Annotated in this window: 91 protein-coding genes; 31 read left to right on the top strand and 60 right to left on the bottom strand. The window is 47.5% G+C overall.

All coding sequences use genetic code 11. The features are described 5' to 3' along the window. Nucleotides 1-88: 88 nt before the first annotated feature. The 3 genes from IXB50_RS09255 to IXB50_RS09245 all read right to left on the bottom strand — a co-directional run bounded on the left by IXB50_RS09255 (nt 89) and on the right by IXB50_RS09245 (nt 2,439). Entirely contained in the window at nt 89-1,363 is a 1,275-nt protein-coding gene (locus IXB50_RS09255; protein ID WP_215608675.1) for a CHAT domain-containing protein, read from the bottom strand. Continuing rightward, nucleotides 1,284-1,613 carry a hypothetical protein gene (locus IXB50_RS09250; protein WP_215608674.1) on the bottom strand — a complete coding sequence of 110 codons (330 nt, stop codon included), beginning with the start codon at nt 1,611-1,613 and terminating at the stop codon, nt 1,284-1,286. Before IXB50_RS09250 ends, IXB50_RS09255 begins: the two co-directional genes overlap by 80 nt. 121 nt (nt 1,614-1,734) lie before the next feature. Beyond that, nucleotides 1,735-2,439: a DUF4079 domain-containing protein gene (locus IXB50_RS09245; protein ID WP_215608673.1), complete on the bottom strand. Its 705-nt coding sequence runs from the start codon at nt 2,437-2,439 to the stop codon at nt 1,735-1,737. A gap of 398 nt (nt 2,440-2,837) precedes the next feature. Here IXB50_RS09245 and IXB50_RS09240 point away from each other — a divergent pair, with 398 nt between their 5' ends. Next, entirely contained in the window at nt 2,838-5,090 is a 2,253-nt protein-coding gene (locus IXB50_RS09240) for a glycosyltransferase family 2 protein (RefSeq protein ID WP_215608672.1), read from the top strand. 5 nt (nt 5,091-5,095) lie between these two features. Here IXB50_RS09240 and IXB50_RS09235 read toward each other — a convergent pair whose 3' ends face one another. From IXB50_RS09235 to IXB50_RS09225, 3 genes are all read right to left on the bottom strand, one after another. Then, a complete protein-coding gene (locus tag IXB50_RS09235; RefSeq protein ID WP_215608671.1) occupies nt 5,096-6,202 on the bottom strand; it encodes a globin family protein in 1,107 nt (368 codons plus the stop codon). A 707-nt stretch (nt 6,203-6,909) separates the two neighbouring features. Then, complete coding sequence (locus IXB50_RS09230; RefSeq protein WP_215608670.1) at nt 6,910-8,508, bottom strand: glycosyltransferase family 39 protein; 1,599 nt, start codon at nt 8,506-8,508, stop codon at nt 6,910-6,912. Between the two features lie 94 nt (nt 8,509-8,602). Continuing rightward, nucleotides 8,603-8,812: a hypothetical protein gene (locus IXB50_RS09225; protein WP_215608669.1), complete on the bottom strand. Its 210-nt coding sequence runs from the start codon at nt 8,810-8,812 to the stop codon at nt 8,603-8,605. Between the two features lie 259 nt (nt 8,813-9,071). Between IXB50_RS09225 and IXB50_RS09220 the strand changes: the two genes are divergently transcribed. Beyond that, the gene (locus IXB50_RS09220; RefSeq protein WP_215608668.1) at nt 9,072-9,581 is read left to right on the top strand and encodes a hypothetical protein; all 510 of its coding nucleotides are present in this window, start codon (nt 9,072-9,074) and stop codon (nt 9,579-9,581) included. A gap of 56 nt (nt 9,582-9,637) precedes the next feature. Here IXB50_RS09220 and IXB50_RS09215 read toward each other — a convergent pair whose 3' ends face one another. The 4 genes from IXB50_RS09215 to murC form a co-directional block, all read right to left on the bottom strand. Then, a complete protein-coding gene (locus IXB50_RS09215; RefSeq protein WP_215608667.1) occupies nt 9,638-10,105 on the bottom strand; it encodes a low molecular weight protein-tyrosine-phosphatase in 468 nt (155 codons plus the stop codon). A gap of 131 nt (nt 10,106-10,236) precedes the next feature. Next, nucleotides 10,237-10,584 (bottom strand): YbaB/EbfC family nucleoid-associated protein, encoded by a 348-nt coding sequence (locus IXB50_RS09210; protein WP_326520761.1) that lies wholly within the window; start codon nt 10,582-10,584, stop codon nt 10,237-10,239. A gap of 138 nt (nt 10,585-10,722) precedes the next feature. Continuing rightward, complete coding sequence (gene murB, locus IXB50_RS09205) at nt 10,723-11,634, bottom strand: UDP-N-acetylmuramate dehydrogenase (RefSeq protein ID WP_215608665.1); 912 nt, start codon at nt 11,632-11,634, stop codon at nt 10,723-10,725. Between the two features lie 64 nt (nt 11,635-11,698). Continuing rightward, on the bottom strand, nt 11,699-13,150 hold the full coding sequence (gene murC / locus IXB50_RS09200; RefSeq protein WP_215608664.1) for a UDP-N-acetylmuramate--L-alanine ligase: 1,452 nt from the start codon (nt 13,148-13,150) through the stop codon (nt 11,699-11,701). Nucleotides 13,151-13,560: 410 nt separating this feature from the next. Here murC and IXB50_RS09195 point away from each other — a divergent pair, with 410 nt between their 5' ends. Both IXB50_RS09195 and IXB50_RS09190 read left to right on the top strand, forming a co-directional pair. After that, nucleotides 13,561-14,577, top strand: a complete 1,017-nt coding sequence (locus IXB50_RS09195) for a type I glyceraldehyde-3-phosphate dehydrogenase (protein WP_215608663.1) — start codon at nt 13,561-13,563, stop codon at nt 14,575-14,577. 184 nt (nt 14,578-14,761) lie between these two features. After that, nucleotides 14,762-16,402: a B12-binding domain-containing radical SAM protein gene (locus tag IXB50_RS09190; protein ID WP_215608662.1), complete on the top strand. Its 1,641-nt coding sequence runs from the start codon at nt 14,762-14,764 to the stop codon at nt 16,400-16,402. A 2-nt stretch (nt 16,403-16,404) separates the two neighbouring features. Here IXB50_RS09190 and IXB50_RS09185 read toward each other — a convergent pair whose 3' ends face one another. The 5 genes from IXB50_RS09185 to IXB50_RS09165 all read right to left on the bottom strand — a co-directional run bounded on the left by IXB50_RS09185 (nt 16,405) and on the right by IXB50_RS09165 (nt 20,813). Then, the gene (locus IXB50_RS09185; RefSeq protein WP_215608661.1) at nt 16,405-16,656 is read right to left on the bottom strand and encodes a hypothetical protein; all 252 of its coding nucleotides are present in this window, start codon (nt 16,654-16,656) and stop codon (nt 16,405-16,407) included. A gap of 102 nt (nt 16,657-16,758) precedes the next feature. Beyond that, nucleotides 16,759-17,790, bottom strand: a complete 1,032-nt coding sequence (gene mnmH, locus IXB50_RS09180) for a tRNA 2-selenouridine(34) synthase MnmH (protein WP_215608660.1) — start codon at nt 17,788-17,790, stop codon at nt 16,759-16,761. A 45-nt stretch (nt 17,791-17,835) separates the two neighbouring features. Next, a complete protein-coding gene (gene selD, locus IXB50_RS22615) occupies nt 17,836-20,070 on the bottom strand; it encodes a selenide, water dikinase SelD (protein WP_215608659.1) in 2,235 nt (744 codons plus the stop codon). A 12-nt stretch (nt 20,071-20,082) separates the two neighbouring features. Beyond that, nucleotides 20,083-20,493 carry a TPR end-of-group domain-containing protein gene (locus tag IXB50_RS09170; RefSeq protein ID WP_215608658.1) on the bottom strand — a complete coding sequence of 137 codons (411 nt, stop codon included), beginning with the start codon at nt 20,491-20,493 and terminating at the stop codon, nt 20,083-20,085. 155 nt (nt 20,494-20,648) lie between these two features. Further along, nucleotides 20,649-20,813 (bottom strand): hypothetical protein, encoded by a 165-nt coding sequence (locus tag IXB50_RS09165; protein WP_215608657.1) that lies wholly within the window; start codon nt 20,811-20,813, stop codon nt 20,649-20,651. Nucleotides 20,814-20,835: 22 nt separating this feature from the next. Here IXB50_RS09165 and IXB50_RS09160 point away from each other — a divergent pair, with 22 nt between their 5' ends. After that, the gene (locus tag IXB50_RS09160) at nt 20,836-21,534 is read left to right on the top strand and encodes a M23 family metallopeptidase (protein ID WP_215608656.1); all 699 of its coding nucleotides are present in this window, start codon (nt 20,836-20,838) and stop codon (nt 21,532-21,534) included. 175 nt (nt 21,535-21,709) lie between these two features. After that, nucleotides 21,710-22,000 (top strand): hypothetical protein, encoded by a 291-nt coding sequence (locus IXB50_RS09155; RefSeq protein WP_215608655.1) that lies wholly within the window; start codon nt 21,710-21,712, stop codon nt 21,998-22,000. 124 nt (nt 22,001-22,124) lie between these two features. Here the strand turns inward: IXB50_RS09155 and ftsH are convergent, their stop codons facing one another. From ftsH to IXB50_RS09135, 4 genes are all read right to left on the bottom strand, one after another. Continuing rightward, complete coding sequence (gene ftsH / locus IXB50_RS09150) at nt 22,125-24,044, bottom strand: ATP-dependent zinc metalloprotease FtsH (RefSeq protein WP_215608654.1); 1,920 nt, start codon at nt 24,042-24,044, stop codon at nt 22,125-22,127. A 407-nt stretch (nt 24,045-24,451) separates the two neighbouring features. Continuing rightward, nucleotides 24,452-25,567 carry a beta-ketoacyl-ACP synthase gene (locus IXB50_RS09145; protein ID WP_215608653.1) on the bottom strand — a complete coding sequence of 372 codons (1,116 nt, stop codon included), beginning with the start codon at nt 25,565-25,567 and terminating at the stop codon, nt 24,452-24,454. Between the two features lie 59 nt (nt 25,568-25,626). Then, the gene (locus tag IXB50_RS09140; RefSeq protein WP_215608652.1) at nt 25,627-26,379 is read right to left on the bottom strand and encodes a peptidylprolyl isomerase; all 753 of its coding nucleotides are present in this window, start codon (nt 26,377-26,379) and stop codon (nt 25,627-25,629) included. Between the two features lie 94 nt (nt 26,380-26,473). Continuing rightward, on the bottom strand, nt 26,474-27,055 hold the full coding sequence (locus IXB50_RS09135) for a photosystem I assembly protein Ycf4 (RefSeq protein ID WP_215608651.1): 582 nt from the start codon (nt 27,053-27,055) through the stop codon (nt 26,474-26,476). 469 nt (nt 27,056-27,524) lie between these two features. On the opposite strand from IXB50_RS09135, the gene IXB50_RS09130 reads away from it, so the two are divergent. Together IXB50_RS09130 and IXB50_RS09125 are read left to right on the top strand one after the other, a co-directional pair. Further along, complete coding sequence (locus IXB50_RS09130; RefSeq protein ID WP_215608650.1) at nt 27,525-28,532, top strand: phosphoribulokinase; 1,008 nt, start codon at nt 27,525-27,527, stop codon at nt 28,530-28,532. A gap of 423 nt (nt 28,533-28,955) precedes the next feature. Further along, complete coding sequence (locus IXB50_RS09125) at nt 28,956-29,381, top strand: FHA domain-containing protein (RefSeq protein WP_193994004.1); 426 nt, start codon at nt 28,956-28,958, stop codon at nt 29,379-29,381. Between the two features lie 178 nt (nt 29,382-29,559). On the opposite strand, the gene IXB50_RS09120 is transcribed toward IXB50_RS09125, so the two are convergent. Beyond that, entirely contained in the window at nt 29,560-29,895 is a 336-nt protein-coding gene (locus IXB50_RS09120; protein WP_215608649.1) for a hypothetical protein, read from the bottom strand. Nucleotides 29,896-30,291: 396 nt separating this feature from the next. Here IXB50_RS09120 and tmk point away from each other — a divergent pair, with 396 nt between their 5' ends. The 9 genes from tmk (at nt 30,292) to IXB50_RS09075 (ending at nt 40,699) form a co-directional block, all read left to right on the top strand. Continuing rightward, entirely contained in the window at nt 30,292-30,960 is a 669-nt protein-coding gene (tmk, locus tag IXB50_RS09115; protein ID WP_215608648.1) for a dTMP kinase, read from the top strand. Continuing rightward, nucleotides 30,950-31,933 (top strand): DNA polymerase III subunit delta', encoded by a 984-nt coding sequence (locus IXB50_RS09110; RefSeq protein WP_215608647.1) that lies wholly within the window; start codon nt 30,950-30,952, stop codon nt 31,931-31,933. The genes tmk and IXB50_RS09110 overlap by 11 nt, the downstream gene beginning before the upstream one ends. A gap of 106 nt (nt 31,934-32,039) precedes the next feature. Further along, the gene (locus IXB50_RS09105; RefSeq protein ID WP_215608646.1) at nt 32,040-33,218 is read left to right on the top strand and encodes an efflux RND transporter periplasmic adaptor subunit; all 1,179 of its coding nucleotides are present in this window, start codon (nt 32,040-32,042) and stop codon (nt 33,216-33,218) included. A 2-nt stretch (nt 33,219-33,220) separates the two neighbouring features. Further along, on the top strand, nt 33,221-34,366 hold the full coding sequence (gene devC, locus IXB50_RS09100) for an ABC transporter permease DevC (RefSeq protein ID WP_215608645.1): 1,146 nt from the start codon (nt 33,221-33,223) through the stop codon (nt 34,364-34,366). A gap of 9 nt (nt 34,367-34,375) precedes the next feature. Next, nucleotides 34,376-35,545 carry an ABC transporter permease DevC gene (gene devC / locus IXB50_RS09095; RefSeq protein WP_215608644.1) on the top strand — a complete coding sequence of 390 codons (1,170 nt, stop codon included), beginning with the start codon at nt 34,376-34,378 and terminating at the stop codon, nt 35,543-35,545. 59 nt (nt 35,546-35,604) lie between these two features. Then, on the top strand, nt 35,605-36,393 hold the full coding sequence (locus IXB50_RS09090; protein ID WP_215608643.1) for an ATP-binding cassette domain-containing protein: 789 nt from the start codon (nt 35,605-35,607) through the stop codon (nt 36,391-36,393). Between the two features lie 13 nt (nt 36,394-36,406). Further along, entirely contained in the window at nt 36,407-36,889 is a 483-nt protein-coding gene (locus tag IXB50_RS09085) for a type III secretion system chaperone family protein (RefSeq protein ID WP_215608642.1), read from the top strand. Between the two features lie 418 nt (nt 36,890-37,307). Next, on the top strand, nt 37,308-38,279 hold the full coding sequence (locus tag IXB50_RS09080; protein WP_215608641.1) for a sulfotransferase family protein: 972 nt from the start codon (nt 37,308-37,310) through the stop codon (nt 38,277-38,279). A 395-nt stretch (nt 38,280-38,674) separates the two neighbouring features. Continuing rightward, nucleotides 38,675-40,699, top strand: coding sequence for an elongation factor G (locus IXB50_RS09075; protein ID WP_215608640.1), 2,025 nt, complete (start codon nt 38,675-38,677; stop codon nt 40,697-40,699). Between the two features lie 125 nt (nt 40,700-40,824). On the opposite strand, the gene IXB50_RS09070 is transcribed toward IXB50_RS09075, so the two are convergent. The 14 genes from IXB50_RS09070 to hpsE (IXB50_RS09005) form a co-directional block, all read right to left on the bottom strand. Continuing rightward, nucleotides 40,825-41,667, bottom strand: coding sequence for a Stf0 family sulfotransferase (locus IXB50_RS09070; RefSeq protein WP_215608639.1), 843 nt, complete (start codon nt 41,665-41,667; stop codon nt 40,825-40,827). A 268-nt stretch (nt 41,668-41,935) separates the two neighbouring features. Beyond that, on the bottom strand, nt 41,936-42,751 hold the full coding sequence (locus IXB50_RS09065) for a sulfite exporter TauE/SafE family protein (RefSeq protein ID WP_215608638.1): 816 nt from the start codon (nt 42,749-42,751) through the stop codon (nt 41,936-41,938). Between the two features lie 71 nt (nt 42,752-42,822). Then, nucleotides 42,823-43,464, bottom strand: a complete 642-nt coding sequence (locus tag IXB50_RS09060; protein ID WP_215608637.1) for an HAD family hydrolase — start codon at nt 43,462-43,464, stop codon at nt 42,823-42,825. 26 nt (nt 43,465-43,490) lie between these two features. After that, nucleotides 43,491-44,042 carry a type II secretion system protein gene (locus tag IXB50_RS09055; protein ID WP_215608636.1) on the bottom strand — a complete coding sequence of 184 codons (552 nt, stop codon included), beginning with the start codon at nt 44,040-44,042 and terminating at the stop codon, nt 43,491-43,493. A 114-nt stretch (nt 44,043-44,156) separates the two neighbouring features. Further along, the gene (locus IXB50_RS09050; RefSeq protein WP_215608635.1) at nt 44,157-44,732 is read right to left on the bottom strand and encodes a pilus assembly FimT family protein; all 576 of its coding nucleotides are present in this window, start codon (nt 44,730-44,732) and stop codon (nt 44,157-44,159) included. 82 nt (nt 44,733-44,814) lie between these two features. Next, the gene (locus IXB50_RS09045) at nt 44,815-45,882 is read right to left on the bottom strand and encodes a PilW family protein (protein WP_215608634.1); all 1,068 of its coding nucleotides are present in this window, start codon (nt 45,880-45,882) and stop codon (nt 44,815-44,817) included. A 52-nt stretch (nt 45,883-45,934) separates the two neighbouring features. Further along, nucleotides 45,935-46,624, bottom strand: a complete 690-nt coding sequence (locus IXB50_RS09040) for a type II secretion system protein (protein WP_215608633.1) — start codon at nt 46,622-46,624, stop codon at nt 45,935-45,937. Nucleotides 46,625-46,668: 44 nt separating this feature from the next. Further along, complete coding sequence (hpsA, locus tag IXB50_RS09035; protein WP_215608632.1) at nt 46,669-51,135, bottom strand: hormogonium polysaccharide biosynthesis protein HpsA; 4,467 nt, start codon at nt 51,133-51,135, stop codon at nt 46,669-46,671. A 484-nt stretch (nt 51,136-51,619) separates the two neighbouring features. Next, a complete protein-coding gene (gene rpmB, locus IXB50_RS09030; protein ID WP_215608631.1) occupies nt 51,620-51,856 on the bottom strand; it encodes a 50S ribosomal protein L28 in 237 nt (78 codons plus the stop codon). Nucleotides 51,857-52,112: 256 nt separating this feature from the next. Beyond that, nucleotides 52,113-54,092, bottom strand: a complete 1,980-nt coding sequence (gene htpG / locus IXB50_RS09025) for a molecular chaperone HtpG (RefSeq protein ID WP_215608630.1) — start codon at nt 54,090-54,092, stop codon at nt 52,113-52,115. Nucleotides 54,093-54,219: 127 nt separating this feature from the next. Continuing rightward, nucleotides 54,220-55,131, bottom strand: coding sequence for a sulfotransferase family protein (locus IXB50_RS09020; protein WP_215608629.1), 912 nt, complete (start codon nt 55,129-55,131; stop codon nt 54,220-54,222). A 51-nt stretch (nt 55,132-55,182) separates the two neighbouring features. After that, on the bottom strand, nt 55,183-56,133 hold the full coding sequence (locus IXB50_RS09015) for a glycosyltransferase family 2 protein (RefSeq protein WP_215608628.1): 951 nt from the start codon (nt 56,131-56,133) through the stop codon (nt 55,183-55,185). A 73-nt stretch (nt 56,134-56,206) separates the two neighbouring features. Then, nucleotides 56,207-57,163 (bottom strand): hormogonium polysaccharide biosynthesis glycosyltransferase HpsE, encoded by a 957-nt coding sequence (hpsE, locus tag IXB50_RS09010; RefSeq protein ID WP_215608627.1) that lies wholly within the window; start codon nt 57,161-57,163, stop codon nt 56,207-56,209. Nucleotides 57,164-57,304: 141 nt separating this feature from the next. Then, the gene (gene hpsE / locus IXB50_RS09005; protein WP_215608626.1) at nt 57,305-58,312 is read right to left on the bottom strand and encodes a hormogonium polysaccharide biosynthesis glycosyltransferase HpsE; all 1,008 of its coding nucleotides are present in this window, start codon (nt 58,310-58,312) and stop codon (nt 57,305-57,307) included. A 717-nt stretch (nt 58,313-59,029) separates the two neighbouring features. Here hpsE (IXB50_RS09005) and nrdJ point away from each other — a divergent pair. The 5 genes from nrdJ (at nt 59,030) to IXB50_RS08980 (ending at nt 65,828) form a co-directional block, all read left to right on the top strand. Further along, a complete protein-coding gene (nrdJ, locus tag IXB50_RS09000; RefSeq protein ID WP_215608625.1) occupies nt 59,030-61,207 on the top strand; it encodes a ribonucleoside-triphosphate reductase, adenosylcobalamin-dependent in 2,178 nt (725 codons plus the stop codon). Nucleotides 61,208-61,425: 218 nt separating this feature from the next. Continuing rightward, the gene (locus IXB50_RS08995; RefSeq protein WP_215608624.1) at nt 61,426-62,181 is read left to right on the top strand and encodes a Uma2 family endonuclease; all 756 of its coding nucleotides are present in this window, start codon (nt 61,426-61,428) and stop codon (nt 62,179-62,181) included. Nucleotides 62,182-62,286: 105 nt separating this feature from the next. Further along, nucleotides 62,287-62,961 (top strand): OB-fold-containig protein, encoded by a 675-nt coding sequence (locus tag IXB50_RS08990; RefSeq protein ID WP_215608623.1) that lies wholly within the window; start codon nt 62,287-62,289, stop codon nt 62,959-62,961. Nucleotides 62,962-63,013: 52 nt separating this feature from the next. After that, entirely contained in the window at nt 63,014-64,483 is a 1,470-nt protein-coding gene (locus IXB50_RS08985) for a flotillin family protein (RefSeq protein ID WP_215608622.1), read from the top strand. Between the two features lie 91 nt (nt 64,484-64,574). Next, nucleotides 64,575-65,828, top strand: coding sequence for a flotillin family protein (locus IXB50_RS08980; protein ID WP_215608621.1), 1,254 nt, complete (start codon nt 64,575-64,577; stop codon nt 65,826-65,828). 103 nt (nt 65,829-65,931) lie between these two features. On the opposite strand, the gene IXB50_RS08975 is transcribed toward IXB50_RS08980, so the two are convergent. After that, nucleotides 65,932-66,651: a phycobilisome rod-core linker polypeptide gene (locus IXB50_RS08975; RefSeq protein ID WP_215608620.1), complete on the bottom strand. Its 720-nt coding sequence runs from the start codon at nt 66,649-66,651 to the stop codon at nt 65,932-65,934. 297 nt (nt 66,652-66,948) lie between these two features. Continuing rightward, the gene (locus IXB50_RS08970) at nt 66,949-67,500 is read right to left on the bottom strand and encodes a PadR family transcriptional regulator (protein ID WP_215608619.1); all 552 of its coding nucleotides are present in this window, start codon (nt 67,498-67,500) and stop codon (nt 66,949-66,951) included. A 137-nt stretch (nt 67,501-67,637) separates the two neighbouring features. Between IXB50_RS08970 and IXB50_RS08965 the strand changes: the two genes are divergently transcribed. The 3 genes from IXB50_RS08965 (at nt 67,638) to IXB50_RS08955 (ending at nt 72,878) form a co-directional block, all read left to right on the top strand. Then, on the top strand, nt 67,638-68,951 hold the full coding sequence (locus tag IXB50_RS08965; RefSeq protein WP_215608618.1) for an efflux RND transporter periplasmic adaptor subunit: 1,314 nt from the start codon (nt 67,638-67,640) through the stop codon (nt 68,949-68,951). A 27-nt stretch (nt 68,952-68,978) separates the two neighbouring features. After that, a complete protein-coding gene (locus IXB50_RS08960) occupies nt 68,979-72,053 on the top strand; it encodes an efflux RND transporter permease subunit (protein WP_215608677.1) in 3,075 nt (1,024 codons plus the stop codon). A gap of 216 nt (nt 72,054-72,269) precedes the next feature. After that, nucleotides 72,270-72,878, top strand: coding sequence for a Uma2 family endonuclease (locus IXB50_RS08955; RefSeq protein ID WP_215608617.1), 609 nt, complete (start codon nt 72,270-72,272; stop codon nt 72,876-72,878). Between the two features lie 84 nt (nt 72,879-72,962). On the opposite strand, the gene IXB50_RS08950 is transcribed toward IXB50_RS08955, so the two are convergent. From IXB50_RS08950 to IXB50_RS08940, 3 genes are all read right to left on the bottom strand, one after another. Next, nucleotides 72,963-73,760 (bottom strand): ADP-ribosylglycohydrolase family protein, encoded by a 798-nt coding sequence (locus IXB50_RS08950; RefSeq protein WP_215608616.1) that lies wholly within the window; start codon nt 73,758-73,760, stop codon nt 72,963-72,965. 102 nt (nt 73,761-73,862) lie between these two features. Continuing rightward, nucleotides 73,863-74,831: a glutathione S-transferase family protein gene (locus IXB50_RS08945; protein WP_215608615.1), complete on the bottom strand. Its 969-nt coding sequence runs from the start codon at nt 74,829-74,831 to the stop codon at nt 73,863-73,865. Between the two features lie 32 nt (nt 74,832-74,863). Then, nucleotides 74,864-75,556 (bottom strand): type 1 glutamine amidotransferase domain-containing protein, encoded by a 693-nt coding sequence (locus IXB50_RS08940; RefSeq protein ID WP_246564302.1) that lies wholly within the window; start codon nt 75,554-75,556, stop codon nt 74,864-74,866. An 87-nt stretch (nt 75,557-75,643) separates the two neighbouring features. Here IXB50_RS08940 and IXB50_RS08935 point away from each other — a divergent pair, with 87 nt between their 5' ends. After that, a complete protein-coding gene (locus tag IXB50_RS08935) occupies nt 75,644-75,913 on the top strand; it encodes a LysR family transcriptional regulator (protein WP_326520759.1) in 270 nt (89 codons plus the stop codon). Here the strand turns inward: IXB50_RS08935 and IXB50_RS08930 are convergent. Beyond that, entirely contained in the window at nt 75,894-76,964 is a 1,071-nt protein-coding gene (locus tag IXB50_RS08930) for a pentapeptide repeat-containing protein (RefSeq protein WP_215608614.1), read from the bottom strand. The genes IXB50_RS08935 and IXB50_RS08930 overlap by 20 nt on opposite strands. A gap of 28 nt (nt 76,965-76,992) precedes the next feature. Further along, nucleotides 76,993-77,460 (bottom strand): MOSC domain-containing protein, encoded by a 468-nt coding sequence (locus IXB50_RS08925; protein WP_215608613.1) that lies wholly within the window; start codon nt 77,458-77,460, stop codon nt 76,993-76,995. 147 nt (nt 77,461-77,607) lie between these two features. Here IXB50_RS08925 and IXB50_RS08920 point away from each other — a divergent pair, with 147 nt between their 5' ends. Both IXB50_RS08920 and IXB50_RS08915 read left to right on the top strand, forming a co-directional pair. Further along, on the top strand, nt 77,608-78,090 hold the full coding sequence (locus IXB50_RS08920) for a hypothetical protein (protein WP_215608612.1): 483 nt from the start codon (nt 77,608-77,610) through the stop codon (nt 78,088-78,090). Nucleotides 78,091-78,507: 417 nt separating this feature from the next. After that, a complete protein-coding gene (locus IXB50_RS08915) occupies nt 78,508-79,092 on the top strand; it encodes a hypothetical protein (RefSeq protein ID WP_215608611.1) in 585 nt (194 codons plus the stop codon). A 673-nt stretch (nt 79,093-79,765) separates the two neighbouring features. On the opposite strand, the gene IXB50_RS08910 is transcribed toward IXB50_RS08915, so the two are convergent. The 10 genes from IXB50_RS08910 to IXB50_RS08865 all read right to left on the bottom strand — a co-directional run bounded on the left by IXB50_RS08910 (nt 79,766) and on the right by IXB50_RS08865 (nt 92,990). Continuing rightward, nucleotides 79,766-80,950, bottom strand: a complete 1,185-nt coding sequence (locus IXB50_RS08910; RefSeq protein WP_215608610.1) for an MFS transporter — start codon at nt 80,948-80,950, stop codon at nt 79,766-79,768. A 94-nt stretch (nt 80,951-81,044) separates the two neighbouring features. After that, nucleotides 81,045-81,740: an SDR family NAD(P)-dependent oxidoreductase gene (locus IXB50_RS08905; RefSeq protein WP_215608609.1), complete on the bottom strand. Its 696-nt coding sequence runs from the start codon at nt 81,738-81,740 to the stop codon at nt 81,045-81,047. 96 nt (nt 81,741-81,836) lie between these two features. After that, the gene (locus IXB50_RS08900) at nt 81,837-82,427 is read right to left on the bottom strand and encodes a hypothetical protein (protein WP_215608608.1); all 591 of its coding nucleotides are present in this window, start codon (nt 82,425-82,427) and stop codon (nt 81,837-81,839) included. A gap of 262 nt (nt 82,428-82,689) precedes the next feature. Continuing rightward, on the bottom strand, nt 82,690-83,427 hold the full coding sequence (locus tag IXB50_RS08895; RefSeq protein ID WP_215608607.1) for an SDR family oxidoreductase: 738 nt from the start codon (nt 83,425-83,427) through the stop codon (nt 82,690-82,692). Nucleotides 83,428-83,677: 250 nt separating this feature from the next. Further along, entirely contained in the window at nt 83,678-84,268 is a 591-nt protein-coding gene (locus IXB50_RS08890) for a TetR/AcrR family transcriptional regulator (protein WP_215608606.1), read from the bottom strand. 319 nt (nt 84,269-84,587) lie between these two features. Beyond that, entirely contained in the window at nt 84,588-86,858 is a 2,271-nt protein-coding gene (locus IXB50_RS08885) for a bifunctional diguanylate cyclase/phosphodiesterase (RefSeq protein ID WP_215608605.1), read from the bottom strand. Nucleotides 86,859-86,976: 118 nt separating this feature from the next. Beyond that, the gene (locus IXB50_RS08880) at nt 86,977-88,350 is read right to left on the bottom strand and encodes a PAS domain-containing protein (RefSeq protein WP_215608604.1); all 1,374 of its coding nucleotides are present in this window, start codon (nt 88,348-88,350) and stop codon (nt 86,977-86,979) included. A gap of 54 nt (nt 88,351-88,404) precedes the next feature. Next, nucleotides 88,405-90,453, bottom strand: a complete 2,049-nt coding sequence (locus IXB50_RS08875) for a PAS domain-containing sensor histidine kinase (protein ID WP_215608603.1) — start codon at nt 90,451-90,453, stop codon at nt 88,405-88,407. Nucleotides 90,454-90,507: 54 nt separating this feature from the next. Continuing rightward, nucleotides 90,508-92,373, bottom strand: coding sequence for a CheR family methyltransferase (locus tag IXB50_RS08870; protein ID WP_215608602.1), 1,866 nt, complete (start codon nt 92,371-92,373; stop codon nt 90,508-90,510). Continuing rightward, on the bottom strand, nt 92,373-92,990 hold the full coding sequence (locus IXB50_RS08865) for a chemotaxis protein CheB (protein WP_215608676.1): 618 nt from the start codon (nt 92,988-92,990) through the stop codon (nt 92,373-92,375). The genes IXB50_RS08870 and IXB50_RS08865 overlap by 1 nt, the downstream gene beginning before the upstream one ends. Before the next feature lie 370 nt (nt 92,991-93,360). Between IXB50_RS08865 and IXB50_RS08860 the strand changes: the two genes are divergently transcribed. Then, entirely contained in the window at nt 93,361-94,182 is an 822-nt protein-coding gene (locus IXB50_RS08860; protein ID WP_215608601.1) for a response regulator, read from the top strand. A gap of 55 nt (nt 94,183-94,237) precedes the next feature. On the opposite strand, the gene IXB50_RS08855 is transcribed toward IXB50_RS08860, so the two are convergent. The 9 genes from IXB50_RS08855 to IXB50_RS08815 all read right to left on the bottom strand — a co-directional run bounded on the left by IXB50_RS08855 (nt 94,238) and on the right by IXB50_RS08815 (nt 107,067). Next, on the bottom strand, nt 94,238-95,362 hold the full coding sequence (locus tag IXB50_RS08855; RefSeq protein WP_215608600.1) for a glycosyltransferase family 2 protein: 1,125 nt from the start codon (nt 95,360-95,362) through the stop codon (nt 94,238-94,240). Between the two features lie 179 nt (nt 95,363-95,541). Further along, nucleotides 95,542-96,702, bottom strand: coding sequence for a glycosyltransferase family 2 protein (locus IXB50_RS08850; RefSeq protein ID WP_215608599.1), 1,161 nt, complete (start codon nt 96,700-96,702; stop codon nt 95,542-95,544). Between the two features lie 684 nt (nt 96,703-97,386). Further along, entirely contained in the window at nt 97,387-98,478 is a 1,092-nt protein-coding gene (locus IXB50_RS08845) for a histidine phosphatase family protein (RefSeq protein ID WP_215608598.1), read from the bottom strand. Next, nucleotides 98,468-100,306, bottom strand: a complete 1,839-nt coding sequence (locus IXB50_RS08840; RefSeq protein WP_215608597.1) for an ABC transporter ATP-binding protein — start codon at nt 100,304-100,306, stop codon at nt 98,468-98,470. Before IXB50_RS08840 ends, IXB50_RS08845 begins: the two co-directional genes overlap by 11 nt. Nucleotides 100,307-100,918: 612 nt before the next feature. After that, nucleotides 100,919-102,004 (bottom strand): glycosyltransferase family 2 protein, encoded by a 1,086-nt coding sequence (locus IXB50_RS08835; protein WP_215608596.1) that lies wholly within the window; start codon nt 102,002-102,004, stop codon nt 100,919-100,921. 23 nt (nt 102,005-102,027) lie between these two features. After that, the gene (locus tag IXB50_RS08830; protein ID WP_215608595.1) at nt 102,028-103,230 is read right to left on the bottom strand and encodes a glycosyltransferase; all 1,203 of its coding nucleotides are present in this window, start codon (nt 103,228-103,230) and stop codon (nt 102,028-102,030) included. 55 nt (nt 103,231-103,285) lie between these two features. Next, nucleotides 103,286-104,446 (bottom strand): glycosyltransferase family protein, encoded by a 1,161-nt coding sequence (locus IXB50_RS08825; protein ID WP_215608594.1) that lies wholly within the window; start codon nt 104,444-104,446, stop codon nt 103,286-103,288. A 123-nt stretch (nt 104,447-104,569) separates the two neighbouring features. Continuing rightward, nucleotides 104,570-105,859 (bottom strand): glycosyltransferase, encoded by a 1,290-nt coding sequence (locus IXB50_RS08820; RefSeq protein WP_215608593.1) that lies wholly within the window; start codon nt 105,857-105,859, stop codon nt 104,570-104,572. Further along, nucleotides 105,847-107,067: a glycosyltransferase family protein gene (locus tag IXB50_RS08815; RefSeq protein ID WP_215608592.1), complete on the bottom strand. Its 1,221-nt coding sequence runs from the start codon at nt 107,065-107,067 to the stop codon at nt 105,847-105,849. Before IXB50_RS08815 ends, IXB50_RS08820 begins: the two co-directional genes overlap by 13 nt. Before the next feature lie 564 nt (nt 107,068-107,631). Here IXB50_RS08815 and IXB50_RS08810 point away from each other — a divergent pair. After that, a complete protein-coding gene (locus tag IXB50_RS08810; protein WP_246564296.1) occupies nt 107,632-109,023 on the top strand; it encodes a sensor histidine kinase in 1,392 nt (463 codons plus the stop codon). Next, nucleotides 109,020-109,688: a response regulator transcription factor gene (locus tag IXB50_RS08805; protein ID WP_215608590.1), complete on the top strand. Its 669-nt coding sequence runs from the start codon at nt 109,020-109,022 to the stop codon at nt 109,686-109,688. Before IXB50_RS08810 ends, IXB50_RS08805 begins: the two co-directional genes overlap by 4 nt. Nucleotides 109,689-109,767 lie beyond the last annotated feature (79 nt).

Raw genomic sequence — 109,767 nt, 5'->3', positions numbered from 1 at the left:
ACTTGATTTGTAAACCTGGGTAGCCAAAATTAGCAAGGATAGGTATTTTTTACTAGCTGGATTACGCGAATAAAGAGATAGCAAGCTACTAATTCGCCCCAATCAACGTAAACGCCGACCAAGCAATCGGATGCTGATGCGTCTCCATTGTTATCAACATCGCCTGCCGCAAAGCTTGTGCCTTCGTTTGTCCCTGACTCAGCTGCCGATAAAACTCCGTCATCAGCTCCGCCGTTGATGCATCCGGTACCGCCCATAAGGACACCACCAAACTAGGAGCCCCCGCCGCCACAAACGCCCGCGACAGACCAATCACCCCATCTCCCGTAATTCGACCTCGCCCCGTATCGCAAGCACTCAACACCACCAGAGACGCCTGCAAATCCATCTGCAAAATCTCAGCCGTCGTCAACAACCCATCCTCACTCACCCCAGGAGCCAAGGCCATCGCCCCAGGCATAGTCTGACTACCCGTCTCCGTCGGATCACCATACTCCAACAACCCATGGGTAGCCAAGTGAATCAAATCAGCACTCCCCAACCGCCGCTTCACAACGGCTTCTGTCGCGCTATCACTCGTCAAAGCCGACGTTCCCAGAAACCCAGCAATATCCTCAGCCTCTTGCTCTGCTCCAGGCAACCCAGGCAACGGCTCCTTCGTAAATCGCCCAGTCTCATCTCGTAACACAATTGTGGGCATAGTAGGATTTCCCACAATCAACGGATCACTGAGAGAATTAATTGCTGGAAAAGAGAGATTTTTCTGTCTACTATCCGCCATCTCTTCCGTCAACGCCAACACCTGAATTGATGGCGATGTCAGCAACGTATGCTGCTCAATCAAATACTTACCCTTGCTATTCAGCAACGCTGGAAATGGTAACAGAAACAATTCTCCTTGAGGAATAAAAACAATAGTCTTCTCAGGATCGTCAGGCAGTAAATCAGCAATCGGATCAATCAATAGTTGATGCAGCTCAGTCAACTCATCCGTCGGATCACCCCACCATCCAAATTCCGACGTGCGGCTCAAATTCATCGAAGAGAATGTCGAGGAAAATCCCCGCCCTCTTACTCCGATAGCCCGACGAGAATACTGTACTAGTGCCCTCAGGTTCATGCCTGTAAGAGAACGCTGACGAAAATCAATCTTCCCCTCCGCCGAAATTACCCAAATATAAAGTACTGGATCATCTAACTCAGGGATTCTGATAATGGAGTACTCCACCAGCGTCGTCTGCTGCTGCTGCGCCAGGACCGTCATCTCCATCAGTTTTAGGGACTCATTTTCTGCCGCTGTTCCTGGACGCTCCCGTTGGGTCATCAATGCCGTAAATGCCCGAGTCCGACCCCGCTCTGCCACTTCCAACGCTGTCCCATACTTCTTCTGATCCACTAAAGATCGCTGCAATAGCTAAAACGTTCGCCTCAGCCGTACTACCTTCAGTTTCTGACTGAGCTTGAGCGATGGGAACAGCGGTTAATTGGCGAGGAACCTGGGGCGAGAAATCATCACTACCTGAGAAAGATGGAGCAGCAATAGTACTGTCTGTAGGCAGAACAAGCACCAATAACCCTGCCAACCATCCCAGTCGTCGATTTATTCGCCCCATATCCTCACCTTTGTCTTGAGCGCACAAGGTCTTTAACAGACCATTTCAAAGGTATTCCCAAGCTTCCAGGGCAAACCAAACCGTAACTTTAAAGAGAAAGGCTCATGCCTTCATATACGTCCTACCCACCGCAGGTCTTGTTGGCAAAATCACAGCCGAACACAAAAGGTTCCTGCCAGCTCAGGGGAATTTCCAACAGATCTCTTGTCCCTGTAATTCCCTGAACAATAAACAACAACAGTGCAATACAATTCAGCGCAATATGAACCTTTCGCCAAGTTTTCGACCTATAAATCTCTGGCAAAATAGCCAACGAAATCACCATCAGCGTCGCCGCCACCATGCCATAGTAGTAATGGGACACCTGCCACTCATAGGTACGGCGAAACACCCCATCCTGACTCCCTAAAATCCACAGACCCGCTGTTGTTAAAGCAGCAAACAAACCACGCCATAGCTTTTGCGGTGCCGTCGCCCGATACAAACACACCAGCGAACCAATCGTAAACAAAAACATAAAGACAATAAAGATCACCTTGCCTGCAGGAACCGGGCTATCCGTTGCCGCCTGCTTGACAATGTTCTTAAAGATGGGATGGCCCACCCCCACCAGGGTGAGTCCCACCACAGCACCAGTCAACCACTTGCCCAAGTTGACATGCTCTTTACCCACCACAGGGGGGATTTTTGACTTTTCCTTAGCCTGTACGGCCAAACGACGCTGCCGGGTTTGAAGCGCAAAGTAGCTTACTATACCAATCAGCGGGAATACCACACTGACTGCCAGAATCGGATGCATGAGTCTAAGCCAATCGTTGATGCTCATTTTCCTCTCTCTCTCTGCTTAATGTCTGCTAGATAACAATCAGACGTTACTCTAGGTCAGAAATTGCCAATGACAGCACTACTGTAAACGGACGGCAAACTCGCTGCATGATGAAAATAAAAATAATGGCTGATGTCTGGCTGAAAAGTTTAATGGTGACAATTAACGGTTATCTCAGCAAATTTTCAGTCCAGTATGCAACTTATGGAACAGTTGAGGTGCGGCCTATGTGTATAAGTTGAACGTGGGATAAATCCATATTCATGGCTTATTCGTAAGCTTATATAGACCTGGCTGTACCACGTCCAAGGTGCAACCTGTAAGGTCTGCTACAGAAAACTCTAACTCTGGACGTGGACAAGGTTTATAACAATGCGTGTTAACTCATGGAAGAATCGATGGTTCCGACCAGTAAGCCACCACTGCAAAGACCGCTTTCTATTTCCTATGCGACAGTGATGATGTTCGGTGTGGTTGCGATCGCACTCGCACTCGCCTATGCATGGTTCACAGGCGAAGGGCAAATTAGCCGCATTTTTGCCCAACTCAACCTGCTACAGCAATCTCCACCTATGTGGCTAGAGGCCCCCATGGTGGCAGGCCATTATTTGATTTTTCCAACCGTGGCCCTGTTTCTATTTGCAGTGGTCATTACCCGCATCTCCCCCCAGCCCAAACCCTGGTCACGAGCGGTGGTGATCGCCGTATTACTTATACTAGTAGGCCGCTATGTGAGCTGGCGTAGTCTATCCACCCTAAATTTTGACGATCTGCTCAATGGCGGTACCAGCACAGTGCTATTTGTCATGGAAATGCTGGGGCTGGTTGCCAGCATTATCCAACTGGTGCTGCTGCTAAGGGTGCGGGACCGACACAACCAGGCCGATCAGATGCAACTGGCGGTCATGGATAAGACATTTTTGCCATCGGTGGCGGTGTTTATCCCTACCTATGATGAGCCAGAGTTTATCCTGCGGCGCACCATCATAGGCTGTCAGGCCATGGATTACCCAGATAAAACGGTGTATCTGTTGGACGATACCCGCCGTCCTGAAATTAAGAAACTGGCAGAGACTCTGGGCTGTGAATATCGAACTCGACCGAATAATGATCATGCCAAAGCGGGAAATTTGAATAGTGCGATCGCAAAAACTAACAGCGACCTGATCGCCTCCTTTGACGCCGACTTTGTCCCCACCCGCAATTTTCTGCTACGTACTGTCGGCTTTTTCCAGGACCCCACCGTCGCCCTGGTACAGACCCCTCAAAGCTTTTATAATCCTGACCCCATTGCCCGCAACCTGGGTCTTGAAGACATTCTCACCCCTGAAGAAGAAGTCTTCTACCGACAAATCCAACCCATGCGGGATGGGGTGGGCAGTGTTGTCTGCTCTGGCACATCCTTTGTCGCTCGTCGCAGTGCCTTAGAATCAGCAGGCGGGTTTGTCACCGACTCCCTCAGTGAGGACTATTTCACAGCTGTCCGTCTCGCCTCCAAGGGACACAAGATTATCTATCTCGATGAGAAGCTCAGTGCTGGACTAGCCGCCGAGAACATTAGTGCCCATGCCGTTCAGCGTCTACGCTGGGCCAGGGGCACCCTACAGGCTTTTTTCATTGAAACCAATCCGCTGACCATACCGGGACTGAAGTTTATCCAGCGTCTGGGTCACTTAGAGGGCATTTTGCACTGGTTCACCAGCATCTCGCGCATCATATTTTTGATTGCACCCTTGTTCTACGCCTTTGGAGTGATTCCCATCCGCTCCACCCCTGAGGAAATTATTTATTTCTTCTTGCCCTATTATTTTGTACAGATTACAGTTTTCTCCTGGCTCAACCACCATTCTCGCTCCGCCATTCTCTCCGATGTTTATTCCCTGGTACTGGCCTTCCCCTTAGCGGTCACCGTAGTGCAGGCCATGTTATCCCCCTTTGGCACAGGCTTTAAGGTGACGCCCAAAGGTACATCCAGTCAAGGGTTTCGCTTTAACTGGCATTTGGCCTGGCCACTGATGCTAATGTTTGTCCTCACCGCCTGCAGTATCTGGTTAAACCTGGGCGAATGTCTAGCCCGAGGCAATTGGGCCCAAGGAGTGCCCCCCGAAGCGTCTGCCCATCTCAGGGGCCTGGGCATTGGCTGGATCTGGAGTTTGTATAACTTGATGATGATTGGCGCAGCTCTGTTGGTACTACTGGATGTCCCTCGTCCGAACCCCTACGACTGGTTTGACCTGCGTCGGGTGGTGCGCTTGCAAATTGGCAACCGTATTTGGTGGGGAACCACCACCGCGATTTCAGAAATCGGAGCTACCATTACCCTCACCCAACGCGGCCTACCCAACTTAGCTGCCGGAGAAACTCGTCCAGTGCAACTCTCCATTAGCGAAGACCTGATTAGTCTGGAGGGAGTCTTGACCGGCACCTGTAACGATGGCGAGTTTCCCTGCGTCACCGTCGAATTTCACAGGGTTACCCTATCAGAAACTCGAAAACTGGTAGAGCTCCTCTACTGCCGTCCAGGTCAGTGGAAGCGATGGAATACTCCAGGAGAACTCCAATCTCTATGGATTTTAGTTAAAACCCTATTTCGCCCACGGGTACTCACCGGCGACATCCGCGTCAAAGCTATGACCGTCGCCAAGGGCTAGTCGTGCTACCCCATTTCTAATAATTTACTCAAGTCATTGGTAGAAGCAAGACTCAATAGGGTCTCATCACTGTTCATAAAGGCTTGCACCATACCCGACGTATAGGGAGCTATAAACTTTAGCTCATGGGGCTCCAAATAATCCAACACTTTTTCCATGAGCAGCTTAGTTCCTTTGATGGTCATGCCCCACGGAATACCAATCTCTCCATAGACAATCCGACAAAAAACAGCGAGTTCAGCCTCTACCACCCTCAAGTTACCCTGTAAAAAACTAAGCCATAAATACACTTGAAACATACTAAAGTCTCGCAGAGAAGAATGCTTTACCTCTGGATGCTCTAGACTGCCCCTACGAGCATAATAGTAAGGAAACGTCTGCTGCCAATGGGTGTAGGTCACAATCGAAAGCTCTGGAATAATGGGCAACATCCGCTCAACCACTCTGACAGCAGGAACAGGAGCTGCTGCTGAAGCGGCAAACATCCGCTGCCAGGGCATTACAATCTGTTCTTCTAGAAATTTGAAATAGGGACTGATTAAGGCCTTCTCAACCGGATTCAACGACTGGAGTAGTAACATATTTGTCAGGTTGACCTGGGTTGTCATAAATCCCAGAGTTTTCCAATTATCCGAGATAATGTGCTGTAGTCGAAACTCGGCGACAAACGGCTCCATCACATCAGCTACTTCAAGGAGATTTTTAACCCTAAAGACTTGACCTAAATTTTTTGGTAATAAATCTAACTCCTGCCATTCTGGAACCAATGATATGGGCGGATACAACTGATAGAGCTGTATCAACTGCAGATAAACTCGGCTAGTCAGTTGAGCTAAATTAGTGATCTCCTTTAGATTCAGATCCTCAAAATGTACGTATAAATCCTTGGTTCTAATGGCAGCAAGCTTGCAAGCTTGCATCACAAACTGACGATTTAATTTTGTAGCAGTCTCTTTGCGGCCTGATACTAATAATGATTCATAGATCTCTCCAACGGTGATAGATCTAGCAGTGGCCTCCATGGAGGAAAAATCAGGACAGTAGCGTGCGGTCCAAATAGCTACTAAACGCCTGGCAGGGCCTAACTTCATACGCTGAAAGCTATTTGGCATACGATTAGTATTTAGACTATTAGTTGATACCTCAAAAATCTGTTTGGGGTATTATCTGAATTCCTTTTCTGCTTGTTCATGCCCCCGACAACAAGTAGCTTGACCTAATCATTTAGGCGTTCAACTTAAACCGGAAAATCAAGGCTGGGCAAGAATCCAGGAGTCAGAAGCCAGGAGTCAGAAAAGAACTGGATTCTGGCTCCTGACTTCTACCCTTGGGGAAATTTCCCGCTTTAAGTTTATGGCCATCATTTATAAGATGAAATCAAGAGTTGGCACCCTCGAATATGTCCTAAGAACTCTATTCTGATGACGTTGAGGCCAGCCTCCCCCAGAAAATCAGGTCTCAGTATCTGAAGCATAATTTGGATAACCTACTGAAAATCCCCCGATAAAGCACCATGGATTATTTCATCAGTTGACGGTATTAAAACCGTCCGTGTTTCAAGAGATAAGATGAACTTGATATTTAAACCGTTAATATCTTGGAATGTTGTTTGAGGTTTCAAACATAGATACAAACAATGGATACATTGCTCCATGAAATCACGGTGTATTTTTGTATAAAATGCACACAAACAAATGACTTTATTGGTTAATAAAAGCCTCCACTACACCTTCAGCATGTCAGAAAAATCAAGTCCAACACTTAAATAACAAGCTTTAGAAACTCTCTTTTAGTTCTCTCTTATATACCTTTGGTCAGGCTACTCTAACCGCCACAGTGGGTAGTCACCTCCTGCTAAAACAACCGATCGGCCAGTTTTAGATGCGATCGCATCCAAAAGCTCTCCATTAGCATAGGAAACAAAATAATCACTATACCCGGTCGGTATCTCAGGCATTTTTCCAGGTTTAAATAGGAGAAAGGCAGTCTCAGGAGCCACTGCATAACTCAAGGAGATAGAGCTGCCCAAACCAGTTTCACCGATTTCAACCATCACTAAGGGAGCTGACGTTTGGCGAATCACTTCGCCCATGGTGTTAATGTGATAATTAATATTTTTATTCCACCAGGTAAACGACACGGCACTGAGGCTACCAGATACGAATCCAACAACCAGCAAAAGTACCAAAATACTCTGTCCACAAAGGCGATAAGTACCTCGATCTGACAGGATTAACTGCCGCAGCCAGCCCGCTAACACTAGCGTCACCATCAGCAACGACGGCATAAAGTAACGGGTACTCACCGACAACTGACCTCCATCGATCATGTCAGGCAAAATCAGTCCCAATGCAGGGACCATCAATACCATGATGCAAAAAGCCATAGTACTTGGAGACGTCACCATGAGTAACTGCCAAAGCGCCACCAACAGTAATATCAACAGAACAAATGGCACCACATAAGTGTAGAGATTGTCCACCGGCAATCCCAGATCGATAACCGTCGAACTTAAATGCAGCCCCCAAAATTTAACCAACTGCCCTAGAGGTTGACGAAATGAGGTCCAGTCAGTAACTGAATCTAACTTAGCTCGGTTACTCAGTATTACGCCCCCCCAAGGGACAAATAGGAACAACGCCCCTCCCAGCGCCATCGCCCAACGCTGCCAATGTTGACGAGAACCACTGATCAACACATACAAGCCATGGGCGACTATCACCAAGACACTGAGCAACGTGGTGTATAGCATGAGGGCCATACTCACACTATACAGCCCCCATTTACGTAAAATAGTTGCCTTGAGAGAGCGCACAACAACCGCTTCACTAGAGTATCGACCGGCAGCACGCATTGCCTGCAGTAAACAGCCATTGGCCAACAAAATCAAGCAGGCCCACAGGCTATACTCTCTAGCTTCTTGAGCATAGAGCAGCTGTATGGGAGAAACTGCCATCAGACAGGTGGCTATCACTGCAGCCCAATGATCCTGCCATAGCTGCCGCCCCATCCAATAGGTCAAGGGCAATAGCAGCAGGCCGAAAACCACAGCCAAAGCTCGAAAAGACGTAATTGAAGGGGCAAACACCCCCACCCAAAAGCGCTCTAAAAAATAAAACAATGGCGGATGCTCTGGGTGACTGGCCAGGGCAGACCAGGTATCGCTCCAGCGCCGAGGCTCAGGAAATTTTTGAAATGCTTGCAAATCAGCAGCAGACACCGTAGCACCTTGGAGCACTTGTTCTTCAATGGCTTTACTTGAGTGTCCTAATACTCGAATGGTCGTGTACACTTCATCATGCCAGTACACTTTGTGGGCGGCATTAGTACAGCGCAATCCTATGCCTATCAACAGACAGACAATAAACAGAATCTGTAAACGCTTTTTTACTGCTGCAATCGAACGAGAGCTAACCACGGCTTGTGTAATTTGCTACATCCATCAATAGCTAAGTTACTAAGCATACGCTACTTCTTAGGCGCACGCAGCTATCTGAGTACTCTAATCAGATTTACAGCAGACTTAATTGCTCGATACCGAAGGATACTTGCGACCGTCGTCGGATTTTGAGGGGCATACGAGCAACAAACCACGTCCGTAAGCCACTGGACTGCTGAGTATCAAGACTGTCTAAATCTAATGCTGATGGGAACAGGGTAGGAGCCTCCACTGCTGCCCGGCCAACGTCACTAGCATAGCGCTCAGCTCCAAAAGGCATCACCTATTTAGGTCATATACCTAAATAGGTCACAATATTGCGCCTATTTAGAAATTTGCCTCGCTGCTACTCTAGCCGATTTACTCGCCGCGATCGCATCTGCCGATCATCTAAAATCCGCCCAGGATAGCCCTTAGTCGGTAGCGGCGCTCCCAATCAGCCACCAGATAAAAACTTTCAAGTCTTAAATTTAGATCAAACATGGTACAAAATTAGTTCATTTGTACTATTATATTTCAACAACCTACAGTACGTTTGTCCTATGACACATTCTCCCCTATATGCATCTCAAAATAACCCAGCCCCCACTCCTGATGGGAGACAACCGACTAGCTATGCTCCCAAGCCCCATCCTCAGTCATCCCAGCGTCCAGCATGGATCCTCAGCACCATTGCTCTGACAGCATTAGCCATCGTGCCCCAAGATCTATGGTCTCGATTACCAATGTCGCTATCTGCTCAGTCCAGCCAGCAACAGTCCACGCAGCAGTGGACATTTGGCAACAAGGCGACAGAAGAAACCTGCCAGTCTATCCTCAACGCTGAGCAGCGTCTTTCCCGTGGTCAGCTCACTCAGTTTTTATCAATTGCCCAAACATCATCCCAAGCATCTGTCCACGAAACCATTGCCCCACCCTATTGCATCTTATCCAGAACAAATCAAACACAACAGCGCGAGGTCTATCCCTTAGCCTTCGATCCAGATACCTGGTTTGTCGTGAACTATGACCAAAAAGTCTACCAAGGCTATGATTTTGTTTTCAAAAAATAGCCTTCAAGCATATGTCCTCTACCAACGGATGTACAGACGTTGCATGCAACGTCTCCTTAAACCTCAATCTCCTGAAGTAACCCATCACAGGCATCCATCAGTAAATCAATAACATAATCAAATCCATCAGCCCCACCATAGTATGGATCGGGTACCTCACGATCAGGGTGCTCTCGGCAAAATTCGCACATGCGTTTTACCTTATGGCCATACTGCCCGGATGAATCAAGCGACAGAATGTTGCGATAGTTGCTGTCATCCATAGCCAAAATCAGATCAAACTGATCGAAGTCATTAACCGTAAACTCGCGCGCACGTCCCACAAGCTTAATACCACGCTTCTTGGCGGCAGATGACATTCGACTGTCGGGAGGACTACCAATGTGATAGCTCGATGTGCCAGCAGAGTCACAGCTCACCTGCTGCTGCAGATCTCGCTGCTCTAGCAAGTAGTTCATGATATTCTCAGCCGACGGAGAACGACAGATATTCCCTAGGCACACAAACAACAGTCGGGTTGTCATGACAGAAACTCACTGAACAGAGAAATATATTGACATGCGAAGGTAATTGAAAAGCGATTAGCCATCAGTCTGCTAATCGCCCTTGGGTCGAACTACATAAACACGATATAGAGCTAGCTATCAGGTAGATATTAGAGACCTGGTAGCTGCAAACCACCAGTCAATTCTTCCATCCGCTCACGCATAGTCTCTGTAGACTTGATATAAGCATCGCGCATAGCCGCTGATACTAAGTCAGAAAGTACCTCTGCACCTTCATTCATCGCGTCAGGGGAAATAGAAACTCGCTTGGGTTCCTGGTTGCCACTGAGGACAACTTTAACCAAGCCACCACCGGACTGGCCTTCAATTTCCATTTGTTCAAGCTCTTCCTGGAGCTTTTTAGCTCCTTCTTGAACTTGCTGAGCCTTTTTGAAGGCTTCGCTCAGCTCTTTCATTTTTCCAAGACCGAAACCAAAACCTTGCCCTTTGCTCATAATTGGCGGCCTGATTTTACTAAATTAACTGTCAAACTATACGTTGCCTTGGCCGGAATTGCAATCATTGGTTAAGAGTCGCAAGGAAGCCAGATTGAATTTAGAAGGGTTTAGAGGCATTAAACCCTAGCTCGCTCCGGCCTAAACCGCTTGAAAATCTCCCAAAATCTGCACTTCGGGCCTGAGCTGTAGGGACCATTTATCGTCCACGATGCCTTGAATATGACGGATCAGCTGAAAGATGTCAGTAGCCGTGGCTCCACCGCAGTTGAGAATAAAGTTGGCATGGCGCTCTGCCACCTGAGCCTGTCCAACCTTAAAGCCTTTGAGACCTGACTGCTCAATTAACCAACCTGCACTTTTGGTCTGGGGATTACGAAATACGCTACCACAGCTGGGCAAGTGGTATGGCTGCGTAGAACGGCGTTGTTCTAAATCGGCAGAGGTCTCTGCCCGCACCACCGCTGGATCATACCCAGGCTGAAGCTGAAATGTAGCTTGGGTGACAATGCGTGGATCCGACTGCAGCACCGATGTGCGGTACTTAAACTGGAGCTGCTCTGGGGTAAGGGTTTCTAAAGACCCATCGGGATTGAGTACCTCCGTATTGACCAAAATTGCCTGGGTATCGCTGCCATGGGCTCCTGCATTCATGACGACAGCACCACCCACTGTACCTGGAATACCAACGGTCCAGACCAGACCGCGCCAACCGCGCTTGGCCACTTTCCAAGCCAGTGTGGCCATGGGCATACCCGCTGCTGCCGTTACTAATCCTGTCTCATTAAAATCAATATGTCGCAGATAACGGGTACAAATCACTAACCCTGGCAATCCGCGATCGCTAATCAATAAATTAGAACCAGCCCCCAAACGAGTGACGGGTAGTCCCTCAGCATTGGCCCATTGTATACAGGCCTGGAGTTCACTGACAGTCCGAGGAGCAGCAAACCACTCCGCCGGACCACCCACCTTAAACGTCGTCAAATTAGCTAACGAATAATAAGCCTTAGCGACACAGCCGGTGTTTGTCAGTTGCTTTTCAATCGCCATTTGGAAAATTTGGGTTGCATCCTAAACACTGGTCAAAAGGTCTCTAACAACTGGTTAAAGGGCTCTAAACACTCGTTAGAGCCGCTTTCTCAGCCAGCTTTAATTGGTAATCCATAGCATCTGGAATGACCTGATTCAGATTGCCCGCTGTTAGGAAAATAACCAGATCACCAGGCTCTAATGTGGATGCTAGTTTTGATTTTACGTCGTCTAGAGTAGCGACATAGCTTACCTGGGTATGGTACTCACCGATGGTGCTGATGACATCTTCTCCGGTAATACCGGAGGCATTGACTTCACCTGCACTGTAGATATCGGTAACAATAACTTGATCAGCATCAGTAAACGCCATAGCAAACTCCTGTAATAGCGTCGTAATCCGACTATAGCGATGGGGTTGGAACACCGCTATTACCCGTCGCTGACTCACATCAGGAAGAACTTCAGTGCTTTTTACCTTTGCCGCTGCCAGGGTAACCCTAATCTCGCTGGGATGGTGAGCATAGTCATCAACAAACAAAATATTGTTGTGGAATCCACGACAGTCAAAACGACGTTTTGCCCCCTCAAAGGTGGACATGATGGTTGCGATCGCATCAAACTCCACACCTAAGCGCCGCGCCACTGCAATGGCCGCTAGCGCATTACTCAGATTATGCAACCCCAAGATTGTCAAATATAATTCGCCCAATCGCTGCCCCTGCTCCCAAATGACAGCCGTTGTGCCCTGAGCCGTCTCACAAATATCGGTAGCAATGTAATCAGCTCCCGACTCCTGTCGCAAACTATAGGTCACGGTAGGTTGGATCTGATTGAGTACTGTCTCACAATCAGCACTGCCGATCACCACCCCACACTGATTGGCAAAATGTTTAAAAATTCCCACTACTTCATCCAAAGTACTGTAGTGGTCCGGATGATCCAACTCAATATTGGTGATGATGCCTATGGCAGCCGAGAGCTTTACCAATGAGCCATCTGACTCATCCGCCTCGGCAACCATATAGTCGCTGGTCCCCACATAGGCATTTCCTTGCCAGGCAGATACCTCGCCGCCAATCACAATCGACGGGTCAACCCCTGCCTTCATTAGCAAGTAGCCCACCATGCTACTGGTGGTGGTCTTACCATGGGTCCCTGCCACCGCAATCCCCTGAGTATCATTCATCAGGGCCGCCAAAATATCCGATCGATGAAACATAGGGCAGCCCGCATCAATCGCCGCCTTGTACTCAGGATTGCTAGGACCAATAGCAGTGGAGCATACAACCTGGGGCAATATCTCGGTATCCCCAGATATCGTCTGGGTCACTTGAGCAATATTCTCTGCCACCTGACTCCAAAAAATTTGCACACCATTTTCTTGAAGACGATTAGTAATGTGCGTTAAGCGTCGATCAGAACCAGACACCGGCAGCTGACGCTTGGCCAGCACATAGGCCAACGCTGACATACCAATACCGCCAACACCAATAAAGTGAAATGGCCTGCCATTAAAATCTACTGCCCTAGGCATCAAACTCACCTCACACACCACGCACAGATATTTCAGGCGTATGATACCAGGAATCTATAGGATGGCTGTATATCCGCTCCCTAGGCTCTAACGTTTCGCGTAATTTATTGAGCATCAATACCTATAATCTGGGCTGTCCCTCAGGGGATCATGGCCTATTCAGGATTTATTCAGATTTTTATGGGTAATCCCAAGACTGACTTGTAAGCCAATACCGTGAGCAATTATACTTAATCTCAATATAGGACGATAGTCCGATTGCTGGGCTTGGGAACCAGGCTATCCGACGGTTTTAAGGGCGTCTTTAATTGTGATACCTGTGATCCCAGCCTGTTTTGACAATGGGATATCATTGTTTTTGCTAACGCAAACGCTAATTTGACGCAGTTGTACGACAGAGGGTAAGCGCAGTGATTAGAGTAGCTATCAACGGTTTTGGGCGCATTGGACGTAATTTCCTACGCTGTTGGTTGACCAGAGAAAATTCAGGCTTCGATATTGTTGCAATCAACAATACTTCCGATCCTAAAACAGCTTGTCATTTGCTCAAGTACGACTCTTTGTTGGGCCGTCTAGATGCAGATGTCAGTTTCACCGAAGATACAATTACCGTCGGTGATAAAACTATCAAATGCTGTTCTGATCGCAACCCCAACAATTTGCCTTGGGGTGCTTGGGACATTGACCTTGTAATCGAATCTACAGGTGTCTTTGTTAGCGAAGAAGGCGCACGTCGTCACATTGAAGCCGGTGCTAAGCAGGTACTGATTACGGCTCCTGGTAAAGGTGGAAATGTTGATACCTATGTCATCGGTGTTAACTCCGATGATTACGTTCACGGTAAGAACCCCGTCATCAGTAACGCTAGCTGCACCACTAACTGCTTGGCCCCTGTGGTTAAAGTAGTCAACGATTCCTTTGGCATCATCAAAGGCACAATGACTACCACCCACAGCTACACAGGCGACCAGCGGATTCTAGATGCTAGCCACCGCGACCTGCGTCGTGCCCGTGCCGCTGCCATTAATATTGTGCCTACCTCCACTGGTGCAGCCAAGGCTGTTGCTTTGGTTATCCCTGATATGAAGGGTAAGCTCAACGGTATTGCCATGCGTGTACCCACACCCAACGTATCCGTTGTTGACTTGGTGGTTCAAGTTGAGAAAAAGACCATTAAAGAAGAAGTCAATGAAGCCATGAAGGCGGCTGCAAACGGCCATATGAAAGGCGTTCTAGGCTACACCGAAGAGCCCCTGGTTTCCATTGACTACCGTAAGACTGACGATTCTTCCATCGTTGACTCCAGCCTAACCTTGGTTATGGATGGCGACATGGTTAAGGTTGTTGCTTGGTATGACAATGAGTGGGGTTATAGCCAGCGTGTTGTTGACTTAGCTGAGCTGGTTGCCGCTAAGTGGACTGCTTAAGTCACATTTTTAGCTAATTGCTAATTAAACAGCTCCCAGAGAGTTAGCTCTCTGGGAGCTGTTTGCCGTTGCTGACTTATTGATAGCCCATGGCCCAGACACTAATGCATTAGGATATGGGCGTATCCCATAAACATCCATTACTTTTTGCAATTGCCCTAACCAATTGGGTCAATGATTTATTTTGACAGCATCTGTATTTGCAGCAGAACGCCTGCTATTTAAACCCGCCACAGCTAATTCCGATGCGATTCCCATAGTATTTGCTTTTCCGAGCGAATATACCGTTGGCATTACTAGTTTGGGCTATCAGGTCATTTGGGCGATGCTGGCCCAGCGAAGCGATCTAGCGGTGGGACGTTTGTTTACAGATATGACCGACAGCCTCCCAGCCAATCCAGAACTGATGGGGTTTTCGGTGTCATGGGAGCTGGACTACATCAATATCTTGAATCTGCTGGAGCAGCAGCAGGTTCCGATTCGTAGCTGCGATCGCACCCACCATCATCCCCTCATCTTTGGTGGGGGTCCTGTGCTCACGGCTAACCCCGAACCCTTTGCTGATTTCTTTGACATTGTCCTCTTGGGGGATGGGGAAGACCTGATTCCTACCTTTATTGACACTTACCAGTCGGTACGAACCGCCAATCGTCAGGAACAGTTAAAGACTCTAGCTCATATACCAGGCATCTACGTACCCAGCCTATATCAACCCATTTATGAGTCTCCCACCGGTCCCATTAGTCGAGTGGAACCCGTCAGCAGTGTACCAGCCACTGTTAAAAAGCAAACCTATCGCGGGAACGTGCTATTAGCCTCAACTGTGGTGACGGAAAAAGCCGCCTGGGAAAACATTTTTATGGTTGAGGTGGTACGCAGTTGTCCAGAAATGTGCCGCTTTTGTTTAGCCAGCTACCTCACACTGCCCTTCCGTACCGCCAGCCTGGATGAATCGCTCATTCCCGCCATTGAGCGTGGATTAGAGGTAACTAAACGATTAGGACTTTTAGGAGCATCGGTCACCCAACACCCAGGCTTTGAGGAGCTGCTGGACTATATCAATCAGCCCCACTACGACGATGTACGTCTGAGCATTGCCTCGGTACGAACCAACACCGTCAATGAAAACTTGGCCAATACCCTGGTCAAACATGGCACCAAATCCATCACCATCGCAGTGGAAAGTGGCTCGGAACGGGTACGAGAAAGCATTAATAAAAAGTTGGATACCGCCGATATCGAAAAGGCCGTCATTAATGCCAAAGCTGGTGGATTAAGCAGTGTCAAACTTTATGGCATGGCAGGTATTCCTGGCGAAACCGAAACTGACCTGGAAGCCACAGCTGCCATGATGCTACAGCTTAAGAAAGCGGCAAAGGGGCTGCGACTCACCCTCGGCTGTAGCACCTTTGTACCCAAGGCCCATACCCCATTTCAGTGGTATGGGGTAAATCCTAAGGCCGAAAAATGGTTGAAATTTTTGCAAAAAAAATTGCGATCGCAGGGCATTGATTTTAGACCCGAAAGCTACAACTGGTCAGTCATCCAAACCCTCATTTCTCGAGGGGACCGACGCATTGGACCGTTACTAGAACTGACAAGACACTATGGGGACTCCCTAGGCAGCTATCGCCGAGCATTCAAGGAACTCAAAGGAAAGCTCCCCCCCTTAGACTTTTATGTTCATAGTGACTGGTCAACAGATCAGGCTCTACCCTGGGACCACCTAGAAGGCCCTTTACCTAAAACCACCCTAATCAAACATTTACAAACCGCTGAAACCACCATGAAGACAGACAGACTATGCCCCACTGCTTCTAGATAGTGCTAGATAATATGACTCTGACGCTCAACAGTATGGCTTCGCCTAAAGACAAACTTCACCTCATCCTGTATAAAAAGTGACGACAGTTTTTTCCAGATAATAAATGGCAACGTAATTGGCCATAGTAGCCCTGCAACGATCACAAATGCCCAATTCAAGACACTTGTTTTAGAAGCAGCCGTATCCCTAAAAAATGCGGATAACGCGATCAAAAAAGTCACCGTAGCGGGCAGTACATAGTACAAATAGCTCATAATCAATCAAACAATTAAAGGCCTAGACACATTTCGTTAATAGTCCGAAAGCATAGACACCAAGGCGTCACCCATAGCTACTCTTTCTAATCTGCTGAGAGTTTAACTGTTATACCAGCCCCACTCACTTACCTGGCATCGTAAATACTGAGCCGATTTCAAAACTGACATATCAGATACATCAACAGTCGGTATTTGTTTGCCTCGGCGGGTTAGATCATGGCGGTAAGTACGATCATAATAAGTCAAGATAATTGCGGCAGCAGCTACTAGTTCACCCCTCTTAATGTGCTCAATCGCCTCTTGGGTTTGGAGTCCCCCCAAACGCTTATGTAATCGCTCAGTAGCAGCTACCAGCTCATCTGGGTTGGCTCGGCCATAGACATCCACTAATAGGTCCAAACGCTCTGACTTTGAACGCAGCACCTCAAGGGTATTAGACGCCTCCATTTGATCCATAATTTCTCTGGGAACGCAGCATATACCCACTCGCTTGCTCTCCGCTTCGATCCACACAGGACGATTCGGATCAAACCCTATCCACTGCTCAGCGATCAGATTCTCATACTGTTCAGTACTGGGCTGCGGTGGCAGCATAAGAGCGCCATAGCTACTACCACGATGATTCGCCAACCCCTCCAAATCTAGGACCTGTTCTCCCAACTGCCTCAGTGCGTGGAGAATATCGGTTTTACCCGTGCCCGTCATCCCCCCCACAACAATGATGGATCGAGGCAATGCTAATGTGGCCCGCACCCAGCGACGAAAGGCTTTGTAGCCCCCTGCCAGCAGGTTGACATCGAGACCGCTTGTTTCTAATAACCAACCAACAGACCCGCTGCGCATACCACCACGCCAGCAGTGCAACCGCACCTGACGTTCAGGAGCTAAAACTTTAGCCTTTTTGACTAGAGTCGCCATCTTTGGACCAACCAGCTCCAGACCTAGTTCAATGGCAGTCTCTTGCCCCCTTTGCTTATAGCAGGTCCCCACTAGTGCCCGTTCTTGATCGGAAAATAGAGGGAAACTGACGGCATTAGGCAAATGGCCTTGAGCGTACTCACCTGGACTACGAACATCCAAAATCGGGCCAGGAGCCTGCCAAAAATCAGTAATCGGGAGAAGCTGGGTCACCACATAGCTAGCTGAAGAACATAAGTGGACATCCACAAAAGAGTCTCACCTTCTGATTGTAAAAGGCGCTTGCCCCTCTATAGCAGAGACAACATCGCCAATATAACGACTATGAACATATCCCTTTTGCCGTAGGGCCATTAAACAGGCACTCACATTTTCTTGGGGAATAGCAGCCAGTAATCCTCCCGACGTTTGCGGATCAAACAAAAGAGGATAGTTAACCTGATGGGGCTGGGGGTTGTTTAGATGGCGTTCGATCTGCTGATTACGTTTGTGCAGAGAGCTGAGATATCCCGCTTCAAAACAATCCCTCACCCCCGGCAGCACTGGTAGCGCTTCTAGATTCAGGTCCATCCCTAGCCCCGGCGACAGCATTTCATAGAGATGCCGCAATAGACCAAAGCCAGTAATATCTGTACATGCCACAACACCATGGTCACGTAAGCAATGAGCGGCCGCCTGATTTGACTGCACCATACTACTGACAGCAGTATCGATCCAGCGACCTTTTGCCGAGCGCTGCATATCGGCAGCAAACAGGACCCCGGTGCCCAGGGACTTTGTCAAAATCAACCCGAGGCCAGGGCTTAAGTTTCGTTTGGTCAAAATCTCATCAGCCGCTACCCAACCATTACAGGCAAATCCCATGGAGAGCTCTGGACCTTCCGTGGTGTGCCCACCTACCAGCCAGGTGTGGGAGGCAGCTAAGGCCTGATAGGTTCCTGCCATTAATTGATAAAGGGTTTCGGTTTGGATAACATCCTCTCCGTAGGGTAATGTTGCCATGGCCAGCACGGTTTGGGGGGTGGCTCCCATGGCAAACAGATCGCTTAAACAGTGGTTTACACAGATCTGGGCGAACACATAGGGGTCATCCACGATCGCGCGGAACTGGTCCACTGTCTGGACCACTAGCTTGCCCATCGGGATTGACACAACGGCGGCATCATCAGGGTCCTCTAGTCCCACCTTCACAGGATTTGGCCAGTGGTTCATTTCGGGAAAGTCTGCCCTGGCTCGGGTCAAAGCTCGACTTAGCACAGAGCTACCTACTTTTGAACCACATCCAGCACAGTGGGGGATATTTTGCTGCTTACCTGAGGCGTTATCACCTCCATTCTCCATGGCCGGAAACTGATCAAACAGCGCCATAAATTTGCCGTCAATTTGATGTTTCCAACGTCGGAACCAAATCGATTCGGCTGACCATTGTCCCCTAGAAGCAATGGCCCCACCAGTACCCAGGTCGATAATGTTTAGAAACTGACGCTGGGGTTTAAAGGGCTTTAGTGAATCCCCCGATAGATAACGCTGTAGATTTTTATAGAGCGGGGGACCCTGACGTACAGCAAAGACTCCAGCCTTAGGTCGGGGATGGTTGACCATGGTGGCCACATCGCCCACGGCAAACACATTTTTGTGGGAAATTGTCTGTAGAGTATCTTCCACCAAAATAAAGCCGGTTTTGTCCGTTGCAAGTCCAGTCCGGGAAATCCACGGAGCCGCACTGGCATTGGTCACCCAAAAAACGATATCGCATGCCACTTTTAATCCAGACTCACAGTGCACATGAACCGTGTTTGCGGACGTTCGCTCTAGAGCACAGACTGATTCTGATAAATGGGTGTGGATCTTGCGATCGCGAAAAATCTTAGCCAGTTGTCGCTGGGTAGCTCGACTGCGCCCCGTTGCCAACCTCGCTCCCCGATGAAATACGTGGACATCCGCCTGTCTCACAATCTGCTGTAAGCGCACCTGCATATTGAGGGCCAACTCCACACCGCCCACACCACCGCCCACAATCCCAATGGTGGCCGATTTTGCTCCTTCTAGTTCTGTCAAATAGCGATGCCAGGCCTGCAATAAATTCGGCACTGGCTTGGCTGGAATTGCATGGTCCTTAGCACCAGGAACCGATACGGTACCAGGTGTACTGCCAATATCAATCGACAGCGCATCATACTTCATCGGTGGATGCTGTCGACAGTGGATTATCTGTTGATCCGCATCGATATCTACCACCTCATCCATAATCAATCGGCAGTTAGCAAACCGGGTCAAAGGTCGCAGATCAATGTGGGACTGATCAAAGTCATACAGTCCTGAAATATGGCAAGGTAGCATCCCAGAATAGGGCGTATCTACTAAATTGGTAATCAGCGTTAGACGTACCCCCGTTGGCAACCCCTCCATGCCAATTTTGCGCAACACAATGGCATGGGTATGCCCCCCACCGACAAAAAATAAATCCGTATGAATCGAAGCTGTTGCCTGCACCGTTCCAAACCCCTATTCGGCCACTAATTCTTGAAACCGTGGGTCGCCTTTTAACTGATTAAAGGCCGACTCTTTACCTGCCATTTCAATCCATTGCTCAGGGTTAAGAGCAATTGCTTTTTGTAATGCCAGCAGCGCAAAATCATCCGCCTGCATTTTGGCATGGCAATAGGCTTTGAGATACCAGGCCAGGTCCAAATCCATCTTGAACGCGACAGCTTGATTGAAGTTTGCGATCGCAGGCTGAAAATCTTCCAATAGCATCAGTACCAGACCGCGACGCACCCAGGCTTCGTAATAATCAGCTCGCAATTCTATGGCCTTGCTATAACATGCGATCGCATTTTGAGACTGTCCCTGCTGATCAAATGCAATCCCCTGTTGATACCATTCAGCCGGATCCTGCAACTGTTTATTCATCATCGTCCTCCTGCAAAACCCGATAAAACTGGAACATAGTGGTTCGGCTCTGCCCATACATTTGCTCTGCTCATACCCCTTTTATTACATTCACTAAAAAAATAAATGTTGTATTTACTTTAGATAAGCTGTATGCAATTTAGAGAAATTGATGTACATTAGCGGGCATGTCGCAACCAGTTGCTAAACGATAGCCCATTGGCCCGTTTAGCTAAAGCACACATTAGGGAATCCATCCGCTGAAACTGAGTCTTGAACCAACTCAATTTGCCTCCTTTTACCTGATCGTTGCTAAACACCTGGGAAAACTTTAAATCACCCATCTTTCTAGGTTTTCTAGATAATATGAAGCCCCGCTCTGCTAAATCCATTTCTCTCAAAGGGTTTACCCAGACTTTTACGAGTTACCTCAAGCGCAGTTTGCGACGCACACTGCGTCGTCGTCGCCCGGCTCTATATGCTCGATTCCTATTGCTCGGTGGTCTGTCCCTATGGACAATCACTGGCCTGGTACTCCCTGCGCAGCGGCGATCGGCCAAAGCCGCCGAAGTCGAGTTAGCCAGAGCCACAAGTCCCTGGAGCTTCGCCTCATTTCCAGTGGAAAATTTTCAAGCCTATACGTCTCCCTTTGGCTACCGTCAATCTCCCTATGGCGGCGAACAATTTCACTACGGTTTAGATATCGCAGCTCCCTTAGGCAGCTATATCCGCAATTGGTGGGAAGGTCAGGTAGTCGAAATTTCAGATGACAGTGCCTGTGGCACATCAGTTGTGATTGAATCAGGCGATTGGCAGCACATCTACTGTCACATGCAGGGCTACGTCACCCACGAAGGTGGCAGACGTGTGATGGTTGACCCAGATGGGAATATTCGCATTCGAGTAGGAGCCAATATCGGCACTGGCCAACCTATTGGCCGCGTAGGCATGACTGGAAGGACGACCGGGCCACACCTACACTGGGGTTTAAAATTTGAAAGCAGTTGGGTTGATCCTGCAATGGTCTTACGGGCTATGTATGACGATCAGCAAGCGATTAGATAGATAAAATTCGCTACGGAACATTCTCTCTAAGCTTGAGTTCCATTTCTTTGTAGGCTTTATGATCTACAGCACAAGCTATTGACCATCCAAGATGTTATCGTCTACCTAAAGCCATCTTTGCGAGTGGCTGGGTACATTACAGCTGTACCCCTGTTCGACAACCTCCCAACTACCTATGACTGCTCCAATGTCTGAAGCTGAAAACACTCGCGCTGTTGTTCGTGCTCAAGAGCCAGAGTCTCAGTACGAACTTCCTTGGAATCGTGAAGGCGAGTTCGAAATAGAGGCCCTCATCGTAAGTCAAAGCAAAAACGACCTACTAGTTAAAGTTAAAACCGACCGCGGTGAAAACCATCTGACTATTTCAGGATTTTTACCCGGCCGCGTTTCTGGACAACGCTGGCGTTTGGAATGTCTACGTTCCTCCGGCAGTATTGAGCTTCTAGATGGTGAGCCTCTCCAATAGGGAAAAATTCCAAATCTTCTGATGAAGGAGGAGGAGTATTGGGGGCAGCCATAACTATATGACCCTTGATTACGGCAAGGGTCATATAGTTATAGTGAACTTGTCTGTCTAGACTGTTGACCTATTATTTTTTATCAACCGAGGGGATATCTATATATTCGCTGACAATACCGCGAAACTCTTCACCATCAATGGTTTCTTTTTCTACCAGTCGGTCAACCAACCGATCGAGCAGGGAGCGATTGCTCTTCAGCATAGCGCGCGCTTGCTCATAGGCCGTTATAGCAATCCCCCGCACACGCTGATCAATTTTCGCTGCCATCTCTTCTGAATACTCCGAACGCTGCATCAGGTCGCTACGCCCTAAGAAGATGGCACTGCTGGGAGATTCCATAGCAAACGCACCCAGTTCTGACATACCAAAGCGAGTAATCATCTGGCGAGCAATATTAGTCACCTGCTGAATGTCATTCGCCGCTCCCTGGGTCACCTCATCAGAACCAAAGACAATCTCTTCAGCTGCACGCCCCCCCAAGGCCATGGTGATCCGGTCAATTAGTTCTGCATAAGAAATCAAACCGTCATCGACTCGATCTTCTTTAGGAAGATAACTGGCAAAACCGCCCACGCCACCGGAGCGAGGAATAATTGTCACCTTGGCCAAAGGATCCGAGTGCTTCAGCATAGTGCTCACCAAAGCATGACCCACTTCATGATAAGCAATCAGCCGCTTCTTCTTACTATCCAGTAGAGGGGTCAATGTGAGGCCAATGGTTAGACGATCGATCGCATCGTCAATTTCCGTCATGGTGACGGAGTCTTTGCGACGACGTGCAGTTAAGATGGCGGCCTCATTAAGCAGATTAGCAAGCTGAGCACCAGAAAATCCTGGAGTCCGCCGAGCGATCGCATCAAGATTGACATCATCGGCTATTTTCTTATCCCGAGCATGGACATCGAGGATACCTAAACGGCCTTTGTAACCGGGTAGGTCAACAGTAATTTGTCGATCAAATCTGCCTGGTCGTAACAAAGCCGCATCCAAAACATCAGGTCGATTGGTAGCCGCAATCACAATAATGCCGCTATTCCCCTCAAAGCCATCCATCTCCGTTAGCAACTGGTTTAGGGTCTGTTCCCGTTCATCATTGCCACCGCCAATGCCGGCCCCACGCTGACGCCCCACAGCATCAATCTCATCAATAAACACGATGCAGGGAGAGTTCTCTTTGGCCTTTTTGAATAGATCACGAACGCGAGAAGCCCCTACTCCCACAAACATTTCGACAAACTCAGAGCCTGAAATGCTAAAGAACGGCACCCCTGCTTCACCGGCAATGGCTTTGGCCAGAAGCGTTTTTCCTGTACCCGGCTGCCCTACCAATAAAACTCCCTTGGGAATACGAGCTCCAATAGCCGTAAATTTCTCAGGATTCTTGAGAAAGGTAACCACTTCCTGCAGTTCTTCCTTAGCTTCTTCAATACCAGCCACATCGTCAAACATCACTCCCGTTTTGGCTTCCATTTGAAACCGAGCTCGGGAACGGCCAAAATTCATGGCACCGCTGGCAGAGTTAGCCGAACGCCGTAAAATCATCAGCAGCGCGAAGACAACAATTAGCGCGAGCAGCGCATTAACCGCCAATCCAGTCAGGGCACTGTTATCTGAACGCTCTAAAACTTCGTATTCCACTCCGCTGCTGCGCAGCTTTTGTAATAAGCGCTGATTGTAGACGTCGTTTGAAAATAGAGTGACTGGATGGAGCGGTGCTTGATCGTCATCTCCCTTGATCCGGACATTGGCCACCCCCCGCAGATTATCTAGCTCAACCCGCTGCACTTCACCGCTATCAAGCTTCTTGATCAGCTGGCCATAGGTAATTTCTGTTTCCTCTGTCCCTTCTGCCTGGGCAACCGCAGCCTGAGGTGAAATTAGCGGCACGGCCAGCAAACTTTGCAGCAAAAACCATCCAGTTGCCAGGGTACGAGTAGCACGACGGCTCAAGGGGGCTGCATTGGATGAGGGGCGGATAGGGTTATTCATACAAAAAGGGCAGACAATTAAAAATTAGGCTAGAGATAATTAGTACTATGTCAGGCTAAACATTTCGGGCAGAAACCCTCGGTGAGCCCAGCAAATAGACAATGCTGCACTTAATCCACAGATTGCTCTCTGAAAAGTTACGTGCTTGGCAAACGTTCAAAACCTTGACAAGTACCGACCATCAACACAATCAGTTTAGCGTTCTAATCCGCTAACCAGGGGGAGGATTATATGCCTTCCGCAATTGATATAAACCTTGTCCACGTCCAGGACGGTCGTTTTACCGTGGGAGAAACTACAGGTTTCAACTTGGACGTGGTTTATCTCTGTCCCATTGGCTAGGACATGGGTAGCCCTTCAATTAGGGAACAATGCCAATGGCCCACACATCTACCTACCTGTTCAGCTTAAGCATGGGTGATGGCTACAACAGCATTCTGCCCACCAAACCCAAAACTACTACACAGCAGATGTTTAACAGGGGTTGAACGACGACAATGAGGATAGACAAAATTAAGGTCAAACTCAGGCCGTTGTAGCCCTACACAAGGGGGTAATGCTTGATATTTTAGCCCCAACAGACTAAAAACGACACCGATCAGACCGGCTGCGCCTAAAGTATGTCCCGTGGAACCCTTCGTGGAGCTAACTGCTGCTGCAGGGCAAAGCCGCTGAATCATATAGGCTTCATTGGCATCATTGAGACGAGTGCCTGTGCCATGGGTATGGATATAGTCAATGTCACTCGCCTGCAGCCCACTGCGCTGCAGACATTGCTGGGCAACGGTTAAGGTGCCATCCTGTCGCGAGGAGCTGATGTGATAAGCATCATTACTCAGGCCAAAGTCCAGAATTTGACCATAGGTAGTCTTGTCTGCAATCACCGCCCTGGCTTCTAGGACGACGGCCGCTGCCCCCTCTCCTAAAACTAAGCCATTGCGATCGCAATCAAACGGATAGCACCCCTCTGTAGCCATCGCCTTCATCCGACGAAATCCCGTTAGCGTCAGCGGTGTAATCGGTGCATCCACGGCCCCAACGAGCACGCGCTCACATTGCTCCGTCTGCAGCAGCATATAGCCTTGGAACAGGGCCCACAGTCCAGTAGCACAGGCCGCCATCGGTGCCAGCACTGGACCTTGACTGCCAATTAACTGCGCTATCTGCCCAGACAAACCACAGGGCAATGCCGCTAGCCAGGGCTCTAGGGATGTTTCTCCCCGAGCCATCATCGCTTCCCAACGGTTTAGATAACTACGGCTAGAGCCTATCACCACACCACAGCGCTCTAAAGGCAGTGTCAACCCTGCATCGGCGAGGGCCGCCTTGACTGTCGTCATTAAAAGCGAGTCTGGATCAGCCGGCAGCTTACCCGTCATCGCCAAGGGTACAGGGGGAATCGGCAAAAATGGTTGACGGAGTGCGATCGCACTTTCTCCAGCTATCAGTTTTGACCAAGTTGTCTGTGCCGTTTCCCCTAAGGCCGTCCACAAACCGACACCGGTCACCACAACATCAACCATTAAGCAAGTTCAAGTAACACTAAGTTCAAGCAAGAATTGCCAGAACTACCCCAAAACTACTACTCGGTCACCAAACCATCCAAACCTTGAGTAACCACAGCCGATTCAATGACATCCCCCTGCTGAATGGCATCCACCACATCCAGACCTTCGGTCACATAGCCAAAGACCGCATAGCTACCATCCAAAAAGGGTAAATCCGCCAGCGCAAAGTAAAACTGGGCCGACGCCGAATCAGGAAACTGAGACCGAGCCATCGCCACGGCACCATGGGTATGAGGCATAGCCGGCTTAGCTGTCTCACCCGCAGCTTCAAAAGTCTGACTATAGAGCGGCTGTTCTGCCCCTGCGGGGGTAATTTCTAGGGGAATCAACCGTTTTTCCTGAGTATCTGGATCCACAAAGCCACCTGTACCTAGCTGCTGCACAGGAACGGAAGGATCTGTACTCTGGGGATCCCCTCCCTGCACCACAAAGGGCTGAGGCTCACGGACCACTCGGTGAAACACTGTGCCGTCATAGACACCACGCTCCACTAAATCCACAAAATTACCAGCTGTAATCGGAGCTTGGGTGCCATCGACTTCTACGACGACGCGCTCTCCATTTACCACCAACTCGACAGTGGCAGTGCCCTCAAGCCTGGCTAACCCTTCTGGTATGGGTGATACAGTCAGCTCTTCGGGCGATGCAACAGGTTCTGCTGGTGTAGTCACAGACTCCGATGGTTCAGTCGACCCAGCTGTACAACTCACCATAAACAATGCGGCGACCAAACCAATGGCCCATCTGATGCGGAAACCCAAAACCATGATTAATTCCTTCGTTAGTTTAAAGGCACCATATCTTGTCACAGGCAACATGCCTTTTCAAGAGGGATGGAATCGACCAAATTTGTAACTCTTGCTACAGACCTTCTAGGGGAACCTGCAAAAATTTAGCCAGTTCAGCACCTTGATTCTCAACAGCCGCTAACGACATTGGCTGCCCCACACGAGTCAGCGGAATATCCCCCTTACCCTTTACCTTCAGATAAAGCGCACGCTTAGGATTGAGCCCCTCTCGAAGCTCCACACGGATCGCCGTAATAGTATCCAACGGATACCTAAAGTCAATCTTTCGATTTTTCCCTGGAAATCCCCAGCGAAAGATTTGAGCTTCCTTAGCCGCCTTGTCAAATTGGTTGTAGCCACCACCAACATTCCAAGCACAGATCAACCAAAGATAGAGCGATAGCAATAGCGCCGCTGTGCCATAAAAACACATCACCACTCCCTGGGGGATAAAAATTAGCTGGGTCGGATCAGCAAATGGCAAAAGGTTAATCCCTGTATAACTAGAAATCCCTGCCAGCAAAAAGCCAGTTCCCCCCATGGTCGTTACCATAGCCCACCAGTAATTGCTCCAACGGCGAGATCCTAAAATTTCACGACGTAGGACACTATCCTTCTCGGTGGCGTCAGAAATAGTTGCTTTAGAAACAGCCATATTAAATAAGTAGAAAACGTTGGTTGTTTAAATGAGCTTTGCAGGATAAATCAAAATCACCACTGCCAAAACATCGGCTGAGACGACATCAAAGACTTAAGCAATTAGCCTAGCAAACAGTATGGCTCCCAACAGCAAATTACTTAGGTGCAATTGTTCATCAAGGTCTTTTTCGAAAACTAAAGCCGTATCCCGAATTTAGGTAGGACTACTATTTTCCTTTGCCCAAGCTTTTATCAGGCTATCAAGTATTACAGATGAGCACACCTGTTTTCTCTAGATATCTTTACCTCACCCACCCAGAGAAGGAGGCCGTTAACCCAATCTTTCAAAAGGCTACAGATTCTGATAGGATCTTTTTAAACTTTTGCAACGTTCAAAACCCACTCTGATACCCAACTGAGCCGGGGTTCATAGGCTCGTTGATTGGTTTCAAATAATTTGTTAACTGTTTTCATAAGAGGACTCCATGACCAGTCAGCCCGACCGCGTGGTTCTAATTGGTGTTGCCGGTGATTCAGGATGTGGAAAATCTACATTTTTGAAGCGCCTCAGCGATCTTTTTGGCGAAGAATTCATGACAGTCATCTGTTTAGATGACTATCACAGTCTGGATCGTAAGCAACGCAAAGTAGCTGGGGTGACGGCCCTCAACCCTAAGGCAAACAATTTTGACCTGATGTATGAGCAAATTAAAACTCTGAAATCAGGTACTCCTATTGATAAGCCAATTTATAACCACGAAACTGGTTTAATTGATCCGCCCGAACGAATCAATCCAAACCACGTCATCGTTATTGAGGGTCTACACCCTCTGTACGATGAGCGAGTACGTGAACTACTTGATTTCAGCGTTTATCTCGATATTAGTGACGAAGTCAAAATTGCCTGGAAAATCCAGCGCGATATGGCGGAACGGGGCCACACTTACGAAGATGTCCTTGCTTCCATTCAAGCTCGTAAGCCTGATTTCGAAGCTTATATTGACATTCAAAAGCAGTATGCTGATGTCGTTCTGCAGGTTCTACCGACTAACCTCATCAAAGACGACACAGACCGCAAGATTCTGCGAGTGCAGATGATTCAGAAAGAAGGTGTTGAGGGCCTCGAGCCTGCCTACCTGTTCGATGAGGGCTCCACTATTAACTGGGTACCCTGCGGTCGTAAACTAACTTGCTCCTATCCAGGTATTCGCATGGCTTATGGCCCAGATACCTACATGGGTAATGAGGTTTCAATTCTAGAAATTGACGGTCAGTTTGAGAAGTTAGAAGAACTGATCTACGTCGAAGAGCACCTCAGCAACATATCTACGCGTAGCTACGGCGAAATGACCGAGCTATTGCTAAAGCATGAGGAGTATCCTGGTTCCAATAATGGGACAGGTCTGTTCCAAGTACTTGTAGGGCTCAAAATGCGAGCTACCTATGAGCGTCTTACCAGCTCAGTTGCTGGCGTAGCAGCCACCGTAGCTTAATTAAACGTTGGCTATACAGTAGCTAGAAATCAATATCAATTCGACGCCGTTTTGCTGCCCTTAGCAAAACGGCATTTTTTTAATGCTGAGGTATCGATAACTACCGCAAATCCCATGGAACCACGATGACTTTTTCTTCCATGGAGCAATATACTGTCATGTTCCAGTATTGGAGCGGGAATGCTATATTGGCTCCTATGCCTTTACTGAGGTTGGTTTGGTAGCTAGATTTTGCTGCTAGATTAGCTTACATCCTTTACCAAAAGACGTAAAAAAGGCACTTATAAAAATGTGGCAACCCCATTGCATAAAGCTGAATACCAAGAGAAAATCCTGAAGGCCTTGAATACTGACAGAATATTGACAGTAGCGAAATTATTGACGGCCTGATTTTTCTCTAAAATTCATCATTTCACGGTTAGCATGGCTTCAGGTTCTCATCTAAGTAGTATTCTTATCGTCGAAGATAGCCAAGGTCGACGAGAAATTGTCCTCGATAGCTCGGTCTATTCCGTTGGTCGCGATGCGAAGTGTGATATTCGCCTCGCATCTCAGTTTGTTTCTAGACACCACGCCACGTTGGTTCAGCTACCTAGAGACGATGAAAGCTATTACTATCGTATTGTTGATGGCAACCTCAAGGGTAAACCCAGTGCCAATGGCATGCTAATTAATGGCCGCAAGTTACAGGCCCATGATTTAAAGAATGAAGACGAAATTGTCTTTGGTCCTCAAGCCAGAGCAATTTACTACCAGCTGAAGCGGGACACAACATCCACTGTGCCACCCGATGAATTTGATATCACGTTAATCAGCCCCAACATGATTGACGAAGACGAGGAAGGCTAAGCTTAATCCCAGGAAGCCATGTTCTAGGGCTTTACTTACGTAGCAAGCTGACTCTACAGAACCAAAAGACAGGAAATTTAAGGCAAATTAGAATCTACAAAGCCTTCAACACTCTATCTAGATGAGTTCCTATAAATTAATTTCGTTCTCAGCCTGCAAGCCTAGCTCTTAGAACTAGTTAGCTAGCTTTTTTTTCAATTGCTTGGTTAACCAATTGAAAAACCTTATGGCAATGATTATTCGTCTTCAGGGGTAACTCTTCGTTCTTAACGACAAGATTCACCGTAGCGGCAGGATCTCGAGTCACCAACTCAGTTTCATCAGTAGAGCCAATCAAAACTTCGACTGTGGCTAACTGACTATAGGAAACAATACCAGGACGTTCCTTAGCCATCATATAGTCCCCATCTTGATAAACCAAGTGAAGCCCGCAGGACTGGAGAACATCTGGTAATGATTCTCGAAGGTTATTAGCAGGAAGAATGCTTACAAAAAGGTTGGTATACCGGGCCATAGAAAATTCTAGAGCTACTGCACAATCTCAAAATCTACAGTGTTGATCGGGGTGAAGCGGTTAATTCAGCCTAAACAATACGCTGGGAATTTACAATTTTCTATCTAGACTTAAGTATCCCAGGAAATCTAGCTATAAATTTACATCCGCTTTTACCCTTCTAGGGAACAGTAGGTTTTTCAGGATAAATATAGGTTAAGTCGATGAACGGCCATTGAGTTTCATGTCAATAATACCTTCCTAAACCATATTCATGTAAGAAGCATTTGATCTTTAAGCTTGTCTGTAGATATTGACGCTACTTTATTTGAAACTAATTTTCGAAAACTCTTGATGTTTACTCACTGAGATAGCATAGGCCAAGCAGTTAGCAAGCTTAGAGCTACTGAGGAACACATGCGGGGTAAACTCATTGTCTTTGAAGGGATTGAAGGGAGTGGTAAAACCACGCAAATCGGATATCTGCGCCAATGGTTAGAGCAAACTCTGGTCAAAAGTAGACTATCTGATTATCCAAGCGGTGTCATCGTTACCCGGCAGCCTGGAGGCACTAGCATTGGCCAAAAGATCAGACAGGTTTTGCTCCAGCCATCGACGGATACTGAGAATCTAACCAGCACATCCGAGTTATTGCTCTATGCTGCTGATCGTGCTCATCATGTAGAACGAATCTTGATGCCAGCTCTCAAAACGGGACATTTGGTCCTTTGCGATCGCTACACCGCCTCCACAGTCGCATACCAAGGCTATGGCCGACAGCTTGACCGAAACCTGATCGAAACCCTGAACACTATTGCCACAGGAGGTCTCGCCAGTGATCTCACCCTATGGTTAAAGTTGGATGTAGCCCAGGGCCTAAAACGAATAACCACTCGGGGGGAAACCGACCGCATTGAGCAGGCAGGCATCGAATTTCATCGACGAGTCCATGAAGGGTTCGTCGCTCAAGCTAAGCAGGATAAGGAGCGCTTCATTATAGTGGATGGTAGCCTGGACCAAACGACCATAGCGGAACAGATTCAAGCCATCATTTCTGGCTATTTGCAACAATGGTATGGCATCTAGAGTGTCTTCAGTTTCAATCGATAAACAGCAACTAGTCCAAAATTTTGTTCATATTATTGGACAGACTCAAGCTATTGATCTGCTAGTACAAGCTGTGATCAGACAGCGCATTGCGCCTGGTTATCTATTTGTAGGCCCGGCTGGGGTGGGTCGTAGTCTAGTGGCAACAGCCTTTGCCACGATGCTCCTGAAGGGCTCGGATGAATCACCCGCTAATCTTAAACGACGCATTCAAACTCGCAACCACCCTGATTTGTTATGGGTTGAGCCCACCTATCTACACCAAGGCAGGCTACTCACTGTAGTCGAAGCTCAGGCAGCTGGCCTCAAACGCCGAGGACGGCCCCAGGTGCGTTTAGAGCAGATTCGAGATATCGCTCGCTTTTTAGGACGGCCACCACTGGAATCTGACCGATCCGTTGTCGTGATCGAATCTGCTGAACTCATTGCTGAAGCTGCGGCCAATGGTCTGTTGAAAACATTAGAAGAGCCTGGGCAAGCTACTCTGGTCCTAATTGCCCCTGATCAACAGGCCCTATTACCCACATTGATTTCTCGATGCCAGACAATTCCTTTCCGGCGATTAGGGCCAACCGATTTGGCCCAAGTACTGATCCAGATAGGGCATCAAGACGTTTTAAATCATTTGGAAGTCCTGGGTTTGGCCCAGGGAAGTCCGGGAAGTGCGATCGCAAGTTGGCAACAGCTACAAACCATCCCCCCAGAACTCCTGCAGCAAATTAGCCAACCCATTTCTAATCTACGCAGTGCCTTAGAGCTTGCCCGTCAGATTGTGCAAACCTTAGAACCAGAATCACAACTTTGGCTCTTAGACTATCTACAGCAAAATCTCTGGCAGCAAGGCCACATTCATGGCATGGAGCAGTTAGAACTCGCCCGCAAACAGCTACTCCGCTACGTGCAACCGCGACTAGTTTGGGAAATTACGTTGATGAATTTAATTAAGGATTAGTGACGTAGTGCTTACCCATCATTCTCTACAGACGAACTAAAATAAATAGGGTAGTTTGTGACGTTTGCTCTAACATACTTACACCACAGAGGAACAAGCGCTCCGTATGGTGACCCAGTCTGCTCAACGCCCTTTTAGAAAGACTAGTTTTTGGATTGGGATAGCACTGCTTTTACTGGCAGGCAGTGCATCATTACTCGCTTTACGATCCATTCAACAGTCACGCCAGGCAGCCATTGAAGAGGCAGCCAAGCCACCACCAGAACGGGTGGATGTGGCCGCCCTGGGACGGATTGAACCCAAAAGCGAAGTGATCGATATTGCTGCAGCCGAAACGGGTGTCTTGTCTAGAATCCTCATAGAAGAAGGCTCTCAGGTAGAGGCTGGACAGATACTGGCTGAACTAGACATGTACGATATCCGTAAAGCTGAGCGTGATTATGCAGCTAGTCAATTGGCAGAAGCTCAACAAACATTAGCAGCTGAACGCAGTCTTGGGGAAGCTCGCATTGCCGAAGCCACTACAAAAGCGGGGCAAATCGATCAGCCTCAGATTCAAGCAATTGAAGCTCAATCTGCCGAAATTCGTAGCCTAGAAGCCCGCTTGTCTCTAGCAAAAATTGATCTAGCGCGATTTGAAAACTTGTTGGCCCAGGGAGCCATTACTCAGCAGGAATTTGACCGTCAACAAACAGAAGTAGACGAGCTCATCAGTAACATTGCTAACGCAATCGCAACGAAGAAACAGCTGGAGCTGGCCCGAAGCACCGATCTAGAAAATGCCGCAGCCCAGGTTTCGATGGCCAAAGCAGATTTACAACTAGCCGCTGTGGAAACTGGTGTAACGTCAGCTCAGCAAAACTTGGCTTTGGCAGAAGCGAGACTCAATCGCACGGTTATCAAAGCCCCCTCAACGGGACAAATTTTGGATATCTATGTGCGGCCAGGGGAAGCCGTATCCAACAATCGGCTCATGTCCCTGGGTAACACAAATGAAATGTACGTGGTAGCCGAGGTCTATGAAACTGATGTCGGTCTGGTTAATATCGGGCAAAACGCTACTATCACCAGCCGAAATGGAGCCTTTCAAGGCTCTCTCAGCGGCACCGTAGAAACTATCGGGCTACAGATTTTCAAGAATGACGTGCTAGATGATGACCCAGCGGCAAATGCCGATGCTCGCATTGTGGAGGTGCGCATCGCCGTGGATCAGGATGAGGCCGTGGCAATGCTGACCAATCTCCAGGTAGATGTGCTGATCGATATCAAGTCTGGGGAGAGCTAGTCATGGCTAGGGTATCGGTGGCCTGGTCCAACTTGATGCATGAGCGCACACGGCTGATAGTTGCGATCGCAGGCGTATCCTTTGCCGTCGTCCTCATTTTCATGAACCTCGGCTTTATGGGAGCCCTGATTTCCACGGCCACCAACTTCTACGAACAGTTCAACGCCGAGCTGTTCTTGATTTCCCCAGAGACCTTAGAGATCAGCACCTCCACTGCCTTTCCACGGGAGCGCATTTATCAGGTAGCCGGGGTAGATGGCGTCGAACGCATCATGCCGCTCTACAGCGAATATCTACTATGGCGCAATCCAGAAACAGGAGTGAGTCGAGGCATTTTTGTCTATGGCATCAATCCCAATGACCCAGTATTTCTGATGCCGGAGCTACAGGGCACTGAAGCCCGCCGCATTCTCAGTCGTCCCGATACTGCTTTCATCGACCGGTTATCACGTCCAGAGTTTGGTCCCCAAGAAATTGGCACGACTACAGAAGCGGATCGCCGCCGCATCACGATCGGTGGCACCTATTTTCTCGGGGGTGGCTTTGCCGCCGACGGCACGCTAATTATGAGCGACCAAAATTTTATTAGATACCTGGAGCCTCGGCCCCTCAGTCTGATCAATGTCGGCCTAGTGAAACTCAAACTCGGAGTATCCCCTGAAAAAGTAGCCGCAACGATGCGAGCATTGTTGCCCGCTGATGTGAACGTCTACACCAAAGCAGGCATCATCGAGCATGACTCTGCCTACTGGTTAGAATCCACCTCCATCGGCTTTATCTTCAGTATGGGTGTGGTGGTCTCCTTTATCGTTGGAGCCGTAATCGTCTATCAAATCTTGTTCACCGACATTCGCGATCATCTGCCCGAGTACGCCACGATGAAAGCCATGGGCTATCGCTCCCAGTATTTGTTCAAGATTGTCCTACAGGAAGCCATTTTCTTAGCAGTGCTGGGCTACATTCCTGGCCTAGCAGCAGCTCTTGGACTGTATCATCTCACTGCCACTGCAACCGCAGGTACCCTACCTGTGGCCATGAACGGGGGGCGTGTCATCTTTGTTCTGGGTCTGACACTGCTGATGTGCAGTCTATCGGGTCTCATTTCTGTGAGAAAGGCCGTCACTGCTGACCCAGCCGAAATCTTTTAGGGGGAACTCATGATTAAACGCATCCCCTTAGCCTGGCTTAATCTCACCCACGACCGTCGCCGCTTTGCCACGTCCTTAGCTGGCGTAGGCTTTGCGGTGCTGCTGATGTTTATGTTTAACGGGTTTATGAATGCCCTCTATGACAGTCAGCTGCAGTTGCTCAACCGGTTTAACGGTGAGGTGATTATCGTCAATCGGTTGCGCACCAACATGTTCGTACCCCGTGCCTTCGCTCGCAGACGCCTATACCAGGCACGCGCGTTTGAAGGAGTGCAGGATGCTTATGCCATGTATATCAGCGAAGTGAACTGGAAAAATCCAGAAAATCGTAAGTCTCGTGTTGTCAGAGTCATCGCGATCAATCCTGACGAGCCAGTACTCAATATTCCTGAAATTGAAACCCATCGCCAGGCACTCAAGCTACCGGAAACGGCCCTAATGGATACCAAATCTCGTGTTGAGGTAGGACCGGTAGAAGCGGGCGTGATTAGTGAACTGGCAGACCGATACATTCGTTTAGTCGGCACCTTCACCATAGGCACTGACTTTGCCTCGGGTAATGGCAACCTATTGATGAGTGATCAGAACTTTCTACGCTACTTTGCAGATCGAGGTCCGGAAGAAGACAAACGTAGTTTCGCCACAGTCGATGTAGGTGTGGTGAAACTTGCCCCTGGAACGAATGTGGAACGCATGGTCAAAACCTTGCAGGAGCATCTGCCCAATGATGTTTTGGTCATGGCCCGCGATGGGGAGAATGGCTTTGTGATTCGCGAGCGCAAATACTGGCAGGAGAATACTAACATCGGCTTTGTGTTTTCACTGCTCACTAGCATGGGCTTTTTTGTCGGAATTATTTTGGTCTATCAGATTCTCTACACTGATGTGGCAGACCACTGGGCTGAATACGCCACCCTCAAAGCCATGGGGTATAAAAATGGCTATCTGCTGGGCGTAGTGATGCAGGAAGCCTTTATTTTGTCAGTGTTAGGATTTATTCCTGGTGTTTTGGTGAGTCAGTTACTGTACACCGCAGCAGGTAATGCAACGGGGTTATTTTTTCAAATGACACTGGAGCGGATCATAAATCTGCTAGTCGCCACCTTCATTATGTGCTTGGTGTCAGGTGCGATCGCAGTCCGCAAAGTCCAAACCACTGACCCAGCAGACGTATTTTGAATGTGCATTGAATAGTTAACTTGAATAGTTAAGAGTAGGTGTTGAGCTAGGTTAGGAACATGTTTAAAACTCAGCCACAATCCACCTTAGATTCGTCCAGGGATGACCTAGCGGTGCAGATCCAACATCTCAACTATTTTTTTGGAGTGGGCGATCTGAGCAAACAGGTCCTATTCGATATTTCTCTAGAACTGCCCAAGGGCCAGATCGTAATTCTCACCGGCCCCTCCGGCTCGGGAAAAACCACTCTCCTCACCCTAGCCGGAGCCCTCCGACGTCTGCAAGATGGCAGCTTACGCGTCCTTGGCAAAGAACTAGTCGGTCTAGGCGATCGCGCCTTGGTCAATGTTCGTCGCAATATCGGCTTTATCTTTCAGGCTCACAACTTGTTTGAGTCCTTAACCGCCAGCCAAAATGTGGAAATGGCCGTGGAACTAACCGGAAAATTCGCCTCGAAGCGAGAGCAGTCAGTCACCATGCTCAGCGCCCTAGGGCTAGCCGACCGAGTAGACTACAAACCAAAATCTCTCTCCGGTGGACAAAAACAGCGCGTGGCCATCGCCCGTGCTCTAGTCAACCATCCCAAACTCATCTTGGCCGATGAACCCACAGCCGCCCTGGATAAAAAGTCAGGTCGGGACGTGGTGACCTATTTGCATAATCTATCGAGGCAAGAAGGATGCACTGTCCTAATGGTCACCCACGACAATCGGATTCTGGATGTGGCCGACCGGATTATCAACCTGGTAGACGGTCGCCTGGAATCAGATAGCACCCCCAATGATTTCGTTCAACATAAAACTCAAGAAGCACTAACAGAAGTCAGTGCCGACATGTTCATCATGTGACGTTCAATTTTTTATGCAATTCACCAATAGTGCCCAAGAACTGACCTATGAACGGCTGCAAGGCTATCTAAATAGCAGTCCGTTCAAACAAACCGTACAGGCCAATCAGGAAAAGCCTTACTTTGACTTGATATATCAAAACACTACATTGATTGAGCTGCGGGTACTGCCCTGGGAGACACATCCTTACCCAAATATGGAATTGGCCATTGTACGGGCCAGTAGTTGCGTTGCTGTTGGCTGTGGTCCCGAGCTAGCGCTGCTGCGTTTTTTATTGGATGAAAATCGAAAGATGCGATTTGGCGCATTTCAGACTGATGAAGCTGGCACTGTGTTTTTTGCCAATCGTATTTTGGGTGGTGAACATATGGATCCAACCGAGTTGGAGGTTTGCTTGCTGTCAGTGGGTGCGATCTCAACCCGCTACAGCGATATCATCATCGACAAATTTGACGGTCAGCGTGCTCTCAACGCCACGCCAACCTCTAAACTATAGAAGTAGAAAAAAATGAAAAATTGTCTCCCATGGAAGACCTCGCCGTTTACGATGGCATTTTTGCATTACTCGCCATCATCATTTTGATTAGCGGTTTTATCATGCTGTTTGGCAACCTAATCGGCGTGAATAACAACTGGAAGTAGCGATCCATTTCAGCCAATAGGTAACCAATTACACTCACAAAGTCATCAAACTAAATAGAGTTTTTTGGGTATATTCTCTATTCCCTAAAAATCATCAAAAAGCTAGTTCTATTGGAGTATTTTCGCCAATAGAACTAGCTTTTATCATGTTTAGTTACTTCGCTCTCAGGGAACGTTACACATAGAAATCAGATAGTCTCAATCCCCATCAGATATCCGATTCTAAATCATCGAGACTACAGCCTCAGATCCCTTGAGATAGCAGTACCTATATGAGTTCCAATATTGCTTACAAAAAGATCTTTATTGTCGGCTGTCCTCGTTCAGGCACTAGCTGGCTGAAGAGAATGATTTCCAGACATGAAAATATGATTCCTGTAAAAAATGAAAGTCATATTTATCGTCTAATCTATGAACCATTTACCTATATCACTAAACTCAATGCACAGCGACGTTGGCAACGTTGGCCACACTTTGCAAGACATTTCGGGGTCACTGCTTTATTATTTGGAGCAACCTCTTCAGATGTGTGGAAGAGTATCTTAAAGAATTATCAAATTCATCAAAGAAGCAACAATATTGGATTGCATCATCTAATTAACTATCAACAACTTAAAACCTTAATCCATCAAGTCAGACAAAACCCAGGCTCCGACTTAGAGAATGCCCAACACCTGATCCGCCTCATCCTAGATCACTATTTTTTTGAACAGACAGGTGGTCAGCCATCACAGTTTCTCCTGGAAAAAACCCCATTCCACATCAAATATGCCGATGTGATCTTAAAAAATTTCCCCGAAGCAAAGATCATCAATGTAGTGCGCGATGGCCGTGCTGTTTGCGCGTCTTTACAGGCAAGGGCTAAAAAAAAGCGATGGGCCGATTACGATACCAGAACTATCATTTCCCAATGGGAAAGATGCATTGCTTTAAGTGAAAAAATCTCCCTAGATCCAGCCTTTTCAGAGCGTATTTACTCGGTCAAATATGAGGAACTTCGACAAGATCCAGGAACTCAGCTCAATCAAATCTGTAACTTTATTGATTTAGCAATTACGCCAATAGAAATAAGTCAAATTGTAGAGTCATGCAATATTGAAAATATTAAGAATAAAGGTGCTGGGCAGCATGTCAATAAAGGAAGTATCAATAATTGGAAAACTACATTATCCCAAGAACATATCGACCTTTGGCATCAATCTGCTGGCAAAACCTTAACGCGACTTGGTTATTCCTTGGCTTAGTTTTTTAGTAACTCCAACTGGCATCGGCAACACGACATATCTGAAAGCACAGCACAGCACAGCAATGGGAAATTTTAGCCAATTTCCACCAGATATAAAACCAATTGGGCAATTTCTAAGCTCAACTCAAAACTCAACATTCAACACTCAAAACTTTAAAACCCCTTACTCTTCTTAACCTAGTGAATTTTTTCAAACCCCTTGTTATTAGAGGCTTATAGGAGCGCTAGGCTGGCCATATACCCAAGGGGTCATAACTTCTTAACCTGAGATTTCGCCCTTAATGCCCGTTGAGATGTAGTTTCCCCTAACCCACAAATTCAGACGCCCTACGACCTAACAACCCAATCTGAATTTGGCCAATTATTCTTCTCTTTAGAAAAAGGGGTAAACCTATGGCAAAAGCCGCTGTCTCTCGTTCACGAAACGTGGCGATTGTAGGCCCATACTCAAGTGGTAAAACCACCCTGCTTGAGAGTCTGCTTTCGGTCACCGATACCATTTCTCGTAAAGGATCGATTCCTGAGGGTAATACAGTTGGGGACCATACGCCTGAAGCCCGCAATCGCCAAATGACCGTGGAAACGAATGCCGCCTGTACTGAGTACGGCGGCATTCGTTTTACATTCCTTGACTGCCCAGGCTCCATTGAGCTACTCCAAGAACCGCTCCATGTATTGATGGGAGTAGATGCAGCCATTGTGGTGTGCGAGCCTGATCCGAGTCGAGTGCTCACCGTATCACCTTTATTACATTTCCTGGATAAGTGGGAAATTCCCCACGTTGTCTACCTCAACAAAATGGATCGCGCCAGTGCCTCGTTTGCTGAGGTACTAGATGCGCTTAAGTCAGTATCAAGTCGTCCCCTAGTCCCCCATCAGTACCCAATTGGTGTCAGTGAAGACTTGATTGGATTCATCGATTTAGTTAGCGAGCAAGCCTATCACTATCATGCTGGTGCTGCTGCCGACCCTGTACCGCTGCCCATGGAACTCGCCGAAGAGGAAAAAGCAGCCCGTACAGAAATGTTAGAAACCCTGGCTGATTTTGACGATCACTTACTAGAGGAACTGCTGGAAGAAATCGATCCACCACAAGACGAAATCATCCAGGATCTAAAGATGGAACTGGGCGCAGATCTGGTAGTACCGGTCTTTGTCGGTGTGGCTTCCAAAGACTATGGTGTCCGGCCACTGCTAGATGCCTTAGTGCGTGAAACACCTGACCCTCAGGTCACCGCTGAACGACGCGGCATTGATCTCAGCTCTAGTGAACCTTTAATCCAGGTGCTCAAAACCTATTACAGTCCCCAAGGTGGAAAGCTGTCCCTAGCAAGATTGTGGCGCGGCACATTGAAGGATGGTGCGAGCCTCGGTGTTGACCGCATGGGTGGTTTGTATTCATTGCTGGGGAGTCAGCAACAGGCCCTGAGCGCAGCAGAGGCAGGCAGTGTGGTTGCGATCGCACGCTTAGAACATGCCAAAACCGGCGACACCCTCAGCACCGTAGAAACAGCTGAAAACCTACCCACAGCAGATATCCTGCCAGCCGTTTACTCCTTAGCCATTGCGCCCGAAAAACGGGATGACGAAGTTAAACTCAGCGGAGCTCTCAACAAGCTAGTAGATGAAGACCCCGCCTTGCACTGGCAACAACACGGAGACACCCACGAAGTTATTCTATGGGGACAAGGGGATGTCCATCTAAAAATTGCCATGGACTTGCTCAGTCGCAAGTACAACTTGCCCATGACCACTCACACGCCCCAGGTGCCTTACAAAGAAACCATCCGCCATGCCAAGGAAGACATTCGCGGACGCTATAAGCACCAAACTGGCGGTCATGGTCAATTTGGTGATATTTACATCGATATTCAGCCATTACCCAGAGGTGAAGGGTTTAAGTTTGATCAGAAAATCGTCGGTGGCGTAGTCCCCAGGCAATATATCCCCAGTGTCGAAACTGGCGTACGAGAATTCCTTAAGCAAGGTCCCTTGGGCTTTCCCGTAGTCGATGTGTCGGTCACTCTAAAAAACGGGTCCTACCACCATGTGGATAGCTCAGACCAAGCCTTTAAACAGGCCGCGCGCATAGCCATGCAAACCGGTTTACCCGAGTGTAAACCCACCCTGTTAGAGCCCATCGCATCTCTATCTGTATCGGTTCCAAACCGTTTCACATCAAACGTCCTCACCTTGATCAGCGGTCGTCGTGGTCAGGTCATGGGCTATGACAACAAAGCCAACTGGCCCGGTTGGGATGAGGTATCGGCCCAATTACCCGTTGCTGAAATGCAGACTTTGATCCTGGAATTACGCTCCCTAAGTATGGGTGTTGGCTTCTTTAGCTGGCAATACGACCACTTAAGTACGGTGCCAGAACGACTCAAAGCCAAGATCGTGGCTAAAGCAGAGCATTAGAGATTCTAAGACTCCAGGTCAAATGACTCCGTACAAGATTTAGACTCTCTGCAAAGGCTATACAAAAATCAGGTCGAGGTAGTAGTTTTTATTACCTCAACCTGATTTTTATTATGTCTAGCACATTAGCTATCTTGATATTTTTTCATCAGAGCATGTCTAACTGAAACTCTGAAGTTTGAGTAATTCTTAATTAAAGATTCAGGAATAGCACGATAGTAAAAATACCATCTCTTATTAACTTGATTAGATAGTTTCTTAGTTGGAATATCAAAAGTCTGAGAGTCTGTTTTAATACCTAAAAAATCAAGTACATCGTGAATACTTTTATCAAAAGATGCAACCAATTCTTCATATACAACCTCATAAAATCCAATGGAATTCTCTTCGAAAAAGCTTTTCCATTGATTATTCATTTTCTGTAGACCCCACTTATATCTATAGATTCCTAGGGGATTAAACAGAAGTATCCTTGTTTTTTGGGGTTTAGAATAGCGGGCCACATCAGCATTCTGTTTAGGCACTGTCCATGTACCAGTTTGATAGGCAACCTCGGTAGATATAGCTTGCTTAAGAATATCTCCCCTCCTAATATAAATAAATTTTGTATTAGGAAACATATAGTTTATAACTTCTAAATTTGAAGCACTTTTTAGTTCTTCTATACAAGAACGACAGATAACCAGAAAATCTTGTAACTGATCCCAGTGCATTTTGACTCCAAAAACACCTTCTTCAGAAGAGTTTTCTTCGATAACTTTGCAGTAGTAATCGTAAAAATACTCTGGATTATCTACACTAATAGCTCGCTCACTCAAAAGACGTGGGTGGAAGTGTTCTCTAGGGTTTCCCGCAACCTCTATAGTACCTAGAGTTCGACAAAACAAAGTACTTCCTGAACGGCCTGTGGAACAAATAATATAGCTGTTTTTTATACTGTTCCTGATTGAATTATCAACAGTTTTCATATCAGCTACCTATTTATTTTATAGTAATTAATAATGGATAAAATAATCTTAATTCAACGATATTCGTTGAACTTGTCAACCCTCAAAAGACACTAACACAAGATTTAGACATACCCTTAAAAGGGTATGTCACTTACTTTAAATAGTCTGCCCGTAGTCAGAAGTAAACTTTAAATCAACTGTATTAAACCTTGTCCACGTCCAGGACGGTCGTTGTACCTTAGGAGAAACTACAGGTTTCAACTTGGACGTAGTTTAGAAACCAAACTCAAGCCAAAAGCTGTAGTCCACCACCAAACATCCTTAACCCAATTACCACTAGCAGCAATCCAAAAATACGTCTAAGTTGCTGAGGTGAAATAATATGCGATAACTTAGTGCCAATCGGCGCTCCAATTACAGTGAATGGAGCGACTAAAGCTACGGCAGGCCAATAGATATAACCCGTTGCCCAGGAAATATTAGTGTACCCGCTAGAAAATAGTAAGAATGATACTGTGCCAACAATCGCTATCGGCAACGTAAACGATGCTGATGTACCACTCGCTTTACTCATGGGCAAACCGCAGTAAAGCAAAAACGGTACGCTGATAGCTCCACCACCAATACCTAAAATCCCTGATTTAAAACCGATTAAGGTACCGACAAGGGCAAAAACCCATATGGGGGGCATAGTCGTTTCTTCAAAAGCAGGCTTCCAGTCAAGCAAAATTTTGATAGAAACTACTAAGAGAAATGCACCAAAGATAATCTCTAACCAATGAGTATCTAGATGATTAGAGAGTAAGTTACCTAGTATTACCCCAACACCAATTGCTGCAATAATGCGGCCAAAAATTCCCCATTGAACATCGCCTCGCAAATGATGGGAAAACGTAGACGATGCCGAGGTAAAAATCATAATACACATGGCACTGCCTGCTGCTAGATGCATCAAACTATAGCTAGGCAAATCCATTAATGAAAATAGGTAAAACAACCCAGGGACAATGATCATGCCACCGCCAATGCCAAGCATACCGGCCATGGTGCCAGCACCGATACCTAACAGAGCAAACAGAGCAAAATCTAGGTAGCTCACCATATGAAATTGAGGAGACAAGAGGACTAAATAGTATTCTATCCTTTCCCTTGTTATCCAGGCGTCTAAAATCGCTATAGATCTAGCAAATTCAGGCTTTCGATGGGTCTGCTTTCGGTTATTAGTATCGTTTGTAAACCGAGTTGCTGCGCAGCTTGTAAATTGTGAGCTGTATCGTCTAAAAACAGTGTTTTTGCTGGGTCTAAATGATTATCATCAATGACTCTTTGGAAAATACTCGCATTTGGTTTGCGATCGCAAACCAAATGCGAATAATAGGTCCTCTCAAATTGCTCAGCCAATGTAGCGATATGGGTCCCCATAGCTTCAGCGAATTTGCAGTCAACCGTCACTAAATGCAATTCATTGATATTCGATAGTAAAAAGATTCGCTTTTTCTGACCAACCTGTCTCACAAGCTCAACTCGCTCGAATGGAAAATCAAGAATCAACGCACTCCAAGCAGCATCAATAGCCTCATCACTAGCCTCAAAGCCAAACAATTGCTTCATACCTTGCCGAAACTCAGCAGCAGTAATAGCACCGACTTCAAACTGAGAAAATATCTCTGCCTGGCCTTGCTGGCTATATTGCTTAGCAATATCATAACCAGCCAGTCTACTCAATGCCTGGATAGTCAGGTCATAGTTTAGATTAACAATCACCCCACCCAGATCAAAGATAATACTGTCAACAATACTCAGTTGATAACTCATACACGACCAGCATATTCCTCTAATATTTAATAACAATACCGCCCAGATGAACTTGCCCGTTGTTGCTCTTGTGCTTTACGTACAGCACCTAACAAAGTAGACATCACAACACAGCGTTTAAGAGTTGGGGCCTCGCTACTGGTAAGTGTAAGCGTGCGTGTGCGTGACGATAAATGTCCTTTGTAATTAAATCGAATATAGTAAGCGCCATTCCGACTATCCAATGTTGTATCTGCAAGATCAATGTCAATAGTATCGCTACCAAGACTTTGCCAGACAGTTGGCAGATCTTTCTGAGCATGACTAGCCCATTGGACATCCCCAGTCGGAGTTTCACGGATACTCAATTGCCAAGTTAACTGGTTAGTTTGTGCATAGGTTTGCGTATTGCGAATAGCAAAGAAGATGTTAGCTTGTGCATCAGAAAGTTTCCATCCCTCCAAAAACGTTAACCAACTGGGAACAGATATCGCCCCAATCAAACCCAAAACAGCTATAACAATTAACGTTTCAAGTAGAGTAAAACCACTATTTTTTCGATTATAGAATCGCTTTTGAAGAGGATATCTGAACAACATAAGCTACTGATGCCTTAATACATCAGTAGCTTAACCAAGCAATCAAATAATCAGAAACCTTAGTTCTACTCAAGTAATCAACGAGAGAAGAAAACACCACCAGATAACAGATTTTTAATCTGCCTTACGGATGGAACCAAGGATAGTTTCAATCACAATTGATTTTGCTGTGACATCGGTTGCATCATCTTCTGCAGTCGATGAACTAGATACAACCAACTCTCTGCCAACAATATCATCGGTGGATTCATCAATATTCCCCCTATAATCAAACCGAACGTAGTAGAGGTTAGCAGAGCCATCCTCACGCACCGCATCACGAGGCAAAGAAATTGAAGTATTGATTTCTAGTCCCACTGGAGATTCTTCCCAAGCACTATCTTGAGGAATTGCATTTCCAGGATTTGTCGGTTGCACAACCCACTGAACAATATCTTCACCGCCAGCTTTTTCTCGAAGTGTGAGCTGATAAGAGGTATTTCGCTGTTGAGAAATTGCCTGGGCTCTGAGTAAATCTTGATAAATGTTGTCACGAGTAGTGACAATGCGCCGTCGGTCTAAATATCCGAGCCAACCAGGAGCCGCAATAGCCGCTAAAGCACCAGCAAAAACAACAACTACGATAACTTCAATCAGAGTGAAGCCTCCTGCAGAACTGATATCACGACGAAAAACCAACGACCTCTTCATAATTTTCTCATATACTATTAAAAATTGGCATTAGAGTCAGCTAAATTGAACTTTGCAGTAATCTTGCAGTTGAGTATAGCAACTACAGTGACGTTCCCCGGTCAACCACACCTCTAACCTGGGTCTGACGCGACAAAATCGGCAACTTACTCAAATCATTAGCAGGGTTCAACGTGGCACGTGTGAAATCATTACCATCTGCAGGCTGCGCATCTCCGCTAACAAACAGAAACACATCCTGAGCCCCTCGAAAAGTAGCCCCTGCCGCTAATCTAGCCCGTAAATCAACTGCTGATAAAGAACTATTATCTACATCGGGGTCCCTGACACAAGCAAAAAAACCAGTTCCCTGCGCAGCATCAGGAGGTGACGGAACATAGGTTGCAGGAATACCAGTTATCGCATCACAGTCAACAGCAGTAGCTCCAACTGTTGCAGTACTCACTGGGAGACTAATATAGTCAACTAACACATCATCGGTTCCATCCACAGCAGCAGATGGAGCCCAATTTTCAAAATCATTAACTTGGCCCGTAGCTGCTGCACTACTAGGATCCACATAACCAGCACGTTCTACTAAAGCACCGCCGCTTCTGCCGTAACGAGGTAGCTCATAACGTATCAGTCTGGACTGCCCCTCCCACACCAAAGCATTGTCAAAAGGAGCATGTATATAGACAACTAAAGAATATTCAGCTCGGCGAGTAAGCAACTCCTCACAGCCGGTTGCCCCCAATGTTGGATTGTCTGTCTGACAAGCTGCAACAGTATCGGCAATATCAGCTTCAGGAATCTCTGTGGGTCGCCAAAAAGCTAGAACATCAGTAGACCCAGCACTATTGGGCATATTGGGGTCATTCAATAACGCCCTCACCCCACTGGGATCAGGATAAACATAAACGGCCTCTTGTAAATCATTACTGATATAGTCAAGGGCACGCTGAGTATCTTGTTGCACCCGGCTTAAACGCACTTCTCTTTGATCAACGCGTAGGACGTTAACCACCACAGCCAAAAGACCAGAAACAACAATACCAGCGATGGCTGTTGTAACCAGAAGCTCAGTTAATGTAAATCCTTTATGCCTGGCCTGATGATGATTTTTTAGTAAGTCACCAAGCAAACGACGACGACGTAACTTCCAACTCATTGTTCAATCCTCAGGTAGTGCCTCTAATCTGCTGTTGTAGTAAGTTTCGAACCTAACAGGCACCCGGTGCCGATGCCGTTTGTCCAGTTGTACTCTCGATGTAATTGTAGTAATCACACAGCGATGTGGCAGTATCACTCTTAATAACTGTCGTATAAAGTACTGCCAATGGATTTGTTGCCGCACTTCCTGTCGACAAACCACGCCCCTGAACACGAGCAGCCTCAGTACCCAGGTCGGCAGCAGGCTTGTCTAATGCATTTGCCGTATATACTCTCACGCCAAAATCAAGGGCAACTCCACTAGTTGTGGTTGTTGTGGAATTTCGAAACAGCTGAATTGCAAAATCCGTAGTCCCGTCAGAATCTATGTCTACAGGTTTTGCAAAGTTCAAGTCTGTTTGATAACGATTCGCAGCAGTCAACTCTATATCCTCTGGAGGAGGAACGCTAGCTTCAAAGTCCGCCACTGAATTAATACCAGCAGGAGTAGCTGGCAACAGTGCATTAACCGCAGCAATATTACTGCTATCTCCCCGCTCAATCACTAGTCGCAATTTATCAATTTCACTTTGGGCTAACTGTAGCGCCTGCTCAGTCCTCTGACTTTGAACACGAGTACCCACCGCCAGCAAAACAACAGGAGATATCATGGCCACTGAAACACCAATGACCGTAATCGCAACAAGACATTCGACCAGAGTTAAACCCTGATTATCTGCTTTAGGAACTCGGCGCATCATAGGTTCAAATCTCAATGAATATCGATTAAACAGTAGAACAATGATCAGAGGCTAGCTTGACAATCTGCCAAAGTTGCATATTGCGGATCGACCTGGACATAGTTACCACCGGCATCAGTTGGACAGCGCAGCGGCTTGACATAGGGATCCTCTAAGTCAACCTGACGATAGTACTCGTTTCTAGGTCGTCCCAACGTTATAAATCGCTCCGCGATGGGAGCAGAGCTTACATACTGCAGGGCTACGTCATAACCCCAAATACGATCAGCCGCATTGTAATAGCCAATAAACAAGTCTGAATTGCTAGTATCTCCTGGAGACCATGCATCTTGGTCATAAGGGGCTGTAGCTTGGGTACTAAAATTGAGCTGGAAAAAGCCACCCGAAATATATAAAGGCTTATTCTTCCAATATTCCAAAAGGCGAGGGAAATTATGTAGTCCCCCGTAGGGCTGCGCAGGACGCGACGGAACAATACCAGCAATCAGCAGGGCGTTCACTCTGGTCGCGTTGGCATCTAAATCCGCTGTAATAGCCTCTGAACGACGCTGCCTCCTGTATTCACCAACATTAGCGGGATAGTCAAAGTAGATATATGACGTATTGTTGCCTGTCCCATTCGGGAAAGGAGCGTATGTACCAGATTGATTCGACTTGAGCACACCATTGCGATCAAACCTAATGGGCAAATCAACATTAGTACTGCCTACGACCTCTTCATCCTCGCGTTGGTATGTAGACTTACTCCGATTACTACTATGCCTAGGTCGGTGGAAATTAGTAAAAGAACTATTAATTATGGGTGTACCTTCTGCAGTTCCCCTACGTTTAATAAACGCATCTTCCACAACACCATCTAAATACGTATCGGAAAGAATCGTAATCGCATCTGCAAATATCTCAACAGGTCGCCACTTATCTTCTGCAGGATTAGCAAATCGACTGTCTAAATCAGCTGCCAAACGCCCATAAAAGTTTGTACGTGCAGTAGCTTCGTTTGCAGTTGCAAAATCAGCATCGGCTAAAAATGAGCCCCCTGTAAACTCTTGCAGTTCTGCAGGAGTTCCAGTCTTAGTTTCATGGAGATTTAGATCACCTTTGATATAGAGCGAATTATCGGTGACCAATGTCATTCCAGCCGCTTCAATATCATCAGACCGATTCAAATTGGCTCCATTAAAAATTCGAAACCCATTAGGACGACGCATCGGATCAGCCACTAAGTCTACTGGCTTCACACTAATACCCGTCGTTGGGTTCAAAGGAGGGTCAAAGGTACCACGTTGCGAACCGTCGGTGGGAACATAATCCATATAACATTCGGCATTAGTCAACAGATTATTAAAGACACGACAGTTGTTCGCAGTCGCACTGGCAATGTCATCGTCCCAGTTAGCGCTTGTATGCTTCGGTCTGACAATGCTGTCTTCGCGGACAGCATCCTCCCTAAAGGTATAGACAATGCCACCCCTTTCCGGAATCCACTTAATGCCGGAGGTTCCAACCGTATTAAGGGTCAGATTACCAATGTCTAAATCCGTAACGCGCGAACTCATCAATTCACGGCCATCCATCATGCTCTTATCTAAAAATGTGGTGGCATAGAAAGTACCGTTTGCGTTGATATAGTTCTTTGAGAAATAAAGACGGTTATTTTGACCAGAGGTCAAATAGGCTGTTGTATCCGTAAAATCAGGAGCAACGCCCGTATCTGCATCAGTCACCACAGAAGCCTTTGGTTGATTAAACGAACCAGGCGCTAACGGTGCCAGATCAATATCAGCGGGATTAACAGCAGCATAGATAGTGGTTGCATCATTGATACCGCCAGTAATCGCTGCACCAGACACTTGAGAAATATATGGAACATCTGTGCCTGTTAGATCTTCCGTAAAGTACTCCTCAGTCAAAGGCTGAGGAGACGGTGGAGTTGTTGCCCCAACGCCAATTTGATCATGATCTTCAATCGGGAACAGGTAGTAAAGAGCCGGATACTTAACAGTCGTTGCTAAACCAAGAGCCGTTGTATTGAAACCATACGTACGATCTCGCTCAATTTGATCTCTTAATTCCAATATCACCGGATCTGTACTGCCAGCCGTAACTTCGTCCTGTACTGACTGTAAGTTATAGGCCAGCATCCCCAACGAACAGGCCGAACTGTGCAACGTTGATTTATCTGCTGGGCTGAGGTCATCGTACTGCGCCGTTGTTGTTACACCATAGGTGTCAAAAATACGACGTAGGATCGAGAAATCCCCCCACATAGATAAATAAGGGTAGGGATGCACTAAGTTCGCCGTATTGGCATTACTACCACTAAAGGTAATATTTTCAGTTCCTTGAACAGCAGGAAATGAGGGAGCACCGCCTAACGGATCACCGGCAAAATAGGCTAAGTTTCTCAGGGCCTTACCAAGAGGCTGGGTATCAACCACTGCACTAGCAAAATTAGCAGGCGTTGCATAGGCACTTTGAAAATCAAATTCCCAGCCATTAGTGCCTACACCGTTCAAGAAATCAATTTTCCAATCATTAGTAGATGGATTAGCTGGATACTGAGTGAATGTTCGACTATTTTCCAGGGTTTTGTCTGTACCTGGATGAACCGTAGACGCCATACACATGTATGGCAACTCGCCATCATCCTCAGTGTAGTGATAAACAATCATCCCCTGAACAGCCGCCAGGTTATCCCGAAGGGAGCGCTGCTGCAAAACCTCTCCAGGCTCTTGGGCGACAACAGATGTATCAATCAACGAACTCTGAACCGTTTTTTGAGGATAAAGCGGATCATCGCTCCCTCCCCAACCAAGAGAATTTCCTAACTCTAAACGCTGACCCACAACAACCCGCAAGCCTTGCTTAATGGCCCGACGCTCCCAATAACCATCCAAGCCAAAGACCTCATTAGCTGCGTCATCAACAACAAGGGCGTCATGACTTAGCGGAATATCTTGACCACTTAGATTAGGCGATATCGCAACACCATCTTGTTCATCCAGAGCTTGCTGACTGTCGTAACGGAACTTAGGACCATAGCGACCATCCGCACGGTAACCATCATCCAGGAAAGGACGAACAGTATCATCCTGGTCAAGCTCAACTCGTCCATTGCGGTCAGCGTTTGTCGCAATAGCATTGGCCCAAGCGGGATCATCACGATAGTTAGCAGGTGTTAAATGAGATGAACCGTCCTTTGTAAAAATATTAACTGGATCAATCGCAATGTCTGACGGCTTGTCGGTAGTATCAACAGAATCATTACTGGAGTCAGCAGTATCACCCGGATCACCTAACTCAGTTATGACAGGCACATTACCAGCAAAGTTTCTAGATGAATGATACTCAACGTTCGTACCATTATTTCCCCACTTCAACTCAAAGTCGTCGTTGAGAATACTGCCACCGATTAACTCGCCTCTGAAATCATTGGCATCAGTGATGCTACCGTTACCATCATTATCAATCGAGTTCAGACTGATTTCGGATGACGCTGGATCATTAATACAAGAGCTTTGCGCACTGACTAAATAGGCCTTGAAACTTTGTCCTGTGATTAGGTTTGCTTCGGTATGCATAGCGCCATTCCACCGAAAGTCAGAACCTGGAAAAATATCTAAGTCATATCGGAACCAGGCACCCCAACGACTCCCACGTTGAGCAACACGCACTTGCTGATATTCCCCAGCATTCACAGCGCGATTGACACCATCACCAGTCGCTGACAATACATTAACTTGAATATTTTTCTCTAAGCGAGAGCCGCCCCCAACTTCGTACCAACCACTACCGGCCAAAGAGCCAATTGGGCAGTTACCACCTGGGTCCCCAGCACTGATAGGGCCATTTCGAGTTACCTGGCTTTGAACTTTTTCATCAACGCCATCCCCGTCAGCATCAACTTTGCTTTGGATCGTAATGTCAAATTCACCATCCATATCCGCATCTATGCCGTTGTCACTCTGCACAAGAATTGAGTAGACAACGTTACGTCCTTGAAAATCAAAAGCCCATGCGGGTTCTAGGCCAGTGGTATTAACAGTCGGTGCCACATTGCCAGGCACAATGTCTAACTGCGTTTCATCGGGTAATGTATAGGGATCATTAGCTCCTCCAGCATTTGCCAATAACGCCTCAATCAAGTCTTGACTAGAAGGAGGTCGTTTGTCGGCGACCCTGCCATCATTGGCAAACATGTATTCTATCTTTGCTCGGGCCCGATCAATAGCAGGAGCAGCAATTTCATCAACGACCTTCTGCTCACGTAAAGCAATCGTACGCTCAACCCTAGAAAAAGAACGAAAACTGAGCCCCCCAACCGTCAATGACACCACAAGCAAGAGTAATACGGTCGTTGGCAAGACAAAACCTGCGTTATTAGTGCGTGTGATGCGTGCACCAATGAAAATAAGCCTTAGCAACCAAGCCATAAATCGCTTGGGTAGCCGCAAAAATTGGAGGAATAATAAATGACGATTAGACACTCGAGAGCGTTTTGGAGTAGACATCGCTGACTGTTAAAGATGAGCGGTAGACCTGGTGCAGCTAAGGCAACTGTGACCATTGATCTGACCCCATAGGGTCAAACATTTGAAACCTTCAGGGAACAACCGAAGATTAAATCGGCATCTACATACCCCATAGTAGACTTGCCTAGAGTAAACCCTCAATTACCCAAACGGTAATCAGGATAGTAACTGAATATTTACTTTTGAATTTACCCATCCATTGTAAAAAATCGATCAGGTAGTCGTTCAAACGGTATAGCTATCCAACATCCCCAAAGGCTATACCATTTTGACAACAATGATTCTACGTTTCTGGCCATCATTACATACACTAAACCCCCTGGCTAAGACGCACAGGGGGTTTATCTGTGAATACACTAAATTCTAACTTGGGAAAGAACCAATCAACCGCAAAACAGATGTCAAACCTTATGAAAGGCGTTCTCTATAGATGAGAACCATCTGAATGTATGTTGTCAGCAATCTAATACTTACTTAAATCAAGACCAGCTTCACGAGCCATTGCTTCAATACCTTTCTTCTCCAAAGTCTTAATCGCTTTAGCAGATAGACGAAGCTTTACCCAACGTTTACCAGTAGGCCACCATACTCGCTTGTCTTGGAGGTTAACGTGTTGTAAACGCTTAGTACGTCGATGAGAGTGAGAAACAGCAAAGGCATTATTGGCCTTCTTATTCGTTAGATCGCATCTGCGGCTCATGGCACAGTCCTTGGAATACAGTCCTTAATGATTGCATAACTCCCCTATAGGAAGCAACCACCACTGCCATCTTCGATACCAAAGCAGACCTATTATGACAGTGTCTATCAGCCAAGATTGATTATTTTTTCTGAACTAAAAGCTAAGAGTTAGAACCCAGCAACAGACTGAATCCTAACTCTTAATTACTCAAGGCCTGGATTTTGATGAAGTTTTCAGGCTTACTTCATATACTCAGAAATTTGCCAAGCAGTATCTAGGCTTTGGTTAGATCCGTTAACAGGCTATTTGAGCGCTCAACAAAAGACTTCATACCATCAGCATCAAATCCTTTTTGAGCCATTAGGGCCAAATCATACACATGTTGACAAATCATATTGGCCATTGCCGATGTTGGCGACTGACCACCATCGGTCTGCACAATCGCCCCCTGGCTCATATCTAGTAAATTTTGAATCAGCGGATGAGCTGTATTTACTAATAATGTATGTTCTTCAGGAAACTGTGCCGTCTGCTGCTGCATCATGGCCATCATTTCTTGCATCCGCCGCATTTCTTCGGGTAATAGCACAATGGCCGGTGGCGCACCTTGGGCATCATCGGACTTGAGAGCATCCGTACGGATAGTTACTTTAGGCTTATTCAGCGACTGTTCAAATAGCTCCTTAACCCGTTCACCTTTAGTTTTGTTAGTTGTTGGGTCAACGATATCACCACCAGCTGACTCATCAATCAGCGTGTCATCAAGGTCAGAATCGACACGGGAAAATTTAACGTCAGAATATTCTTGCTCTAAAAACGGTACAAAGTGAGTATCAATGAACGAGTCTAGGTATAGAACCTCTAATCCCTGACGCTTATGTAAATCGATGTAGGTAGCTTGAGACACTTCATCAGTAGCATAGAAAACTCGGTTTTCATGCTTATCCTGATTACGCTCCAGGTATTCCTTTAGCGTCGTATAGGCATTACCTTTAGCATCGACCGCAGCAGCATTTTCCCCATCAGCAGACTGCCACGCATCATCCTCTCCTGATTGAACCTCTACCTTGGGCTGATCGCTAGCCAGCTCTGCTGTCGTACGGAAAATCACAAAGTCAGCAATCTGCTGCTTGAACTTATCATTATTGAGGGAGCCAAACTTAACAAAGGTACCCAAGTCTTGCCAGCACTCAATGTACTTGGTTTTATCGCTGCGATACAGTTCCTTAAGACGATCGCCTACCTTCTTGGCAATGTAGTCAGCAATACGGCGTACTGTCCGATCATTCTGCAAAAAACTACGGGATACATTCAGCGGAATGTCAGTACTATCGACTACACCCCGCAAAGGCAGCAAAAATTGAGGAATGATTTCTTCACAATTATCACTGACGAAAACTTGATTGCAGAATAGCTTGATCTGCCCTTTAGTCACATCTACATCGGGTCGTAGTTTCGGAAAGTAAAGAATCCCGTTGACAACAAAGGGGTAATCAGTGTTCAGATGAACCCACAGCAAAGGCTCTTCCTGAAATGGATATAAATAACGATAAAGCTCTAGATACTCGTCATCGCTAAGACCACTGGGCGACTGCTTCCAAGGAGCATTTTGCTTATTGGCCACTTCCCCATCTAGCTTAATGGGGACAGGCATAAAGTCACAGTAGGTCTTAATCAGCTGCTGGATGCGTGAGGTTTCCAGATATTCAGCCTCTTCCTCCATTAGGTGCAGAGTGATGGTAGTCCCTTGCTCAGTCCGCTCCGAGTCACTAATCTCGAAGGATGTCGTACCATCACAGGTCCAGTGGATCGCAGTAGCCCCATCCTGATAAGACAAGGTATCAATGTCTACTCGATCAGACACCATAAATGAGGAGTAAAAACCAAGACCGAAATGACCAATGATATTTTGGTCAGCATTGTCTTTATATTTGGTAACAAATTCCTCCGCACTAGAAAAAGCTACCTGGTTAATGTACTTTTTCACCTCATCAGCGGTCATACCAATGCCGTTATCGCTGATACTGATGGTTTTAGCATCTTTATCGATAGCAATGGTTATTTCTGGCTCACCAACTTCACCCGTAAAATCCGAACTACGGGAGACCATATTCAGCTTGCTAATAGCGTCCACCGCATTGGAAATTAGCTCCCGCAGAAAGATTTCATGGTCAGAATAGAGCCATTTTTTGATGATCGGGAAAATATTCTCAGTATGGATACTGATATTACCTTTCTCAAGCATGGTTGTCATTGGAACTTACAATTCCTTTAATTCGTGTCCATTGATCTGTAAGTTTTATTTGACATGTAAATAAACAAGTAAGGCAAGCCGTAATAACAGGTAAGTCAAGGTTCGGTTCCCCCTACCCTCATATTAATTAATCATCCAACCAGGACGTCAGATCCAAGTCTAGTAAAGTTTGCAACTGCAAGATGTCAGCCTCAAACTCAGTCATTAATCGTCGACGAATAGAAGTTGTGAGCACTGGAGGCCGATCAATATTCTGTTTGTATGCACGAGTAGCCAACGGCTTTCGAACAGAGGCAGGTAAAATGTCTTTTAACATTTTTTTCAAGTAATTAGGTTGAGTGAGAAACTTATATAGCCAAACATTTTTGGGTTTAAAGGATATATTTTGTTTCTTGCCTATATCTGGCTGAAACGTATTATCAACCTCTAAAAATGTAAACATATCTCTCAAGGTCGTCATTGGATGGTCCCTCCAATCTTCATATAGGTATATTCTCAAATGCTCACGTTCAAACAGCTGAAAGTACCTTTTTAGCTGTTCTGAATAGCAACTAACACGCCTATAGTGCCAAGCAGGAGACCATCCTTCAGCTATCCTTTGAGGCTCAGCTTGAAGCGCTTCTTCAAAACTTTCAAGCTGTTCACGCCCTTCTCGTCTCATATGAAGAAAGTGGGAAAAAGCTCGATCAATTGGATGCCTTAAAATGGCAATTAGCTTCATTTCTGAATTATGAGCTTTAATGCATTGAGGAACATTATTTAGATAGAGATACATCGTAGATGACTCCCCTCGAAGCATGCCATCCTTAGCCTCTTTGAAAAGGTGTCTATACTCACTCAGCTGCGTTATCGAATTTTGACTCAGTGGAGCTTGATTGTCCCCTGGACCATTAAAGTTGGGAGAACAATGTTCAAAAGCGAAGAAATGTGGTTCTTTTACAGCACTCATAAACAGTTGAGGATGCTGACTTAGATAGGCATGTAGCGAAGTAGTACCACATTTAGGAGCTCCGATAATCAAGAAATCAGATAATTGCATAAGGTATAGGCATCATAGAATTTACAAATAATGCAAGTAAGTTGATGTTTTCTAAGAAGTCAGGGTTCTTTTTAATAGGTTGGATAGAGGTTTAGGCATAAGGTTTAAAGATATTTTAGAAAACATAATAAAGACAAATTTATATTGATCAACCAGAATCAAGGGTCTGTATAACACAAACAGGATCAGATACTTAAGGCCTCTCAACCTATTTTTTAGACTAACCTCCTCCTCGACCGTTCTTAGCATCAAATAGCGATAAAACCCTGAAAGTCTTTGACGTTTCAAATGCTTATATTTTCCTGGAGCCTGTGCAAATATTTTATTAATAAATTCAACCTGCTTCTTTTCATTTTCAGCAGTTTTTGACGTTATCGAGCCGGGCGTGACTCGATATTTCACTTGCACTTTAGGCACAGTAACAAAACGATATTTAGCAGCTATTTTTAAATATAGATCTAGATCTTGGCTACTTTCTAAGGACTCGTCAAAACAACCAACTTCTTTCAAGATATCTATGCGAATCAGGGGAGTAGAACCATTTTCCAAAAAGTTTGAGACTAACAATTTCGCATATGTATCTTCAATACTTTCTGACGTGATTACACGTTTACCAACACATAAAAAATCTCCACTGAAATTGATATAGTCTGACCAGCTATAAACTAAGCCTGCTGATGGCTCATGCTTAAATGCAGCTAGCTGGTCGGCTAATTTCCCAGTAGTCCAAATATCATCTGCGTCTAAAAAAGCAATAAAATCACCTTTTGCTTTGGCAATACCTCGATTACGAGTAGCAGCTGCTCCAGCATTCTCAAAAGATAGAATCCTGAGTCTTGGATCTTTGATGCCTTCGACAAGCTCAAGGGTTTTATCAGTAGAGCCATCATTAACAATGATCAGCTCAAAATCTGAGAAGGTCTGAGTTAGGACAGAGTCTATCGACTCCTGAATCGTTTTTTCTGAATTATATGCAGGGATAATGACAGAAATAATCGGCATCCTTGACATACCTGAAAACAACTCAGCTCATCCGAAAAATATCTGATTAGATAAATTTAAAGTCCATTCTTTGTTAGGCCGCCTGCCGATATAAGCTTTTGAATAAGTAAAAAAATGGACTTTTTAGATTACCCATATAAAAAGATAAGAGGCAGTCTGCTTCGATCGTTGAAATAGAGCGATGCCGGTATTTTATAAAATGTTTTATGATTCGTTTCAGACTACCTAAAGCAGATTTGAATAAAATCGCAGGCCGCTGCCAGTAAGCTGTCTCAATCATAAGTAGCTCACATGTACAAACCCCATAAGTATGGGTTATGGCCTTTAAATAAGCCCGCTCTAATCGCGATTGAGGAATAAAATGCTCAATCGTAGTGTACGGGTTATACCAAATTTCCCAATCAGCCTTAGCCATTCGCCAAGAGATTTCTGAATCATTGCCCCCACGTTGACTTCGGATTAATACTGGCGGAATACATTGCTCCCATGCCACACGTCGGACTACCAAGCCAGCACCTGGGGGAAACTGTAGTTGCTCTACTGGATAACGGTGAGGAGTATCCCCACGATCCCGAATCGCTAGAAAACCAAGCAATGGTTCCACATCCTCAGGTATCTCAGATTCAAATGAGCCTGAAATACGACCACCAAAAGCACCTGCCCGAGGATATTGCTGGGCAAACGCAACTATCTGATTAACCCAGTCAAGCGGAGGCCAGTTGTCATCATCAAGAAAAGCTATCAAGGCACCATCGGAATGATCAACGCCACACTGACGCGCATAAGCTAACCCCTGCTGTTGCTCAAACACATAATTTAGCGAACTTTTCTCTGACCAATCACGTTGGTATTTTCTGACTATCTCAGCAGTGCGATCGCTACTGTTGTTATCAACCACCACAATATTCCAACTAATGGCATCATCAACTTGCTGATGAGAAAGTCGATCTAGCACTTCAGGAATACGCTCTGCGCCATTATAAGTAGGCACTACAACTGAAAGTCTTACAGGTGATTGATGAGTTTGCATCGATCAAGGCCTACTAAAAAACGTCACGTAACGCCGTTGCTGACTTAGAGGATGAAACGATTGGGCAGAGAGGCTATTTGTCACACTCTTGCAGAGTGAATCATCCCGAGCATCAGCAACGCCAACGTAGCAATAGCTCAACTAATGCAGACGTCGCTTAATCAGGATGCCCCAAATGTAAAAAGGGCTCATCAAGCTACTGAGATAAAGCTGAAGCTCACATGCTAGTACGGTGTGGCTTTGGAGCTTTGCACCATGTAGCAACAGATGATGTAAAGCTTTACGCATATCATTAGCAACATAAACCCAAAACATAAACGGTCGCTGCCAGAAAGGCATATTTAGCATGCGAGTTACATGGCGACTAAGGCCGATCCCACGAAAAAAGGAAAGTAGGTAACTTCGCTGTAAGCGACAGGCAGGGATATGGTGCCAAACTTTCATAGCGGGATTGTGCCAAATTTCCCAGTTGCCTCGGCGAATGTGAGTAATGGCTTCTAGATCCTCGCCTGTAAGCATTTGCTCATCATGGCGACCGGTCAAAATTAGCTGCTTAGGCACGTGATTGAGCCAAGCTTTGCGACGCACGACTAGACCGGCTGAAGGTGGCAACACCCGTAAGCGGGGGCGATAAGCATGAGCCGTCCCCCCCCGCTGCGTGAGGGCGAAAAATGACTGAATACGATGAAAGTCATCCGGTAAAGCTCCATCGAACTGCCCATGGATTTGACTACCATAAGCTCCAACGGAGGGATGGTCCTGACCAAATTTGTAAGCGGCGGCTACCCAATCGTCTGCGGGTAAATTATCATCGTCCAAAAACCCTACCAACTCACTTCTCGCCTTCTCAATGGCCAGCTGACGAGCGTAGGCGGCTCCCTGACGACCTTCAAAAAAATAACGTAACGGAATTTCAGACGGCCAATTCTTTTGGTATTGCCTAACTACAGCCTCTGTAGAATCAGTACTGTTATTGTCAATTACAAAAACTTCCCACTGCACCTCATGGACATCAAGCTGCTGTTGCAGCCGGTCGAGAACAGCCGGAATGCGTTGAGCACCATCGTAGGTACAGATCACAATCGTAAAATCACATGGCCGTTGCACTGTCTCTGTAGAAGGAGAGGACAACACGACTGAATGGCTCATGGGCAATTGGTGGATTCACGGCATTGATACAGGGAAGTAGAACTAACTTCAGCAAAATCCTTCAAGGAATTCAACAATCTTATAAAAAGGGAGACAGCGCCATGGGCAAAGCATTCACGTATAAAGCATTATGAATGACTACCGTTGATCCGGTTGCTCACTACGTGATAATTAGCAACTTCCATTTGGAGCTTACCGGTAAATTCGGTAATTACCCTATTCCTTTAACCACTTTTCAGATTGCACCTACATCACAGCGTTGCAATTAGTTCCTAAAAATTAAGACTCAATTAGCACATTTAAACCCTTTAAAGGCTCATCTATGTCTAGGTGCGCTTGCGATTGCAGTCCCCCTGGGTTTGGCATAAATACATCTAACCAATAGTATTTGCGCCCCTCAACTCATATAGTCCCAGCAGCCAGTTAGTTCGGTTATTGGAATTGACTGATTTCCTTAGGAATTAGTTCTCCGGATTGAAAAATCACTACATCTAGCGTTTGTCCTAAAAGTAAGACGCTAGATTTTTTTAAGTGGGGGTGTTAGGCTTTATTTCCATGTGACCTAGCATATCTAGAGTGTTAACAATTGTTTGGGCCATCACAAGCGATATATGTGCTGTTTTTTGGCTTCAACAGCATCTACATGCCCCATCGTTAACGGCCACATGCCATTACTACACCCCTTAAATTCTAAAATTCGCAAGGAAGCTCGGACGAATGGTTCAAGAGTTAGAAAGACTACGAACGAAAACGCCTTTTCCTGAAACTGCACCAGCAGCCTACCCAGTGTTTTACCGCACCTACAGCCGCCGTTTGGATAATGGACAGCGGGAATCATGGTATGACGTATGCGATCGCACCCTAGACGGCCTCGTCGAACTCGGTAAGCTCACGGCTGATGAAAAGGCGCTGGTGCAACGAATGCAGCGAGAGCTCAAGGCATTGCCATCGGGTCGTTGGCTCTGGGTAGGGGGAACCGATTGGAGCAAGCAGCCAAAGAATTTTTCGGGGGCGTATAACTGCACTAGTACCAATGTGGTGGACTGGCGCTCCTTTGGTTTGATGATGGATCTGGCCATGATGGGCTGTGGTACTGGGGCAGTCCTAGAGCCTAAGTACATTGACCAGCTACCGATCATTCGTAATCGCCTGAGGATCACCATGGCAGGTGATGTCGGTACGACACCGGCAGGTCAGCGTCGGGAAGAAACCGAAGTAACCATTAACGGCAATCACGTGGAAATCCATGTGGGCGATAGCCGAAATGGTTGGGTGATGTCGTATCAGAAAATTTTAGAGCTCTCCAGCAATGCTGACTTTACAGGAGATGTAGAGGTTATTGTTGACCTGAGTGATGTTCGACCTGCGGGTGAGAAGCTCAAGGGGTTTGGTGGCATGGCCAACCCGGTAAAGCTGCCAGGACTATATGAGCGTTGCGCCAAAATTTTGACCAAGGCCATTGGTCGTCAGCTCAACTCCATTGAGTGCTGTTTATTAATTGATGAAGCCGCCGCTTGTGTCGTCGCTGGCAATATCCGTCGCTCGGCAGGAATGCGACAGTTTGATAGCCATGACGAGTTGGCTACTAACGCAAAAGATAATTTATGGCAGCAGGATGCTGCTGGCAACTGGCGCATTGACCCAGAACGGGATGCGCTGCGTATGGCTAACCACACGAGGGTCTTTCATACCAAACCATCCTTAGCGGAAATGACCGATGCGGTACGCAAACAGTTTTACTCCGGTGAGGGTGCAATCCAGTGGGCAGGGGAAGCTGAGCGTCGAGCCCAGGGTAAGGGACGCTATGGATTAAACCCTTGTGGTGAAATTTTGGGTCAGAATTTCCACTGCAATTTGGCGGAAATTCACCTAAATCAAATCGATCCGAAAAACACTCAGGAGCAGGAAGATGCTTTTCGGGCTGGCGGTATTGCTGTAGCTGCGCTGCTCAACCATCAGTTTATTGAGCCTCGCTACCAACAGTCACGCCTGGAGGATCCCATTGTTGGTGTATCTTTCACCGGTCTGTTTGACTTCTTTGTGCGGGCCTTTGGAGTTGAGTGGCTAAATTGGTGGGAAGCCGGTCGTCCGAATACCATGCAGGGTCTGGAATTTAAGGCCAAAGAGCAGGAATTCCTGAGCCGCTGGAAAACCATTGTCCATGAAACGGTTTGGGACTATTGCGATCGCAACGGTATCCAACGCCCCAACCGCTGCACCACCGTACAACCTGCGGGGACCAAGAGCCTGCTCAGTGGCGCGTCTTCCGGTTGGCATCCGCCCAAGTCCCAGCGCTTTATCCGTCGCATCACTTTCCGCAAGGATGATCCCGTAGCAAGGGCCTGTATCGACTACGGCTATTCGGTGATTCCGTCCCAGTCCGATAAGGATGAGAAGGGTAATCTGCTTAACGATCCATTTGACCCACGGTGTACCGAATGGTTAGTGGAAATGCCGGTAGAGGTACCTTGGGCCAACCTGCCCGGGGCCGATGAGGTGGCGATTGAAAAGTTCTCAGCTCTGGCTCAGTTCGATTTCTATATGCAGGTACAGGGTCACTACACCGCCCACAACACCTCGGCCACCATTGAGTTTCGTGAAAACGAAATTGAGCCCCTAGCCGAGCGCATCTATCAGGCGGTAGAAAATGATGAGGGCTATATTTCCTCAGCTCTACTAGCTCGTTTTGATGACCTGCAAACCTTCCCCCGTCTGCCCTTTGAGCCCATTGATAAGGTCCGGTACGAAGAGCTATGCAGCGAAGTGATCGGTCGTCGTACCACGGAGAATTTCCATGCGGCCCTAGAGCAGTATGACGCGGGTGAGTTAATCGAGGCCGGTCCTGCAGGCTGCGACTCTGATAAGTGTTTGCTTCCTGAAAAGAAGCCGAGTTAGAAGCGTGCCTTTCGACTCCGATCGAGGCACCCTTACCACTACAAGTTTCAACTTGGTGGAAGCAGCCAATGCTTCACCTCCAGTTGACTACAACCGGGCACTCCTGACGGGGTGCCTTTCTTATTGGTCGCCATTGCTAATGGGACCCCATTGCTAATGGGGCGTCATTGCTAAGCTATGATGAGTACATCTATTCTAATGGGAAACCTATAGGGACCATGGTCAGTACAGTTCCTACGTCTCAAACTGAGGCACAGACTACCATTGTCTATCCAAGTTCTGACGGCGAACCTGTGGCGGAAACGTTTGTCCATCTCTATGCCATGTTGGTCACCATTGAGGTATTGACCCAGTATCTTCAGGGTCAACGGGCCACGGTTCTAGGGAATCAATTCATGTATTACAACCAGGGCTTTCCCCGGATGCGGGTGGCTCCGGATGTAATGGTCATTTTTGGTGTAGAACCTGGCGGACGGGACAACTACAAAATTTGGGAAGAAGGGGAAGTGCCATCAGTCGTTTTCGAAATGACGTCCCAAGGGACCCGTAGCAAAGACGAAGTTTTTAAGAAAACTCTCTATGCTCAGTTAGGAGTTAAGGAATATTGGCTGTTTGATCCAAAGAATGAGTGGTTAGAGCCTGCTCTCCAGGGCTATCGCCTGCGAGGTGAGGACTATGAACCAATCAAGGATGGTATCAGTGAGCCCCTGAAACTGCGACTCGTCCATGAAGAACAGCTGATTGGTTTCTATCGGCAGGATAATGACGAACGACTGTTGATACCTAGCGAGCTAGCGGTGGCCCTGAAACAAGAGGCTATCGCTCGGCAGCAGGCAGAAAGACGCGCTGACGAGGAGCGCCAGCGCGCTGAAGCGGCAGAGCAGGCTCAGGCAAAAACGCAACAAAAATTAGAACAACTCCAAGCCAAGCTACAGGAGCTAGGTATTAACCCTGAGAACATTGACGGAGATTAAGTTTCTGTACGCCCTAACACGCTTGAATCGTTAAAAATTGTCGGGAATTTTGAGGTCACAGACTGTAGCTAGCTATCACTAGGGAATGAACCCTAAGGAGATACTGTGCAGTCAGTTTATTGGTTTTGTTTTGTCATCGGTGGCGTATTTGTTGCGATCGCAACCCTCGGCGGTGCCGGTGACACAGATTTTGATGCCGAGGCCGATGTTGATTTTGATGCCGATTTTGACGCGGACGCAGAAATTGATTTAGACGGCAGTCTAGATCTAGACGGAGATGCTCCAGACGTAGACTTCGATGCGCAAGTAGACACCGACCTACAGCTCCTACGAAAAGTTAAAGGAGCTTACGTATTTAGCCTTAACATCCTCACCAGTTTCAAATTCTGGACCGTTGGCGGATTTTTCTTTGGCCTTACTGGTCTGAGCCTCGGTTGGGTTCAACCCAATTGGCCCGATCAGCTCATCTTTATTACCGCCTTAATCATGGGCATGTTGCTAGGGGGTACCTTGGCTATCACCCTGCGCCATCTAGCTCGCCGCCATGCCGATAGCCTCATCCGCACCGAAGATTTTGCCGGACGATTAGGCATCGTCGAACTTCCCTTTGACTCCAAAAGTAAGGGAAAAGTGCGGCTGGAACTACGCGGTAGCGTATTGCACATGATGGCACTAACGGACGACACCAAACAGTTCGTTCCGGGAGACAAAGTACTCGTTGTCAATGTTGAAAACAACCGCCTTTGGGTCGTTTCAGACGAAACCGCTGCACAGCGTTGAACTTGGTCGTTGCTGAGCAGCAACGCGAATCTGTAATCCTTTATTTCAAACCATGACACACAATCCATTCTTGCTGGGACAGGCTAGTCCACAACCGGCAAGTGACCAAAAATTATTAGCCCAGGCCGAAACAACCAGTTACGAAGTTGCCCAAGCCTTCCCGATTACGCCAGCAAGTCAAAGCACAGCTCAAGTAGGCGCGGTCCTCGGTGGAAGTGCCCTAATGCTAGGTCTCATTGGCGTTGGCGTATTGATCGCTGTACTCAAGACTTGTCTAAGGATTTGTAACCCCAACCAGATCTTAATCATCTCGGGTCGCAAGTACAAAAACAAAAGGGGCCAGAATGTTGGCTATCGCGTCGTCTTTGGCGGCCGCACTCTGGTAGTGCCCATCATTGAACGGGTACAAAGCATGGACATGACCACCATGCCCATTCCAGTAGAAGTAACCAACGCCTATGCCAAAGGGGGTACACCGCTAAATATTCAGGCTATTGCCAATGTTAAAATTTCCAGCAATCGCAGCGTCGTCGGGAACGCCATTGAACGATTTTTAGGTCGCAATCGCTCTGAAATTCGTCGAGTAGTCAGGGAAACCCTAGAAGGTAACTTGCGCGGCGTGGTGGCATTGCTCACCCCAGAGCAAGTCAACGAAGACCGGATGAACTTTGCCGAACGCATCGCGGCTGATGTCGCCAAAGACTTAAGCAAACTAGGGCTGCATTTAGATACGCTCAAGATCCAGAGCGTCACTGACGATATGGACTACCTCAGTTCTATTGGCCGTCGCCAAATTGCCAATATCATTCGTGATGCTGAGATTGCCGAATCTGAGGCTGTCGGTGAAGCAGACCGGATTGAAGCCGACTGCCAAAAGCAGGCTGAAGTGGCAAAAACCCAGGCCCTCACCGTTGTCCAGCAACAGCAAAATGAACTGCGTAAAATCAAAGCTGAATTAGAGGAACGGGCTAAATCCGAAGAGGAACGCACCACCGCTGCCGGTAAGGAAGCGCGGGCGCGGGCTGAACAGCAGCTACAAACTGTGCGTGCGGAACTAGAGCGCCTCCGCCTAGAAGCCGATGAAGTCTTGCCAGCACGGGCGGCTAAGCGGGCCCAAGAGCTGAATGCCAAGGGACAAGCCGCTGCCCTCGAAGAGAATGCCAAAGCCGCTGCCCTCGTCAACGATATGCTAGCTGCAGTTTGGGCTGAAACCGGAACCGATGCCACCCAGGTCTTCTTGATTCAACAGATTGACATGGTGCTGAAAGAAGCCGCCAAGATTCCTGCTCGCATTCATCTCAAACATATCAACGTCATCGACAACGGCGACGGTCAATCGATCGCCAGCCTGGTCAATGTTTATCCTGATGTAGTGCGTCAGTTCCTCAAGCAAGTAGACGACACCTTGGGGATCGACGTTACCGGCACCTTACACCAAAATTTAGACTTTCAGCGTCGTTTAGAGCCTGCAACAATCTCTCCTGTTGCGTCTATCGAGCCCACCATAGAGGGCGATAACTAGTGCCAACTTTAATTCTTCTGTTCCTTATTTTGGTCGGTAGTTCTGTAATTACCCACCTACTTATCCGTAACTTCGTGGAGGGCAATCACTCATGCCAGGTTTAGTTCTTTTACTCGTTATTCTCGGTGGTGGCTCTGGGGTTATTTCCCTGATCATCCGCAACCTATACTACATCTGTCAGCCCAATGAAGTGCTGATCTTTGCAGGTGCACAGCAACGATTGGGACAAAAAACAGTCGGATATCGTCTAGTCAAAGGTGGCAGCAGCATTCGTAAACCCCTGGTAGAAAAGGCGCTGCGCATGGACTTGACTAACATGATCATCGAGCTCAAGGTAACCAATGCCTACTCCAAAGGGGGCATCCCTCTCCAGGTAGACGGGGTGGCCAACATTAAGGTTGCTGGTGAAGAGCCCGCCATTCACAATGCCATTGAGAGATTGTTGGGCAAGAGTCGAAAAGAGATTGAAAAGATTGCCAAAGAGACTCTCGAAGGAAATCTCCGGGGCGTTCTCGCTAGCCTCACACCGGAACAGGTGAATGAAGATAAAATTGCCTTTGCCAAAAGCCTCTTAGACGAAGCAGAAGAGGATCTCGAAAAGCTCGGTTTAGTGCTTGATACCCTGCAAATTCAGAACATTTCTGATAATGTACGCTATCTAGACTCCATCGGTCGTAAACAGCAGGCTCAGCTCCAGCGAGATGCTCGCATTGCAGAAGCCAAAGCCAAAGCAGCTTCTGCGATCCAAACTGCTGAAAATGAAAAGATTACGGCTGTCCGTCGCATTGACCGTGATACTGGCATTGCCGAAGCAGAAGCTGAACGTCGGATCCAAGACGCACTGACCAAACGTGGAGCCGTCGTTGCTGAGGTAGAAGCTGAAATTGCCTCTGAACTGGTGCGTTTTCAGTCAGATATTCCGGTTCAGCAAGAGCGTATAAAACAGATTACGGAACAGCTAAAGGCGGATGTAATTGCGCCAGCCGAAGCTGAATGCAAGCGGTCTATTGAAGCTGCTAAGGGTGATGCTGCTCAGATTATTGAGGATGGTAAAGCCCAGGCTGAAGGTACGAAGCAACTGGCTGAATCGTGGCGGGCAGCGGGGGAAAATGCTCGCGATATTTTCTTGTTGCAAAAGCTGGAAACGCTGCTGAAGACCTTGAGTGCGACGGTGCCTGAGGTAAATGTGCAAAACGTCACTGTGATCGATGGGCAAACCGGGGGTACAGCCAAGCAGGCTATTGCCGTTATGGAACAGCTCAAACAGACTACCGGCCTAGATATTGCTAGTGCGGTGAACAATCTTACCAGTGGAGCCGCCCAGCGATTACCAGAAGGGAAATAAGGGTCTTGGCATAGATCACTAATACACAATAGGGGCAGGTAGCATTTACCTGCCCCTATTGTGTTGATGTCAAACCGATAAAGATATTACGGTTAGAACGTCATTACATGTGGCCAGCAGTAATTGCACCCAGGGCAACTGTTAGCAATAAACGAGTAACCTCGATAACACCCGCTACAGTCAAAACTGCACCAATCTTACGAATGATGGCTGGGGGCATATTGCCTTCCCATAATGGGTTAGCTGCACCAACAAAATTAAACTGGTTTTCGTTACCTTCACCCTGATAACGCTTGCTGCTAAGCTCCTTGGGCAGAGCAGGCAGGTCTTGATCGCTGGGAGATAACTTGATGGAACGACGCCCAGGCACCTGATAGGGGCCAAATGCAGCTACATACTCATCAGAGCCAGTCAACTTATCAGCAAAGGAACGAATCCCTTCGGATGCTAATAGGGAACTCCACTTGAATACTTCCGACTGAATTGCAGGTCGACCCAATACTCGCTCAAAGCAAAGTTGAACAAAGCGATAGTTACTATTAGTAGCCAGGATATAGTTGACAAACATATCGGAGCAAAGTAACTCACGTACCAACTCCTGGGTAGTAATCTCGCCGTTGAGATAAGCAGAGTCTAGGGATGCGTTGTGATGGAAATCAATATTGCGATTGTCTTTGAAGAGACGACGATAAACCGCCTGGAGGCAGTCTGCTTTATCCATTACCGAAAATGTCTTAATGCCGCTAGCATCGCCATTTTCTAAGCGGAGACCGCCATTCATGGATATGGGGATGACCTGATTGTTATTGGCAAGTGTCTGCATTTTGTAATTAATTTTTTATAAATGGACAAGCAGGCCTTCATATGACCTTCAGTCAAAGATATTTTAGTGATAATCTGCGCCTTACATACATAAATCGATAAGTATATTTACTCAATTTATTTCATTATATTTCATTGTCTTGAGAAGCCGACATATAAGCTGGACAATATGCCGATTACAAACCCTGAGCCGTGTTGACAGTAAAAGATTCCTGAAAACCTATTAGATTTGTCATGTTTTCCCTATAGTTTGCCAGGAAGCATATTAATAGCTGTGCGATCGCACTATCCCATCAGATCAAGTCGGTTGTGCCGCATCATATTGCTCCAGAAAGGCAAGCACATCAGCACACCATTCCAGCCAGCTTGTTTCGTAAGCAATTCCTCGTTTTAGAGTGAGGTACTTAAACTGCAGCTCAACCGAAGGATCAAGCTCGGCTAAACATAGCGCCTCTTTAGTCCGGTACTCGTCCAACTGAGCTTGATGTAATGCCTGGCGATGATGTAACTCTTTCAGCAACATCTCACGGGGCATTTTGTAACCAATCATCACCTTCACTAACAAATCTTCTCGGATTGGGGTCCGCTCCGTGGGTTCTGCATACCAGCGAGTCAGCTCAGCCCAGCCCGACTCTGTGATGCTGTAAATCTTTTTATCTGGCCTACCCTCCTGGGGCACTTTCTCAAAACTAGCCCAGCCCTGGGACTTCATTTTTGCCAGCTCCCGATATACCTGCTGCTGGGTCGCTTTCCAATAACAGCTCAGCCCTTCGTCAAAGCGTTTACTAATGTCGTATCCGCTGTCGGGTCGCTGGGCTAACAACGCCAGGATGGTATGGGCTAGGGCCATAGAGTTTACAGATTAAACAGGATTTTCGTTGACATACTCAACATGTTGAGTATACGTTATAGCAATATAAGCAACAAGTTTAATATCAACTACTTGTTTATCAACAAGGTGATTATCAATCTTTTGGATATTGAGCCATGGTTTCATACCTGTCTGATGCCTCTGCGAATAATGGTTCAAGTAATGGTTCAAGTAATGGTCTAAAGCGATTTAACTGGCGGTGGTTATGGCTGCTAGCGCTAGCAGCACCGTTTTTGTGGTTGGGACGTTTTCGGTCTGAGTCAGCTATCGCTGAGGATGCGATCTCACCACTTCCCGTCCAAACCCAAGTTCTAGAACGCGTCAACGGCTACCAAGTAAAGCGCACCTACACAGGCGAAATCGTCACCCGACGTAGTAGCAATCTGGGCTTTGAGCAGGCAGGCACCCTGATAGACGTTCTGGTGGACGAAGGAAATACCGTTGCTGCCGGTACCCCGATCGCCCGGTTAGATACCCGCAGCCTGCAGGCCCAACGTCAACAACTCGAAGCTCAACAGCGTCAGGCCCAGGCCCGATTTCAAGAATTACAACGCGGACCTCGTCAAGAAGACATTGCCGCCGCCGCCGCCGCCGTTCAAGACCTACAAGCACAGCTGGATCTGGCTCGACTGCAACAAGAACGCCGCGAAGATCTCTATAATCAAGGCGTCATCTCCCTAGAAGAACGGGACGAAAAAGTCTTTTCTGCCAATGCCTTGCAAAGTCGTCTCAACCAGGCCCAAAGTCAGCTGGATGAGCTCAACGCAGGCTCCCGAGTAGAGCAAGTCAATGCCCAGGATGCCCAGGTAGAACAAATTGAAGCGAGTCTAAAAAATCTAGATGTCTCGATTGCCAAAAGTGTGATCTACGCGCCCTTTGAGGGACGAGTATCGCGACGCTTTGTAGATGAGGGCGTAGTAGTCAGCCCAGGCCAAGCGGTGATGCGCTTAATAGAAAATAGCGCCCTAGAAGCTCGCATTGGGATACCTAGCCAGATGGCAAATCGCATTGTCAGTGGTAGCCGTCAAACCATCCAGGTGAATGGTCAATCCTTTAGGGGCCAAGTTACCGCACTGCTACCAGAACTGGATGATGCTAGCCAGACCGTTACGGTGGTGGTGACATTATCCTCAGATGCTCAGCCAACCATTGGAGCGACGGCACGGCTAACCTTGCAAAATCAACAAGATGAAATCGGCTACTGGCTCCCTACAAGTGCCCTCGTTGCCGGAGAGAGAGGCTTATGGTCAGCCTACGTCCTTGAAGACCATCAAAGCACCGAAAATCTCCATGAAGTGAGTCGTCGAGCCGTTGAAGTACTTCATACCGACAGCGATCGGACCTTTGTACGAGGTCTACTACAGCCGGGGGAAGAGATTATCACCAGCGGCACCCATCGCCTGGTGCCAGGACAGCTTGTTCAAAATTAGCCTAGTCGTTAGATTAGGGGATTAATGATGTTTAATCTTTTCTTTCGTAATCGTCAGCTGTTGTTTTTGACACTGACCTTGATCATTGTATGGGGACTATCTGCGTTTTTGTCATTACCTCGGCTGGAAGATCCTGAGATTGTGCAGCGATCATCAACTGTAACAACGTTTTTCCCAGGGGCAAGTGCTGAACGGGTGGAGTCTTTGGTAAGTGACAAGATTGAGGAGGAACTGTCTGATATTGAAGAGGTCGAGGAGATTCGTTCTGCTTCCAGTCCTGGGATATCGGTGGTTACGGTGGAGCTCAAGGACACTGTTCCGGATGTTGAGCCGGTATGGGCACAAGTGCGTAGCCAGATTGATGATGTCATTCCTGAGCTGCCAGCTGAGGCAAGTCGGCCAGAGTATGAGGATCAGGAAGTAAAAGCCAGTGCCATGATTGTAGGGTTGACATGGGAGCTGGATGAACCCGCTAACTATCCGATTATGCGACGGGTAGCAGAGGGACTGGAAGCGGAGCTACGGAACTTGCCTGGAACGGACAGCGTGGAGCTGTTTGGTGAGCCAGATGAAGAGATTCAGGTGCAAATCAGTCAGGCTGATTTACTGACGTTAGGCATCAGCGCGCAGGGACTATCGCAACAGATTGCGGCGAGCGATGCGAAGATTTCCACAGGTGAGTTGCGGGGGAGCTCCACCGAACTGTTGTTTGAGGTGGATAGTGCCTTGAACTCGTTAGATCGGATTCGGACAATTCCGATTCGGGTAGGGGCAGATGGACAGGTCGCAAAGCTGGGGGATATTGCTCAGGTTACAAAGGGTATACAGACCCCGGTGTCTGATCTGGCCCTAGTGGAAGGGAAGCCAGCTGTTGTTGTAGCTACAACAGTAGAATCTGACTATCGTGTGGATCAATGGGCACAGCAAGCAAGGCAAGGTCTCAAAGACTTTGAGGCTGATCTCTCGGATGGTCTAGGCATTAGGGTTGTACTGGATCAGAGTCAATATGTACAACAGCGCTTAAATGGGGTGATTGGTAACCTTTTACTCAGCTCTGTCTTGGTGATTGGGATCTCGCTGGTGGTCTTGGGATGGCGTTCTGCGTTGATTGTTGGTCTGGCGCTACCGCTCTCCACACTGATGGTGTTTGGCAGCATGAAGGTGTTGGGTATCCCGCTACACCAGATGTCAGTAACAGGATTGATTATCGCGTTGGGGTTACTGATCGACAATGCCATTGTAGTTGTGGATGAGGTGCGGGTGCATTTGCAAAGTGGCAGTCATCCGGCTGCAGCTGTAGGCGAGACGGTTAAACACTTAGCGGTGCCGTTACTGGCATCCACCCTCACCACGGTGCTAGCATTTATCCCCATTGCCACCTCTCCTGGTGGGACTGGAGAGTTTATTGGCACCATTGGCAGTACGGTGATTTTGGCATTACTAAGTTCGCTGACGTTGTCGTTGACGGTCATTGCCGCGCTGTCTGGTTTAGTCTATCGCTGGAAACCATTACGCGCTCAATCAGGCCATTGGAGCATTGGTGGTTGGTCTAATCAAAGCCTCTCTCGTTTCTATGAGAATAGCCTGCGAGTTGTCTTTCGTCGTCCGATCCTGGGTATATTGGTGGCCATGGTGTTGCCTACGGTGGGCTTTGTACAGTTTGCTACGTTGCCACAACAGTTTTTTCCACCGACTAACCGCGATCAGTTTCAGATTGAGTTAGAGCGTCCGGCATCTAGCGCGATCGCAACCACCCGCACCCAAACCCTAGCCATCCGCGAACTCATTCAACAGCATCCAGCCGTCCAGGATATCCACTGGTTTCTCGGTCAAAATGCGCCATCATTTTTCTACAACGTGGTGGGCAGTCGTCGGAATGCGGCAGAATATGCCCAGGGAATTGTACAGCTGGATTCAACAGATAATTTGAGGGAAACAATTCGCACCTTACAAACAGAACTGGACGCGACATTCCCCGATGCTCAGATCTTGGTGAGACAACTGGAACAGGGGCCACCGTTTGATGCACCGATTGAGGTGAGTCTTTATGGGCCTAACCTGGAACAACTGAGAACGCTAGGGGACCAGCTACGGCTGATTTTGTCTCAGTTAGATGAGGTGACCCATACTCGGGCGACATTGACGGAGTTGTCGCCGAAGTTAGCGTTGGAGGTAGATGAGGCAGCGGCGAGACGGGTGGGATTGGATAATGGTGAGATCGCATCCCAACTCAGTACTCTTCTCGATGGGCAGTTGGGGGGTTCGATCCTCGAGGATACAGAAGACATTCCGGTAAGGGTACAGCTACCAGAACAAGAGCGGGGCGATCTGGCCAGCATTACCTCAGTGGATTTGCTCACCGCTGATGGCACAACGGTTCCCTTTTCTGCGGTAGCCTCGGTCAACCTCCGTCCAGAGTTGAGCACCATTGCCCGACGGGATGGGCAGCGAGTGAATACGGTGCAGGGATTTATTACAGCAGGGTCTTTGCCCAGCACGGTCCTGACTGAGTTTCAACAGGCATTGGCAGAACAAGGCTTTGAGCTGCCAACAGGGTATCGTCTTAGCTACGGTGGTGAGGCCGATGCCCGAGGATCAGCGGTAGGTAGTTTGCTATCGACCGTGGGAGTTTTGGTGATACTTATGACCGCGACATTGGTATTGTCGTTTAACTCGTTTGCATTGGCTGGGTTACTGGCGGTTGTTGCTATAGCAGCGGTAGGACTAGCCGCGATGGCATTGTGGTTGTTTGATTCGTTATTTGGGTTTACGGCAATTCTTGGCACGCTGGGTCTGATTGGTCTGGCAATTAATGATTCGATTGTTGTGTTGGCGGCATTGCGGGATGATCCGCTGGCACGTAAGGGAGATGCGGCTGCGACGCGGCAGGTGGTGGTGAAGGCGACGCGTCATGTGGTGGCGACGACGGTGACGACGATTGTAGGGTTTACGCCGTTATTATTGGATTCGACTGGGTTTTGGCCGCCGTTGGCGATTGCTATTGCAGGGGGATTGGGGGGTGCAACGCTGTTGGCATTGTATTTTATTCCGTCGGCTTATTTATTGATCCATCGACGTAAAGCCATATCTGTATCAATCTAGATACAAGAAGTGAATTCGACGCTCGACTAAATCCCCTCTTGGAAGGTGCCGGTCAGGCGGGGTGGGTCTCGATCGTTAGCGCTAGCGGTCAACCCACCCCGTTGCTCCTGTCTAATAAGAAAATACGGAGACATCCAGCATTTTTACGATTATGACCACTCGCGCCCCATGGCGTCCTTGCTACAATGCAACTGTACTCTTGGCAGAGAAGGATACATGTCCCAGGTATCACCCCAGGCTCAGACACTTCCTTTAGAATTCCCCCTGGACGTTACCTTGCGGGTCACTCAAGCGCAGTTTGAAACCATTGCCTTTGCCAATCGGGATTTAAGAATTGAACGTTCTGCAGCAGGAGAACTAATTGTGAATCCACCCACAGGGGGGGAAACCGGACATCGCAATATTAAAATCGCCTACTTCCTCGTTAAATGGATAGAAGAGCAAGGTGGCCATGGCATCCCCTTCGATTCCTCAACAGGGTTCAAACTCCCCAACGGAGCAGACCGTTCCCCCGATGCCTCCTGGATCACCTCAGAGCGCTGGGAAGCCCTGAGCCCAGAACAGCGTCAAGGGTTTATTCCCCTCTGCCCTGACTTTGTCATTGAGTTACGTTCTCGCTCTGATAGCCTCTCAAAACTGCAAAACAAAATGCAGGAATATATGAAAAATGGTGCCAACCTCGGTTGGTTAATTAATCCGCAAAGCAAACAAGTGGAAGTATATCGAACAGGCCAAGAAAAAGAGATCTTAGACAACCCCAAAACGCTATCAGGTGAAAATGTTTTACCCGGATTTAGTTTAGATTTACAACAGGTGTGGTCTTAGATATCTTGCCTAAAGTTTATCAAGGAGACAAGTTAGTATCTATTAGCACGAATGCAGATGGCGTGTCTCCCGTATTCAGCACCATCAAGCAGCTCGAGCTTGACGGGCCTCAGTTTTTATAAACTCAGCCTGGAACTCACTAATTAAGTCCTGTTGCCCTTCGTCAAGCAATTCCCAGCCCCATTTCTGAAAAGATTTGGGAACTTTGGGATAGAATGCCTCGGCCATACCGCCTGTAATCGCTGCTAAGGTTTTTGCATCGCCGCCAAGGAAGATTGCCTTGCGAACGGCGTCTTCAAAATCTGTAGAATGCAGAAATGCCAGAATTGCTGCTTCGACAGTGTCAGCGGCTAGAGCACTGTAATGGTAGCTTTTTTGAACGTCTTTATAAGACATTTGCAAGTTGTAGCCAAAAATATTGCTAAGCAACTCTGAAATGGTTTCCTTAGGGGCTTTAGTTTTGGCTAAGAAGATAGCGGCGGCTGTTGCTTGGGCTCCCTTGATACCTTCAGGGTGGTTGTGGCTAACAAGGGCTGAACGCTCAGCTTCCTCCATAACCTCTTTGAGGCTATCAAAAGCGTAGGCAATGGGCACTGCACGCACTGCTACATCATTACGACAACTATAGTATGGTTTTAGGCCATTTGTCTTAGCCCATTCGCTAAAACTGTTGTTGTACCCCCCTTTAATCTGAGGATACCATTCATACCAGCGGGAATAGCTTTCTTCATATTCCCCACCATAGAGTAGATAATCCGCAGTAGCCAATATAAAAATTGTATTTTCTGTCCAATGGCTATTGGGGGTAGTTAGTTCAAAGTCTTGGATTTTGGTGCGCTGATGGGCAGAACCAATCGCATCTCCAAGAATCGCTCCGAGCATACCTTATTTTATTTCACCGACATTCTTCGCTCCAGCATTCTAGCGTATATGTGTTCAAGTGGGATAATGTCTAAAAATAAAAGCTGAAAGTAAACCTTAATGCTATCGATTGTGGGGTTCTGTAAAGTTGATTTTTGGCCCTAGGGGAACAATTCTAGTGGGATTGATGGTTTCATGACTTTGATAATAGTGACGTTTAATATGTGAAAAGTTAACAGTCTTGGCGACACCAGGTATTTGATAGAGTTCCCGCACATATCCCCATAGGTGAGGATAGTCAACAATCCGGCGAGTATTACACTTAAAGTGCCCTACATAGACAGGATCAAACCTTACCAGTGTGGTGAACAGTCGCCAGTCAGCTTCTGTTAGCCGATTGCCGGTTAGATATCGCTGGGTTGACAGGATCTCTTCGATCCAGTCGAGCGAATCAAACAGGGGGTTTAAGGCTTCTTCATAGGCAGCCTGAGTGGTAGCAAATCCACATTTATATACACCGTTGTTGACAGTGTTGTAAATGCGTTCGTTTAACTCATCAATACGATTCCTCAGGGCCTCAGGATAATAGTCTCCTGGCTGGGCTCCTACTTGATCGAAAGCGCTATTGAACATCCGGATAATTTCCGAAGATTCATTGTTAACAATGGTTTTAGCTTGTTTATCCCACAAAATTGGTACGGTTACTCGACCGGTATAGTTGGGGTCTGCGTGGGTATAAATTTCGTGTAAAACCTTTGCATTAAATAGAGGATCTGCAATAACCCCTTCTCCAGGAGCAAATGTCCAGCCATTTTTATCCATCAACCAGTGCACGACGGAGACCGAGATTATGTTTTCTAGTCCCTTGAGGACCTGAAAGATCAAGGTGCGATGGGCCCAGGGGCAGGCATAGGATACATAGAGGTGGTATCGGCCAGGCTCTGCTTGAAATCCACCTGCTCCGGTGGGACCAGGACGACCATCGGGTGTTATCCAATTACGAAATTGTGAGGCTTTACGAATAAATCGCCCTCCGGCGCTGCTGGTATCGTACCACTGGTCTTGCCACACACCGTCAACTAACAGACCCATAATTTGTTATCCTCCTCAATGCTCTAATAAAACTATGCCAATGCAGCTAAAACGGCCTGAGCTGCTGGTTCTGAGGATGCCGGATTCTGCCCCGTAATCAAGTTGCCATCCTGTTTTGCCAAAGGTCCCCAGTCTGGCCCTGATTCAAACTTGGCCCCCAACTCACGCAAACGGGTTTCCAGTAAAAAGGGCACAACAGTATCTAAATCAACGGCTTTCTCTTCACTGTTGCTAAATGCAGTTACTAATTTACCCTTGACCAAGGGCTCACCTGAGGCAGTCTTTACATTCACTAGACCTGCCGGTGCATGACAAACTGCAGCAATAATTTTCTCCTCTGCATCAAAGGCTTCGATCAAATTGCTGAGTGTGGAACTGGTAGCAAAGTCCCACATAGTACCGTGCCCCCCCGATAGGAAAATAGCATCATAATCGCCAGCATCAATCTGCGCAATGGCGATGGTATTGGCTAGGGCATCCTGGGCAGTACTATCGGCTAGAAATCTTATGGTATCGTCAGTCTGACTGTCTTCTAGAATACTTTTGGGATCTAGAGGGGCCTGACCACCTTTGATGGAAGCAAGGGTAACAGTAGCACCAACTTCTAGAAATGTGTAGTAGGGGCAGGCGAGTTCTTCAAACCAGCAACCAGTGGCTTGTCCAGTATCGCCAAGTCGGTCATGGAGGTAAGAACAATAAGAATGCGGGGGGCAGACATAAGCCAACAACAAAAACGATATGCCTATTGTTGCTTAGATAATATAAACTGGGCTCTGGTTCAAGAACTTTTGCTAATTTGCAATAATCTGAGCGTGAATATTTGGGATGGTATTTCAGAATTTGTAGTGGTGGTGGATACCGGCAGCTTTTCCGCAGCGGCTAAACGATTGGGGGTATCTACGACCTATGTCAGTTGTCAGGTAGCTGCTTTAGAGGGACGGCTGGGGATTCGACTATTAGCTAGATCCACCCGTAAGGTGCGAATGACGGAGGCAGGTACGGAGTATTATCGTCGCTGTTCTGAGCTGGTGGCAGGTCTGGAAGAAGCCAATCAACTGGATTCTAAATATCACATTGTTTGAGACGGGCCATCCATGCCCCAAAGCCGATGCGTCGAAATCGAGTAGGTTCCGCCTCCGTGGGCTCTTGTACCTGCCAACGATGCCAAGGGAGATGACCGCTGACCCTATTGTTCAGGGTGACGTCTTGCAGTTGAAGCTCCTCATACTTTATCCACTGACCGTTTTGCTTCCAACCAACGACATCGGCAAATTTCCCATAGTTTTGCTGTACAGGTGGATTCTCCCAAATTTGTCGCTGTTGACTAAAGCTGAATTTTCCTTCACTGGCCTGATGCCATAAGTCATTGAGTACTTTTAAGTCTTGACAGGGTATCTGCTCAATTTCAGCTGAGAGCTGTTCTACCGCGTACCCTCCTGAGATGGCTGCCCGAAAAAGACCGCTGGTGTAGCTATCGATCCCATGCCAATCTTTAGAGTGTAGAATTTTTTTGAGACCTGGTGTGGGCCAAAAACATCCCTGCTTCGAGGTATTACCATCGGGCATAATGGTATTACATAGGCTTGTACGGGTGATATTTTGGGGCCAGTCCGCCTTGGTGAGGTCAGCCCGATCTAGAGATTTTGGAGCATTAATCCAGTTGGTGAGCTTGGCCCCCACTAAATTGGCATAGCTTAGATCAGCTCCTGCGAAATCTACACCGCTTAAATTTGCACCGCTGAGGGTGGCGTACTGTAAGTCAGCGTCCTTAAGGATTGCTCCAGTAAAGTTGGCACGACGGGCATAGGTGCCGCCAAGCTTTGCCCTGGTTAGGTTGGCATGGCTCAGGTCTGCATCATCCAGATAGGTAGCACCGCTAAAGTCACTACCTTGCAGGTTAGTCCGACGCAGGTTAGCGCCTCTGAGTGAAGACTCTCGAAACCAGATCTCAGCCAGGTTGGCTCCGGCAAGATTTTTCCCATCCCAGTCAACAGCGCGTAGATCGAGGAGACCGTCGCGGGTACGGCTATGCCAATTTATGTTAGCGGGGCGAGTTAGCCAGTATAGACTGCCAGCACCCAAGCACATTAAGAAAACTAGGCCAGCCAAGCCTCTGAGGGCAAATGTTTTCATGGTGGGACGGGATGGAGGGTATCGGTCTTTATAGTAGCTGCACGCTATTTCCTAGACTAACGATGCCAGGGGATAAAACGCAGGCATAGAGTCGGCTGGAACCGGGATGGTGGTCTTGGTTAATACGACTGTAGCGGCGATCGCTAAAGAATTTGCTAATGTTGCGACAGGGTGGGGCGTAGTCGGTGATCTGCAAGCGGACCTTGTCGCCCAACTGCAGTTGAGTCTCAGGACCGAGTGTCTCCCAGGAGAGACCGGCTATGGTGATGTTTTCGCCAGCACTACCGGGGACGATAGGGTGGCCTTCAGTTTGGAGCATTTGGATAATATCAGCGGACCAGAGACAGACGGCGCGGTCTGGACCACCGTGGTATTTGAGGTTGCGTTGGCGATCGCCGATGAGCCCGTCTAAGGTGATTTGAGCTGCGGGGATGGGGTGTTTGGGGACGCCGCCGTCGGAGATGTTGATTTGGGTGATTTGGGGTGGTTGGGACATGGGTGATGCGATCGCAATTTATTGTCTTAAGTCGTTAATATCAAAAAAACGTGATTCTTATTGGTTTGCGGGGAAATATGTTTTCGTGGACAACGGCTGTGCTCTAGCTGTTAGCAGTTTCTAGATATACGCAATCATATGGACGTTATGAAACCATTATTGGCAATTTCCACAAGTCTTAGTTCTGCTTTGGTCTTTTTCTGTCCTGTTGCTCAGGCACAATATGATTCATTTAATCCCCCCCTTGGTTTTTACATTGATTATGGCTGTTCTAGCGAAGAAGGTCTAGAACAGCTAGATGTGACATTGTTTACTACGCAGGGTGGATTATTTTTGACCAGTGGAGAGTCAGATTTTCCAGAGTTTTGGGCAGGTAGTCAGGAGCTAGGACCGATTGCCGACTACAACGAGTTTGGTGAACCTTGGGCTTGGGAATATCAGTTTACGGGCAGTTCCGAGGATGAGGCGTTGTCCTACGATATTGTTTTGTTGGATCAGTGGAACTCTGATGACAGCGAGTATTTGAAGGTGACGCAATATCCGCCAGCATTTGATGGTGTACCTCGGGCACCCGTTGTGCTGAATTATATTTGTGAGGTAACCGGGGGTGGTGTAAATCCTTTCTTGTAAATTAATTACCTCAGATGGTCAACTGTAAGGGGTATCAATTTAAGCCGGGAAATCCTGACTGGGTGGGAAGTCAGGAGCCAGGAGCCAGTAAGGCACTGAATTCTGACTCCTGACTTCTGCCCTTGGGAAAACGTTCCGCTTTAAGTTGATACCCCAACTGTCAGCACTTTATCAATCTCAATCAACAACTAATCAACTATTTATTGATAGCCCTGAATCATTGTCAAAAGGTAACTTTAGCCTTATAGCAATGGCGACCTGACAGTAGCATCGTCGGGGGTCGGGGCTCAAGTCAGGAGCAGAATACAAGAGGCTTCTGCCTTCTACATACTGTCTCCTAACCACACTGTCGTATCCTAACGGAAACACAGGGGGATAAACTGAACCTGACCACTAGCGGCATGCAGGAATAGACAAATGACCATCACCCACACCAACCGCAGTTTACAAACCTACTATCTGCATCAGGGCACCACAAAAACCGGCAAACCCAGGTACTTTTTCTCAAAGAAATCCGAGGGAAACCTGGTCGAGCAAATTCCTGATGGGTTTGAAATTTATGAAAATCCTAATGCCCAGGTTTTTTTACGTAGGATTCCAAAAAAGATTATTACAGATGCCGAAGTGCAAGTCGTCAAGCAGGGTATGGAGACCTTTTCTAAAGTCAAGCATTTTATAATCGATGTCAAAAAAGAGATTGTTTACATTTTTATCTCCAAGGGCAACACTGGCCAATTGGCAGAAATGGTCAGAGCAACCGCAGTTCAGTTTAATCGAGATGCCGATACAATAGAACAGCTTATCCAGCAGTCAATGCGATATACATCTGACCTACGTTTTACCCTAATTGACAAGCAAACACGACGATTTCAAACGGAGCGCTATTGCTACCTTGGCAGAATTGATGATTGGATCGACATTGGCCATGAAAACTCGCTAGACGTGCTGGTCAAGACTTACTTACCCCATCTAGGGCAAGACTCATTCTATGACCTGCATTAGCCATAGTCTGAATTGCTGCTGGAGCATACGGATATTGGGCAGATAGTGTATTCATCACTGCTGGACCAATCATCCTCGCCTTTACCACTCCATCAGCCTCGGATCAAAATCACTACTATCCAACGCCTCTGCTGGACCATCCACATCCTACATCCACGCCTCCAGGTGACATCAACCACAACATTCCATAGAGTTATCTCACTGATAGACAGAAACAGCAGTGAGAAATAACAACGTTAACGTTTGTATCAGAGAAGAGATTTTGAAGCACTACAGGAATATGCTGTACATATGAGCTGAAAGGCTTATAACCACAATAGAAGGAGGGCTAACGATAGATATCTCGATAGAATCATCTGACGGTTCAAAAACAGCACCCAAACAAATCACTGATATTTCTTCTTACTTGCACTAGAGAGCACTGTTTATAGTAGGTTCGCCTGATATACAACAACTCTGAGAAGTCTTGTTTAACATAGAAGAGTCCCTCAGTTGGTTGTTCTGGGTGCTGTTGTATTTTAAAGCTTCACAAGCTCAATCGCCCAACGCTACAACCCCCTGGGCACCAGTAGAAGGTAATCCAAAAATCCTTCAGTCAATATCAAAACACTGATTACGCTGTGCTCACACATCCAAACCACGTAAAATGATGGTTGTGACAGAGATACTTAAGTTACACTAACCGCTGACTACGCAACCGTTTTTGCTGCAGCCACAACACTGCCAATAAGGTGAAGAGTACCAGTGGCCAGCTTAGCTGATTCAGAATGGCCCAATCAAACCGGTAGAATACTCTGCCTGCCAAAAATGTGGCCAGGGCAACAACGCTAAATACAATAAAATCGTGAATAGCTTGTACTTTTCCTTTCTCGGCAGGACGATAGGTTTCTGTCAGTAGGGTGGTGGAACCCACATACATGAAGTTCCAGCCTAGTCCCAAGAGCAAGAGGGCAATGGCAAAATGCCAAAACGTTGTCCCGGCTAAATTGAGTCCCACACAGCTCAAGGTCAACACAGTCCCAGTCACAATAATTTGCAACACGCCTAGCCGCTTAATCAGCCAGCCGGTTATGAGTGAAGGAGCGAACATACCAATCACATGCCACTGAATCACCGATGCAGTTTGGTCAAAGGAATGAGACTCGACTGCCATGGCCAGAGGCGTAGCTGTCATGATAAACACCATCACACTGTAGCTAATGGTGCTGCCCAAGGCGGCAACCAGAAACTTAGGCTGTCGCATTATCTTTGTTAGGGAGCGGGTGTTGCCAGTCCCCTGTTCTTTAACCAGCGCAGGCATATGCAACCCGAACAACAACAAACTGGTCAATACTTGCAACCCCAGTATGGCCACCAGTGACCCGATATATAGCTCGCTGTTAAACCACCCTTTTGAGCCAGTGGCTGCCCATGGTCCCAAGACTGCAGCAATAATGCCTCCTGCCAGTACCCAGGAAATAGCCTGAGGTCGAAATGCCTCATCCGCCACATCTGCTGCGGCAAAACGATAGTAACCAACAAAGCCATTGGAGGCACCCAACAGTGTTGTCGATAGCGTAAACAACCAAAAATGGGCAATGGTGAGACTATAGATACCAATGCCTGCACCGATAAACCCGATGATTGTCCCAATCAGAAATCCGCCCCGCCGACCGATCCGCTCCATCAGTAATGAGGCCGGAATCGTCGCGACCATCGTGGCTACCTGGCGCATAGCCAACGGTACGGTGGCCAGCGCTTTATCAGTGGCCAGGGCATAGCCAATCAGAGCGGCAACGGTAACCAGAATAGTATTCGTGGTCATGGCCGTTGCCTGGCAAAGGGCGAGTAGGGCAACCTGGGATTTGGCAGATTTCATAAGGTGGGGTATGGCTAAGACTTGAGCCTAGCATGACCGCTCAAGGGGATCCATTGATGGTCTGGAGTATGACCATCTATAGGATTAATTTGGACTAAAACCTCTCTACCCAGGGGCGTAGTTCCATCTCCCAGGTCCAGGTGCTGCGATGTTGTTGCAATACATGCCAGTAGCTAGTGGCAATTTCATTCGGCTCTAGGAATCGATCGGGACTGTCGGTAGGTTGTTGTTGTCCCGGTGGGAGAATCGCGCCATCGATAATGAAGTGGGCGACGTGAATGTTTTTTGGGGCTAGTTCGCGGGCCATGCTTTGTACCAATCCACGCAGGGCAAACTTGCCCATGGCAAAGGGAGCAGAGTGGGGATAGCCTTTGACGCTGGCAGATGCGCCGGTAAACAGAATGGCCCCTTTGCCTGTGGCTTCCATGCGTTTTGTAGCCTGCTGTCCGACGAGAAAGCCACCGTAGGCTGTGACCATGAGCGCTTGTTGAACAGCGGCAGGATCTAATTCAGCAATGGGGCCGCGAGTGCGATAGCTGGGGTTGTAGACAACGACATCACGGGCTCCAAGGCTTGCATCCACTGCATTAAACAGCTGTAGCACAGAGTCTACTTGGGAGGCATCGCACTGAAAGGTGTGGGCTCCAAGTTTATCCTTGAGGGACTGTAGTTTGTCAATGTTGCGAGCGGCGAGGGCGACTTGTAGCCCGTTGTCAGTAAAGAGGCGAGCGAGGGCAGCGCTGAGGCCATCACCTGCACCAACGATGAGAGCTGTTTTGAAGTCTGTCATGATTTTTCCTTTGGAGATATAAGGGAGGCGTCCAACCGTAGGAGCACCTCTTGTGGGTGCCCTGCAATATCTAGAAATACAAACCGAAATTCCATATTAGTGAGAAGCCAGCTGTCGTCGTTGCTTAAGCAACGCATCAATTGCCATAATACTGCTGGCTCCAGTGAGAGGAACACCAAACAGAGGAATCAACACGATGGGAAACGTGGCAATATTCTCCATCAGGGGTACTTGAAGGACGGTAAATGTGAGCCCAGTGCCAACGGCAAGGATAAAGTCCAGCTGACCAAATAGGTGAAAGGCAATGTATTTGCGAATGCTGGGTTTCCCCAGGAGAATAATGGGGACGAGGAAACCGACGGCTAAGTCTCCGTAGCCAGCGTTGAGAACGAATCGTTCTGGGAGGAGGTTTTGACTGCCGTAGTAGAGGAAGACAAAGCCTGCGACGATGCGCCATAGGTGGAAGGTGATGAGTTGTCGAGGCGGCAGGTTGTTGATGTAGGTTTTAAGGGCTGGATTGCGGTAGTAGAGGACGATTAGGGTGGTGAGGCTAAGAATGACGAGTAGGGCGATGCCGTTGGCGGGAATATTGGCAAAGAGACCGAGGTAGCCTGCGATCGCAACGGTGGTGACCCAAGCAGCAAGGGCGAGGAAGACCTTTTGTTGGATGTGAGATGTGTTTTCCATGATTATGAGCTCTGGTAAGTATGTTGAGAGAGTTTCCTTTCGTGAATGAAGATGCTTTGGCGAATTCAGTGTTTAGAAATATTGGTTATGAAGCGAACGTTGTCCAGCCCCCCAAACCCTCAGCTGTGGGGCTTCAGAGATTACTTCCTCATAGACTATATAGAAGAAGATTCAAAGACCCCCAGGATTGGGAGATTTAGGGGACCTCTGAGAGGTTGGCCATATAGTCGCTTAAGGAAGAGATGATTGCTGCTCTGTTGTCCTAAAGCGTCGCCCAGCCACCATCAACCAGAATCTCCTCGCCAAGCATGTAAGAAGAGTCATCACTGGCCAGAAACAGAACCGCCTTCGCAATCTCTTCAGGTTGTCCAAAGCGACCAATGGGTGTGCGTCTCAGCACCTGAGCAGGAACATCCTCAGGTAAATCCATCTTTGACCAGATGGGAGTTTCGATAGGACCGGGGGCAACGGCATTAACGCGAATCTGACGATCTAACAGTTCACGGCTGAGGGAACGGGCCAGAGACCGAACGGCGGCTTTAGAAGCTCCATAGATACCTTCGCCAGGCAGGGCGGTTTGATCTAGCACAGTCGTCGTCAGAATAATGCTACCGCCGTTGTTCATCAGGGGCTCTAGCTTTTGGACGGTGAAGAACGCGCCTTTGAAGTTAATGGCAACTTCTTGATCAAAATCAGCTTCAGTGACATCGCGAAAGTTGGCTCGTTTAGCGATGCCTGCGTTGGCGAAGAGAATGTCAAACTGGCCAACGGTGTTTTTGACTTGAATGGCCAAGCGGTCGAGTTCATCGAGGGATTGCACATCGGCTTTGATGCCAGTAGCGTTAGGACCTAGAGCAGCGACGGCTTCATCGAGTCGGGTTTGGCTGCGACCAGTGATGATGACCTGTGCGTCCTCGGCGATGAATAGCTTTGCGGTTTCGAAGCCGATGCCGGTGGTGCCGCCGGTAATAACGGCTGTTTTGTTGGTTAAACGTGCCATGGTGATACCTCCAAAGATGAATAATATTGACTGATCGGTCTAAGTTTTTGCAAAAAAAGTCGGTTTTGTTAGGAGGGAGATAGGCCCCACCCCCAAGTTTGGGGGCTTCAGGAGATTATTCTCTACCCATGTGTGTGATGGGAAGAACTCAAAGTTCCCAAACTTGGGGATTTAGGCTTCGACTTCGCTCAGCCGAACGGGGCCCTCCGAAAGCAATCGCTTTTGGGAAAACTTCTCTAACAACAATGCGTCACTCTTCCTCTAAAAGCAGCAACGCGGATTGCACGGCTCCTTGTAGGGTGGTGTCGTCTTCCATGACTCTGCCGAGGAGGGCGATGCCCTGGGTGGTGCAGAGTAGCAGGCGAGCCAGGTCCCGTGGGTTTTTGTTGGGGCTTAGCTCTCCGGCTTTTTGGGCGCGGGTGAGGGCGCTGCTGAAGGTGTCTTCTAGCTGGCGCAGGTAGCCGCGCATGACTTTGGCGATGGCTTCATCGTCGGTGTTGAAGTCGGCGATGTTGGTGCCGAGCATACAGCCGCAGCTACCGGGGCGACTGTGCATGGTTTGCCAGTCGAGGAGTAGCTGTTTGATGTTGGTGAGGGTGGATCCCTCTGCCGACAAGCGTTCTTTGATATCTCGCAGCGTAGTATGGGCATAGTGCTCCAGGGCTTTGAGAAACAGCGATTGCTTGTTGCCAAAGGTGTCGTACAGGCTCTTTTTGCCGATACCCATTTGCTTGAGCAATTGTGAGAGGCTGGCGGCTTCGTAGCCGTGCTCCCAAAACACGTCCATGGCCTTGCTAAGGGCGATTTCGGCGTCGAATTGCTTGCTGGGTCCGCGTGTCATGAGTCTGGGTGGTTGACGACCTTGATTTAAGAATAGCGAACTTAGACTGATTGGTCAAGGTTTTTGGAATTAAATTTATGATGTTGCTGATTTCTTCTCAGTTAAGTAGGTTATCCAAAGTAGGCTTCAGATACCGAGGCCCCCTGACCTCACCCAATCCTGGGGGAGACTAGACTCAAAGCCCCCAGAATTGGGGGTTTGGGGGCATATCCGAGGAGGTCAAACTCCTGATCCTCCATCTTATAAATAATTAGGCCAACCTACTTAAGGCGAATTGCTATTGGGGATAGTGTCTAAACAGTTAGCAATGGTTTGCAGGTCAATCGCCTTGGAGAAAAGTTGCCTCAATGTCAGTAGCAGCAAGAGGGTGGGAAAATAGGTAGCCTTGGCCAAATTGACAGCCAAGCTGCTGTAGTTGTTGTAATTGTCGGGCTGTTTCGATGCCCTCTGCTACAACGGTTAATCCGAGTTGTTTGCTTAAGGCTAAGATGGTGCTCACAACCTTATATTGGCAGTTTTCTGTTTGTATTTTCTCCACAAAAGTACGGTCGATTTTGAGGGTGTGAACAGGTAGCTTATGAAGATAACTGAGGGAGGAATAGCCTGTTCCAAAATCATCAATACTGATCTGAATATGTCTTGATGCTAGCTGGGCTAATAGATCAATGGTCTGATCGATGTCCTCAATTAGGATATTTTCGGTGATCTCTAGGATGATCGAATCACCGTCTAATCCAGTCTTAGCCAGTGTACTGTCAATAGCTTGAATCAAATCAGGTTTACTCAAATCTTTGGCAGACAGGTTAATGCTAATTTTAAGCGGAAAACAATTAGCAAACTTGTGTTTCCATTCGGCCATTTGTTGGCAAGCCTTATAAAATATCCAACGATCTAATAGCACAATCATTCCAGTCTCTTCAGTAACAGATATAAAGTTATTTGGAAAAATCAGGCCACGGGTGGGATGCTGCCAACGGACTAATGCTTCGAATCCAATCAGTCTATGATTGGTTAGTTCAAAAATAGGTTGATAATATATAGTAAAGGCCTCTTGTTCGAGGGACTTACGGAGATCTATCTCTAAATTGAGGCGGTTGAGCGATTGGGCATGCATGGCCTCATCAAAGAATTTATATGAATTGTGTTCCTGCGTCTTAGCCCGATACATGGCAATATCTGCATCGCGAATTAAATCAGTGGCTTGATGATAATCTCTGGTGCCCAGCACAATACCCACACTTAAGCTAGTGAAAATTTCATGCCCATGGATAATGAAAGGTGTTTGACTGTCCGCTAAGATGCGCTCAACAATGTGGATGACAATGGCTGGGTCATTAATGTCTTCTAACAGGATTACAAACTCATCACCCCCTAGTCGAGTGACTAAGTCAATGCTCCGTAAATGTGTTTTTAATCTTTGGGCTAGGGCTATGAGTAGTTGATCGCCTACCGAGTGACCTAAGCTATCGTTAATCACCTTAAACCGATCTAGATCCAAAAATAGAACGGCATAACTATAGTTTTGATGACGATTAGCTTTATTGATATTGAGATCAAGCCTGTCTAGCAACAGTGTGCGATTGGGCAAATTTGTCAGGGGGTCATGGAGAGCATTGTATTTAATCAGGTCTTGAGCCTGTTTGAGATCGGTAATATCGGTAATGCTGCCCACATAGCTGGATATACCTGCCTCAGTATTCTCTTCAGGAATTGCCTGTCCATAGACCCACGTCACCTTACCGTCAGGATGTTGAAATCGAAATTCGAGTTGAAAGGAATGACTTTGCAGAACAAATTGAGTCCATTGGGTAGAAACCCGCTCTCGATCGTCAGGATGTAGCCCTTGGAACCATCCATTCCTGTGGGCAGCCTCTGGGGTGAGCCCAGAAATCTGACACCAACGCTCATTGACATAAATGCAGTTCCCTTCAACATCGGCACGAAAAATCCCGACTGGAACGGCTGCTGCCAGGGTAGTGTAGCGTTTTTGGCTTTTTTCTAAGGCAATGATGGTGCGCTGCTGTGTGGTCAGGTCTCGAAATAACCAACGAAATCCTGTAATTTGAGACTGGTAATTATGCACAACCGTAATGGTGAAGCTGGCACAGAGATGCTGACCTCCATAAGGTTTTAAGTGCAGGCAAGTATTCTGTTGGGATTTGCCTTGACGCAAGTTTTTGAGCAAGTTGTAAAAGTGTTTTTGCTCTGATGGTGCTATCAGAACACTTAGCGGCTTTCTAATGAGAAAATTTTGGCGGCGATTGAGTAGGCTAGCAGCTGTGAGGTTAACTTGCTGGATTATTCCTTGGGGATCTGTAACGATATAGCCATCTGGGGCTAGATTGAAGAGTTCAAAGTATTGTTGATGCTCTTTTAGCAAGATGCTTTGGGCAACTTGGAGTTGGCTATGCTGAGCTGTCAATTCTTCTGAGAGGACATGGACTTCTTCTAATGCGGTTGACAGTGCTTCGAGCCCCTCTTGAAAAAGTGCAGCCGATGGATGGGATTGCCCTAGCTGTTGACTTAATTCTGCTAGTCTTTGTTGCTCTTTTTTAATCTTATGGTCGAAAATATTTGGGTTTATTTTCATTTAAGCCCCCACCCCCCCAATACTGGGGGCTTTGAGTCTAGTCTCTCCCAGTATTGGGGGACGGAAGGGGGCCTCAAGATGTAAAGCATAATTGGGACAACCGACTTAAGGACAAACTTTATCCACTATTATTGGTGCACCTGATATTGTTCTCTGTATCGATACAGTCAAGTCGTTTAACCAAGGCAAAGAATCCATTGACCTGCTCTTTGTCAGGCTGATCGGGTACAAACGTAACACTGATCCAAAACGGATCCTGATTTGACAACGTCACTTCTTGCTCAAACGTGACCCGAGTGCCTGATAACGCTCTTTCAATTGGGATTCTAACCTGCTGGTAGGCAGTTGGGCCTAACACATCCCATAGATAATACCCCACGATATCGCCTCGAGGTTTGCCTAGCCAATGCTTAGGTGTGCGATTGGCATAGATCACCTGTTGCTTATCATTAATATAGGTTAGAAGTACAGGTAAGACATCGGTGACCAGGCAAAGTTGAGCTTCACGTTGTTGCAATGCGTCTTGGGCATATTTTTGGTCGGTGATATCGCGCCCTGCTGACTGAAATTGAAAAAAATCACCATTGCGGTCAAATAGGGCTCGATGGACCCATTGCTGCCAACGGATCTGCCCATCGGGCAGGACTATGCGATGGTCAAAGGTGATGATGGGATGGTCTTGATCGAGGCGATCAAGGATGGCTAAATGCTTCAGTATCTTTTCGTGGGATGTTTCTCCAATCAGCTCAAAGAAGTTTTCACCCATTACGGATTCTGAGGAGCAGTCAAAATACTGGCAAAATGCTTGATTGACAAAGGTTAATCGACCATCAGCCATCAAGCGGCAGATTAACTCGGTTTGGTCTTCAACGATGGCGCGGTATTTAGCCTCGCTTTCTTGAAGGGCGATGGTGGCCCGTCGCTGCTGGGTCAGGTCTCGAAATAACCAGCGAAACCCGACCAGCTGAGTCTGATGATCATGCATGGGGGCAACGGTGAAAGACGCATATAGGGACTGCTTTTGGTAAGGTTGCAGACGCAGGCTGATATTTCGAAAGGCTTCACCTTGCTGTAATCGGTTGAGCAAGGTATAAAAATCATGGACATCGGCTTGGGCCATCATCACTGCTAAGGGCTTACCGATGGGCGACCGCTGGTGTTGATTGAGCCGGATTGTTGCTGTTTGGTTGATTTGCTGGATAATACCCTTGGTATCGGTAATGATATAGCCATCGGGGGCCAGGTCAAATAGATCAAAATATTGCTGGCGTTCTGTAGCGAGGGCCAGCTGGGCTACTTGCAGTTGGCTATATTGCTCAGCCAGCTCTTCTGAGAGGACATGGGCTTCTTCTAGGGCATTGGTCAGTTCATCTAAGGCTTGGGTGAGGAGAGATTTTGGTGCATTGCCTTGTTCGGCTTGTTGTAAAAACTTTTCTAGTTGTTGTTGTGCTTGCTCGAACTGCTGGTTAAAAATATCCAGATGGAATGTCATCGCTTTTATGAGGGCTCTTCTTTTATGAGGGCTCTATGGAAAAACTGATAAATTTTATGGTTGATAGCCTTTGCGGGGCAAGGTAAATGACACGGTGGTGCCATAGTCTAATGTGCTCTCTACTCGCATAGTGCCTCCATGCTGCTCGATAATAGTGCGACAAATGGCCAGCCCTAATCCCACGCCACCCCGACTACGAGAATCGGATACGTCAAGTTGATGAAAGGCCTCAAAAATACGCTCTAGATTCTCTTCTGGCATGCCTTGGCCTTGATCGCGTACCTGGAATCTAACATGGGGGGAGGAGGGGGGGAGGTTGGCATTTACAGCTTTTCCGGCTGTTATCCACACGGTGCTGCCGGTAGGAGAGAATTTAATGGCATTGCTAATCAGATTGGCAAGTACTTGGACAATGCGATCGCAATCTGCCCAGACAGCCACCTCACAAGGGGCGGTCTTCAAGGTAATGTTATGTTCCTGGGCCATGACCTGTAGCGTATCGATGGCGCTTTTAATTAAGTCAGCTGCCTGGCAGACTTGGGGATTGAGTGGCACATTACCCAGCTTAATTTGTTGCAAATCGAGCAAATCATCGATCAAACACACCATGCGTTCAGCACTTCTATCAGCCACGGCCAGCAAATCTTGACCGTCTGCCGAAAGTGGATCGACCTCCCCGTGGGTGAGTAACCTGAGGGCTCCATGGATGGAGGTTAAGGGTATGCGCAGTTCATGGCTAACAATGGAGATCAGCTGATCTTTTTGATCTTCTAGCGCTTTGCGATCGCTAATATCATTAATCAATACAAAGAATCCATTGATATGCCCTGCGGTTGTTCGATCAGGCACAAACGTGGCACTGATCCAAAACGGAGGCTGGTTGGGCCACATCAGCTCCTGCTCAAAGGTGACATACTCTCCTGACAGCGCTTCTTCCACCGGAAATCTAATCTGCCGATAGGCATCTGGACCCAGGGCTTCCCATAGATACAGCCCGACGATACCTGTGCTGGGTATCCCTAACCATTGCTCATGGGTGCGATTGGCATAGACAACCTCTTGCTTGCTATTGATATAAGCCAGGAGTACGGGCAGGGCATCGGTCACCAAGCGCAGTTGGGCTTCACGCTGCCGCAAGTCCTCCTCGGCTTGCTTTTGGTCTGTGATATCTCGCCCCGCTGATTGAAATTGGAAAAAATCACCTTTATCATCAAACAAAGCACGATGGACCCACGACTGCCAGCGCAGCTCCCCACCCGGTAGGACTACCCGATGCTCCAGCGTGATCACTGGATTGACCCGATCAAGGGCTGCTAATTGCTGCAGCACCATTTCTCTATCGGCTTCTGCCACTTGATCCAAAAAACTGGTGCCCATTACATGCATAGGGGAGCGGTCAAAATAATAACAAAATGCCTGATTGGCAAAGGTAATGCGGGCATCGGCCAATGAACGACAGATCAACTCGGTCTGGTCTTCAACAATGGCTCGGTATTGGGCTTCACTTTCTTCGAGGGCAATGGCTGCCTGGCGTTGCTGGGTCAGATCTCGAAACAGCCAACGAAACCCCAATAGCTGAGATTGATGATCTCTGATGGGGGCAATGGTGAAAGACGCATGTATAGACTGTCGTTTATACGAATGCAGACATAGATCGAGATTTTGAAAAGTTTCGCCTTGTTGCAATCGGGTAAGTAATGTATAAAACCGCTGGCTATCAGCTTGGGCAACCAATGCCCCTAGGGGCTTACCAATGAGCAACCGTTGATGTCGAGCGAGCAGAGTGACCGCAGTCTGATTGATTTGCTCGATTATTCCCTGGGTATTGGTGACGATATAGCCCTCGGGGGCCAGATCAAATAGATCAAAATATTGCTGGCGCTCTGTGATGATAGTCACATGAGCAGTTTGCAGGTAGTCATGTTGCTCAGCTAGCTCTTCTGAGAGGACATGCACCTCTTCCAGGGCATTAGCCAGTTCATCCAATGTGTCGGTAAGGATGTCTTGGGGCAGAGCGCCTTGTTCCGTTTGCTGAGCCAACCCCGCTAATCGTTGTCGTGCTTTTTCAAACTTCTTGTCAAAAATATCCAAGTATAGTGTCATATGCTACAACTCACGCCCTAAAGCTAAGGATTTGACCAGGTTAATTGTGGGTACTCATGAATTGATTGACGTATCTGCTTCCATCAACAGGATTACCCCTTGACGTTCATTGTCTATACCAATGAGGGGGGTACAGGCGACTCGACAGGTAAAGGCCTGTCCACGGCGGTTGATGGTTTCGAGCACCACTTCCACCCGATTTTCACCATTGAGGCAGGCGCGGATCGCTTCGCGGAGCTGATCGACGGGTAGGCCAATGTCCAAATTCCAAAAGGACTTTCCTTCGACTTCTTCGGAGCGCAGCCCCCAAAAGTCCTCGGTTTCCTGGTTCCAGGTGAGGATGTTAAATTGTCGATCGAGCACTGCAACACCGGCCTTGATGCTGGCCAAAATTGAGTTTAGATAGGCATTGGCCTGGTTGGCCTCGCTGGTGCGCAGACGTAGTTCATCGTTGATAGTTTGCAGTTCCTCGTTGGTGGACTGGAGTTCTTCGTTCATGGTTTCCAGTTCTTCGTTGGTGGACTGGAGTTCCTCGTTGGTGGTCTCCAATTCTTCGTTGGTGGATTGGAGCTCTTCGTTGGTGGTCTCTAGTTCTTCGTTACTGGACTGGAGCTCTTCGTTGGCCGTTTCTAGATCCTGGTTCGAGCGTTGTACTTCAGTCTGTAGCTCATGGTAGCGGGTGACATCGGTAAAGGAAATGCTAACGCCGATCAGCTCGCTGCCGTTTTCTCGCAGGGGTATGAGCTGCACGTCTAAAAATTGGGTGCTCCCATCCGGCAAGGTCCGTGGCACATCTTTAAGCACGCTGGACTGCTGCTCATTGTAAACCTGCTCAATCAGGGATCGTAGTTCTAAGGGACGATAGGAAATTTCTAGATCTTGCAGGGGCTTCCCCAGGTCTTGGAGGCTAATGCCAAAGGTGCTCCGAGCCAGATGATTGGCCATCATCAGATGGCCTTTAAAGTCCACAACGATCTGGGCAATAGTGCTGACGTTAAAGGCAGCATCCCTTAACCGGACCTGTACGGCCAAGCGGCTGCCAGCTTCTTGATCGCCGCTCTGGGCGAGTACGAAGAGACGATCACGCATGGTCGAGCTAGAGACTTTACTAAAAATTCGATGCTGCAGATTGATCGGTGTAAACAAATTGGCATGGGTGAGTAGCATTTCTGCTTTACCTAAAAATATCGCTCCGTTTGGGTTAAGGGCAAAGTGAAATCGAGCCAAAATGCGACCCTGGATTTCGGAATTGAAATACATCAGGGTATTGCGACAAACCATTAAATCGAGGCGAGAAATGGGAGCATCTTGCACCAGGTCATGACGGCCAAAAATCACGCTCCGGCGCAGATCGGCCCGAAAGACATAGCTTTCTGCCAGGGGCTCAAAGTATTTATCTCGTAAGGCTTGGGGGATCACCTCGATGTCTTGAAGACGATAGCTAGCGTGACGAGCTTCTGCCAGGGCTTCTTCATCAACATCGGTGGCGTAGATCTTGACCCGCTGACGAAACTGCACTGGACCCAGTAATTCGGCCAGGATCATGGCCAGGGTATAGGCCTCCTCGCCGGAAGCACAGCCTGCGCTCCAGAGGCGGATGGGCTCATCGGCTGCTTTTTTACTGAGGATGGTGGGTAAGACCTCATGCCACAGATAGTCCCAGGCAGGTTGATCTCGAAAAAATGAGGTGACATTGATCAAGATGGTATTAAAGAGGGGCGTGAATTCCTCAGGATGCACCTCCAGATAGTCGAGGTATTCGCCAAAGGTATCAATACTATGGGTGTGCATTTGCTTGGTGAACCGCCGCTGCAGAGACGAGCGCTTATACCCGGTAAAATCAAACCCGCGTGTGCGTCTCAGAAATTCTAAGAGGTCTTCAAAGATTTGGACTTCGTCCTGAGCATTCTGAGGGGGCATTATGGGTCTCCGGTTGTCACCAGGGTAATCAACGCAGGGGCAATTTCAGGTAACGGTAACACGAAGTCCACTGCTCCTGTACGTATGGCCGTCAGAGGCATCCCTGAAAATTTGGCAGTGTTTTGATCTTCAGCAATCACGGTGCCGCCCATTTCTTTAATGGCTTTCACTCCCATGCCGCCATCATTGCCAGTGCCGGTTAAAACAATGGCAATAGCCCGGTCTTTGTAACTGGCCGCCACCGAGTCAAACAGGAGATCGGCTGAGGGTCGGACAAAGTGAACCAGCTCTGTCTGAGTCAGGGATAAGGTGCCGTCTGGATTGACGAGTAAATGTCGATTTGGTGGGGCGATGTAGACGTTGCCCGGTTGCAAGTGATCGTCTATGTCAGCTTGTTTAACAGATAAAGTTGTGCGGCGGTTCAGGATATCGGCCATCAGGGAGCGATGACGGGGGTCTAGATGCTGGACGACGACAATGGCAGTGGGAAAGTTGACCGGTAGCCCGCCCAGAACCGTACTAAGGGCGTTGAGACCTCCGGCTGAGGTTGCGATCGCAATAATCTCAAACGCCGCTTTCTTCGATTCAGCTTGGTCATTAAGATTAATCACACCCATAGTTACAAAACGTTTCAATTGAGACGTTTTAAGAAAGAAAAATGAGTTAAGTACGGTGGTCTAAACCCTGAACCCCAATAGTTACTCTTCTATTGTGAAACCCTAATTGTAATTGAGCGTTAAATTAGGTGGCATCTTAACCTTTGACATTCAATGGATTGAATGAAGATTCAGGACACTGCCATAGGCGAGAAAAAGGAGAAAGACGAATAGTAGCTGATTCTACCTGGAGAAGTTAGTATTAGAGCTATCGTCATTAGGGTTAGCTTGCTCATTATCCATCCCCTAAGTGTTTAACCTGGGCTGAGCAAAAATATAAAAGAAAGATGAATCTGTTCTTGACTTGATAAGAGCTAAGGATTTCTTTTTCATGACTAAACTGTTATTGATATCCAATGAACAGAGTTGTCAGAGGCTGCAGCAAGAATTTGAGGGCGATGGCTATGAGGCGGTGACGGCCAATCGAGGAGATGAAGGGCTGATACTAGCAACTGCCGCATCTCCAGATCTGATTTTGCTCGATATGGATGTGCCAATAGTCAATGGCTGGCAAGTCATTAAGGTGCTTAAAAAAGCTAGAGCTACAGGGTTAATACCCGTTATTGCGATCGCAAATCGCACCATAGATGGACAACTGTTGCGACAGGCTGGGTTTGATACCTATGTCCGGAAGCCTGTGTCTGTCAGAACTCTTTTTCAGAGAATTGAAACTCTACTGGATAATGTCTCTGTCGTCCGCAAAATGCCGTCTAAGCTGTCGGCTTTCAGTGTAGCCTCCATGGAGCAAGCGATCACGCCTCCACAACAACAGTTTGGTCATACCACGGTAGTTTATGTGGATGATCGCCCAACTCATCGTCAAGCCATGGTCGAGATTATTAGCAGGGCTGGTTACAACTGCGTTCGCATTCCTGATGCCTTACAAGACCTATCACAGCTGTTAGAACTTAGGCCCCAACTTATTTTCATAGATTTAATAATGCCCATGGCTAACAGCTATGGGCTATGTGCCCAGATTCGACAGATGTCTGCTTTCAAAGAGACTCCGATTATCATCGTGGCGGATAATGACAATATTACCGAGCGGGTACGGGCTAGAGTAGCTGGCACATCGGGCTTTATCCGCAAAACGGATAAAGCCCAGTACATCTTGGAGGTGCTCATTAAATATTTGCACCTCTCTCTCAAATAATCCTGAAGTGATTCCTAATCATTTCAATCTCTGAATTTAGCAAATAATGTTCCAATCAATACTGTGGCCAGACAGATATTTTGCGACCTAATCGTTTAGCCCCTAATCGTTTAGCCCCTAGTTGTTGAGTCTCTAATCGTTTAGTTGCCAACTGTCTGGACCGTCGCTTATAGCGATCTGTAATGTATTGGTTAAGCCATTGCTCTAAACGAATTGCCAGTTTCTCCAATACGCGCACTCGACGTCCTGCCGTCAATCGACGTAACAACGGCAACAACAGGAGCTGATGACGCTGATGTCCCAACTGCTGAAACCGCTTCATAAAGTCCCGATCCATATCCAGCCCCCACTTCTTCTGAAAATGGATAAGACTCTCAGCTTCCCAAGCATCGCTCCAGCGCAGCATAAAATAAATCAAATCCGACCAGCGGCGAGGCATCTCAGGGACATAGGTCACTACCGCCGCAGGTTCACAATAAATCTTTCCACCAGCCTGGGCTACGCTAAGACAAAAATCAAGGTTCTCTTGGGTATTTAGTAGCTTTTCATCAAAAGGACCAATCTGCTCAAAAATATCTCGCTTGACCAGCATGCAACTCAGCTCGGCATAGTCACAGGCCCGTTGCTGTAACTGATGCTTCAACATAGTTGCTGAACGATTTACCAGATGACATTTCTTGTAAAGACGACGATGCTCATACGGCCCATCTGTCTCTAAGAAAATTCTGATCTCACCTCCTGCCATCAGAATTCTCTCATGTAAAGGCTTACCGACGCATAGGAGAGGAGATACTACTGTGGCATCCGTTTCCTGGGCACATTTCCATAGCTTTTCTAGCCAGCCAGGAGAAACATGAATGTCATTGTCGATAAATAGGACATAGTCTGTCGTAGCATAACTTAGAGCTATATTACGCACCTGGTTAGGAGATAAAAAACGAGGGACGCGCAATAGTGTAAAATCTCTTTCTGCTGCTGATCGAGCTAGATAATGCCGAAGATACTGAGGAGAGTTGACATCAATATAGACAAGCTCAAACGGTATTTTTGTATGTCTGTAGATACTTTCCAGGGATGGTTGGACGTAGCTAAAACGCTCTCGTGGTGCTACGATAAGGGTAATAGAAGGTAGAAGAGACGTCTTGGTGGTAGTGCGTTTGGTGATAGTTTGAGTTTGCATTTCAAATTTGTTGAAAAAGTATTAAAGTCACCGATGAATAGATGCTCGCTGTTGGTTATTTCGAGTGAGCACTGAGAAATAGAACCGGAGAGAGTAGGCAGCCCCTCTCCTGGCTACTTGTTATTGATGGCGATGGGCTTGTCTACAAAAAACAATTGATCGATTATCTCGGTAGCCCACTAGTGAGACATCAGATGAGTTGGAGATATCTGAGCGGAAGCGTTGCGACGAATAAGACGTTGAAGCCTTTGTCTAATTGAAGATTGGCGATTAGCGGGTACACGAGTAGGCACGAACTTCCTAATGGTGTCATTCATTAGCTGGGCATGACGGTCTGTGATGATCTGGTTAAGTCGTCGTTCTAGGTCAATGGTAAGTTTCTCTAACCAGAGTGCCGTATTCTTCCTCATGAGTTGACGGAGTAAAGGATATAAGAATACCTGACGACGACGATAACCCAGCTGTTTGTATCGTTGCAAAAAATATTGATCCATATCCAAGTCCCACTTTTGTTGAAAGTGCATCAGACTCTCGACTTCCCAAGCATCGCTCCAGCGCAGCATAAAGTAAGCTAAATCTGACCAATGACGGGGTGCCTGTGGAACATAGGTGACAACTGAGCTCGTCTCGCAGAACATGCGCCCACCGATGCGGTTAATGGTGAGACAAAAGTCCATGTCCTCTTGGGTGCTCAACAGTCTTTCATCCAAGTATCCAATTTGATCGAAGACGTCTCGTTTAATCAGTATGCAGTGCAATTCTGCAAATTCGCAGGCGCGTCTATAGAGCTGATGTTTTATACTTTTTGCCGAACGATTGGCGAGAAAGCGTTTTTCATAAAGACGACGGCGGATCTGGTTGTCTTTAACATCCATAAAAATTCTGGCTTCGCCGCCAGCTATATGAATGCGATCATGCAATGGACTACTGCCAATACACGTAAGCGGACAGACAACCGTAGCATCCGTTTCTTGCGCACATTGCCAAAGTTTTTCTAGCCAACCACTAGAGACATGAATATCATTGTCCATGAAGACGACATAATCTGTCGTAACTTGGCTCAAACCCAGGTTGCGAGACTGATTTGGTGTAAGAAAATGATCAGAACGTACTACCGTAAAACCTAGTTTAGCAGCTGCTCGGGTTAGATATTTTTGAATATGTTTTGGTGAGCCAGCATCCACATACACTAGCTCAAATGGAACGTTAGTATGTTTATAGATACTATCTAGAGATTGTTGTGTATAGCTAAAACAATCTCTAGACGACACCACAATGGTAATGGATGGCTTTAATTTTGCTTGGGGTGTGGCATGGGTGGGGAGAAGTGTGGTGGTCATGGGAACTATCCAAAATTTGGAAGCGAGGACAATGGGATAGTAGCGGTCAGTATTGACCGTGGACCTGGGTCCAGATGCGCTTTTGAATTTTCCCTGATGGACCATTAACTCAGATTTCCTGAGAAAATGTAGCTTGCTAGTTCAATACTGCAGTCGTGACATTGATTGACACTACTTAGAACTATGAGAAACTCAACTAAGAGTGTAATAAAGTAAAAATGAGATTATTTTCATGAGTACCAGCTATTTATAGCTGGGATGAATAAGTAGCCTGGATTTGGCTGTGGAGGCATTGCAGCAATCTGTGGCTATCTAGACAAAATCATACGCTAGTTCTAATCAAGAAAACTCAGTATAAATGGCGATCTTTTATAATGCCTCTAAAAATGGGGCTTTTGACCCTATTTCAAATCATATTGATGAATATATAGGCGTTTTGTTGAGGCTTGGCTGAGTGAGCGCCGATGTAGTCTTCTACGTATTGGGTGCCGTATTTTTACTGGTAGTGTGAAACCCCTAAAACCTAAAGCGTTAGAGGCTTCAGAAATTTTTTGAAGGACGAAATATCCTGCTGGCTAACCTATGCTGATAGAGGTAGATTGTTGGTTTGACAATAGTTTTATACCAGTCGATAAACTTGGGGAGACCTAAAATCGCATCAGTTCCACTGGACAGTGCCATAGGTTAGATATTAATCGCTTGGACAACGGGACGATGGCTTTGGGGATAGTGAATAACGCTGAGCTGGCCAGGTTTAATGGAGAGTTTTTCCCCTTGGTAGGGACGACCACCTAGGGTTTGCATCAGTAGGGTTTGGATGCTAGGGGTGGGTGTGATCGCAAGCCCAGTCATCAGCTCCTGAGTCGAGCCAAAAAACTCAGTCCCCCCCTGGTGCCAATCTTGCAGAAAGTCGTCGCGCTCATCCGCAAACTGAGTAATGCTCGGATGATATCGCAGTAAGGTATGCAACCATTGCTGACCGGCCGTAACTGAAAGACAAAAGTCTAACTTAATGGCAGCTAGGCGATGGGCCAGCTGTTTACAGGCGACAGAGGTAAGACTATCCTCTGGCAATAACAATAACCGCAGCCCCTGTTTTCCGGCCTTGAGTTTGGGTAGGATTTCCTTGATTACGGTGGTTTGGTTGAGCTGGTTGAGCGTTACACCATGTCCTGAGAACTCCAATACACTAATGCCGCAATTGGACTGTTGCAAACGGTGATGATGTTTTGGCCGTAGGTCCAAGGCGGTACTAATCAGAGCGTGATTTGTGCCACCATGACTAACGATGAGTACCGTTTTGCCTGAATAGTGAGGTAGGCTGTGGGTCCAAAACCTTTGGGCTCGTTCATAGAGATCGTTGACCGGAAAATGATAATTGCTATCAGAATATGGCAGTTTAAACTCCTCAGGACGCTGCTGCCAGCAGTCATAGATGTCTTTATGGTGGTGACGCACATGCTCATAGGTGAGTCCTTCCCACACAGACAGATCGATTTCCCGAAGATCGTTGCTCACGGTAATGGGTTTAGGCCGTTTATCGGCCATCGCTTTAAGAATTTCTCCAGCCGTTTGTTTTGCCCGTAATAAAGGGCTGGTATACACGGCATCAATAGCGATACTTTTTAGATATTGCCCCACTTGACGAGCCGTTTTGATCCCTGTTGGGGTAAGCACTGCCTGATCGGAGCTGCCCTGGTAACGGCCTTGATCGTTAAAGGTGCTACGCCCATGACGAACCAGGATAATACGACTGGGTGGTCGATCAGTTCGCATAGCTTTTTTCTGACAAATAACGACCGGATTGCAGGTGATACATCTGAGCATAACGGCCCGCCTCAACCATGAGCTGGTCATGGGTGCCCCGTTCTAAAATGCGCCCTTGTTCGATATAGAGAATCTGGTCCGCGTGCTGAACGGTACTGAGATGATGGGAGATCCAGAAGCTGGTTTTACCCTGGGTAAGTCGGTTAAGGGCATCGCTGACAAGGGCTGCGCTAGTGCTGTCCAGACCGCTAGTAGGTTCATCGAGAATGATAATGGGAGCTTTGCGGATAGCAGCACGGGCAATGGCGACACGCTGTCGTTGACCACCGGAAAGGGTGGCTCCTCGCTCTCCCAAAATGGTGTCGTACCCCTGGGGTAGCTCCATAATAAAATCATGGGCATTGGCCAAACGGGCGGCGGCCTCAACCTCAGCATCGCTGGCTCCGAGAGCACCATAGGCAATGTTGTCACGGACGCTGGTGGCAAACAGAACACTATCCTGGAGAACAATACTAATCTGTTGCCTTAGAGATGCCAGAGTATATGCTCGCAAATCATGACCGTCGATCTGTACCCCACCCTCGATGGGGTCATAAAATCTCAGCAGCAAGCTGATTAGGGTAGATTTCCCCCCACCAGATGGGCCAACAATGGCCACCTGTTCTCCTGGTTTGGCAGCAAAGGTGAGATTGCGCAGAATCCCTTTGGCTGGGTCATAGGCAAACGTAACCCCCTGGCAATGAACATCGCCACGGAATGCGGGAGCGGATCTGGCTCCCTTCAGATCGCGGACATCCGGTACTGTATCGAGCAGTGCAATCACTCGTTCTCCCGAGGCGATGGCCTTAGCAATCTGTCCGGTATATTTAGCCAGCTGTCGCATGGGCTTAAATGCCACTTTGAGATAGGTGAGAAACACGAGCAAGTCTCCCGGTGTCGCATTTCCAGCCAGCACAAGCTGTACACCGCGCCAGAGGACGAGGGCCTGTACGATGACAACCAGACTCTCCACTAGACGTTCCTGTCCAGCACGTAACCGCTGGGTTTCGGCACTCTCCTTTAGACTTTTACGATTGTTTTTAGCAAAGGTCTGTCCTAGAAAATCTTGTAAGGATAAAGCCTGTACGACTTTGATTGCGCCGATGGCTTCGGCAGCCGATGCGGCCATGGCTCCTTCTCGTTGGCGCTGGGTGCGGGCCACCTTGTGGATTTTTTTCGACATGGTGGTGGTGGTGAAGATGAAGAGAGGTAGGATTGCGATCGCAATCAATGCCAATTCCCAATTGAGCCAAAACATCACCCCCACCATGCCGATCAGCGTCAGGAAGTGAGTGACTAACGGCAGTGCTGCCACCACTGTAACCTCTCGCAACCGCTCAATATCGTAGGTGACACGGGTAATCAGGTCACCACTTTTTGCCTGACTATGAAACGACAGTGACAGTGCTTGAATATGGTTATACAACTGACCCCGAATATCAGCCATCACATGGGTGGCAGCGACAGCCATACCCACAGTACTCAAGTAAGCGGCGGCACCCCGTCCGGTTGCAATCACGATCAAAGCGGCTGAAAGTATGGTTAGCACTAAGATGGGTGAGACGTTAGCTAGAGCTTCGATATTGTGACCGTGGATATTAAACCCGGCGGGTAGGATGACTCGGTCAAACATGAGTTTGAGGGGCCAGGGTTCTAGCAGACGGAGACCGGTTTCTGCCAGTAGGGCGAAGAATGCGCCAGTGAGTAAACGAGACTGTTTGCGGATATGGGGCCAAAAGCGTTGGGCAATTGGTTTTAGACTGGGTAGGGATGACCGAAAAGATTTTCGTTTAGCCATAGTGGTGGATGATGTAGTTCCTCTCTTTTTGCTAGGGGTTTTCTATGGAGACCTAGTGGGAGATGTGATCGAAAATTTTGTTGGTCATATTTTTTAAGTGTTGGTTAGGGGTGGAAGTGGGTTGCTCAGGGCTTTCCTCCCCGAACCCCTCCTGTTCGTGGGGGCCTCAACGCCCCCACACCCCCCGCACAAGAGGTTAGTTGGTTAACTGCCAAGAGTGTTGCACTGGCGGCTGGTGGGGTGTTACGCTGCTCCGCATTCGCTCCACACCGTAAAAGGGCAGTTATCGCGCTGTTCTTGGACTAAGTTTTCCTAAAAGACATTATTCAAGGTGAAATCGATAACTGATGCTTTTTTAATTTTCTGTGGCATGTCACAGAAAATTAAAACTCACCCCACCAATCACTTCTTTCTCATGCAACTTGGGATAACGTTATTATTTTTATGAGGGTTGTAGGGCGGCATCCCGCCCTGCCCAAGGGAAGCCCCGTATGCAATTGGGGACAACGTGACTACTTCCGGAAAGGGAACTCGGAGGGACCCCACGCAACCGCTAAAGCCTCTTAAGCAATACCCTAAAGCAAGGTAACCAACTTCTAGTAGAAAAAAAACTTACACCGAGCTCGGCACCTTACTCATCACCTGTTCCCCCCTAATCTCAAAACCCTCCCCATAAAGCCGCATATAACGCCCCGTAATCAACCGATTCAACCGCCGCTCCAACCCAATAACAAACTTCTCCAACCAAGGGATCATCCTCCCAAACGTCAACTTCCGCACCAACGGACGCAAAAAAGCATGATGTCGACGATGCCCCAAACGCTGATAGCGCTTCTTAAAATACTTACCCTGATCCAAATTCCATTTCTGCCTAAAATGCTTCAAACTCTTAATCTCCCACTCATCACTCCAACGCAGCATAAAGAAAGCCAAATCTGACCAACGATAGAGAATATCCGGTACATAAGTCACCACCGAATCAGGTTCACAATAAATCCTGCCGCCTGATTGACCCACATCCAAACAAAAATCAATATGCTCCCGCGTACTCAACAGCTTTTCATCTAAGGGTCCAAGCTGATTAAATACTGATCGCTTAACCAACATGCAGTGAAACTCTGCAAACTCGCAGGCCCGGCGCTGCAGCTGATCCTGAATCTCTGCTACTGCACAATTCACAAAATAGTGTTTCTCATGTACCCGACGACAGGCCTTGTTTCTCTTTAGCTCAGTAAAGATTCGCGCCTCCCCTCCAGCTAAATGAACCTTTTGGTGTAACGGTTTACCAATACAAGTCAGTGGACAGACAACAGCCGCATCCGTCGCTTGCGCACATTCCCACAGCTTCTCTAACCAGCCATAGGAAACATGAACATCATTATCAATGAATAAAACATAGTCCGTTTCAACCTGACCCAGGCCAAGGTTACGAGCCTGGTTGGGAGCCAGAAAATGGTCGGTACGTACCAGGGTAAAATCTCGTTCTGTTGCAGCCCCGCGCAAATAGTGCTGGACAGACCGAGGGGAGCCACCATCTACATACACCAGCTCAAATGGCATGTTCGTATACTGGTAAATGCTATCCAAGGACTGTTGGCTGTAGCTAAACCGTTCTCGTGGAACGACCACAATGGTAATCGCAGGCTGAGAGGTTGATTCTGCTGGTGTTGTGGGGACTGTAGGGATTGCAGAAGTCATGGTAAATCTCCTGAAACTAATTGCTAAGATAAAGATGAGAGAAGGGTAAACGGACTCGTCAAAACCTGTTGGTAAACCCTGGCCCAGTTTCGCTGTTCGACGATGGGCGAGAGTTCTTGACGGGCAGTTGCTTGGGCCGTTTGCCCCAATCGTTGACGGAGATCAGGGGATTGGGCCAGGGTGAGAATAGCGGCTTTGAGTTCAGCGCTAAAGCCGGGAGTCACGACCAGGCCGTTGCAGTTGTGGTCCAAAATTTCACCAATGGCATCTACATTAGTGCCGACAATCGCTCGCCCTGCTAGCATTGCTTCGAGTAACGCATTGGGACAACCGTCGTGGAGAGATGGAATAGCATAGATATCCATATAGCGCAGATAGGCCATCCCTTCAGCCCGTGGCACCATACCTGTGATCACGATGTTATTTTCCATGCCCCTATCGTGGATAGCGGCTTCCCAATAGGGGCGTTCTCGCTCGGCAAAATCACCTACTAACAGCAGGGTGAGCGGCATAGTCTGCCTTAAATCGGCACAGGCCTCTAACAAATATTCCAGTCCTTTCTTGTCACGAAATCGACCAACTGAGCCAATGACTAATTCTTTCTTGAGCTGATTGGCCAAGGGTAAATGGGTGGGTAATGCAGAGAAATCTATCGGTTGAATCGAGTTCCAGAAAGCGCTAGACCTGGCCTTTAGCGTGGGGACAAGTACCTGGCCTCGTTTTTGCAGATCACGGCTGACAAACGTTACCCAGTCGGAGTTTTCTAAAATCCAGCTGATCTGACCGTGCTGTTTGGGGCTAAACACATGCTTATGCAGGTCGCTGCCACGCACGCTGTTGATAATGGGAATACCTTCTTCCTTCGCTAGCAGAGTGGTGATAAAGCCAGTCTCATTAATAAAGAAGGCATGGAAGAGATCGAACTGATGCTGATGGTGCAGTTGCTTGAGTTGAAAATAAATCTCGCTGCGGTAGTCCTGCAAGATTGGCGCATTTGACCGACTAGCAGGGGTAAGACGATGCACCTGGATACCACCTTGGTCTGTGGTCCGGCAATCTGAACGATAGTAACCTTCTGCCTTACGCTGCTTGGAGTGGAATACGGCAATGTGAACTTCGTAGCCGATATCTTTAAGCAGGTTGGCAATGCGAGCGACGGACTCGCCAACGCCACCGACATCAGGGGGAAATTCGAGAGTGGTCATACAAACTTTAGACTGGGTCATGGGTTGGGAGAAAGTAACTGGACTGATAAAATTGTGTTGTGGTCTTTTTGGCAGTTCAAACAAGAATCTCTTGTTCCACAAGAGCCTTGACCCGCAGGACCGTAATCTCCACACCTCCGAGACAAAAAGACTGACGAGTGGGACGATGACCCAGGGCCTTAATGATTTCAAGTGAGAACAAAATTGGATCGAGATCGGTCGGATCAATCACTTTGACCATGCCAAGCCTTTCTAGCCGAGTAGAACGCAGTCTCTGTTCTTGGTCGTCATTACCGGTGAAAGGCAGCTGCATGGCACGAACGCCAGTTTGCAAAACATTGAGCGTGGTGTTATAGCCTGCCATACTAATGGACAGGTCAGCTTTGGCCATATAGCTGAGTAAATCAGGAGTATAGCGTTGTACTGTTAGATTTGAGCATTGCGTTGCTATGGCCTGTAGCTGGTTGAAAACCGCTTCCGGTGCAAACGGCCCTGTGAACATTTGGATGTGATGTTGGATTTTATCCTCTAGAAATTGACTGGCTTCGGCTACACAGTTCAACAATTCGTGACCAAAGCGACCACCACCAACGCTGACGAGAATCATGGGTGGATCTGCTTCGGTCCTGGGGGCAAATTTGCGATCCGCATCAGGTACGACATAGCCTGTATAGTGGACTTCACAGTTGAGATCTTGCACACGAGAAAAGCTGTTGTCTAGGGGTAAAAACTTAGGATCACCATGGATCAGTAGCTGATCAAAATAGCGATTCATTAGCTTACAAACTTTCGCTTCATGGCGGTCTTGATCTTGTTTGGTAACAACAATATCGCGCAGACTGCAGATGGTCTTAGCTCCATAGTCTTTTGCTCGCTCTAGTAAGGGGATCAGCTCAGGGGAAAAGCGACGACGACCAAAGGGGAAAAGCTCCACCATGACGACAGTGGGGCGGATGCGATCGCAAACCTCCAACAGCAGTTCCCGCCGGTATACCAACGCCGCATCCACATCGGCAAATCCCTCAGGCACCTGCAATTCTCGGAAATTTGAATCCGTCTTAATCGCTGGGAGATTAATGACTTCAATGCCTGCAGGAATCGGAAAGTCCTGAATCACTTCGCCACCATTGACAAAGTAAACTTTGAAATCTTGGGCCAAGCCACGCGCAATGGCCATACTACGGATCAAGTGACCAATACCCAGAATATGTTGACAGTAAAACAGTAGAGTCTTCATAGAGTGTTTTTTCGAAACATTGAATTGTGATGTTGAAGCAAAGGAATCATTTTCTCTAGACCTCTTTCCAGGGGACCCACCCCGGAGCCCCTCCCAGGAGGGGATGGATTTCGGCAGTGCAACTTAAGACACTGTCAGCTGCAGCAGATCGCCTAGCACCCTAGCCTGAGTCTGTGGTCTCATCGGCGGCTGTTTAACCGCCTTTAGCAGCCAGTCTTTCACCCGCCCCACATTGCTGGTCAGACCAAACTTATCCAACACAGTCAAGCGACCTGCTTCACCCAGGGTTATTCTGAGCTCAGGCTGACGGATCAATGCTTCCAAGGCCTGAGCCAATGCCAACTCATTCTTCTCAGGCACTAACACTCCGTTATAGTTAGACTCCACCAGCTCAGAAATGCCTGAGATATCGGTCGATACTACCGGCAGTTCCATAGCCATGGCTTCTAACAACACGTTGGGAATACCATCGCGATCGCCATCGTCGGTTACCAAACAGGGCAACACAAACAGATCTGCTTCTTGGTAATACTCAATTAGTTGATCCTGGGTGAGCTTGCCCACCAGAGTGATATGGTCAGTGAGACCCAAGTCGCTGATCTGTTGCCGAATGCAATCTCCCAGAGGGCCATAGCCGACAATGGCACAGTGGAAGGGCACACCTGTCTGTTTGAGTAAATGGCAGGCTTTTAACAGATAGGGAAAGCCCTTTTTCTCGCAGAAGCGACCCACGCTCAAAATTAAGGGAACTGCCGATGATTGAGATCTAAGGACGGGGCTAAAACGGATGATATCTAAGCCATGGTATGCCAGGTGAATGGGGGTATGAGATGTGGAAACCTGTTCCAGATAGCAACGGTTGTAGTCAGTGCAGGTGAGGACAAATTCCGCTTTGGCTATGCGGCGGTCAAGGGCGGCATTGTCACTGAGATAAATGTCTTTGGCATGGGCCGTAATACTATAGGACATCCCCGAAAAGGCTTGGGCGATCTCTGCCGTGACGGCGGGCACATTGGCAAAGTGGGCATGGAGGTGGGTAATGCCGAGTTGCTGCATGTGCCAAGCCAGATAGCCACCTTGCAAAAACTCATTGAGCCGTCGCTCTTCAGTACGGCTTAGATAAAACTGGAGCGCCTGCAGATAGGTCTTACTATCTTGGTTAAACAGATCGAGATGAGCATCAATTAACTGTTTTTCTTGGGTTGGGTCAAATTCAGGTAGTAGCGAGGGTAGATAGGTGACTGGAGCTTGGACCTGAGCTACATCGTCATGGGTGCAGTCTGCTGGAGGACACCTGAGAGAAAAGATATGGAGGTTGAGCCCCTGCCTTTCTAGTTCTAAAATCTCGTTGAGAATAAAGGTTTCCGATAGTTTAGGATAGGTCTTTAACAAGAATCCAATTAAAGGGCGCATGGCAGTTCGGCTAGATTACGGCTGGCTGTATAGGATGGGATTAGCGCCTGCATCAGCTGGGCAATGCGGGGTAACCCATCAAGGCGAAAACTGTTGATGGCGTAAGGTCTGCTAGTCAGTGCCTGATGCAGTGCGTGGGATAACGCTTGGGGGGTGAGTTGTTGGGGGTGGATAGCATAAAGAAGACCTCTATCAGCAAATCGTTTGGCTCGCATCCACTGTTCTTGCACTGGCCGGATGCGAGGGATGACAACGGCAGGTTTGCGCAGAGAGAGAATCTCACAGGTGGTGTTGTAGCCTGCCATGGCCACAACGGCATCGGCAGCATTGAGGTAGCTAATCAGGTCATCGCTAAACTCCAATAGTCGAATTGTGGCATAGGTGTCTACCTGAGCCTGAAACTGTTGTCTTTGTGCAGCAGGCATCTCTGGCCCCGAGATAATCACTGTCTTATGACCTGGTTTAGAGGCTGCGGTCTGTTGCCTTACACTCTCTAAATAGGTCTTGATCAACTGCTGTCCATCACCACCACCACCTGGGGTAACCACCACCAAACGTTCGTCTGAGGGCACTCCTAGCTGCTGACGTAATACAGGCCTAGGGATACGACCACAGCCTCGGCTGAGGTAACCACAGAACTTGACCTTGCGCCGCAGGGGCAGTGGAAAGTTGTACTCATCAGGTAGGTTAAAAATCTCGGGGGTACCCACTACCCACACTTGGTCATAATGTTCTTGGGTCAACTGATAGTAGTTATGGTTGCTCCACTGTTGAATAGTGGCGGCAGGAACATCAAGAATATCCCGCAGTAGTAATACCCGTTTTGTTTTAGGGCGGTTACGGCTGAGATAGCCCAGGGTTTCTTTCAGTTCATTGCGTAGACCTTGAGGCTTTTTATCAATCAGCAATACATCTGGCTGAAAGTGGGCCGCAGCGGTGAGAATCAGATGAGATCGTAACCGCACCAATGTCTCTGGCATACTCTTGAGATACCTGGCTTCCAGCTGACCAGACGGATCTCGCCCTAGACAGGGCAGCTTAATATAGTCGAGGCCCTCAGGCAGTCTGAGGGTGTGCAGGGCGGGGGAGCCTGACACCACCAGGATGGAGACATTAGGCAGGGTGCGCAGTAAATATTCACAGATTGTCAGCATCCGGCGAATATTACCCAGCCCAAAGGCATCGTGGGAATAGACCATTAGTTTCATGTCAGGATTTCCTTCTCCAGTAGTGCCAATGGACCGATGCCACTACTATCGTCAGCGTCATTAAAATTTGAATGAAGTATGGGTTAGAACGCTTTCATGAAAGCTAATTTAGAAAGTTCTTAGCCAAGATGAAATAACGTCTGATTTTATTGCCATGAGGGCAGATGAATGAATGCAATTAAAAATCTGAGAATAATTAGATGGTCTTAATTAGAAATCTTATTTTTCTTGAAATCCCGTGTTAGACAAGACATACAACCTTAAGTCGCAAGCATTTAAAATGTTCATATAAATACTTGTTGACTTGCTTTAAGAACAAGGAAAATAAGAGTTTTCTCATGCAGATTTATCCTTGAAAGGGATAAATTTTAATAATGATAGTCAGTTCCTAAAATGTCACAGCGATAGGGAGTCGCATGAGTCATAAACTTTTATTTTTTAGACAGTGTTGAATAATGTCATTTCGAGGATCAGCAACGTCCAAAATAAATTATTGGCAGGATGAAGCGTTCTAACCAAATCAGTTTTTTAAAAGAAGCACGAACAAAGATCTTCTTACTCTATATGGCTCTCATGCTAGCAGCCGTGGCTCTTTCTGTGCCTATCTTTCGGGCACTCTTATTCCGAGCGGTGGATGCCCGTGTCAATGAAAATCTCCTGGAAGAAGCCACAGAGTTTGACGATGTTTATAATCAGTGGCTGGCGTCTGATGATCCATCATTTGAGACCCTATCGGTTGCTGTCGATGAGTATGTGACTGGCGAATTACCAGAAGACGATAATTTTCTGATTGCTCTTTTAGATGGCCAGGTTTATCGTTCCAATCCCATTGTTTTACCCGATGCCATTAGGCCAGGCTCAGACCTTTTTGCCCACTGGATTCAGCTCGATGACGATACCCAAAGAAAAACTAATACAGGTGATCCGGCTGTGGGCAGGGTCATTTATATGGTCGATACGCTTGTGGTCGATGGTGTTACCCGTGGCCAGTTTATTATTGCCCACCTTTCGGCTGGGGAACGGCAGGAAGCACTGGCTGGCCTATATGTCTTTGCTGAAGTTGCGGGTGGCTTATTGGTAGTGGCATTTGCTGTGGCATGGGTGCTGACGGGTCGGCTATTGCAACCGGTTAAGGAGCTAGCAAAGACAGCCCGTAGGATTAATGAGACTGATTTGGAGAGTCGTATTGACGTTGGTGGAACAGGAGAATTAGCGGAGCTGGCTAATGCCTTCAATAACATGATGGATCGTCTGCAGAATGCGTTTAACAGTCAGCGTAATTTTATAAATGATGCCGGGCATGAATTGCGCACCCCGATTACCATCATGCAAGGTCACTTAGAGCTGATGGGCGATGACCCTGCTGAGCAGGCCGAAACGGTCGATTTGGTATTGGATGAGTTGGATCGTATGGGCCGCTTGGTGAATGATCTGATTCTGATTGTGAAGGCTGAGCATCCCAGCTTTCTGTGTTTAGAAACCGTTGATGTTGTTGCTTTTTGTACGGACTTGTTTACTAAGGCTCAAACCCTGGCAGATCGTGATTGGCAACTGCAGGTGGATACTCGCGCAAAAATAGTGGCTGATCCACACCGGTTGACAGGAGCCTTGCTGAATTTGCTCCAAAATGCGGCTCAACATACTCAAATGGGTGACCGTATTGAGCTAGGCTGTCGTGATGATAAGGACCAAGTGGAGTTTTGGGTCAAGGATACGGGAGAAGGTATCCCCATTGCTGAACAGATGCGGGTGTTTGAGCGCTTTGCCCGAGTACAACATACCCAACGTAAGTCCGGTGGGTCAGGTTTAGGGCTAGCCATTGTTCGTGCTATTGCCGAAGCCCACAACGGAAATATTGGATTATCGAGCCAGTCTGGGATTGGTTCTGTCTTTACCCTAAAGCTACCCATTGACCAATGGGTGCCTTTGCCAGCCTATCAGGAGAGTGATCGATGAAACGAATTTTGATTGCTGAGGATGAGTCACGAGTAGCCGCCTTCTTAGACAAGGGGTTGCAGGCGAATGGATTCATGACTGAAATCGCAACTACGGGGCTTGATGCCATTACCTATGCCCTGGATGGTGGTTTTGAGCTGATTGTGCTGGACTTGGGCTTGCCAGGAAAAGATGGCTTATCAGTGCTTGAGGAACTACGTGGTCAAGGTTGCCATATTCCCATTGTGATTTTGACGGCCCGTGACGGTATTAACGACAAGCTCACAGGTTTTGAACTGGGAGCCGACGACTATGTCACTAAGCCCTTCCGCTTTGAAGAACTGCTAGCTCGAATTCGGGCTCGGTTACGCACAGCAGTAACGACTGCAAACGAGCAAGATTGGCAGCTCAGTCACCGGAACGTGGTGTTAAATTTGCGCACGCGATTGGTCTATGCAGGAGAAAAAGTAATCGAGCTATCGGCCCGTGAGTTTACTCTGATAGAGACTTTTATGAGCCATCCAGGCCAGGTGCTGAGTCGTGAACAGTTGCTCGATCGGGTTTGGGGATATGATTATTCCCCTGGGTCTAATGTGGTGGATGTGTACGTGGGCTATCTGCGTAAAAAACTAGGCAGTGGCTTAATTGAAACTGTTCGGGGTATGGGATATCGTATGCCCTTTTAGACCCAGCCCTCTAAAGGTCATTTTAACTGTGTTTAATATTTGCGATATCCCTTTATCTATAAGCTTTTAAGCTGGCTAT

This window comes from Leptothoe spongobia TAU-MAC 1115 (genome assembly GCF_018739885.1).
GTDB classification, from domain to species: domain Bacteria; phylum Cyanobacteriota; class Cyanobacteriia; order Phormidesmidales; family Phormidesmidaceae; genus Leptothoe; species Leptothoe spongobia.
The sequence above is the reverse complement of the archived record's forward strand: the minus strand, read 5'-3'. Positions and strand labels throughout refer to the sequence as shown.

Bases quoted from the DNA above. Each gene is read 5' to 3' on its own strand.
- IXB50_RS09250 (WP_215608674.1), bottom strand. From the start codon at position 1,613: ATGGGGCGAATAAATCGACGACTGGGATGGTTGGCAGGGTTATTGGTG.
- IXB50_RS09245 (WP_215608673.1), bottom strand. From the start codon at position 2,439: ATGAGCATCAACGATTGGCTTAGACTCATGCATCCGATTCTGGCAGTC.
- IXB50_RS09240 (WP_215608672.1), top strand. From the start codon at position 2,838: ATGGTTCCGACCAGTAAGCCACCACTGCAAAGACCGCTTTCTATTTCC.
- IXB50_RS09235 (WP_215608671.1), bottom strand. From the start codon at position 6,202: ATGCCAAATAGCTTTCAGCGTATGAAGTTAGGCCCTGCCAGGCGTTTA.
- IXB50_RS09220 (WP_215608668.1), top strand. From the start codon at position 9,072: ATGACACATTCTCCCCTATATGCATCTCAAAATAACCCAGCCCCCACT.
- IXB50_RS09215 (WP_215608667.1), bottom strand. From the start codon at position 10,105: ATGACAACCCGACTGTTGTTTGTGTGCCTAGGGAATATCTGTCGTTCT.
- murB (WP_215608665.1), bottom strand. From the start codon at position 11,634: ATGGCGATTGAAAAGCAACTGACAAACACCGGCTGTGTCGCTAAGGCT.
- murC (WP_215608664.1), bottom strand. From the start codon at position 13,150: ATGCCTAGGGCAGTAGATTTTAATGGCAGGCCATTTCACTTTATTGGT.
- IXB50_RS09185 (WP_215608661.1), bottom strand. From the start codon at position 16,656: ATGAGCTATTTGTACTATGTACTGCCCGCTACGGTGACTTTTTTGATC.
- IXB50_RS09170 (WP_215608658.1), bottom strand. From the start codon at position 20,493: ATGATGAATAAACAGTTGCAGGATCCGGCTGAATGGTATCAACAGGGG.
- IXB50_RS09165 (WP_215608657.1), bottom strand. From the start codon at position 20,813: ATGGGTGATTTAAAGTTTTCCCAGGTGTTTAGCAACGATCAGGTAAAA.
- IXB50_RS09160 (WP_215608656.1), top strand. From the start codon at position 20,836: ATGAAGCCCCGCTCTGCTAAATCCATTTCTCTCAAAGGGTTTACCCAG.
- IXB50_RS09155 (WP_215608655.1), top strand. From the start codon at position 21,710: ATGACTGCTCCAATGTCTGAAGCTGAAAACACTCGCGCTGTTGTTCGT.
- ftsH (WP_215608654.1), bottom strand. From the start codon at position 24,044: ATGAATAACCCTATCCGCCCCTCATCCAATGCAGCCCCCTTGAGCCGT.
- IXB50_RS09145 (WP_215608653.1), bottom strand. From the start codon at position 25,567: ATGGTTGATGTTGTGGTGACCGGTGTCGGTTTGTGGACGGCCTTAGGG.
- IXB50_RS09140 (WP_215608652.1), bottom strand. From the start codon at position 26,379: ATGGTTTTGGGTTTCCGCATCAGATGGGCCATTGGTTTGGTCGCCGCA.
- IXB50_RS09135 (WP_215608651.1), bottom strand. From the start codon at position 27,055: ATGGCTGTTTCTAAAGCAACTATTTCTGACGCCACCGAGAAGGATAGT.
- IXB50_RS09130 (WP_215608650.1), top strand. From the start codon at position 27,525: ATGACCAGTCAGCCCGACCGCGTGGTTCTAATTGGTGTTGCCGGTGAT.
- IXB50_RS09125 (WP_193994004.1), top strand. From the start codon at position 28,956: ATGGCTTCAGGTTCTCATCTAAGTAGTATTCTTATCGTCGAAGATAGC.
- IXB50_RS09120 (WP_215608649.1), bottom strand. From the start codon at position 29,895: ATGGCCCGGTATACCAACCTTTTTGTAAGCATTCTTCCTGCTAATAAC.
- tmk (WP_215608648.1), top strand. From the start codon at position 30,292: ATGCGGGGTAAACTCATTGTCTTTGAAGGGATTGAAGGGAGTGGTAAA.
- IXB50_RS09110 (WP_215608647.1), top strand. From the start codon at position 30,950: ATGGCATCTAGAGTGTCTTCAGTTTCAATCGATAAACAGCAACTAGTC.
- IXB50_RS09105 (WP_215608646.1), top strand. From the start codon at position 32,040: ATGGTGACCCAGTCTGCTCAACGCCCTTTTAGAAAGACTAGTTTTTGG.
- devC (WP_215608645.1), top strand. From the start codon at position 33,221: ATGGCTAGGGTATCGGTGGCCTGGTCCAACTTGATGCATGAGCGCACA.
- devC (WP_215608644.1), top strand. From the start codon at position 34,376: ATGATTAAACGCATCCCCTTAGCCTGGCTTAATCTCACCCACGACCGT.
- IXB50_RS09090 (WP_215608643.1), top strand. From the start codon at position 35,605: ATGTTTAAAACTCAGCCACAATCCACCTTAGATTCGTCCAGGGATGAC.
- IXB50_RS09085 (WP_215608642.1), top strand. From the start codon at position 36,407: ATGCAATTCACCAATAGTGCCCAAGAACTGACCTATGAACGGCTGCAA.
- IXB50_RS09080 (WP_215608641.1), top strand. From the start codon at position 37,308: ATGAGTTCCAATATTGCTTACAAAAAGATCTTTATTGTCGGCTGTCCT.
- IXB50_RS09075 (WP_215608640.1), top strand. From the start codon at position 38,675: ATGGCAAAAGCCGCTGTCTCTCGTTCACGAAACGTGGCGATTGTAGGC.
- IXB50_RS09070 (WP_215608639.1), bottom strand. From the start codon at position 41,667: ATGAAAACTGTTGATAATTCAATCAGGAACAGTATAAAAAACAGCTAT.
- IXB50_RS09065 (WP_215608638.1), bottom strand. From the start codon at position 42,751: ATGGTGAGCTACCTAGATTTTGCTCTGTTTGCTCTGTTAGGTATCGGT.
- IXB50_RS09060 (WP_215608637.1), bottom strand. From the start codon at position 43,464: ATGAGTTATCAACTGAGTATTGTTGACAGTATTATCTTTGATCTGGGT.
- IXB50_RS09055 (WP_215608636.1), bottom strand. From the start codon at position 44,042: ATGTTGTTCAGATATCCTCTTCAAAAGCGATTCTATAATCGAAAAAAT.
- IXB50_RS09050 (WP_215608635.1), bottom strand. From the start codon at position 44,732: ATGAAGAGGTCGTTGGTTTTTCGTCGTGATATCAGTTCTGCAGGAGGC.
- IXB50_RS09045 (WP_215608634.1), bottom strand. From the start codon at position 45,882: ATGAGTTGGAAGTTACGTCGTCGTCGTTTGCTTGGTGACTTACTAAAA.
- IXB50_RS09040 (WP_215608633.1), bottom strand. From the start codon at position 46,624: ATGATGCGCCGAGTTCCTAAAGCAGATAATCAGGGTTTAACTCTGGTC.
- hpsA (WP_215608632.1), bottom strand. From the start codon at position 51,135: ATGTCTACTCCAAAACGCTCTCGAGTGTCTAATCGTCATTTATTATTC.
- rpmB (WP_215608631.1), bottom strand. From the start codon at position 51,856: ATGAGCCGCAGATGCGATCTAACGAATAAGAAGGCCAATAATGCCTTT.
- htpG (WP_215608630.1), bottom strand. From the start codon at position 54,092: ATGACAACCATGCTTGAGAAAGGTAATATCAGTATCCATACTGAGAAT.
- IXB50_RS09020 (WP_215608629.1), bottom strand. From the start codon at position 55,131: ATGCAATTATCTGATTTCTTGATTATCGGAGCTCCTAAATGTGGTACT.
- IXB50_RS09015 (WP_215608628.1), bottom strand. From the start codon at position 56,133: ATGCCGATTATTTCTGTCATTATCCCTGCATATAATTCAGAAAAAACG.
- hpsE (WP_215608627.1), bottom strand. From the start codon at position 57,163: ATGCAAACTCATCAATCACCTGTAAGACTTTCAGTTGTAGTGCCTACT.
- hpsE (WP_215608626.1), bottom strand. From the start codon at position 58,312: ATGAGCCATTCAGTCGTGTTGTCCTCTCCTTCTACAGAGACAGTGCAA.
- nrdJ (WP_215608625.1), top strand. From the start codon at position 59,030: ATGGTTCAAGAGTTAGAAAGACTACGAACGAAAACGCCTTTTCCTGAA.
- IXB50_RS08995 (WP_215608624.1), top strand. From the start codon at position 61,426: ATGGTCAGTACAGTTCCTACGTCTCAAACTGAGGCACAGACTACCATT.
- IXB50_RS08985 (WP_215608622.1), top strand. From the start codon at position 63,014: ATGACACACAATCCATTCTTGCTGGGACAGGCTAGTCCACAACCGGCA.
- IXB50_RS08980 (WP_215608621.1), top strand. From the start codon at position 64,575: ATGCCAGGTTTAGTTCTTTTACTCGTTATTCTCGGTGGTGGCTCTGGG.
- IXB50_RS08975 (WP_215608620.1), bottom strand. From the start codon at position 66,651: ATGCAGACACTTGCCAATAACAATCAGGTCATCCCCATATCCATGAAT.
- IXB50_RS08970 (WP_215608619.1), bottom strand. From the start codon at position 67,500: ATGGCCCTAGCCCATACCATCCTGGCGTTGTTAGCCCAGCGACCCGAC.
- IXB50_RS08965 (WP_215608618.1), top strand. From the start codon at position 67,638: ATGGTTTCATACCTGTCTGATGCCTCTGCGAATAATGGTTCAAGTAAT.
- IXB50_RS08960 (WP_215608677.1), top strand. From the start codon at position 68,979: ATGTTTAATCTTTTCTTTCGTAATCGTCAGCTGTTGTTTTTGACACTG.
- IXB50_RS08955 (WP_215608617.1), top strand. From the start codon at position 72,270: ATGTCCCAGGTATCACCCCAGGCTCAGACACTTCCTTTAGAATTCCCC.
- IXB50_RS08950 (WP_215608616.1), bottom strand. From the start codon at position 73,760: ATGCTCGGAGCGATTCTTGGAGATGCGATTGGTTCTGCCCATCAGCGC.
- IXB50_RS08945 (WP_215608615.1), bottom strand. From the start codon at position 74,831: ATGGGTCTGTTAGTTGACGGTGTGTGGCAAGACCAGTGGTACGATACC.
- IXB50_RS08930 (WP_215608614.1), bottom strand. From the start codon at position 76,964: ATGAAAACATTTGCCCTCAGAGGCTTGGCTGGCCTAGTTTTCTTAATG.
- IXB50_RS08925 (WP_215608613.1), bottom strand. From the start codon at position 77,460: ATGTCCCAACCACCCCAAATCACCCAAATCAACATCTCCGACGGCGGC.
- IXB50_RS08920 (WP_215608612.1), top strand. From the start codon at position 77,608: ATGAAACCATTATTGGCAATTTCCACAAGTCTTAGTTCTGCTTTGGTC.
- IXB50_RS08915 (WP_215608611.1), top strand. From the start codon at position 78,508: ATGACCATCACCCACACCAACCGCAGTTTACAAACCTACTATCTGCAT.
- IXB50_RS08910 (WP_215608610.1), bottom strand. From the start codon at position 80,950: ATGAAATCTGCCAAATCCCAGGTTGCCCTACTCGCCCTTTGCCAGGCA.
- IXB50_RS08905 (WP_215608609.1), bottom strand. From the start codon at position 81,740: ATGACAGACTTCAAAACAGCTCTCATCGTTGGTGCAGGTGATGGCCTC.
- IXB50_RS08900 (WP_215608608.1), bottom strand. From the start codon at position 82,427: ATGGAAAACACATCTCACATCCAACAAAAGGTCTTCCTCGCCCTTGCT.
- IXB50_RS08895 (WP_215608607.1), bottom strand. From the start codon at position 83,427: ATGGCACGTTTAACCAACAAAACAGCCGTTATTACCGGCGGCACCACC.
- IXB50_RS08890 (WP_215608606.1), bottom strand. From the start codon at position 84,268: ATGACACGCGGACCCAGCAAGCAATTCGACGCCGAAATCGCCCTTAGC.
- IXB50_RS08885 (WP_215608605.1), bottom strand. From the start codon at position 86,858: ATGAAAATAAACCCAAATATTTTCGACCATAAGATTAAAAAAGAGCAA.
- IXB50_RS08880 (WP_215608604.1), bottom strand. From the start codon at position 88,350: ATGACATTCCATCTGGATATTTTTAACCAGCAGTTCGAGCAAGCACAA.
- IXB50_RS08875 (WP_215608603.1), bottom strand. From the start codon at position 90,453: ATGACACTATACTTGGATATTTTTGACAAGAAGTTTGAAAAAGCACGA.
- IXB50_RS08870 (WP_215608602.1), bottom strand. From the start codon at position 92,373: ATGCCCCCTCAGAATGCTCAGGACGAAGTCCAAATCTTTGAAGACCTC.
- IXB50_RS08865 (WP_215608676.1), bottom strand. From the start codon at position 92,990: ATGGGTGTGATTAATCTTAATGACCAAGCTGAATCGAAGAAAGCGGCG.
- IXB50_RS08860 (WP_215608601.1), top strand. From the start codon at position 93,361: ATGACTAAACTGTTATTGATATCCAATGAACAGAGTTGTCAGAGGCTG.
- IXB50_RS08855 (WP_215608600.1), bottom strand. From the start codon at position 95,362: ATGCAAACTCAAACTATCACCAAACGCACTACCACCAAGACGTCTCTT.
- IXB50_RS08850 (WP_215608599.1), bottom strand. From the start codon at position 96,702: ATGACCACCACACTTCTCCCCACCCATGCCACACCCCAAGCAAAATTA.
- IXB50_RS08845 (WP_215608598.1), bottom strand. From the start codon at position 98,478: ATGCGAACTGATCGACCACCCAGTCGTATTATCCTGGTTCGTCATGGG.
- IXB50_RS08840 (WP_215608597.1), bottom strand. From the start codon at position 100,306: ATGGCTAAACGAAAATCTTTTCGGTCATCCCTACCCAGTCTAAAACCA.
- IXB50_RS08835 (WP_215608596.1), bottom strand. From the start codon at position 102,004: ATGACTTCTGCAATCCCTACAGTCCCCACAACACCAGCAGAATCAACC.
- IXB50_RS08830 (WP_215608595.1), bottom strand. From the start codon at position 103,230: ATGACCCAGTCTAAAGTTTGTATGACCACTCTCGAATTTCCCCCTGAT.
- IXB50_RS08825 (WP_215608594.1), bottom strand. From the start codon at position 104,446: ATGAAGACTCTACTGTTTTACTGTCAACATATTCTGGGTATTGGTCAC.
- IXB50_RS08820 (WP_215608593.1), bottom strand. From the start codon at position 105,859: ATGCGCCCTTTAATTGGATTCTTGTTAAAGACCTATCCTAAACTATCG.
- IXB50_RS08815 (WP_215608592.1), bottom strand. From the start codon at position 107,067: ATGAAACTAATGGTCTATTCCCACGATGCCTTTGGGCTGGGTAATATT.
- IXB50_RS08810 (WP_246564296.1), top strand. From the start codon at position 107,632: ATGGCTCTCATGCTAGCAGCCGTGGCTCTTTCTGTGCCTATCTTTCGG.
- IXB50_RS08805 (WP_215608590.1), top strand. From the start codon at position 109,020: ATGAAACGAATTTTGATTGCTGAGGATGAGTCACGAGTAGCCGCCTTC.